Origin of the sequence: Microbacterium sp. A84, from assembly GCF_051842815.1 — a bacterium.
Lineage (GTDB): Bacteria > Actinomycetota > Actinomycetes > Actinomycetales > Microbacteriaceae > Microbacterium.
This window is the reverse complement of sequence record NZ_JBPXMS010000003.1, coordinates 339424-452137: the sequence shown is the minus strand read 5'-3', so window position 1 is coordinate 452137 and position 112714 is coordinate 339424. Positions and strand designations below refer to the sequence as shown.

General features: G+C 63.5%; 110 protein-coding genes, 2 tRNA genes and 1 pseudogene (1 of these 113 cut by a window edge). 68 read left to right on the top strand and 45 right to left on the bottom strand.

Annotation, left to right across the window (positions count from 1 at the left end; genetic code table 11):
• Window positions 1–140: 140 nt before the first annotated feature.
• The 12 genes from ACSU04_RS14755 to dnaA all read right to left on the bottom strand — a co-directional run bounded on the left by ACSU04_RS14755 (window position 141) and on the right by dnaA (window position 13236).
• Window positions 141–213: transfer RNA gene (locus ACSU04_RS14755), tRNA-Ala, on the bottom strand.
• Window positions 214–240: 27 nt separating this feature from the next.
• Window positions 241–314 (bottom strand) — tRNA-Ile (locus ACSU04_RS14750).
• Window positions 315–367: 53 nt separating this feature from the next.
• Complete coding sequence (locus ACSU04_RS14745; protein ID WP_439290106.1) at window positions 368–1213, bottom strand: DUF4097 family beta strand repeat-containing protein; 846 nt, start codon at window positions 1211–1213, stop codon at window positions 368–370.
• Window positions 1210–1896 (bottom strand): response regulator, encoded by a 687-nt coding sequence (locus ACSU04_RS14740; RefSeq protein WP_439290105.1) that lies wholly within the window; start codon window positions 1894–1896, stop codon window positions 1210–1212. Before ACSU04_RS14740 ends, ACSU04_RS14745 begins: the two co-directional genes overlap by 4 nt.
• Complete coding sequence (locus ACSU04_RS14735) at window positions 1884–3155, bottom strand: histidine kinase (protein WP_439290104.1); 1272 nt, start codon at window positions 3153–3155, stop codon at window positions 1884–1886. The genes ACSU04_RS14740 and ACSU04_RS14735 overlap by 13 nt, the downstream gene beginning before the upstream one ends.
• A 152-nt stretch (window positions 3156–3307) precedes the next feature.
• Window positions 3308–3712, bottom strand: coding sequence for a DUF3566 domain-containing protein (locus ACSU04_RS14730; RefSeq protein ID WP_439283299.1), 405 nt, complete (start codon window positions 3710–3712; stop codon window positions 3308–3310).
• Window positions 3709–6306, bottom strand: a complete 2598-nt coding sequence (gene gyrA, locus ACSU04_RS14725) for a DNA gyrase subunit A (protein WP_439290103.1) — start codon at window positions 6304–6306, stop codon at window positions 3709–3711. The genes ACSU04_RS14730 and gyrA overlap by 4 nt, the downstream gene beginning before the upstream one ends.
• A gap of 38 nt (window positions 6307–6344) precedes the next feature.
• Complete coding sequence (gyrB, locus tag ACSU04_RS14720; protein WP_439290102.1) at window positions 6345–8390, bottom strand: DNA topoisomerase (ATP-hydrolyzing) subunit B; 2046 nt, start codon at window positions 8388–8390, stop codon at window positions 6345–6347.
• Window positions 8391–8509: 119 nt separating this feature from the next.
• Window positions 8510–9001 carry a DUF721 domain-containing protein gene (locus ACSU04_RS14715; RefSeq protein WP_439283294.1) on the bottom strand — a complete coding sequence of 164 codons (492 nt, stop codon included), beginning with the start codon at window positions 8999–9001 and terminating at the stop codon, window positions 8510–8512.
• Window positions 8994–10232 carry a DNA replication/repair protein RecF gene (gene recF, locus ACSU04_RS14710; protein WP_439290101.1) on the bottom strand — a complete coding sequence of 413 codons (1239 nt, stop codon included), beginning with the start codon at window positions 10230–10232 and terminating at the stop codon, window positions 8994–8996. The genes ACSU04_RS14715 and recF overlap by 8 nt, the downstream gene beginning before the upstream one ends.
• Before the next feature lie 79 nt (window positions 10233–10311).
• Window positions 10312–11454 carry a DNA polymerase III subunit beta gene (dnaN, locus tag ACSU04_RS14705; RefSeq protein WP_439283290.1) on the bottom strand — a complete coding sequence of 381 codons (1143 nt, stop codon included), beginning with the start codon at window positions 11452–11454 and terminating at the stop codon, window positions 10312–10314.
• 390 nt (window positions 11455–11844) lie between these two features.
• Complete coding sequence (gene dnaA, locus ACSU04_RS14700; RefSeq protein WP_439283289.1) at window positions 11845–13236, bottom strand: chromosomal replication initiator protein DnaA; 1392 nt, start codon at window positions 13234–13236, stop codon at window positions 11845–11847.
• A 322-nt stretch (window positions 13237–13558) separates the two neighbouring features.
• On the opposite strand from dnaA, the gene rpmH reads away from it, so the two are divergent.
• From rpmH to ACSU04_RS14650, 10 genes are all read left to right on the top strand, one after another.
• Window positions 13559–13696 carry a 50S ribosomal protein L34 gene (gene rpmH / locus ACSU04_RS14695; RefSeq protein ID WP_439283287.1) on the top strand — a complete coding sequence of 46 codons (138 nt, stop codon included), beginning with the start codon at window positions 13559–13561 and terminating at the stop codon, window positions 13694–13696.
• A gap of 5 nt (window positions 13697–13701) precedes the next feature.
• Complete coding sequence (gene rnpA, locus ACSU04_RS14690) at window positions 13702–14052, top strand: ribonuclease P protein component (RefSeq protein ID WP_439283285.1); 351 nt, start codon at window positions 13702–13704, stop codon at window positions 14050–14052.
• The gene (gene yidD, locus ACSU04_RS14685) at window positions 14049–14399 is read left to right on the top strand and encodes a membrane protein insertion efficiency factor YidD (RefSeq protein WP_439283283.1); all 351 of its coding nucleotides are present in this window, start codon (window positions 14049–14051) and stop codon (window positions 14397–14399) included. Before rnpA ends, yidD begins: the two co-directional genes overlap by 4 nt.
• Window positions 14400–14432: 33 nt before the next feature.
• Window positions 14433–15476 carry a membrane protein insertase YidC gene (gene yidC / locus ACSU04_RS14680; RefSeq protein WP_439290117.1) on the top strand — a complete coding sequence of 348 codons (1044 nt, stop codon included), beginning with the start codon at window positions 14433–14435 and terminating at the stop codon, window positions 15474–15476.
• On the top strand, window positions 15473–15976 hold the full coding sequence (locus ACSU04_RS14675) for a protein jag (protein ID WP_439290100.1): 504 nt from the start codon (window positions 15473–15475) through the stop codon (window positions 15974–15976). The genes yidC and ACSU04_RS14675 overlap by 4 nt, the downstream gene beginning before the upstream one ends.
• 31 nt (window positions 15977–16007) lie before the next feature.
• Window positions 16008–16655: a 16S rRNA (guanine(527)-N(7))-methyltransferase RsmG gene (gene rsmG, locus ACSU04_RS14670; RefSeq protein WP_439290099.1), complete on the top strand. Its 648-nt coding sequence runs from the start codon at window positions 16008–16010 to the stop codon at window positions 16653–16655.
• A 128-nt stretch (window positions 16656–16783) separates the two neighbouring features.
• Window positions 16784–17707: a ParA family protein gene (locus ACSU04_RS14665; protein ID WP_439283276.1), complete on the top strand. Its 924-nt coding sequence runs from the start codon at window positions 16784–16786 to the stop codon at window positions 17705–17707.
• Window positions 17707–18684, top strand: coding sequence for a ParB/RepB/Spo0J family partition protein (locus ACSU04_RS14660; protein WP_439290098.1), 978 nt, complete (start codon window positions 17707–17709; stop codon window positions 18682–18684). The genes ACSU04_RS14665 and ACSU04_RS14660 overlap by 1 nt, the downstream gene beginning before the upstream one ends.
• A 59-nt stretch (window positions 18685–18743) precedes the next feature.
• A complete protein-coding gene (locus ACSU04_RS14655) occupies window positions 18744–20186 on the top strand; it encodes a sugar porter family MFS transporter (protein ID WP_439290097.1) in 1443 nt (480 codons plus the stop codon).
• A 9-nt stretch (window positions 20187–20195) separates the two neighbouring features.
• Window positions 20196–20531, top strand: coding sequence for a tryptophan synthase subunit alpha (locus ACSU04_RS14650; protein ID WP_439283270.1), 336 nt, complete (start codon window positions 20196–20198; stop codon window positions 20529–20531).
• Window positions 20532–20616: 85 nt separating this feature from the next.
• Here the strand turns inward: ACSU04_RS14650 and trxA are convergent, their stop codons facing one another.
• The 4 genes from trxA to ACSU04_RS14630 form a co-directional block, all read right to left on the bottom strand.
• Window positions 20617–20940, bottom strand: coding sequence for a thioredoxin (gene trxA, locus ACSU04_RS14645; protein ID WP_439283268.1), 324 nt, complete (start codon window positions 20938–20940; stop codon window positions 20617–20619).
• A 59-nt stretch (window positions 20941–20999) separates the two neighbouring features.
• Window positions 21000–21950, bottom strand: a complete 951-nt coding sequence (trxB, locus tag ACSU04_RS14640; RefSeq protein WP_439290096.1) for a thioredoxin-disulfide reductase — start codon at window positions 21948–21950, stop codon at window positions 21000–21002.
• A gap of 91 nt (window positions 21951–22041) precedes the next feature.
• The gene (gene murJ, locus ACSU04_RS14635) at window positions 22042–23655 is read right to left on the bottom strand and encodes a murein biosynthesis integral membrane protein MurJ (protein ID WP_439290095.1); all 1614 of its coding nucleotides are present in this window, start codon (window positions 23653–23655) and stop codon (window positions 22042–22044) included.
• Window positions 23648–25774, bottom strand: coding sequence for a DUF6049 family protein (locus ACSU04_RS14630; RefSeq protein WP_439290094.1), 2127 nt, complete (start codon window positions 25772–25774; stop codon window positions 23648–23650). The genes murJ and ACSU04_RS14630 overlap by 8 nt, the downstream gene beginning before the upstream one ends.
• Before the next feature lie 98 nt (window positions 25775–25872).
• On the opposite strand from ACSU04_RS14630, the gene ACSU04_RS14625 reads away from it, so the two are divergent.
• Window positions 25873–27399: a class I SAM-dependent methyltransferase gene (locus tag ACSU04_RS14625; RefSeq protein WP_439290093.1), complete on the top strand. Its 1527-nt coding sequence runs from the start codon at window positions 25873–25875 to the stop codon at window positions 27397–27399.
• A 28-nt stretch (window positions 27400–27427) separates the two neighbouring features.
• The gene (locus ACSU04_RS14620; RefSeq protein ID WP_439290116.1) at window positions 27428–28480 is read left to right on the top strand and encodes an LLM class flavin-dependent oxidoreductase; all 1053 of its coding nucleotides are present in this window, start codon (window positions 27428–27430) and stop codon (window positions 28478–28480) included.
• Between the two features lie 96 nt (window positions 28481–28576).
• Here the strand turns inward: ACSU04_RS14620 and ACSU04_RS14615 are convergent, their stop codons facing one another.
• Entirely contained in the window at window positions 28577–30772 is a 2196-nt protein-coding gene (locus tag ACSU04_RS14615) for a hypothetical protein (RefSeq protein ID WP_439290092.1), read from the bottom strand.
• Window positions 30773–31107: 335 nt separating this feature from the next.
• On the opposite strand from ACSU04_RS14615, the gene ACSU04_RS14610 reads away from it, so the two are divergent.
• From ACSU04_RS14610 to ACSU04_RS14595, 4 genes and pseudogenes are all read left to right on the top strand, one after another.
• Complete coding sequence (locus ACSU04_RS14610; RefSeq protein ID WP_439290091.1) at window positions 31108–31668, top strand: hypothetical protein; 561 nt, start codon at window positions 31108–31110, stop codon at window positions 31666–31668.
• 160 nt (window positions 31669–31828) lie between these two features.
• A complete protein-coding gene (locus ACSU04_RS14605; protein ID WP_439290090.1) occupies window positions 31829–32788 on the top strand; it encodes a hypothetical protein in 960 nt (319 codons plus the stop codon).
• A gap of 85 nt (window positions 32789–32873) precedes the next feature.
• A pseudogene (locus ACSU04_RS14600) lies at window positions 32874–32996 on the top strand (LLM class flavin-dependent oxidoreductase); the annotation flags it as partial.
• 86 nt (window positions 32997–33082) lie between these two features.
• Window positions 33083–33547, top strand: a complete 465-nt coding sequence (locus ACSU04_RS14595; RefSeq protein WP_439290089.1) for a MepB family protein — start codon at window positions 33083–33085, stop codon at window positions 33545–33547.
• 27 nt (window positions 33548–33574) lie between these two features.
• Here ACSU04_RS14595 and ACSU04_RS14590 read toward each other — a convergent pair whose 3' ends face one another.
• Window positions 33575–34591: an NAD(P)-dependent alcohol dehydrogenase gene (locus tag ACSU04_RS14590; protein ID WP_439290088.1), complete on the bottom strand. Its 1017-nt coding sequence runs from the start codon at window positions 34589–34591 to the stop codon at window positions 33575–33577.
• 6 nt (window positions 34592–34597) lie between these two features.
• The gene (locus ACSU04_RS14585) at window positions 34598–36226 is read right to left on the bottom strand and encodes a GH35 family beta-galactosidase (RefSeq protein WP_439290087.1); all 1629 of its coding nucleotides are present in this window, start codon (window positions 36224–36226) and stop codon (window positions 34598–34600) included.
• Window positions 36227–36458: 232 nt separating this feature from the next.
• On the opposite strand from ACSU04_RS14585, the gene ACSU04_RS14580 reads away from it, so the two are divergent.
• The 3 genes from ACSU04_RS14580 (at window position 36459) to ACSU04_RS14570 (ending at window position 39648) form a co-directional block, all read left to right on the top strand.
• The gene (locus tag ACSU04_RS14580) at window positions 36459–37757 is read left to right on the top strand and encodes an ABC transporter substrate-binding protein (RefSeq protein WP_439290086.1); all 1299 of its coding nucleotides are present in this window, start codon (window positions 36459–36461) and stop codon (window positions 37755–37757) included.
• 71 nt (window positions 37758–37828) lie between these two features.
• Window positions 37829–38776, top strand: a complete 948-nt coding sequence (locus tag ACSU04_RS14575; RefSeq protein ID WP_439283251.1) for a carbohydrate ABC transporter permease — start codon at window positions 37829–37831, stop codon at window positions 38774–38776.
• Between the two features lie 20 nt (window positions 38777–38796).
• Window positions 38797–39648, top strand: a complete 852-nt coding sequence (locus ACSU04_RS14570) for a carbohydrate ABC transporter permease (protein ID WP_439283249.1) — start codon at window positions 38797–38799, stop codon at window positions 39646–39648.
• Window positions 39649–39721: 73 nt separating this feature from the next.
• Here ACSU04_RS14570 and ACSU04_RS14565 read toward each other — a convergent pair whose 3' ends face one another.
• The 4 genes from ACSU04_RS14565 to ACSU04_RS14550 are packed head-to-tail and all read right to left on the bottom strand — an operon-like array spanning window position 39722 to window position 43440.
• Window positions 39722–41185 (bottom strand): Sapep family Mn(2+)-dependent dipeptidase, encoded by a 1464-nt coding sequence (locus ACSU04_RS14565; RefSeq protein WP_439290085.1) that lies wholly within the window; start codon window positions 41183–41185, stop codon window positions 39722–39724.
• Window positions 41178–42200, bottom strand: a complete 1023-nt coding sequence (locus tag ACSU04_RS14560) for a LysR family transcriptional regulator (protein ID WP_439290084.1) — start codon at window positions 42198–42200, stop codon at window positions 41178–41180. The genes ACSU04_RS14565 and ACSU04_RS14560 overlap by 8 nt, the downstream gene beginning before the upstream one ends.
• A gap of 38 nt (window positions 42201–42238) precedes the next feature.
• A complete protein-coding gene (locus ACSU04_RS14555; protein ID WP_439290083.1) occupies window positions 42239–42847 on the bottom strand; it encodes a peroxidase-related enzyme in 609 nt (202 codons plus the stop codon).
• The gene (locus ACSU04_RS14550) at window positions 42844–43440 is read right to left on the bottom strand and encodes a CMD domain protein (RefSeq protein WP_439290082.1); all 597 of its coding nucleotides are present in this window, start codon (window positions 43438–43440) and stop codon (window positions 42844–42846) included. Before ACSU04_RS14550 ends, ACSU04_RS14555 begins: the two co-directional genes overlap by 4 nt.
• Before the next feature lie 143 nt (window positions 43441–43583).
• Here ACSU04_RS14550 and ACSU04_RS14545 point away from each other — a divergent pair, with 143 nt between their 5' ends.
• The 3 genes from ACSU04_RS14545 to ACSU04_RS14535 are packed head-to-tail and all read left to right on the top strand — an operon-like array spanning window position 43584 to window position 47769.
• Window positions 43584–45551, top strand: coding sequence for an FAD/NAD(P)-binding protein (locus ACSU04_RS14545; protein ID WP_439290081.1), 1968 nt, complete (start codon window positions 43584–43586; stop codon window positions 45549–45551).
• A complete protein-coding gene (locus ACSU04_RS14540; protein WP_439290080.1) occupies window positions 45545–46705 on the top strand; it encodes a MalY/PatB family protein in 1161 nt (386 codons plus the stop codon). Before ACSU04_RS14545 ends, ACSU04_RS14540 begins: the two co-directional genes overlap by 7 nt.
• A 32-nt stretch (window positions 46706–46737) precedes the next feature.
• Entirely contained in the window at window positions 46738–47769 is a 1032-nt protein-coding gene (locus tag ACSU04_RS14535; protein WP_439290079.1) for a LacI family DNA-binding transcriptional regulator, read from the top strand.
• On the opposite strand, the gene ACSU04_RS14530 is transcribed toward ACSU04_RS14535, so the two are convergent.
• Window positions 47756–48688, bottom strand: a complete 933-nt coding sequence (locus ACSU04_RS14530) for a dihydrodipicolinate synthase family protein (protein ID WP_439290078.1) — start codon at window positions 48686–48688, stop codon at window positions 47756–47758. The two genes, ACSU04_RS14535 and ACSU04_RS14530, sit on opposite strands and share 14 nt — an antisense overlap.
• On the bottom strand, window positions 48688–49707 hold the full coding sequence (locus ACSU04_RS14525; RefSeq protein WP_439290077.1) for an aldo/keto reductase: 1020 nt from the start codon (window positions 49705–49707) through the stop codon (window positions 48688–48690). Before ACSU04_RS14525 ends, ACSU04_RS14530 begins: the two co-directional genes overlap by 1 nt.
• Before the next feature lie 110 nt (window positions 49708–49817).
• Here ACSU04_RS14525 and ACSU04_RS14520 point away from each other — a divergent pair, with 110 nt between their 5' ends.
• From ACSU04_RS14520 to ACSU04_RS14495, 6 genes are all read left to right on the top strand, one after another.
• A complete protein-coding gene (locus ACSU04_RS14520; RefSeq protein WP_439290076.1) occupies window positions 49818–51077 on the top strand; it encodes an MFS transporter in 1260 nt (419 codons plus the stop codon).
• Between the two features lie 110 nt (window positions 51078–51187).
• On the top strand, window positions 51188–51472 hold the full coding sequence (locus ACSU04_RS14515) for a hypothetical protein (protein ID WP_439283230.1): 285 nt from the start codon (window positions 51188–51190) through the stop codon (window positions 51470–51472).
• 34 nt (window positions 51473–51506) lie between these two features.
• Window positions 51507–52934 carry a CCA tRNA nucleotidyltransferase gene (locus ACSU04_RS14510; protein ID WP_439283228.1) on the top strand — a complete coding sequence of 476 codons (1428 nt, stop codon included), beginning with the start codon at window positions 51507–51509 and terminating at the stop codon, window positions 52932–52934.
• A gap of 96 nt (window positions 52935–53030) precedes the next feature.
• Window positions 53031–54359: a GAF domain-containing protein gene (locus ACSU04_RS14505; RefSeq protein ID WP_439283226.1), complete on the top strand. Its 1329-nt coding sequence runs from the start codon at window positions 53031–53033 to the stop codon at window positions 54357–54359.
• A gap of 106 nt (window positions 54360–54465) precedes the next feature.
• Window positions 54466–56016, top strand: a complete 1551-nt coding sequence (gene exaC / locus ACSU04_RS14500) for an acetaldehyde dehydrogenase ExaC (RefSeq protein WP_439290075.1) — start codon at window positions 54466–54468, stop codon at window positions 56014–56016.
• Between the two features lie 65 nt (window positions 56017–56081).
• Window positions 56082–56474 (top strand): DUF779 domain-containing protein, encoded by a 393-nt coding sequence (locus ACSU04_RS14495; protein WP_439290074.1) that lies wholly within the window; start codon window positions 56082–56084, stop codon window positions 56472–56474.
• Between the two features lie 212 nt (window positions 56475–56686).
• Here the strand turns inward: ACSU04_RS14495 and ACSU04_RS14490 are convergent, their stop codons facing one another.
• Window positions 56687–57811: a hypothetical protein gene (locus tag ACSU04_RS14490; protein WP_439283634.1), complete on the bottom strand. Its 1125-nt coding sequence runs from the start codon at window positions 57809–57811 to the stop codon at window positions 56687–56689.
• Between the two features lie 76 nt (window positions 57812–57887).
• Between ACSU04_RS14490 and ACSU04_RS14485 the strand changes: the two genes are divergently transcribed.
• Window positions 57888–58253, top strand: coding sequence for a hypothetical protein (locus ACSU04_RS14485; RefSeq protein ID WP_439283221.1), 366 nt, complete (start codon window positions 57888–57890; stop codon window positions 58251–58253).
• A 25-nt stretch (window positions 58254–58278) separates the two neighbouring features.
• Here the strand turns inward: ACSU04_RS14485 and ACSU04_RS14480 are convergent, their stop codons facing one another.
• Window positions 58279–58881: an Lrp/AsnC family transcriptional regulator gene (locus ACSU04_RS14480; RefSeq protein WP_439283219.1), complete on the bottom strand. Its 603-nt coding sequence runs from the start codon at window positions 58879–58881 to the stop codon at window positions 58279–58281.
• Between the two features lie 134 nt (window positions 58882–59015).
• On the opposite strand from ACSU04_RS14480, the gene ACSU04_RS14475 reads away from it, so the two are divergent.
• Genes ACSU04_RS14475 through ACSU04_RS14455 form a run of 5 tightly spaced genes read left to right on the top strand, consistent with a single transcriptional unit; the run spans window position 59016 to window position 64245 of the window.
• A complete protein-coding gene (locus tag ACSU04_RS14475) occupies window positions 59016–60599 on the top strand; it encodes an ABC transporter substrate-binding protein (RefSeq protein WP_439290073.1) in 1584 nt (527 codons plus the stop codon).
• Between the two features lie 8 nt (window positions 60600–60607).
• Window positions 60608–61666 carry an ABC transporter permease gene (locus tag ACSU04_RS14470; RefSeq protein ID WP_439283215.1) on the top strand — a complete coding sequence of 353 codons (1059 nt, stop codon included), beginning with the start codon at window positions 60608–60610 and terminating at the stop codon, window positions 61664–61666.
• Window positions 61663–62580: an ABC transporter permease gene (locus ACSU04_RS14465; protein WP_439283213.1), complete on the top strand. Its 918-nt coding sequence runs from the start codon at window positions 61663–61665 to the stop codon at window positions 62578–62580. The genes ACSU04_RS14470 and ACSU04_RS14465 overlap by 4 nt, the downstream gene beginning before the upstream one ends.
• Window positions 62577–63413 carry an ABC transporter ATP-binding protein gene (locus tag ACSU04_RS14460; RefSeq protein ID WP_439290072.1) on the top strand — a complete coding sequence of 279 codons (837 nt, stop codon included), beginning with the start codon at window positions 62577–62579 and terminating at the stop codon, window positions 63411–63413. Before ACSU04_RS14465 ends, ACSU04_RS14460 begins: the two co-directional genes overlap by 4 nt.
• The gene (locus tag ACSU04_RS14455; protein ID WP_439290071.1) at window positions 63406–64245 is read left to right on the top strand and encodes an ABC transporter ATP-binding protein; all 840 of its coding nucleotides are present in this window, start codon (window positions 63406–63408) and stop codon (window positions 64243–64245) included. The genes ACSU04_RS14460 and ACSU04_RS14455 overlap by 8 nt, the downstream gene beginning before the upstream one ends.
• 91 nt (window positions 64246–64336) lie before the next feature.
• Here ACSU04_RS14455 and ACSU04_RS14450 read toward each other — a convergent pair whose 3' ends face one another.
• Complete coding sequence (locus ACSU04_RS14450; RefSeq protein WP_439290070.1) at window positions 64337–65308, bottom strand: hypothetical protein; 972 nt, start codon at window positions 65306–65308, stop codon at window positions 64337–64339.
• A 112-nt stretch (window positions 65309–65420) separates the two neighbouring features.
• Here ACSU04_RS14450 and ACSU04_RS14445 point away from each other — a divergent pair, with 112 nt between their 5' ends.
• The 17 genes from ACSU04_RS14445 to dnaB all read left to right on the top strand — a co-directional run bounded on the left by ACSU04_RS14445 (window position 65421) and on the right by dnaB (window position 81861).
• Window positions 65421–66401, top strand: a complete 981-nt coding sequence (locus ACSU04_RS14445) for a glycosyltransferase family 2 protein (protein ID WP_439290069.1) — start codon at window positions 65421–65423, stop codon at window positions 66399–66401.
• Window positions 66398–67792 (top strand): polysialyltransferase family glycosyltransferase, encoded by a 1395-nt coding sequence (locus ACSU04_RS14440; RefSeq protein ID WP_439290068.1) that lies wholly within the window; start codon window positions 66398–66400, stop codon window positions 67790–67792. Before ACSU04_RS14445 ends, ACSU04_RS14440 begins: the two co-directional genes overlap by 4 nt.
• Complete coding sequence (locus ACSU04_RS14435) at window positions 67789–69021, top strand: cytidylyltransferase domain-containing protein (RefSeq protein WP_439290067.1); 1233 nt, start codon at window positions 67789–67791, stop codon at window positions 69019–69021. Before ACSU04_RS14440 ends, ACSU04_RS14435 begins: the two co-directional genes overlap by 4 nt.
• A 70-nt stretch (window positions 69022–69091) precedes the next feature.
• Window positions 69092–69964, top strand: coding sequence for an N-acetylneuraminate synthase family protein (locus tag ACSU04_RS14430; RefSeq protein ID WP_439290066.1), 873 nt, complete (start codon window positions 69092–69094; stop codon window positions 69962–69964).
• Window positions 69961–71382: a DUF6716 putative glycosyltransferase gene (locus ACSU04_RS14425; protein ID WP_439290065.1), complete on the top strand. Its 1422-nt coding sequence runs from the start codon at window positions 69961–69963 to the stop codon at window positions 71380–71382. Before ACSU04_RS14430 ends, ACSU04_RS14425 begins: the two co-directional genes overlap by 4 nt.
• A gap of 44 nt (window positions 71383–71426) precedes the next feature.
• Window positions 71427–71633, top strand: coding sequence for a type II toxin-antitoxin system VapB family antitoxin (locus tag ACSU04_RS14420; RefSeq protein WP_439290064.1), 207 nt, complete (start codon window positions 71427–71429; stop codon window positions 71631–71633).
• On the top strand, window positions 71630–72070 hold the full coding sequence (locus ACSU04_RS14415; protein ID WP_439290063.1) for a PIN domain-containing protein: 441 nt from the start codon (window positions 71630–71632) through the stop codon (window positions 72068–72070). The genes ACSU04_RS14420 and ACSU04_RS14415 overlap by 4 nt, the downstream gene beginning before the upstream one ends.
• Window positions 72071–72221: 151 nt before the next feature.
• Window positions 72222–72590 (top strand): 30S ribosomal protein S6, encoded by a 369-nt coding sequence (gene rpsF, locus ACSU04_RS14410; RefSeq protein WP_438253718.1) that lies wholly within the window; start codon window positions 72222–72224, stop codon window positions 72588–72590.
• A gap of 5 nt (window positions 72591–72595) precedes the next feature.
• The gene (locus ACSU04_RS14405) at window positions 72596–73126 is read left to right on the top strand and encodes a single-stranded DNA-binding protein (RefSeq protein ID WP_439283192.1); all 531 of its coding nucleotides are present in this window, start codon (window positions 72596–72598) and stop codon (window positions 73124–73126) included.
• 66 nt (window positions 73127–73192) lie between these two features.
• On the top strand, window positions 73193–73447 hold the full coding sequence (gene rpsR, locus ACSU04_RS14400) for a 30S ribosomal protein S18 (RefSeq protein WP_439283190.1): 255 nt from the start codon (window positions 73193–73195) through the stop codon (window positions 73445–73447).
• A gap of 11 nt (window positions 73448–73458) precedes the next feature.
• Window positions 73459–73911, top strand: coding sequence for a 50S ribosomal protein L9 (rplI, locus tag ACSU04_RS14395; RefSeq protein ID WP_439283188.1), 453 nt, complete (start codon window positions 73459–73461; stop codon window positions 73909–73911).
• 257 nt (window positions 73912–74168) lie between these two features.
• The gene (locus tag ACSU04_RS14390) at window positions 74169–75464 is read left to right on the top strand and encodes an extracellular solute-binding protein (RefSeq protein WP_439290062.1); all 1296 of its coding nucleotides are present in this window, start codon (window positions 74169–74171) and stop codon (window positions 75462–75464) included.
• 77 nt (window positions 75465–75541) lie between these two features.
• A complete protein-coding gene (locus ACSU04_RS14385; protein WP_439283184.1) occupies window positions 75542–76537 on the top strand; it encodes a carbohydrate ABC transporter permease in 996 nt (331 codons plus the stop codon).
• The gene (locus ACSU04_RS14380) at window positions 76534–77454 is read left to right on the top strand and encodes a carbohydrate ABC transporter permease (RefSeq protein WP_439283182.1); all 921 of its coding nucleotides are present in this window, start codon (window positions 76534–76536) and stop codon (window positions 77452–77454) included. The genes ACSU04_RS14385 and ACSU04_RS14380 overlap by 4 nt, the downstream gene beginning before the upstream one ends.
• 1 nt (window position 77455) lies before the next feature.
• The gene (locus ACSU04_RS14375; RefSeq protein WP_439290061.1) at window positions 77456–78913 is read left to right on the top strand and encodes a GH1 family beta-glucosidase; all 1458 of its coding nucleotides are present in this window, start codon (window positions 77456–77458) and stop codon (window positions 78911–78913) included.
• A gap of 90 nt (window positions 78914–79003) precedes the next feature.
• Entirely contained in the window at window positions 79004–80038 is a 1035-nt protein-coding gene (locus ACSU04_RS14370) for a LacI family DNA-binding transcriptional regulator (protein WP_439290060.1), read from the top strand.
• Window positions 80039–80484: 446 nt separating this feature from the next.
• On the top strand, window positions 80485–81861 hold the full coding sequence (dnaB, locus tag ACSU04_RS14365; protein WP_439283176.1) for a replicative DNA helicase: 1377 nt from the start codon (window positions 80485–80487) through the stop codon (window positions 81859–81861).
• Window positions 81862–82074: 213 nt separating this feature from the next.
• On the opposite strand, the gene ACSU04_RS14360 is transcribed toward dnaB, so the two are convergent.
• Together ACSU04_RS14360 and ACSU04_RS14355 are read right to left on the bottom strand one after the other, a co-directional pair.
• Window positions 82075–83901: an FtsX-like permease family protein gene (locus ACSU04_RS14360; RefSeq protein WP_439283174.1), complete on the bottom strand. Its 1827-nt coding sequence runs from the start codon at window positions 83899–83901 to the stop codon at window positions 82075–82077.
• 4 nt (window positions 83902–83905) lie between these two features.
• On the bottom strand, window positions 83906–84658 hold the full coding sequence (locus tag ACSU04_RS14355; protein WP_439283172.1) for an ABC transporter ATP-binding protein: 753 nt from the start codon (window positions 84656–84658) through the stop codon (window positions 83906–83908).
• A 235-nt stretch (window positions 84659–84893) separates the two neighbouring features.
• On the opposite strand from ACSU04_RS14355, the gene ACSU04_RS14350 reads away from it, so the two are divergent.
• Window positions 84894–85820 carry a CPBP family glutamic-type intramembrane protease gene (locus ACSU04_RS14350; protein WP_439290059.1) on the top strand — a complete coding sequence of 309 codons (927 nt, stop codon included), beginning with the start codon at window positions 84894–84896 and terminating at the stop codon, window positions 85818–85820.
• Here the strand turns inward: ACSU04_RS14350 and ACSU04_RS14345 are convergent.
• Together ACSU04_RS14345 and ACSU04_RS14340 are read right to left on the bottom strand one after the other, a co-directional pair.
• On the bottom strand, window positions 85752–86414 hold the full coding sequence (locus ACSU04_RS14345; RefSeq protein WP_439283168.1) for a response regulator: 663 nt from the start codon (window positions 86412–86414) through the stop codon (window positions 85752–85754). The genes ACSU04_RS14350 and ACSU04_RS14345 overlap by 69 nt on opposite strands.
• Entirely contained in the window at window positions 86411–87643 is a 1233-nt protein-coding gene (locus ACSU04_RS14340) for a histidine kinase (RefSeq protein ID WP_439283166.1), read from the bottom strand. The genes ACSU04_RS14345 and ACSU04_RS14340 overlap by 4 nt, the downstream gene beginning before the upstream one ends.
• Before the next feature lie 1438 nt (window positions 87644–89081).
• On the opposite strand from ACSU04_RS14340, the gene ACSU04_RS14335 reads away from it, so the two are divergent.
• A complete protein-coding gene (locus tag ACSU04_RS14335) occupies window positions 89082–89735 on the top strand; it encodes a DUF6226 family protein (RefSeq protein WP_439290058.1) in 654 nt (217 codons plus the stop codon).
• Between the two features lie 154 nt (window positions 89736–89889).
• Here ACSU04_RS14335 and ACSU04_RS14330 read toward each other — a convergent pair whose 3' ends face one another.
• Window positions 89890–90441 (bottom strand): hypothetical protein, encoded by a 552-nt coding sequence (locus tag ACSU04_RS14330; protein ID WP_439283142.1) that lies wholly within the window; start codon window positions 90439–90441, stop codon window positions 89890–89892.
• Window positions 90442–90602: 161 nt separating this feature from the next.
• Between ACSU04_RS14330 and ACSU04_RS14325 the strand changes: the two genes are divergently transcribed.
• Window positions 90603–90866, top strand: coding sequence for a ribbon-helix-helix protein, CopG family (locus ACSU04_RS14325; protein WP_439283140.1), 264 nt, complete (start codon window positions 90603–90605; stop codon window positions 90864–90866).
• Window positions 90863–91102 (top strand): toxin, encoded by a 240-nt coding sequence (locus tag ACSU04_RS14320; RefSeq protein ID WP_439283139.1) that lies wholly within the window; start codon window positions 90863–90865, stop codon window positions 91100–91102. The genes ACSU04_RS14325 and ACSU04_RS14320 overlap by 4 nt, the downstream gene beginning before the upstream one ends.
• Before the next feature lie 137 nt (window positions 91103–91239).
• Here the strand turns inward: ACSU04_RS14320 and ACSU04_RS14315 are convergent, their stop codons facing one another.
• The 3 genes from ACSU04_RS14315 to ACSU04_RS14305 are packed head-to-tail and all read right to left on the bottom strand — an operon-like array spanning window position 91240 to window position 92796.
• The gene (locus ACSU04_RS14315; RefSeq protein WP_439290057.1) at window positions 91240–91638 is read right to left on the bottom strand and encodes a VOC family protein; all 399 of its coding nucleotides are present in this window, start codon (window positions 91636–91638) and stop codon (window positions 91240–91242) included.
• A gap of 19 nt (window positions 91639–91657) precedes the next feature.
• On the bottom strand, window positions 91658–92419 hold the full coding sequence (locus ACSU04_RS14310) for a hypothetical protein (protein ID WP_439290056.1): 762 nt from the start codon (window positions 92417–92419) through the stop codon (window positions 91658–91660).
• Window positions 92416–92796, bottom strand: coding sequence for a hypothetical protein (locus ACSU04_RS14305; RefSeq protein ID WP_439282687.1), 381 nt, complete (start codon window positions 92794–92796; stop codon window positions 92416–92418). Before ACSU04_RS14305 ends, ACSU04_RS14310 begins: the two co-directional genes overlap by 4 nt.
• Before the next feature lie 360 nt (window positions 92797–93156).
• Here ACSU04_RS14305 and ACSU04_RS14300 point away from each other — a divergent pair, with 360 nt between their 5' ends.
• Window positions 93157–93741, top strand: a complete 585-nt coding sequence (locus ACSU04_RS14300) for a hypothetical protein (protein WP_439290055.1) — start codon at window positions 93157–93159, stop codon at window positions 93739–93741.
• Window positions 93742–93752: 11 nt separating this feature from the next.
• Window positions 93753–94427, top strand: a complete 675-nt coding sequence (locus ACSU04_RS14295; protein WP_439290054.1) for an alpha/beta fold hydrolase — start codon at window positions 93753–93755, stop codon at window positions 94425–94427.
• Window positions 94428–94448: 21 nt separating this feature from the next.
• On the opposite strand, the gene ACSU04_RS14290 is transcribed toward ACSU04_RS14295, so the two are convergent.
• From ACSU04_RS14290 to ACSU04_RS14270, 5 genes are all read right to left on the bottom strand, one after another.
• On the bottom strand, window positions 94449–95543 hold the full coding sequence (locus ACSU04_RS14290) for an ABC transporter ATP-binding protein (protein WP_439282691.1): 1095 nt from the start codon (window positions 95541–95543) through the stop codon (window positions 94449–94451).
• A 77-nt stretch (window positions 95544–95620) separates the two neighbouring features.
• Window positions 95621–96211 carry an NADPH-dependent FMN reductase gene (locus ACSU04_RS14285; protein ID WP_439282692.1) on the bottom strand — a complete coding sequence of 197 codons (591 nt, stop codon included), beginning with the start codon at window positions 96209–96211 and terminating at the stop codon, window positions 95621–95623.
• 65 nt (window positions 96212–96276) lie between these two features.
• Entirely contained in the window at window positions 96277–96960 is a 684-nt protein-coding gene (locus tag ACSU04_RS14280) for an NADPH-dependent F420 reductase (protein ID WP_439290053.1), read from the bottom strand.
• 42 nt (window positions 96961–97002) lie between these two features.
• Window positions 97003–98088 (bottom strand): LLM class flavin-dependent oxidoreductase, encoded by a 1086-nt coding sequence (locus ACSU04_RS14275; protein WP_439290052.1) that lies wholly within the window; start codon window positions 98086–98088, stop codon window positions 97003–97005.
• A gap of 36 nt (window positions 98089–98124) precedes the next feature.
• Window positions 98125–99237 carry an LLM class flavin-dependent oxidoreductase gene (locus ACSU04_RS14270; protein ID WP_439290051.1) on the bottom strand — a complete coding sequence of 371 codons (1113 nt, stop codon included), beginning with the start codon at window positions 99235–99237 and terminating at the stop codon, window positions 98125–98127.
• 89 nt (window positions 99238–99326) lie between these two features.
• On the opposite strand from ACSU04_RS14270, the gene ACSU04_RS14265 reads away from it, so the two are divergent.
• Window positions 99327–99809 carry a MarR family winged helix-turn-helix transcriptional regulator gene (locus ACSU04_RS14265; protein WP_439282696.1) on the top strand — a complete coding sequence of 161 codons (483 nt, stop codon included), beginning with the start codon at window positions 99327–99329 and terminating at the stop codon, window positions 99807–99809.
• A gap of 25 nt (window positions 99810–99834) precedes the next feature.
• Here ACSU04_RS14265 and ACSU04_RS14260 read toward each other — a convergent pair whose 3' ends face one another.
• The 3 genes from ACSU04_RS14260 to ACSU04_RS14250 are packed head-to-tail and all read right to left on the bottom strand — an operon-like array spanning window position 99835 to window position 101272.
• Complete coding sequence (locus tag ACSU04_RS14260; RefSeq protein WP_439282697.1) at window positions 99835–100518, bottom strand: NAD(P)H-dependent oxidoreductase; 684 nt, start codon at window positions 100516–100518, stop codon at window positions 99835–99837.
• Window positions 100518–100652, bottom strand: coding sequence for a hypothetical protein (locus ACSU04_RS14255; RefSeq protein ID WP_439290050.1), 135 nt, complete (start codon window positions 100650–100652; stop codon window positions 100518–100520). The genes ACSU04_RS14260 and ACSU04_RS14255 overlap by 1 nt, the downstream gene beginning before the upstream one ends.
• A gap of 41 nt (window positions 100653–100693) precedes the next feature.
• Window positions 100694–101272, bottom strand: a complete 579-nt coding sequence (locus ACSU04_RS14250) for a small multidrug efflux protein (protein ID WP_439282699.1) — start codon at window positions 101270–101272, stop codon at window positions 100694–100696.
• Window positions 101273–101506: 234 nt separating this feature from the next.
• On the opposite strand from ACSU04_RS14250, the gene ACSU04_RS14245 reads away from it, so the two are divergent.
• Both ACSU04_RS14245 and ACSU04_RS14240 read left to right on the top strand, forming a co-directional pair.
• Window positions 101507–104275, top strand: coding sequence for a helix-turn-helix transcriptional regulator (locus tag ACSU04_RS14245; protein WP_439282700.1), 2769 nt, complete (start codon window positions 101507–101509; stop codon window positions 104273–104275).
• A 144-nt stretch (window positions 104276–104419) separates the two neighbouring features.
• The gene (locus tag ACSU04_RS14240; protein ID WP_439290049.1) at window positions 104420–105070 is read left to right on the top strand and encodes an NAD(P)H-binding protein; all 651 of its coding nucleotides are present in this window, start codon (window positions 104420–104422) and stop codon (window positions 105068–105070) included.
• Window positions 105071–105099: 29 nt separating this feature from the next.
• On the opposite strand, the gene ACSU04_RS14235 is transcribed toward ACSU04_RS14240, so the two are convergent.
• A complete protein-coding gene (locus tag ACSU04_RS14235; protein WP_439282702.1) occupies window positions 105100–105327 on the bottom strand; it encodes an RNA-binding S4 domain-containing protein in 228 nt (75 codons plus the stop codon).
• 141 nt (window positions 105328–105468) lie between these two features.
• On the opposite strand from ACSU04_RS14235, the gene ACSU04_RS14230 reads away from it, so the two are divergent.
• The 8 genes from ACSU04_RS14230 to ACSU04_RS14195 all read left to right on the top strand — a co-directional run.
• The gene (locus ACSU04_RS14230; RefSeq protein ID WP_439290048.1) at window positions 105469–106707 is read left to right on the top strand and encodes an MFS transporter; all 1239 of its coding nucleotides are present in this window, start codon (window positions 105469–105471) and stop codon (window positions 106705–106707) included.
• Window positions 106704–107720: a DUF2804 domain-containing protein gene (locus ACSU04_RS14225; RefSeq protein WP_439290047.1), complete on the top strand. Its 1017-nt coding sequence runs from the start codon at window positions 106704–106706 to the stop codon at window positions 107718–107720. Before ACSU04_RS14230 ends, ACSU04_RS14225 begins: the two co-directional genes overlap by 4 nt.
• A 97-nt stretch (window positions 107721–107817) precedes the next feature.
• A complete protein-coding gene (locus ACSU04_RS14220; protein ID WP_439290046.1) occupies window positions 107818–108816 on the top strand; it encodes a hypothetical protein in 999 nt (332 codons plus the stop codon).
• Entirely contained in the window at window positions 108813–109127 is a 315-nt protein-coding gene (locus ACSU04_RS14215; RefSeq protein ID WP_439282706.1) for a PadR family transcriptional regulator, read from the top strand. The genes ACSU04_RS14220 and ACSU04_RS14215 overlap by 4 nt, the downstream gene beginning before the upstream one ends.
• 135 nt (window positions 109128–109262) lie before the next feature.
• Window positions 109263–110435 carry an exo-beta-N-acetylmuramidase NamZ family protein gene (locus ACSU04_RS14210; RefSeq protein ID WP_439290045.1) on the top strand — a complete coding sequence of 391 codons (1173 nt, stop codon included), beginning with the start codon at window positions 109263–109265 and terminating at the stop codon, window positions 110433–110435.
• Between the two features lie 47 nt (window positions 110436–110482).
• Window positions 110483–111178 carry a PIG-L deacetylase family protein gene (locus ACSU04_RS14205; protein WP_439282708.1) on the top strand — a complete coding sequence of 232 codons (696 nt, stop codon included), beginning with the start codon at window positions 110483–110485 and terminating at the stop codon, window positions 111176–111178.
• Between the two features lie 37 nt (window positions 111179–111215).
• Window positions 111216–112184, top strand: coding sequence for a GNAT family N-acetyltransferase (locus tag ACSU04_RS14200; RefSeq protein WP_439290044.1), 969 nt, complete (start codon window positions 111216–111218; stop codon window positions 112182–112184).
• 50 nt (window positions 112185–112234) lie between these two features.
• Window positions 112235–112714, top strand: the start of a protein-coding gene (locus ACSU04_RS14195) for an ABC transporter substrate-binding protein (protein ID WP_439290043.1). It continues 1173 nt past the right edge of the window; the window shows 480 of its 1653 coding nt (coding positions 1–480); its start codon is at window positions 112235–112237; its stop codon lies off the right edge, out of view.

Below are 112714 nucleotides of genomic sequence, written 5' to 3'. Positions count from 1 at the left end.
AAGGACTCTGGTCACGCGCCGGATGGGCAGGAAGGGGATGACACGCCCGGACCCATCCACTCTTTTTGGCCTATAAGCCAGAAACGATGCACCTGAGAAAAAAGAACCGGCCAGACGTATCGTCTGGCCGGTTCTGAATGTGGAGCCTAGGAGAATCGAACTCCTGACATCCTGCTTGCAAAGCAGGCACTCTACCAACTGAGTTAAGGCCCCAAAAACTATTTAATTATGGTGACGGAGTGGGGATACCGGGATTTGAACCTGGGACCTCTTCATTATCAGTGAAGCGCTCTAACCAACTGAGCTATATCCCCGTCAACCTCCAAGACTTTACCTGAGATTTGAGGAAAATCCGAATCGACGGTGCTCAGCGACCGGGGTGCAGATCCACACTGCCAGCAGAGAGGCTGACCACGACAGAATTCCGCGCATTCGAGGACGTCTGCAGGTTGTTGTCGAGGGAGCCGGCGCTGACTTCCTGCTGCACATCGTAGGCGACATCCGGAAGCGTCAGCTCGAGAGAACCAGCGCTGACGTCGATGGTCACCTCGCTGGGCGCCCTCCCAGCAAGCTCGGCCACCACCTGGCCGGCCGCCACGGTGAAGTCGGCTTCTTCCACGTCTGCGAGGTTGACGTCAGCACGACCTGCGCTCATGTCGATGTCAACGGACGACGCCGATCCGCTCAGGATGAGGCCGCCAGCCCCCAGCTCTATGTCCAGGCCGTCATACGCCCCGTCCACGTCGAGGCTGCCCGCACTCAGCGTGAAGTCGGCGTCGAGTCGAGAATCCTGCAGCGCTTCGGGCAGGGTCAGCACAACGCGCTCATCGTCATTGAACCAGTTGCCGAACAGTCCGCCGCCGAACCAGCCGTCGAACAGCCCCCGCGGACTCTGCACGATCAACTCATCGCCGTCACGACGCATCGTCCAACCGCCACGGCTGCCCTCCACCTGCAGTTGCGCCTCGTCGACGTCGGCAAAGCGCACAGTGACGCTGCTGGCGCTGACGTCCATCTCCAGCGATTCGATCCCACCGACTTCCACGGACTGGGCTTCGCTGCTCACCGTCGCGTCATTCACTGCGGCGACGGCAGCCGTACCGCCGGCGCCGAGCAAAGCGATGCCGCCCACGATCGCAGTCGTCACGGTGATTGCTGTGACGCCGGCGTGGGTGCGTGCGCCGCCAGGCGTGTGCTGGGGTTCGGTGTTCATCGTGTCATTCCTGTCTGGTTTCCGAGCGGGGGAGTGCCGCCGGTGTTTTCGATATGAGCGAGCGCCGCGAGCACGCGCCGGTTGCCGGCCTCTGGCTCAAGGCCCAGCTTCTGGAAGATGGCGGTGATGTTCTTCTCGACACTCGCCTCCGAGAGGAAAAGAAGACCCGCGATTGTCTGATTCGACTTTCCCTCGGCGATCAGGGCGAGCACCGTCCGTTCCCGCTCGGTGAGCTGCAGCATCCGATCGTCACGATTGCGACGTGTCAGCAACTGCTGGACCACCTCCGGGTCGAGCACGGATGCTCCCTCTGCGATCCGCTCCACGGAAGCGAGAAATTCGGAGACATCGGCGACGCGATCCTTGAGCAGGTAGCCGAGCGGCCCACCCTGCGCGGCGATCAGATCGCTGGCATAGCGTTCCTCGACGTACTGTGACAGCACCAGCAGTGGCAATGCCGGATGCGTGGACCGCAGCGCCAGCGCCGCACGAATGCCCTCGTCGGTGAAAGTCGGGGGCAGCCGCACATCGAGGATGCAGAGCTCAGGGGCCGTGCTCTGCACGGTTTCGGTCAGACCCTCGGTGTCGGCCAGGGCCGCGACCACCTCGTGTCCGGCATCCTCCAGCAGACGAACGAGACCCTCGCGAAGAAGAACCGAGTCCTCACAGATCAGGATGCGCATGGCACACTCACCTCCAGCGAGGTCGGACCGCCCTGCGGGCTGTCGAGTCGGAATGTGCCGCCGGCGGCAACCACCCGGTTCGAGATGCCGTCGAGGCCACCGCCGGGCTGCACCTGCGCACCGCCGATGCCGTTGTCTTCCACGCGGGCCCAGAGCACCCCGCCCTCGCGAATCCGCACGATGACTCGGCATTCGCTGGCTCGCGAGTGCTTGGCGGCGTTCGTGAGCGACTCAGCGATGCAGAAGTAGACGGCGGCTTCAGCTTCACGGCTGCATCGGCCAGTCATCCGCACGTCAAGCTGCACCGGGACGTGCGACCTGCTGGCGATCGCTGACAGCGCGGCATCCAGCCCACGATCGTCAAGAACCGACGCATGGATGCCGCGGGCGAGCTGGCGCAGCTCCGTGATTGCGGCCTTTGTGGAGGTGTGTGCCTCGCTGATCAGCTGCTTCGCGACGTCCGGGTCACTCTCGATCTTCTGCTGCGCAAGACCAAGGGTCATGCCGACCGAGACCAGTCGCGGCTGAACACCGTCGTGCAGATCACGTTCGATACGCGTGCGCTCGAGATCTGCAGCGCGCACGGCGCCTTCGCGCTGTGCGCTGGTCGTGCGCACCTGTTCGGTGAGCTCAGCCTCGCGGTTCGGCACGACGATTGCTCGGGTGAGAACGCGGTGCAGCAGCGCGAGGCCGATGATGCCGGCAGCCGCAGCGAGAACGCCGAGGATGCCGACCAGCGGCGCCCATCCGGCAGTGACGACTGTGCCGAAGGGACCGGCTGTTGAGCCGCCACCGAACAGCGGTGAGATCGTGTAAATCGCTGACCAGAGCATCCCCCAGAAGAGTCGAAGAACCAGCGTCCCGAAGATGCAGGCGATCGTGAAGTTCGCCACGGCCCGCCACATCCGCCCGTCAATCGACTGGCGACCGAGTGAACGCAGCCATCCTCCGAAGCCGGGACGCTGGCGCGGACGCGGAGCCAGCGGCGGGAGACCTAGACGGTAGAGGCCGTCAACGCGAGCGATCTCGAACCAGCCCAGTCCGTACAGGGCATAAACCAGACCGACGAGAAACACCGCGCCGATTCCGAAGACGAACAGCAATGCGACACCGGCGCCGACGAGCGCGCTGAGGATGCCGATAGCACCGGCGCCGAAAACACCGAGGCAGGCGAGCTGCAGGATTGTCAGGAACAGCCGCAGTGGCGGCTTCTCCGATGGGGAGGCGCCGACCGGGGCCGGGGTGGTCTGAGTGGTCATGTCTCAAACGTAGGCCGCAGGCCGCGCCCCGAACACCGTGCCAGCCCCCGCGACGCCTTCGGGTTTCCCCTACTTCTACATGTGCGAGTGGGCGCTTGTGGCGCTTCGCCGCGGCGAAAGCGAGCCACGAGCGCCCACTCGAAAGGTTGTTATTAGTTGGACATGAAGCCGACTAGCAGGCCACCCGTCACCTTCACTGCGAGGTTGTAGATGCCGGCGCACACGGCGCCGAGCACAGTGACCACGATCAGGTTCAGAATCGACACGACGGCGGCGAACGCCATGACCTGGGGCAGGCCCATCATCGAGGCGATCGAAATGGCACCATCGGTGATTTCACCAACGAATTCGTCGGCCCCCGCCAGAATTCCCGTTGCCTGCAGCACCAGGAAGATCAGGAAGAACGACACCATCGTCACGATCGCGAGCGCGACCGCGGCGAGGAAAGACAGCTTCACGGCCGACCAGAAGTCCACATAGACCAGGCGCAGGCGAACCTGCTTGCCACCGGTCTTGCGCGTGGACTTCTTCGCCAACTTGTCGGCTACTGTGCTCATTCGTCCGTGCTTTCCTCAGAGATCTGTGTCGATTCAGAGATCTGTGTCGATTCGAGAGCCTCTGCGTCTGACTCCGCCTCTGCCTCTTCTTCGGCAAGGCCCCGCTCACTGTTGCGGGCGATGGCGAGGATCCGGTCCTTCTCGGAAGTCCGGGCGAACACCACTCCCATGGTGTCTCGACCCTTCGCGGGTACCTCGGCCACGGCAGAGCGTACCACCTTGCCGCTGGACAGAACCACCAGAACCTCGTCGTCCTCAGCCACGATCAAACCACCCGCGAGAGTACCTCGATCGTCGTTGAGCTTCGCCACCTTGATGCCGAATCCGCCGCGTCCCTGCACGCGATACTCGCCTACAGCTGTGCGCTTCGCGAATCCGCCATCAGTCACCACGAACACGAACTGATCGAGCGCGGCGACGGATGCCGACAGGAGACTGTCGCCCTCACGGAACTTCATACCCTTCACCCCGGCGGTCGCGCGACCCATCGGTCGCAGGGCCTCATCGGTCGCGCTGAAGCGTACCGACATACCGCGACGGCTGATCAGAAGGATGTCGTCTTCCGCATTGACCATGAGCGCACTGACGAGCTCGTCGTCTTCGTTCAGACGGATTGCGATGACGCCACCCTGACGGTTCGTGTCGTACGCATCCAGTCGGGTCTTCTTGACCAGACCATTACGCGTCGCGAGCACCAGATAATCTGCCACCTCGTAGTCGCGGATATCGAGCACCTGAGCGATGTTCTCGTCCGGCTGCAGTGCGAGCAGGTTCGCAACGTGCGTACCCTTGGCGTCGCGACCGGCCTCCGGCACCTCGTAGGTCTTGGTGCGGTAGACACGACCCTTATCGGTGAAGAACAGCAGCCAGTGGTGCGTGGTCGTCACGAAGAAGTGCTCGACGATGTCATCTGCGCGCAGCTGAGCACCCTTGATGCCCTTGCCGCCGCGGTGCTGTGAACGATAGTTGTCACTGCGGGTGCGCTTGATGTAGCCAGCGCGGGTGACGGTGATGACCATCTCCTCTTCGGCGATGAGGTCTTCCATTGAGACATCACCGTCGAAACCGTGCAGGATGTGCGTGCGGCGGTCATCGCCGAAGCGGTCGACGATCTCGGTGAGCTCCTCGCGGATGATGGTGCGCTGGCGCATCTCATCGGCAAGGATCGCCTTGAAGTCGGCGATCTTGATCTCGATCTCGGTGGCTTCGTCGATGATCTTCTGGCGTTCGAGAGCTGCCAGGCGACGCAACTGCATCGTGAGGATGGCATCAGCCTGAACCTCGTCAATGTCGAGCAGCCTCTGCAGCCCCTCGTTCGCCTCGTTCGGAGTGGGCGAGCGTCGGATCAACGCGATGACCTCATCGAGCGCGTCGAGCGCCTTGAGGTAGGCGCGCAGGGTGTGCATCCGCTCCTCCGCCTTGCGCAGACGGAACTGCGTGCGGCGGACGATCACGTTGATCTGGTGTGAAATCCAGTTCGTGATGAAGCCGTCGAGCGCGAGCGTGCGCGGAACACCATCGACGATCGCGAGCATGTTCGCGCCGAAGTTGTCCTGCAGCTGCGTGTGCTTGTACAGGTTGTTCAGCACGACCTTGGCGACAGCATCCCGCTTGAGAACCACCACGAGACGCTGACCGGTACGATCGCTGGTCTCGTCGCGGATATCGGCGATGCCGGTGACCTTGCCGTCACGCGCCAGATCACCGATCTTCACCGCGAGGTTGTCGGGGTTCACCTGGTAGGGGAGTTCGGTAATCACCAGGCAGTTGCGGCCCTGGATCTCTTCGACATTCACGACTGCGCGCATCGTGATCGAACCACGGCCGGTGCGATAGGCCTCCTGGATGCCCTTGGTGCCCAGAATCTGCGCTCCAGTCGGGAAATCAGGACCAGAGATGCGTTGGATGAGCCCCTCGAGAAGCTCCTCGCGCGGCAGACCAGGGTTGTCGAGTGCCCAGAGCGCGGCAGCGGACACTTCGCGCAGGTTGTGCGGCGGGATGTTCGTCGCCATACCGACCGCGATGCCGACGGAGCCGTTGACGAGCAGGTTCGGGAAACGCGCCGGCAGAACCGTCGGCTCCTGAGTCTGGCCGTCGTAGTTCGGCTGGAAGTCGACGGTCTCCTCTTCGATGTCGCGCACCATCTCGAGCGCGAGCGGAGCCATCTTCGTCTCGGTGTAACGCGGTGCAGCCGCACCCATGTTGCCGGGGGAACCGAAGTTTCCCTGGCCGAGAGCGAGCGGGTACCGCAGTGCCCAGGGCTGAACCAGACGCACGAGGGTGTCATAAATCGCAGTGTCACCGTGCGGGTGGTACTGACCCATGACTTCACCGACGACGCGGGCACACTTCGAGAACGCCTTGTCTGGGCGATAGCCACCGTCGTACATGCCGTAGATCACCCGGCGGTGCACGGGCTTGAGGCCATCGCGCACATCAGGCAGCGCGCGGCCGACGATGACCGCCATCGCGTAGTCGAGGTAGCTGCGCTCCATCTCGAACTTCAGATCGACCTGGTCGATCTTGCCGTGCTCGTGATACGGCTCTTCGCGACCGGATCCGGTCGTTTCGCCCGTCGAATTATCGTCAGTCATTGGTATCTTTCAATCGTTCGCTGAGCGTTGCCTACGCGTCAGATGTCCAGGAAGCGGACGTCCTTGGCGTTGCGCTGAATGAAGTTGCGTCGGGATTCAACGTCCTCACCCATGAGCACGCTGAAGATCTCATCCGCAGAGGCGGCATCTTCGATGGTCACCTGACGGAGCGTCCGCGTGGTGTGATCCATCGTGGTCTCCCAGAGTTCCTTGGCATTCATCTCGCCAAGTCCCTTGTACCGTTGCACGCCGTCCTTGCCGATGCGCTTTCCGTTTTCGAGTCCGTGCTTCATCAGCGCGTCACGCTCGGCATCCGAGTACACGTACTCGTGCGGCTTGTTCGTCCACTTCAACCGGTACAGCGGCGGCATCGCAAGGTAGACGAAGCCCGCCTCGATGAGGCCCCGCATATAGCGGAACAGCAGCGTCAGCAGCAGCGTGGTGATGTGCTGGCCGTCGACGTCGGCATCCGCCATCAGAACGATCTTGTGATAGCGCGCCTTGGTGATATCGAAGTCTTCACCGATACCTGTGCCGAAGGCCTGGATCATCGCCTGGACTTCGCGGTTTCCCAGAGCCTTGTCCAAGCGAGCACGCTCAACGTTCAGGATCTTTCCACGCAGCGCGAGAATCGCCTGCGTGTGCGGATCGCGACCCTGCACGGCAGAACCGCCGGCGGAGTCACCCTCCACCAGGAAGATCTCACTGATCGACGGGTCCTTGCTGGTGCAGTCCTTGAGCTTGTCCGGCATCGCCGCAGACTCGAAAACGCTCTTTCGACGAGCGGTTTCGCGTGCCTTGCGGGCAGCCATCCGCGCGGTCGCCGCGTCGATCGACTTGCGAATAATGTTCTTCGCCTGCGCCGGGTTTCGACCGAACCAGTCACCGAGCTGATCGCCGACGACCTTCTGCACGAAAGCCTTTGCCTCGGTATTGCCGAGCTTGGTCTTGGTCTGACCTTCGAACTGCGGTTCGCCGAGCTTGATCGAGATGACCGCGGTCAGACCCTCACGCACGTCATCGCCGGAGAGGTTCTCGTCCTTCTCCTTGAGCAGGTTGTTCGCACGGGCGTACTTGTTGACGAGAGTCGTCAATGCCGCACGGAAACCCTCTTCGTGCGTGCCACCCTCATGAGTGTTGATGGTGTTCGCGTAGGTGAAGACATTCTCGGTGTAACCCGTCGTCCACTGCATCGCGATCTCGAGCGAGATCTTGCGCTCGGTGTCTTCCGACTCGAAGTCGATGATCTCGTCATTGACGACCTCGGCATGCCGCACCCGGTTCAGGTACTCGACGTAGTCGACGAGACCGCGCTCGTAGAGGAAGACATCGCCGCGCTGCTTGGTGAGCATCGCGCCTTCTTCTTCCACCTCATAGGTGGCACCTTCACGCTCATCACTGAGCTCGATACGCAGTCCCTTGTTCAGGAACGCCATCTGCTGGAAGCGAGTGCGCAGAGTGTCGTACTCGAACTCGACGCCCTCAGTGAAAATCTCGGTATCGGGCCAGAATGTGATCGTGGTGCCGGTCTCATCGGACGCCGCACCCTTGATCAGTCCCTGCTCTTGGGGCTGGCCGCCGTGGGAGAAGCTGTGGTTCCAGACGTGGCCCTGGCGCTTGATCTCCACATCGAAGCGCGTGGAGAGCGCGTTGACGACAGAGGAGCCGACGCCGTGCAGACCGCCAGAGACCGCGTATCCGCCGCCGCCAAACTTTCCACCGGCATGCAGGATTGTGAGCACAACTTCGACACTCGACTTGTTCGGGTCAGAAGAGTGCGGATCAACCGGGATACCACGACCGTTATCGACGACACGCACACCGCCGTCTTCGAGGATCGTCACCAGGATCGCATCGCAGTAGCCAGCCAGAGCCTCGTCGACAGAGTTGTCGACGATCTCGTAGACCAAGTGGTGCAGGCCACGCGGACCAGTCGATCCGATGTACATTCCGGGCCGTTTACGCACGGCCTCGAGTCCTTCGAGGATCTGGATGTTATCCGCGCCATACTCGGCGGTCGGGTTATCAACGGGGGTGCCCCCGGTTGTCGATTCAGGCTCGTCAGCAGGGGATTCAGGCGTCATCAGAGGTGATTCTCCACATCGATATCTCGAATCTTCAGTCTACCCTGACTCAGGCGCCTTGACGTGGCTATACGGCCGTGTGTGGCCCTGAAATCGATCAAGGGGCGTCCGTTGATGCCCTACCCGTAGGTATCGCGTGGACCCCGGCCTGGAACGGCTCTCGGACCCCATTTCCAAGAGGGAACGTCCGGTCCGATAAATCGGAGGTTGTTCACACCCGCCTGCGGATAACGTCGTCCGATCTCGGTCAGGATGGTCGCGCGCATGAACTGCAGGTTCTTCGCCCAGGCCGTCGAATCGCACTTGACGGTCAGCATGCCATTGTCGAGACCAACGGGCTCGGAGTGTTTCGCGGTATCGGCGCCGGCGAGGTCGGCCCACTGCCGCACCAGGTCTTCCCGCGCCAGCGTGATCTCCCAGCCAGAGTCTCGACTGAGCTTGTCGAGCACGGCACCAAGAGCCCCAGGGTCACGACCGGGAGTGAACGGCGCGTTGTCGTCATCATCTCGGATGCGACGCTTGCGCTTCCACGACTTCGAACTTGGCTTCAGACCCCGAAGACGCAGGTATGTCGCGACCGTTTCCGGAGTATCGGATGCTGCATCACTCATCGTCTTCCTCCTGATCGCTCTGTTCGACCTGACTGCTGTTGTCATTGTCGCTGCGATCGTCGCTGCGATCGTCGCTGCGATCGTCGCTGCGATCGTCGCTGATTACTCCGTCGCTGATGCGCACGACGTGCCGGTGCAACGCCTCGGGAATGTCTTCCTCGACAGCCGCGGTCACCACCACCTGTTCGTATCCGACGGTGAGAGCCGCCAGACGGTGCCGGCGATCAGCGTCGAGCTCGGCGAAGACATCGTCGAGAATGAGAACCGGATCTCCCGCCGGAGATTCAGCACGCAAAAGTTCCGCGGATGCCAGGCGCAGAGCGAGCGCAACCGACCAAGATTCGCCGTGCGAGGCATAGCCCTTCACCGGAAGTCCGCGCACTCGCATCAGAAGATCGTCACGATGAGGGCCGACGAGAGTGAGTCCGCGGTCGAGTTCCTGCTTGCGCTTGGCCAGCAGAGCTGCGCGGAACATGTCGGCAATTTCACCACGGGTCTCGGACGCCACCTCTTCGCCTTCTTCGGGGTCGCCGCCACGCACAGACAGCGCCCATTCCACTTCAGGCTGATGATCGGCGCCGGCGATCGCGGTGTACGCGTCGGCAAGTGGCCGCTGCAGATCAGTCGCGAGCCGGAGGCGAGCGTCGATGATTTCAGATCCCAGGGCGATGAGCTTGTCGTCCCACACCTCGAGGGTCGTGAGCGCTTCGCCTCGGATGCCACGTGCGCGAGCGGATTTCAGTAGCGCGGTGCGCTGTTTGAGTACGCGGTCATAATCACCGAGCACCGCAGACATGCGCGGTGCGCGCTGGATCAGCAGCTGATCCGCGAATCGACGCCGCGATGACGGGTCTCCCCGAACGATCTGCAGATCTTCTGGCGCGAACAACACGACATGGGCGTAACGCGGCAGCTCACTGGTCTTGGATGGTGATCCGTTGATGCGGGCCTTGTTCGACCCCTGCCGATTGATCTGCACTTCGGCGAGAACCTTGCGTTCTCCCACCGAAAGCCGGGCACGAATAACCGCGAATTCCTGACCATCTCTCACCATCGGAGCGTCCGATGACACCCGATGCGAGCCGAGCGTGGCAAGGAAGACGACCGCCTCGGCGAGATTTGTCTTTCCCTGGCCGTTACGGCCGACGAGCACATTGGGCCCTCGATGAAGGCTGAGTTCTGCGGTCGCGTAGTTGCGGAAGTCCACAAGGCTCAGGTGCTCCACAATCACGGATTCACCCTACCTTTCGGGGCAGACACTCTCCCCGAACACTCTCCTCGAGATCGCTCGTCGAGTGAGACGGAGACGATCAGCGAAGCAGAAGGTTCGGCTGCAACAGGTACTTGTACGAGTCGTTTCCTGCCTGGTCGACAGACGTCTGACTCGTGATCAGCACCGGGCTGAGCTTGTTCGCGTTGTCACTCGATGTGAACGTGATCCGTACGAAACCGCTCTTGACCGCACTGAGTGCCTCGATCAGATACTGCGGGTTCAAGCCGAGCGTCACGTCATCGCCACCGGTCAGATGTGCGTCGACTGACTCGGATGCTCGAGCCTGCTCGCTGCCAGAGGCATCCATCGTCACGCTGTCTGACGTAAACGTGAATCGCAGGGGAGCGGCGCGATCAAGCACCAATGCCACACGCCGAACGGCTTCGATCAAGTCGGCGGTATTGACCACCGCGTAGTGTTCGGTCTGCTCGGGAAACAGTCGCCGGACCGGCGGAAAATTCCCCTTGATCAGGAGAGATGTGACCGTCTTGTTGCCGGCGGTGAACGCGATGATCTCGCGGTCACCTGCACCGGAGAAGGAAACCTGGATGGTTCCGGCATGCCCGAAGGTCTTACCGACCTCGGTCAGTGTGCGCGCGGGAACCAGCGCAGTTTTCTCGGGAGCTTCGCCGTCCCACGGAACATCACGCAATGAAACGCGGTACCGGTCGGTGGCGACAAGGCTCAGGCTGTGGCCGGATACTTCGAGCTGCACACCCGTGAGCACGGGAGTCACGTCATCGCGAGACGCGGCGAAACCGACCTGCGCGATCGCGGTACCGAAATCGTCTGCCGGAACGACACCCGACGAACCTGAAACCTCAGGAATCGAGGGATATTCCTCAACAGGCATGGCTGCCAGAGTGAATCGAGCCGAACCACAGGTGACAGCGATGCCACCGTCTTCTTCGACCGCGATCTCAATCGGCGCGTTCGGCAACCGGCTGGCAATGTCAGAAAGCAATCGACCGTGCACGAGGATCGTGCCGGGTGACTCGACTGTCGCCTCGATCGTCGTGCGAGCGGATGCTTCGTAGTCGAAGGCCGAAAGTGTCAGCCCTGAGTCGCTTGCTTCGATGAGCACTCCAGCCAGGATTGGCTGGGGATTGCGCTGCGGCAGAAGCTTGACGACGAAGGACACAGCTTCGCTGAAGACATCGCGGTTGACCTGGAACCTCACGGGCGCTCCCTCGTCGTAATTACAAAACCTGATGAGCATGGGCCCACGTCAGGGGTTCCCATCGTATCCCTACGTCTGGGCTGCGCCATACGCCGGGTTTCAACACCTTTGAGGTGATCGGATCGCGCTCTCTAAGGGTTAACTCCTTAACAGTCTTAACACCTGTGGATACTGTGGATAACTCGGTGGATAGCACTCGCGAGTAAGGAACTACAAGCGTGTGAGATGTGGAAACCCTGAGGAATCCGCACTAATACGGGGAGGCGGTGGATGCCGCTGTCGCGAGAGTTATCCACAGGTAGAGGTGTTTTTCACAGATTCGTCCCGATGTTAAGCGGATTCATCCACAAGTTATCCACATGTGTAAACAGGCATGAATCTCGTGATATGTCAGCGTCGACCGAGCTGCGTGGTGATCTCGGTGACCTGGTTGTAGATGGAACGACGTTCCTTCATGAGGTCGCTGATCTTCTTATAGGCGTACATCACCGTTGTGTGATCGCGGTTGCCGAACAGCTGACCGATCTTCGGAAGCGAGAGGTTCGTGCGTTCGCGGCACAGATACATGGCGATCTGACGGGAAGTCGCGATCTGCTGGGATCGACTCGATCCGTACAGGTCGTCGACTGTGAGCTTGAAGTACTGCGCAGTGGCAGTGATGATGTCGGTCGGCGAGATGATGTTGTCTTCGGTCGTATCGATGATGTCCCGCAGCACTGTCTGTGCGAGGGAGATATCGAGCGCTGATCGGTTCAAGCTTGCGAATGCGGAGACGCGGATGAGAGCGCCCTCGAGCTCACGGATGTTCGACGAGACCACAGTCGCGATGTATTCCAGCACGTCGTCTGGGATATGGAGTGCCTCGCTCTGGGCCTTTTTGCGAAGGATGGCGATACGGGTCTCGAGGTCAGGGGCCTGTACGTCGGTGATCAGGCCCCACTCGAAGCGGCTGCGCATCCGGTCCTCAAACCCGGTCAGGTGTTTCGGCGCGACATCACTGGTGATGACGATCTGCTTGTTGTGGTCGTGCAGGGTGTTGAAGGTATGGAAGAAGGTTTCCTGCGTCTCGGCGCGACCCTGTAGGAACTGGATGTCATCGATGAGGAGGATGTCGACGTCGCGATAGCGCGCTTGGAACGCAGAGCCCCGGTTGTTGGCGATCGAGTTGATGAAGTCGTTGGTGAACTCTTCGCTGGAGACGTATCGAACCTTCACCCCGGTGTAGAGCGACTGTGCGTAATCGCCGATCGCGTGCAGCAGGTGTGTCTTACCGAGACCGGAATCGCCGTAAATGAACAGCGGGTTGTAGGCCTTCGCCGGCGCCTCAGCGACAGCGACCGCCGCTGCGTGTGAGAAACGGTTCGACTGGCCGATCACGAAATTGTCGAAGGTGTACTTAGGATTCAGTCGCGACTCGTGACGCAGCTGGGTGGGCTGTTCGATCGGGTAGTCGGTGCGTGGTGCCTCAGGGCGACCGAAGTCGGCGACCGCAATCGGGGCCGTAGGGTGCTCGGCGAGTTCATGGTTCACGACAACACGGAACGATGTGACTTCTTCACCCAGCAGGCCCAGTGCCTCCATGATCGGAACACGCAGGCGCTTGTTGATCTGAGCGGCGGTCAGATCGTTGGGGACGTCGAGATAGAGCGTTGCGCTCATGACACCGGCGGGAACAGCGAGGCTCAGGAATCCCTGCAACTGTGGGGTGACGCGATCATCCTGATCGAGCAGGTCCAGAACCTGTGCCCAGATCGGAACGTCGGGCTGGGCAGGAGAGGACATGGTGCTCCGGGAAAAGGTTCGCGGAGGGTAGGCCGATTTTGGCAGTTCCCCCCTGTGGATAACTTCGGATGCAACGGTAGTCATCCAACCTGAGAACGGCAACCTACCCACGGAAAATCAACGGTGTGTCGAGCACGCCATCAGCGCCGAGGTTGTGGATAATTACTGTGCGGGGCAACACGCTCAGACCGGTCGTGGCACGGAGATTTGATCTCTGGGCCCGTGCGACGTATTCTTAATCGGTTGACTTATGCCCGAAAAAGGGCAGATCCCTATGTCTCCGGTCGTACACATCCGGTGACAGCGTTCCCGGAGTGATTCCATGAGCAAGCGTACGTTCCAGCCCAACAACCGCCGTCGCGCCAAGAAGCACGGCTTCCGCCTGCGCATGCGCACCCGCGCCGGCCGTGGCATCCTTTCGGCCCGCCGCGCGAAGGGCCGCGTCGAGCTCTCGGCGTAAGCCTCGTGCTCGCCCGTCCGTTCCGACTGACGCGAGGTACCGACTATCGGTTGGTTGTCCGTCGCGGAGTCCGGTGCGGGGGCGCAACGGTCATCACCTCATTGTTGACGACCGGTGAAGCACGCGAACCCAGATTCGGGTTCATCATTAGCAAGCAGGTGGGCACAGCTGTGATCCGCAACACCGTGCGTCGACGGCTCAAAGCTGTGTGCGCGGAAGCGCTGTCAATGGTGCCCGAGGGCACGGATATCGTCATCCGTGCCCTTCCTGCGTCTGCCACTGCGACATATGGCGAGCTCAACGCCGATGTCACGCGGTGTCTTGCCAAACTTGACCGCACAAGGATGTCGGCATGAGTGCCCTGCCCTCCTATGCGATGGGGTCAGCGCATCTGAAGCCCGGTGACCTGGTGCGGAGCATCCCTCTCGTACCGCGCAATCTCATCCTGGGATTTCTCACCGGGTATCGAACCGTCATCTCGCCGATCTATGGCGATGTGTGTGCGTTTTATCCGTCTTGTTCGGCTTACGCTGTAGGTGCTGTGCAGCAGCACGGCGCGGTCAAGGGAGCCGTGCTCTCGGCATGGCGAATTCTGCGGTGCAACCCCTGGACAAAAGGCGGCGTTGATGACGTTCGCCCTCACGACCATTTCCGATTCGACCTGACCGCCCGAGGTTTCGTCGTACCTTCTCGAAAGGACTGAACAGTGGGTCTTGACCTTCTGCTCGCCTCTGCGATGCCAACAGCGGATGCCGATACCGGCGGCGGCTTCGATTTGCTCGGCACGATCCTGTGGCCGCTCAAGTGGGTCGTTGAGCTCCTCCTCGTGGCCTGGCACTGGCTGTTCACCACGGCCGGGCTGCCCGCAGCAGCCGGCATCACTTGGATCCTCTCGATTGTCGGTCTCGTGATCGTCGTTCGTGGTGCGGTGTTCCCCCTCTTCGTGCGGCAGATCAAGAGCCAGCGCAAGATGATGGAAATCGCTCCTGAGATGAAGAAGGTCCAGGCCAAGTACAAGGGCAAGAAGGACCAGCTGTCTCGCGAGGCGATGAGCCGCGAGACAATGGCGCTGTATAAGCGACACGGCACTTCGCCGATGTCGAGCTGTCTGCCGATGATCGTGCAGATGCCGATCTTCTTTGCCCTGTTCAGCGTGCTAAACGACGTCACCAAGCATGCCAATAATGGCGTTGGCGGTGTGGGCCTACTGAGCGCTGAGCTGACCAAGGAGTTCTACGACGCCACGATCTTCGGATCAGTCTCGTTGCACGGCACCCTCGGCCACGCTGTCGAGACGCAGAACACCGTTGCGATCATTCTCCTCGTGATCCTCGTCGTCCTGATGATCGGTTCGCAGTTCTTCACGCAGTTGCAGATCATCTCGAAGAACCTCTCGCCGGAAGCGAAGACCGGCCAGGCGTACCAGATGCAGAAGATCATGCTCTACGTGCTGCCGCTGGGCTTCATCTTCTCGGGCGTCTTTTTCCCCCTCGGTGTTGTCGTGTACTGGTTCGTCTCGAACCTGTGGACCATGGCACAGCAGTTCCTCGTTATCCGTGAGATGCCCACCCCTGGCTCGGAAGCGGCCAAGGCTCGCGAAGAGCGACTGGCACGCAAGGGCAAGGCAATCGATTCATCCGGCAAGGTTGTTCCGATGGCAGCGTACGAGGCTGAGCAGCAGCGCAAGCTCGAAGAGGTTGAGAAGGCCAAGCTGAACACTCCGAAGCGTCAGCAGCCGGTGGGTAAGAAGCGTTCGAAGAAGAAGGGTCCCAACTCATGACCACTGAAAATGTCGTCGAGCGTCCCGAACGCACCGAACCCACAGTCGAACAGCTTGAACACGAAGGTGACGTTGCTGCCGACTTCATCGAGGAGCTGCTGGACATCGCGGACATCGATGGTGACCTGAACCTCGACGTGCGTCAGGGGCGTGCCTACGTTTCGGTCGAGGCTGAGGGCGAGGACATCTCGGTGCTCTCGAATCCCGACACGGTTCAGGCACTGCAGGAGATCACCCGCCTGGCTGTTCAGAACAAGACCGGATCCTTCTCCCGCTTGATCCTCGACGTTGGCGGCTCGCGTGACGCTCGCCGCCGTCAGCTGGAGAAGCTGGTCGATGCCGCTCTCATCAAGCTAGACGAGGGAGCGTCGCAGGCTTCGCTGCCTTCGATGTCCAGTTACGAGCGAAAGCTTGTGCACGATATCGCCGCCGATCGCGACCTAATCTCGGAGTCATACGGCGAGGGCCCTGACCGCCACACGGTCATCCGCCGTCGCTGATGTTTCACGTGAAACATCGTGAGGTGTGAGCATGTCAGATACTGAGGCAGAACTTTCGGTTGAGACAGAGCCCGCGGCTGCGGCATCCATTTTCGGGGAGCGGATCGATGTTGCCCGCGCCTTTACCGCGGCATTGGCTGCGCAGGGGGAGGAGCGCGGGCTGATTGGTCCGCTGGAGCTGCCCCGTCTGTGGACAAGGCATATCCTCAACAGCGCGATCGCCGCTCCGCTCTTCCATGGCACGGCCGCCGATATTGGCTCTGGGGCTGGACTACCCGGCCTGATTATCGCGATTGCACGGCCAGACGTGAAGCTGACGCTGGTCGAACCGATGGAGCGCCGCGTCAATTGGCTCACCGAGCAGGTCAACGAGCTCGAGTTGGATAACGTCGTGGTGCTGCGCTCCCGTGCAGAGGATGTGCGCACGACCGAGAAGTTTGACGTCGTCACAGCTCGTGCGGTCAGCGCATTGCGCACTCTTCTCCCTTATACGGCGCCTCTGGTGCGCAACGGGGGAGAGCTCGCACTCCTCAAGGGGAAGAATGCCGGAGTAGAGATTGATGCTGCCGCCAAGCAGATCAAGAAGTATCGGCTCAGTGATGTGCGGATTGAAGTTCTTGGCGAAGGTTTGCTGGAAGAGACCACCCGCGTTGTTCGGGCTCAGGTTCGGGTCTCGTAGTTACTTTCCTTAGGGTTCGATCATGGCATCCGAGGGGATGTTTCACGTGAAACATCCCACAGTGGTAGCTGCGTTCTGAAACGTCTGACCTAGCGATTAGAGTGGAATACGGCCCTCGAAAGGAGTGGATGTTTCACGTGAAACAATCCGAGAAGGTAACACCGAACAATACTTTCGGGGTAGACACGCCTTTGGCGCGTGAAATCGCCGATTTGAGCGCTCGTCGTCGCCAACTTGAAGCGACCTCGATGGAATTCAGTGGCGAGACCCGTGTTTTGACGGTCTCGAACCAGAAGGGTGGTGTCGGTAAGACCACCTCGGCGGTGAATACCGCATCCGCTCTTGCAAGCTTGGGTGCGAAGGTCCTGGTCATCGATCTCGATCCTCAGGGAAATGCCTCTACAGCTCTGGGGATTCCACACAGTGCTGACATACCCAGCGTCTATGACGTCCTGATCGACGACGTTCCGCTTGCCGATATCGTGCAGCAGAGCCCGGAATCCGAGAATCTACTCTGCGCACCGAGCACGATTCATCTTGCAGGTGCGGAGATTGAGCTCGTTTCGCAGGTCGCACGGGAACACCGGTTGCGCAAAGCACTGGACGTGTACCTCCGCGAGAATTCTCTCGACTTTGTCATCATCGACTGCCCGCCTTCGCTCGGTCTCCTCACGATCAACGCATTTACGGCGGCATCCGAGGTCTTCATCCCGATTCAGTGCGAGTATTACGCGCTGGAAGGGCTGAGCCAACTACTGGGCAGTATCCAGATGATTCAGAAGCACCTCAATCCGAGCCTTTATCTCTCCACGATTCTGCTCACGATGTATGACGGACGCACCCGTCTTGCGCAGCAGGTCGCCGATGAGGTGCGCAACCACTTCCCGGATCAGGTACTTAAAACGATGATCCCGCGGTCAGTCCGCGTTTCAGAAGCACCAAGTTTCGGTCAGACGGTGATCGCTTATGACGGGAACTCCGCCGGAGCGATCGCATACCGCGAGGCCGCTGTTGAGATCGCGTCCCAGAAGACGCAGAGCAAGGAGAACTGATGGCCAAGCGCACTGGATTGGGTCGAGGAATCGGCGCACTCATCCCCACGGGAATTCAGTCTGAGCGTCCGGTCGATGTGTTCTTCCCGGGTGCCTCCCTTCGTCCGAAGACGGATGCTGGCATCGGCGAGGAAGCAACTCCTGTCGAAGAAGAGGCTGATCTCGCCGTAATTCCGGGCCTCCATCTGATTCAGATAGATCCGAATCAGATCGTTCCCAACCCGCGCCAGCCACGCACTCACTTCGGCACAGACGATCTCGCAGAACTTGTTCACAGTGTGCGCGAGTTCGGCGTTCTGCAGCCGGTAATCGTTCGCAAGAACGCCGATGGCGACTACGAACTGATCATGGGGGAGCGCCGCACGCGCGCGGCACGTGAGGCTGGTCTTACAGAGATCCCTGCGATCGTCCGCGATACCGCAGACGAGGACATGCTTCGTGATGCACTGTTGGAAAACCTTCACCGCTCGGAGCTGAACCCGTTGGAAGAGGCATCCGCCTACCAGCAGTTGCTGGAAGACTTTGGGATCACGCAGGAGCAGCTCGCAACACGCATCGGCCGCTCTCGGCCGCAGATCAGCAACACGATTCGCCTGCTGAAACTGCCCGTTCCCGTGCAGCAGAGGGTTGCGGCAGGTGTCCTCACCGCTGGTCATGCTCGTGCGCTGCTTTCGCTTGATGACGCCGCAGCGATGCAGAAGCTCGCCGACAAGGTGGTCAACGAGGATCTGTCCGTGCGCGCCACCGAAGAAGCCGCGAAGGCCTTCCCCGGTGCCGGAACAAAGAAGGTCAAGGCGCAGCCGGGAGCTCGTCGTGCCTACCTCGATGAGGTGTCTGGCAAGTTGGGTGACCGCCTCAACACGCGCGTGAAGATCACGTTGGGTGCGAGAAAAGGCCAGGTCGCGATCGAATTCGCGTCGATCCAGGACCTGAATCGCATCCTCTCCGAATTGGGCGAAGAGCAGTACGGATCCTGATCTCGCCCTCGCGTTGGGGTGGGCCCAACTCCTAGAGTGGGCACAACGGGGGAGAGATCATGGCAGATAAGAAGAGTCCGGCCGCACGCATCAACGGCCGGGTCATCGGAATCAGCATTGCCGCAGCACTTGGCGGGTTCCTGTTCGGCTTCGATACGGCCGTGATCAACGGCGCGGTGACCGCTCTCGCGGGAGCGTTCACTCTTGGGCCCGGCCTTCAGGGCTTCGCCGTATCGTCTGCGCTGATCGGTTGTGCTGTCGGTGCCTGGTTTGCGGGGAGTCTTGCGAACAAGCTCGGCCGTATCCCGGTGATGGTGATCGCCGCCATTCTCTTCTTCGTCTCGGCATTCGGCTCCGGGCTCGCCTTCGGGGTCATCGACCTGATCGTCTGGCGTGTGATCGGCGGACTCGGCGTGGGTGCGGCATCCGTGATCGCGCCGGCATATATCGCGGAGGTATCGCCGGCGAAGGTGCGCGGCCGTCTCGGTTCCCTCCAGCAGCTCGCAATCGTGACCGGTATCTTCACGGCTCTGCTCTCCAATGCCCTGCTGGCCGGTATCGCCGGCTCCGCAGCATCCATTCTGTGGTTCGGTATCGATGCCTGGCGTTGGATGTTCATGGTCGAGGCGATTCCCGCGGTGGTTTACGGAGTGATGGCTCTGCGGCTGCCGGAATCTCCGAGATTCCTTGTCGCACGGGGAAGAATCGACGAGGCCTCGCGGGTGCTCTACGACTTCACCGGCGAGCTCGACGTGAATCTCAAAATCGAGGAGATTCGTTCCACCCTGAATGCCGAGCAGAAGGAGTCACTGCGTGACCTGCGCGGGGACAAGTTCGGTCTGAAACCCATTGTGTGGGTCGGCATTCTGCTCAGTGTTTTCCAACAGTTCGTCGGCATCAACGTGATTTTCTACTACTCGACCACACTGTGGCTGTCGGTGGGATTCGACGAGTCTCAAGCTCTGATGACCTCCGTCATCACCTCGATCACCAACATTGTCGTCACGATCATCGCCATTCTGCTGGTCGACAAGGTCGGCCGTCGCCCCATGCTGCTCACGGGATCCATCGGGATGGCCGTGACCCTGGGGATGATGGCAGTGGCCTTCTCCTTCGGGACGCTGCAGGACGGCAATGTCGTGCTGCCGGAGCCTTGGTCGCTGGTCGCGCTGGTATGCGCGAACGGATTCGTGGTCTTCTTCGGTGCGACATGGGGCCCGCTGGTGTGGGTGCTGCTGGGGGAGATGTTCCCGAACAGCATTCGTGCCGGCGCACTCGCAGTGGCCGCCGCCGCCCAGTGGGTGGCCAACTTCTTCATCTCGACGACGTTCCCCGCGTTCGCTGAAATCGGGCTGACGTTCGCCTACGGTTTCTACGCGTTCTTCGCGATCGTGTCGTTCTTCTTCGTGTACTTCCAGGTGCCAGAGACGAAGGGTCGAGAGCTCGAGACGATGACGGATGTTGTGAATCTCCCGCGCCGAGGTGGGCACAAGCCCGCGTAGGCTTAAGGCATGTCAGAAGCTGTTCCGCGTCGCGCGAGTTTGGAAGTTCTACGCGCGGAGGCGACTGACGAACTGGCTGTGATCGTTCAGGAGCGTTTGCTGGGCGGCGAGGATCCGTGGGAATTCATGGAAGATCTCCCCAGCGTCGATGAGCTGGTCGTCTATCTTCTGCGCGCCGACAACATCTCCGCGAACGATGGCGTGCGGCCGAACGCTGCGCGTAATTACCGCGTCATGCGACAGATCGCACTCGAGTATCCGGAACTGACTCCGGCCGTGTGGGGACTCCTGGGCGAGAAGACACGTCACCGCAAGTGGGACACCACGGTCGCTGACGTGTCCTGATCCCCGAACGCTTCGCGAAACGACAAAACCACGCCGAAACCACGTCCTATACGTGTGGTCTCGGCGTGGTTTTGTCGTTTCGGGGTCAGGCGAGGAACGCGGCGAGATCCTTCTCGAGCGCGGGCTTCGGCTTGGCGCCGATGATGGTCGCCTTGACCTCTCCGCCCTGGAAGACCTTCATCGCCGGAATCGACGTGATCTGGTACTTCATGGCAAGTTCGGGGTTCTCGTCGACGTTGAGCTTGACGATGGTGATCTTGTCGGCATTCTCCGCTTGGATCTGATCGAGCACCGGTGCGACCATGCGACACGGACCACACCATTCGGCCCAGAAATCGACCAGAACGGGGCCTTCGGCCAGCAGTACATCCTGCTCGAATGTCGCCTGGCTCGTTACCTTCGCAGTCATCAGTTTCTCCTTGAATTGAGGTTCACCCGCTACAACAGCGAGTGAATGGATTGTGTTCCCTAGACGGATGCCCCAACCGGGGCTGTGTCCTCGAGGGCTGCGATGTAGTGCTCGGCATCGAGGGCCGCAACCGTGCCAGACCCGGCAGCGGTGATCGCCTGACGGTAGGTCGGGTCGATGACGTCACCCGCGGCGAACACACCAGGCGTAGAGGTGCGCGAGGAGCGACCCTCTACCCAGATCGTGCCCTCGGATGTGAGCTCAAGCTTCTCGTGCACCAGGTGGGTGCGCGGGTCGTTGCCGATCGCGACAAACAGACCATCGAGCGCCAGATCGGAGAGCGCGCCGTCCACAGTGTTGCGCAGTTTCACTCCTGCGACGCTGTCGCCACCGGTAACCTCGGTGACCTCGCTGTTCCAGATGAACTCGATCTTCTCGTTCGCGAAGGCGCGATCCTGCATGATCTTCGACGCACGCAGCGTGTCCTTGCGGTGGATGACGTAGACCTTGTCCGCGAAGCGAGTGAGGAAAGTGGCCTCTTCCATCGCCGAGTCGCCGCCGCCGACGACGGCGATGGTCTTCTCACGGAAGAAGAAGCCGTCGCAGGTGGCGCACCACGAGACGCCGTAGCCGGAGAGGCGCTCTTCACCCTCGACGCCGAGCTTGCGGTACGCCGAGCCGGTCGCGTAGATCAGCGACTGAGTCTCGTGCACCGTGCCGCTGCCGAGCGTGATCGTCTTGACATCGCCGTCTAGATCCAGTGAGGTGACATCGTCGTAGACGACCTCAGTACCAAACTTCTCTGCCTGCTCCTGGAACTTAGCCATGAGCTCAGGTCCCTGGATGCCCTCGGGGAAGCCCGGGTAGTTCTCCACGTCGGTGGTGTTCATCAGCTCACCGCCGACCTCGACCGAACTTGCGATGAGAAGCGGCTCGAGGTTCGCGCGCGCCGCGTAGATGGCGGCGGTAAATCCGGCGGGGCCGGAGCCGATGATGATGACCTTGCGCATGTGTTCTCTCTCTTTGCCTGGGCAGGACGCTCCACTGCTTCAACCAATGGTAGCCGCGGGACATTCCCGGGCCTGAGAGCCGCGCTGTGCGTCAGCGTCCGGGCAAGAAGCGCTTCAGCAGGTCTGCGCCGACCTTGAGCTCGGGCGCGCGCATGAGAGCGAGCAGCGCGATGTAGACGACCACCACGATGAGCCCAATGATCGCGGTGCCGACCGCACCGAGGAGTTGGCTGGAGAGCATCCATCCGTTCGAACCGCCGAGCAGGAGGAACACGCCCCATCCTGCGAATCCGGCGGGGATCGCAGCGATCGCGAAGCGTCCGATTGCCGTCATCCAGGAACGGATCTGCAGCCCACCGATCTTGCGGTGCAGCAGCCATGTGGCCAGGATCACCTGCAACGTGCTGGCGATTGACTGTCCGAGCGCGACAGCCGCCGCGAGCAGGGAGAGCGGCAGCACGTCAGCGGCGAGCAACGCCGCGGCAGTGAGGGCGGTGATGACGATCAGCGCGCACTGGATGATTGTGAACCAGAAGGGCGTGCGGGTGTCGTCGTATGCATAGAACGTCCGCTGCACGATGAACAGAATCGTCAACGGGAGCAAGCCGATGAGGTACGCCAGTAGGACAATGGCGGCGCCGCCTGCCTCATCGGGACTTCTCGTGAAGACGCGGGAAGCGGGGACCGCAGCGGCCGCGACGGCCGCGAGGGCGGCAGCGATGAAGAAGACGAGAGTGCGGATGCTTCGGCTGATGTCTGCACGTACTTCGTCGTGACGACGAGCCGCAGCGTGCTCGCTGATCTGCGTGAAGTAAGGGGTGCCGATCGACAGCACGATGACTGAATACGGCAGCATGAAGATCAGCCACGCGTTCCCCGCCACCGCTGCGGATGCACCAACGCCCGCGGCAGCACTGACGATGTTTCCCTGCAGGATGCCGGCGGCGAGGCTGGCAAAAGCCATGAGGAAGGTCCAACCGGCCAGCCGCCCGACGTTGCCGAGACCGACGCCGCGCCAGCGAAAGTCGGGCTTGAGAGACAGCCCGGTGCGGCGCCAGAAGATCAACAGCACGAGACCCTGGAGCGCGATGCCGAGAGTCGCCGTGCCACCGAGCGCGGCAATCATGCCTGGCGTCCATCGCGTCGCATCCGTGGACACGGGGCTGAACGCGATGCCGATCAGGATGAACCCGATGATCGAGACAATGTTGTTGATCACCGGTGCCCAGGTGAACGGACCATATATCTTGCGGGCGTTCAGCGCCTCACCGAGCAGAGCGTAGAGACCGTAAAAGAGGATCTGCGGAAGGCACCAGTACGCAAGCACAGTGGCAAGCGCGATGATGTCCGGATCTGCCTGCCCTGCGACGATGATCACCAGCCATGGCGCGGCGATCGTGGCGATGGCGGTGGTGACGACCAGCACGACAGTGCCGAGCGTGAACAGTTTGGAGATGAAGGCGTTGCCCCCATCGGCGTCAGCTGTCGCCTTGACGATTTGCGGAACGATGACAGCGGTCAGGATGCCGACGGAGATCAGCGCGAAGACGCTGTTCGGTAGCTGATTGGCGTACGCGAATGAGTCAGCAACCTCGCCGTAGGATCCGATGACTGCGACGAGCACGATACTGCGCAGCAACCCTGTCACCCGGGACACCATGGTGCCCGCGGCGATGACCGCGCTGGCGCGCCCGAGACTACTCACCGGTCACCTCTTCTGCCGAGTCCTCTGAAGCGACGGAGGTCGGCTGGCCCGCAGCCTTCCGTCGCCGCACGACGGTGCGCACCACACCGAGCACGAGCAGCAGAGCGATGACTCCGCCGAGGATGCCCAGACCGATGTTCTCCCATTCGGCGCGGACGGTCACCTTCGCCGTCTGATCGACCCCGATCGGCACACCGGTGGGAGAGCTGAGGCTGAAGCTGACTTCGAGCTCACCGCTACCCACTCGAGCCTCGACAGGTACCTTGACACGTTCGTTGTTCGCGGGCTGCGCCACGAAATCCTTCGTCGGTTGCACATCGAGGCGGGCATCCGAGGGAGTTGAGGTGAGTGTCACATTCACTGGCCACGGCAGATCGTTGCGCACCCACACCGGCAGTGGCGCCGCCGAGGTGAACAGCTGGATGGGGCTGGGCTGCTGTACACCGACCGCATTGAGCGTCGTGCTGGTCTTCGCCTGGTGTGTGCCGGCATCCTCTGCATAGCTGTCGGATGCCCCGACGCCGATCAGGCGGAGAATCTGCAGGCGCTCCGGCGAGCGGAGTACAAGCGGATCGTCGAGAATCGACGAGAACGCGGCTAGATGCGCCTCGTCGGCAAGTAACTTGCTCAGGACAGCCACACGATCCGCCGAGGACTCGACGGCGAGCGTGGCGGATGCCGGTGCCGCTGTGCGCAGCGCATCCAGACCGATCGGCTCAGAGATCGTGGAGAGCGACAGAATCGTTTCTCGCAGAGCATCCGCCGTGCGGTTCTCATCGCGGTCGAGACCGACGAGCAGGGGCGTGTGGCCACCGGTGAAAGTGAGCTGAGCGAGGGCTTCAGCGATCTCATGCTCGCGGAGCGCTGCGTCTTCTTCAGCGGCGGCATCCGACAGTGTGGCGGAGGCCGTGGCATCCATCACCAGCACATTGTCGCCGTCGATCTCGATGAGTGCGCCTGTGGGTGCGGCGATGGATGACGAGGGCAGGATCGTCGTGACATCGCTGTCGAAGTACGTGGCGAATTTGGCGAGATCAGCCGTGTTGACGTCTCCGAGTGGCCACAGGATCCCAGATTCCTCAGCATCAATCATCGTGAGCTCGTCATCGGTCGGAAGCGCCGGCGCGGTCGGCGTCGGTGAGGGCGAGGGTGAGGGCGAAGGAGTGGCGGTGCCCTCTGTCTGGAGGAAGTTCGCCTCGTTGAGGTACGACGTGAATGGCAACGGAGAAAGCAGCTCCGGTAGGTCGGCCTGGGCCTGAACAGTGGCATCCGCATCGCCGTACTGCAGCGCGAAGCGCTCATTGGAGAGCGTCTCGAGCCGGGCGAGCCAATCACTCGCGGTCAGCGGTGCGGCAGAGCCGAGCACACGAATGGCGGCAGGGATCAGCGGGTCGACGGCGAGCACAGCCGCGGTGCCGGAGATGCCGTCCAACTGCGCGGTGAGGGCGCCGTCGGGTGCGGTGAGTGTACTCAGCTCATCGGCGGTGAGGAGGGCACCGTCGGCGGGTGTCGCCGTGATCGGCACCATGATCGTCACCTGGGTTGCTGCGCCCGCACTGACGATGAGCACACTGTTCGCCGTGATGCTGCGAGGAGCATCCGTGTCCGACGCATCGCCGGTCGTTCCGTCCTCAAGGGTGACCCGCAGTGGATAGACACCGTCCGCCAGCACACCCAGTGTGGTGACGGGGGTGACGGCCGAGATCATCGCAGTCTCGGATGCCGGGACGGCCGTGGAGAGCTCGCTGCTGAGCAGGTCGAATTCGCCACCGGTCTCGCCGGCATCGAGCCACGATGTGACCGCCGTGCGGTCTGCGAGCGGCGTGCGGTTGAGTTCGATGGCGACGCGCCCCGCGGGGAGCTCTTCGTCGCTGCTGTTGTTGATGGTGATGCTCGTCGTCAGCGCAACACCCGGCTGGATCACGCCGTGCAGACCCGCTGAGAGCGAAAGCTCCACAGTTCCGGCATCGGTGTCTTCGACCGCCGTGACCGCGGCGGCCGCCGGCGAGACGGCGATGAAATGCGGCGCAGCGAGGAGGCCGGCAGTGAGTGAGAACGCGACGAAACCGCGTGCACAGCGCTGCGCGCGCACACGACTGCCGATTCGGGGGCTGATCAACGTCTCTGGTCTTCCTCGGGCGCCGTGGCGGCCAGCCCGTGAGTTGTGACCTCGCAATTCTAGGCGGATGGCATCGCGGAACCCTGAAGGCGCGTAGAGTGACGGCCGTGTCCGACGCTCTCCCGCCCACTCCAGATCCCTCCCTCGTCGCTGCGCTGTCGGCCGATCTCGATGCTGCAGATTTCCGCTCAGAGCCGCTCCGGCAGCTGTGGGGAGAGGAAGCAGACGATGCGATCGCACGTGGGGTGCGTGAGCCGCTGCTTCGGGCGATCCATGGTGACGACGGCGCCCTCGCCACGCTCGGTCGGTTTTTCGTGCTCGGGATGCCGCAGCCGAGCGCCCTCGTTGCGGCGGCGCTGCCGCGGCTGGGAGTTGACGGTCTGGTCGGACTCGGATTCGCCACGATTTCGGGCGCGGATGCTGCGCCATCTGTGCTCCTGCATCCGCAGTCCTTTGTCGATGCTGACGGCGTAGGGGAGTGGTGGATCGCCAGCGACCTCGACGAACTCGCCCTCGGCACTGCGCTGCCGCCGGACCATGTGCTCGGCGTGGGTGGGGCATCCCGCACGCTGGCGGAGCTGATCATCCCGAACCCGGTCGCGCGGGCGCTCGATCTTGGTACCGGATGCGGCATCCAGGCGTTACTTGTCGCCCGTCATGCCGGCGAAGTTGTCGCGACCGATATCTCCGCGCGGGCGCTCGCTTTCGCCGAGTTCAACGCGCGCCTGAACGGTGTGAACAACATCACGTTCCGCCAGGGCAGCATGTTCGAACCCGTTGCAGGCGAGGCATTCGATCTGATCGTGTCCAACCCGCCGTTTGTCATCACTCCGCGCGTCGACGGCGTGACCGAGTACGAATACCGCGATGGCGGACTCATTGGTGACGCGCTCGTCGAGCAGTTCGTGCGTGAAGTTCCCGCGCACCTGAAGCCAGGCGGGGTGGCACAGCTGCTGGGCAATTGGGAATCGCGCGCTGCCGCGGGTCTTGAGCGCGTGGAATCGTGGGTGCACGACACTCTTGACGTATGGGTCGTCGAGCGCGAAGAGCTCACGCCTCTCTCCTATGCGGAGCTGTGGATCCGCGATGGCGGCACCACCCCGCGTGAAGCGGCTTTCGGGCGGATGCTGGAAGCCTGGCTCGACGACTTCTCCGCACGTGGCGTCACCGCGATCGGCTTCGGGTACGTTCTGCTGCGGCGTGGACCGGTGGGTCACGAGCCACTGCGCCGATTCGAGAAGGTGGCTCAGCCGCTGTCTGCGCCAGGGCGCGCGCTGCGCGACGGACTGACTGCGCACGATGTGCTCGGCGATGGCGTCCCGATGACGCTGGTCACGGCGCCGGATGTCACAGAGGCGCGGCACTTCATGCCCGGAAACGACGATCCGAGCGTGATCGAGCTCCGCCAGGGCGGCGGGTTCGGACGCACAGTGTTGGTGGATCCTGCACTGGCCGGTTTCGTCGGGGCCTGCGATGGCGAGTTGACCGTCACGCAGATCGTGGCGGCACTGGCTGACCTGTTCGAGGTGCCGTTGGTGGCGCTGTGGCAGGATCTCGAGCCGCGCATCCGTCAGCTCGTGCTGGACGGGTTCCTCGTCCCCGACTCGGAGCGGGCCAGGGAATAACTATGAATCTATGCGGTTGCATACGAACATGAAGGCTTTCGGATTTCTCTCCTTCGGGCACTATGCGCCCGTTCCGGGCTCAGGCACGCGCACGGCGGGCGACATGCTGCACCAGACGATCGATCTCACGGTCGGTGCGGATGAGATCGGTGTCAACGGTGCCTACGTGCGGGTGCATCACTTCGCGCGCCAGGCGGCCTCTCCCATGCCGTTGCTCGCAGCGATGGCGGCGAAGACTGAGCGCATCGAGGTCGGGACCGGCGTCATCGACATGCGGTACGAAAATCCGCTGCAGTTCGCTGAGGAAGCAGCCGCGCTCGACCTCATCGCCCGCGGACGCATCGCCCTCGGAGTGAGCCGTGGTTCACCCGAGACCGCGCTGCGCGGCTACGAGGCATTCGGCTACGTCGGCAGCGAGGACCCCCGCGGCACCGACCTCGCTCGCGACAAGTTTGACCTGTTCCTCGAGGCGATCGACGGCGCGGGTGTCGTGCAGGGCGATCCCCAGCAGGTCGGAGAGGGGCGGTACTTGGCGATTGAGCCGCGTTCCGAGACGCTGCGCGAGCACGTCTGGTGGGGTTCGGGGTCACGCGCGACCGCAGAAGAGACCGGACGCAAGGGTTTGAACCTGATGAGCTCGACACTGCTCACCGAGGCCACCGGCGTGCCGTTCGACCAGCTGCAGCGCGAACAGATCGACCTGTATCGAGCCGCATACAAGGCAGCCGGCCATACCGGCACGCCCCGCGTCTCGGTCAGCCGCAGCGTCTTCCCGATCATGGATGACCGCGATCGAGGCTATTTCGGCCTGCGCAGTGCCGAGAACGGCGACCAGATCGGAATCATCGACGGGTTCCGCTCGACGTTCGGTAAGACGTATGCCGCAGAGCCGGATGTGCTCATCGAGCAGCTCCTCGCCGACGAAGCCGTGATGGCCTCCGACACTCTGATGCTCACCATCCCGAACCAGCTCGGTGTGGATTACAACCTGCACGTGCTGGAGTCATTCGCGAAGCACGTAGCCCCCTCGCTCGGCTGGAAACCAAACACGGAGGGCCCGGTCGAGGGGTACGCGATCTAAGCGTGTCTCCTCGCCCCATGCACACACTGTCGAAGGCTGTCTAGGACGGGCTGAGATCGCAGGCTCTGCGCGCTGAGGGCATGAAAAAGGCCGCAGTCACACGGCAACTCGATCCATCTCTGCGATCGTTGAGTACAGATCGCGGAGTGAACCGTCCGACATGTCGATGATCGGCTCGTACATGAACGAGTTGATGTGCAAGTTCTCCGGGGTCATGAGTAGCACCGATCGTAAGAGTGCGAGCTCAACGGAGGTGCCGAGTCCGCGCTGATCAAACAGCTTGAAGAGTTCCCAGTTCTGGTTCTTAGTGATCGCATCGGTGGTCGCCGGGTCGTTGATCTGACCGAGCATGTATGACTCGGAACGAAGCCGAATAGCTATGGAGAGAACGATCTTGTTCGCGAAGTTCACACCTTCGTCTGCTTCGAGGCATGTATCTGCCTCGCGGTAGATCATGTCGACCACCGACTCGCTCGGATCAGCCCATGACTGGGCGGGCAGTCCTGCCAGAGCATTTCTGAAGATGGTGTCTAGCTCACCCTGCGTGATGGAAGCAGTTTCGGTCTTCCGGTGGAGCAGCGAGGTCAGCTTCAGGTAGTCGGCATCGTCGGTGCCCCGGCTGTACTCGATGAGGTTTCGAACGAACGGTATGCAGGCGACCCTCTTCATCCCATCGCTGAAGATCTTCTTCTTGAAGTCCAGCGTGAAGGGGTTTTTGATGGTGTTGCCCCCCATCTCGCTGAGCTTGACCCTGTCCGGACTCTTCTCGGCCATAAAGCAATGTCCCCAACCCACGACGCCTCGACCGTAGATCGTGCGCAGGAAGTCGAAGTTGTGAGTCAGGATCAGAAGGCGAAAGTTCTCCTCCTGCTCCATCTCTTGCAGGTAGTAGATGATGGCGTACTTGTTCTTGTAGTCGAAGGAGTCTGCGATGTCGTCGATGACGAATAGCGCCAGCTCACCGGTGCCGCGACGGGCCTCCACCTCGAAGAGGATGTTCAGAATGTAGAAAGCCTTCTTCTCGCCAGTGCTGAGAACTCGGAGCAGATGCTCTCGGTCTACGCGTGATGATCCGCCACCGTCCTTGAACTCGAAATCGAGAGTCAGGAACGGCTCTTGAGCGAGCATCACCTTCTCCCGATTCCGTGGAACGAGCCTGAATGGTACGGAGAACCGTGTGTTGAAAAGCTCGATTACCTCCTCCCAACGCGTTCGTTCGGCCACTGCCTGCTTGAGGATCGCCTTGCGTCGGTCCTCTGAGGACTTGTGGCTAGCTACTGCTTCCGAGACGAGTTCCTCCGACACCTTCAGATACGAGACCCAGAGCTTCTCTTTGAACAGTTCGATGTTCTGGAAGTTGGCGAGGAGCTCGGGGCGATCAGAAACGAGTTTGAAGAAGTCGCGGGTGGCCTGGTTGGCGTTCAGGGCCTTCTCCAGCACCCCGAGTCGTTTCGCCAGCTCATCGTCGTCCGAGATCCGCTGCTTCTCCTCGGTGATCAGGGCCGTCAGCTCTTTCTCGCTCGACACTTCTCGTGGGCTCTCATCACCCGAGAGAAGCAACGAGTGCTTGGCTTTGAAGAAGCCCTGGCTAACGAGGCTCTTGCTCACAGTTTCAGCGTTGTAGTAGCTGAACGATGCCCGACTGAAGAAGGTCGACTTGTCCAGTAGCTCGTTGAGTCGGGTGACATAGTCGCTGAGCAGATCGCGCATCGCAGAGTCGTCCAGGACCTTCTCAACGCTGGCGTTGAATATTGTGTCGTAGGGCAGATCGGCGAAGGACGCATCTTCGAGCTGCTCGACCTCGTAGCTGACTCGAGCCAAGGCGCCGAAAAAGTTGTCGTCTTGCTTTGTGAAGATCTGCGAGACAAGCGTTGCCACATCTTGCTTTGTTCGAGCCGTCTTCTTCAGCTCCTTGGTCAGTGCGAGCTCAAACTTCATCAGCCCTTTGTTGATGGCCTCAAACTCGGTGCGAAGCGGCGCGTTGACGAGGAGCGTTGAAGTGAACCCGTCCGGAGCGTATTGCTCGTCATATGCCAGGAAGACAGCCACGCTAGAGGGGTCCGGCTGAGTCCCGTTCTCATCCGAGATGCTTCGGAGAGTTTCGCGATCGGTGAAGATATGATCGGCCGAGTCTTCCCCTCGCGAGAAGTCCAGGAAGGTCCGCGCGAAGCTCGATTTCATCGTCCCGTTCGGCGCATAGATGGCGACCGCTCGCTTCCGATCGAACGGGAGAACAGCATCGAGCTCTCGGACCCCGTGGCAGTTGCGAAGCTCGATGTGAAGTGTCTGCATGACTGGAGCCTAGCGAGAGGCTCGCCTGCGGTGTGTGGATCAGGGAGACAGAAGAGCGAGGCGCGGTTTCCTAGCCATGCCCGGTCGGTACGCGACGAGTCAGTAATCTCCGGATTGCTTCGGCGAGCCGTGTCCAGCGAGCCAATAGACTGACGGCGTGAACCCTACAGTGACGCCGGTGGCCCAGTGAGTAGCGCCTCGAAGAACAGCACTCAGCAGCTTCGCTAGGCGATCGTTTGTGAAAGGTGGTGAATAGGCCCGACACCACTACGCTCAATCCAATGGTGGATATAACTGACCTTGCTCGCCCCCTGGCATCCGCTCTGAGAACAGCTGTGAAACCGATCCAGGCTGAAGCCCGAGATCATGCAGCGTTGCAACTCAGGTTGTACGAAGTACTCTCCGGCGCGTTCAACGGGATGGAGGAGCCAATTCGCTTGGTGCGTCACCGGGCCCATCTCTTATCCGCGGGCGATGCCGCAGCGCTGACCGAACTCTCAGACGCTCTCGACGCATGCGTGCGGAAGCTGGCCCGTCCTGAGTGGTGGAAGAAGGCCGTATTTTGGAAGCTTTCGGACGGTGCGCCCTACGCCAAAGCGGTGAACGTCCCGCTACGCAAGGCGGCGAGTGGGGCGCGTAGCCTCCAGCCGAAGGTGGAGGGAAACAGCGGCCTGAACAAACTGGACAGGCAGTCTTACAAATCTGGAGGCGCGGAAGAGGCACAGTTCCGCAGGACAGTTGACAGGATCAATGCCGAGGCAGGCGAACTGGAGAGTCTTCTCGACGAAGCGCAAAAGGCCCGCAACGAAGCTGTCGCGTTCTTCGACGGGTGGCATCGTGGTCGCGGTTTTGTTTCGAAGAAGTTTATAAAGGAAGTTGCAGAGTCACCGCACTAGACAGAGGTCGCGGCCATAGTTGGGGGCCAAGGGTAGCGAGAGTAAACCTCGCCGGTCCTTCGGCAATCCGTTGCCACAAGCACTGAGCCATCAATCACAGAATGGCACGTACCGATCGACTAGGTTTGCACCGCCGCCGATCCACTCGAAAGGGGCAACGATGACTTACTGGCAGACCACGCCGTCCACGTACAGCGACCGCCTCGAAGAGTTGGCGCAGACGCTGTCCGCGAGTCGCGACGCCTTCCACGAAACCGCCAACAACTTCCATTGGGAACCCGTAGCAGGATCGGGCGCAGCGGAAGCAGCGGCATCCCTGCCGTCACCGGATCCGGCAATCGACAAGCCGACCGGAGAGACCGGCCACCGCCTCATCACAGAGGCCATACAGATCTTCCTCTTCAGCTCCGCGGCGCATATGGGAAGTTGGGCGGCTCTTCTCAGGAGCGCGGAGGTCGTCGCTAGTCCGCCTCTGCTGCTGCGCGCAGTCATCGAGAACTGTGCACACGCGGTGTGGGTAACCGGTGACGACCCCGACGAGGCTCCTGAAGACCGTCTCGCTCGCGCCTACCTCGAAGAGTTGAAGAGCGCCGAAGAAGCCAAGATGAACGCGGGACGTCTCCGCGGTAAGAGTGACCCGACTCACACACGCATGGCAACCGCATACAAGAAGGTCAAGGCAGACATTGCCGCGCGCTTCCCTGACTCGACTCCTGAGGAGCTCAGCAAGTGGCGACTTCACGGTCAGAAGCTTCCGAGCCTCGGAGACGCGGTTGAGTGTATGTACGAGCTGACACGCTCCTTCGGCGGCACCATCGATGCCACCGTGGCCTCCGGCATGTACGGACTGCTCTCGAACCTCACTCACCCCACCCTCTACACAGTGCGCGAAACGCGCGTGTGGACCAAGGACGAGAAGACCGGCCACCACGTAGCCAATGTCCGCGTCACAATAGAGTCGGTTGAGAAAGATGTACGTGCCGCTCTTGCGGCCTTCTACAACGCTCTGAACTATGTGACTGCCTACTATGGCTGGCCGGAAACGGCGCTCAAGACTCTGGCAGACCAGATCGCAACGGTGATCCCAGACTTCTTCCTTGCCGCTTTCAAAGAAGATTGAGTACGTCTTGCATTCACAGGGGACGTGTGACTTGATTCGTCATCCAGTTCCGTTCCGTGGGAGATCGTCCGTTACATCCTAAGCAATCCCCACTCAGCTGGGTGTGGATTACAACCTGCACGTGCTGGAGTCATTCGCGAAGCACGTGGCACCGGCGCTCGGGTGGAAGTCGAACACCGAGGGGCCAGTCGAGGGATACGCGATCTGAGTCCATCGCGGCGCTCCACTGCGGAGGTAACAGCACCTCCAACACCCTTAGCCAAGAGGCTTTCGGAGTCTTGTTAGGCTACGGTCATGCGATTCTCGGCCTTCGAAGAATATCGACTTCGATCAGGCTTAGCCTCTTCGGAAATTGTCACGGAGGAGCAGGGCAGCGACTACGAGGCCGGTCAAGTAGAGATAGGTTCAGGTTGCTGGCGCATCAGGACGGCGCGAGTCACTCCAACAAAGCCTGGTGCGTTCGTTGCGGTGTGGAAAAGATCACCATCAGGAAAGACTCAACCTTTCGAGAGCACCGATAGGTGCGAGGGCCTCATGGTCTTCGTAAAAGACGGATCGCGGTTCGGGGTATTCACTTTTTCTCGCGAGCATCTGGTGGGACTCGGTATTGTTCAGTCTTCTCATGCCCCGGGCAAGAGGGGATTTCGGGTTTACCCCGTATGGTGCACGAACTTGAACGCTCAGGCAACGAGGACTCAACGCTCCCAAGCCGGCGCCTTCGCTGAACTATCCGAGCAATTGCAGCTACCGGCTGGATAGGGCCCGGTCGAGGGATACATCTGCTTGCTACCGCAGCGGACAGACGATCAATTTGATGGCGTCGGCGTCGCCATTGCGCTCCATCGCGGCCTGAACATCATCGAGCCCGTACATCGCTGCTACGAGGTGGTCGACCTTGACCGCTCCCGATGCAATCATGTGGATCGCAGTCGGCCAAGTGTTGGCATACCTGAACAGCCCCTCAAGCCTGAGCTCCTTGCTCTGGACGAGGAAGACGTCAAGATCGTAGCGAGCGGACCCCATACCGACGAGAACGGCGATTCCGCCGGCCGACAGGCGCCGCAGACCATCGTCGATCGCCGCGGCAGCACCGGAAGCGTCGACGAAGACATCGAACGTCTCATCGGAGAGGTCGAGCGGTCTGGCTGTCCGGAAGGCCGCGGTCTGCCTGGCCGCTTCGAGACGCTGCTCTTGTGGGTCGACCAGTACAACGGTATCCGCGCCGTGGATCTTCGCGGCGGCGGCAGTGAGGATGCCGATCGGCCCCGCACCTGCGACGAGGACCCTCATCCCGGGTGCGATGCCGGCCTTCCGTGCCGCAGCGAGTCCGACCGATAGCGGCTCGACGAACGTCGCCTGCACGAAGGACATCTCGCCAGGGATCGGATGAGCGAATATGGACGGAATGCACATGTACTCTGCGAGCGCGCCGTCCACGGGCGGTGCGCTCGCGAACTCCATGGCGACACAGAGGTTGTAGCGACCGTCGAGGCAGTAGCGGCACTCTCGGCAATGGCGCTGGGGTTCGATCGCGACGCGCTCACCGATCCGGCGCGGGTCCACTCCCGACCCGGCTGAGACGATCACCCCGGAGGCCTCATGCCCGAGCACCAGCGGGTGCTCGACCACGAGGTCTCCGACTCGACCGTGCTGGTAGAAGTGCACATCGGAACCGCACAGGCCCACGGCTTCGATCCGCACGATCACGTCCTCAGCGCGCGCGACCGGGACAGGGATCGACCTCACCTCTAAGACGAGCGGTCCCTGAAGCTGGCTCGCTCTCATCGTCGTCGGGATCATCATGTGTCCTCAGTACGTGTATACCGCGCAGCGGCGAACGGCAGGCTCGTCATACGATTCGCCGAACGAGATACCGGGGATGTGCCCCAGATATGGGAAGCGGAAGTACTCTCCGGAAACTGTTTCATCACCATTGAGCACCTGATCGACGACCCACTCGCCGTCGATCAGCGAGACGCGTTCGACACGGTCGAGAGCGGCCTTTCGTCCGTCGCCAGTCTCGAACTGCGCCGCGAAGCCCACGCCGGTGCCGTAATAGTCGCCGTTCTCATCGCACAGCACGATTCCCCAGGCCGGGGGAGCTGCCGGCAGGCGGCCGTTATCCATATCCCGGCGGATCCGCACAGTGAAGCCGCCCAGCTCGGCGAGCACCTCGGGGTGCTCGGCGTCGAGGTGGAATCCGACGATGGTCCCCGCCCGCTGGGCGCGCAGGATCTTGGAAGACAGTTCCTGCAGGCACCCGTACGCCTGGGAGAGGAGGGCCTTGACCTCGGGCGCATACTCGTTATCCCGCCCGTCGACGCCGAAGGGTGACGTGCCGATCGCGCCGAAACTCCCGATCGCGATGTGCAGATCGGCGACTCCGTCGAGGTTCCGCTTCATCTCCGGGATGAATAGCGGCGCGCCTTCGACGGTGTACTGCTGACACCACTGAGCAAAGTCACCCCAATAGATGTCAGGGGTGAGGATATCCAGTGCCGGCGCGCCATGAAGCCACGCCGGAAGAACCTGAGGGAGCGGTCCGCCGCTCGGATAGTTGCCGGGGACCTGTCCGCCGAACGGCGCGATGTGGCTGACATCGGGAGTGAAGTCCGGGGAGTCCAACCACGCGTTCACGAACATCGGCACGTCGTGCTCGGCCTTGCCAGCCACGGTGATGGTATTGATGTATCGGGCGTAACCGAGAGCCATGAACAACTCGTCGCTGGAGAGCGACTCCCCGAACGTATTGGCCCAGTCGGTGCCCGGTTGTGCCGCGCGCGCGGCCTCGAGTATCTCGGGCTTGACAGCGTAGCGTCCCGACGCAACGGCTTCCACAAGTGCTGCGTCGACCGGCCGGCCGTATGCTTCTCGAGCCGCCGTGGTGTGATCCCGCGAGGGCCCGAGGATGCCCACTTCATTCTGCACCTGGACCATGATCACTGTGTCGTGTCCCGCATCTGCCTCCCGCACGTGGCGCATCAGCCGGGCGAACGCTCGGGCGTCGGCGTCACGTGATTCCTCGGAGAAGACGGACAGCACCTGGACGCATTCGCCGTCGATACCTGCGACCAGGGGGAATCTCACTGGATCTGCCTTGACCCAGGACGGGCGGTAACTCGACAGCCCGTTCTTCCAACTGCCAAACCACAGCAGCGTGACCTTGATGTCGTGCGTTCGCGCTCCCAAGAGGATCCTGTCGACCATCGTGAAGTCGAACTCGCCCTCGCGTGGCTCAACCGATTCCCAGGGGACGGCGATGAGTGCGGTGTTGAGGTTGAGTGCCTTCAGCGTCGACCACCGTGCCTCGAGGTCCGACTGCGTCGTTGCCGAGGAGTTGTGGAGCTCTCCGCCGAGCACCAGGAACGGGGCGTCGTCGATGACCAGCTGATTGTTCTCGATGCGGATGTGAGGGGAGGCGTCTGTGTGGGGGGTCATTGGGGCATCTCCTTCGATGGGCCGGTTCAAATTGGAAAACTATGAGGCCCACGAGGGGCTGTCAACGGCGATTGCAGAATCAACAGCTGCAATAAGTTTTGCCGTGTTGACACCTCCTTCAGTGGCGGTCTACCGTCAGTTACGTTCTCAATTGAAACGATATATTCGGTCCAATGATATCGAGAACATTCTGCCCGACAAGATGTTTGACTGTGAATACACGGAGGTACTCATGTCAGTGCGTAGCAAGCTGTTGACGGCGACCGCGGTGGTCGTCAGCGCAGGATTTGTCCTTTCTGGATGCTCGTCATCGGAGGGGCCAGCCGAGTCGGAAGGCCCCGTCGAACTCGTCTACTGGACATGGTCGCCGGGAACAGCGGAGGCCATCGCGGTCTGGAACGAGAATAATCCTGACATCCAGGTCAAGACCGTAGACATGGGGCGCAGCGACGAGCAGTCGGCGAAGCTGCTGGCCGCGATGCGCGCTGGCGAGGGCCCGGATATCTTCCAGGCCGAATACCACACGCTCCCGTCATTTGTGGTGGCTGACGTCGCGCTCGACATCAGCGACTACGTCGGTGACGTGAAGGGAGACTTCACCGACTCGATCTGGAATCTCGTCGATCTCGAGGGCCTCACCTACGGCGTGCCGGTCGACGTCGCGCCGATGGCGCTGTTCTACCGGACCGACATCTTCGAGGAGGCTGGCGTCGAGGTCCCCACAACATGGGACGAGTACCGTGCAGCCGCGCAGACGATCGTCGAGGTCCGCCCGGACGTGACAATGACGCTCTTCGGATCGACGGATGTCGGTCAGTTCACCGGCCTCAGCCAGCAGCTCGGTGGCTCCTGGTGGGACGTCCAAGATGGAGCGTGGAGCGTTCACATTGATGACGACGCGAACAAGCAGGTCGCCGAATACTGGCAGTCCCTCACAACGGATGGCCTCGTTCGCGCGGAGCCGTGGTGGACCCCGGAGTTCAGCAACGCACTGACGAGTGGCAAGGTGGCGTCGTTCCCGGCCGGCGCCTGGTTCGCCGGAAGCATCGGCAACCAGCTGGGTGAAGGCAACGACCAGCTCGACAAGTGGAACGTCGCTCCTCTCCCTGTCTGGGACGAGGGTGACCCCTCAGGATTCATGGGAGGCTCGGCGGCGTCAGTGACGACGGGCTCCGAGCACCCGGAAGCTGCGGCTAAGGTGCTCGCGTGGCTCTCGGCGGACCCGGTAGCGAATGAGGCTCTCAGCAACCGTGCAGAGTATCCCGCGTCCAAGACGGGGCAGGGTGCGCTGTCCGGCTCTCCGGCCAACGGCGTCGCAGCAGGCCAGGACGACTTCTACTCGATCATCGCCGAGATCGCCCTTGACACCGCCGACGTCGGCTGGGGGCCGAACGCCAACTCGGTGTTCACCGCCTACCGGGATGAGCTCGGACGAGCAATCACGGCAGGGTCGTCGTGGCCCGACATGCTGACGAAGGTGCAGGATTTCGCGATTGAGGATCTCGAGGAGAGCGGGTTCGAGGTCAACTGACCGTTGCGTGGCCGGTGGGGGAGCGGATCCGCTTCCCCACCGGTCGCATCGCTGACCGAGAGGACGAAACGATGACAACCGAAACTCTAATCCTGGGACCAGGAAAGCGCGGAGTACGTGTCTCAAGACGCCAGCATCGCGCTGCCCCCTATCTGTTCATCCTTCCCGGGGCAATTCTCTTCATCCTTACCTTCCTGCTGCCGCTGGTGTACTCGATATACCTGAGCCTGCACGCGCTTCGTGTGACGGGCGGTGGTGCGTTCGGGCGTCGCACGGAGACCTTCGTGGGGTTCGACAATTACATCGCGACGTTCCAGGACGTCGAGCTGCTCGCGTCATTGCAACGACTCGGGATATACGCCGTCCTGGTGATCCCGACTACCCTCGGTCTCGCTCTCGTCGCCGCGCTGCTGCTGGATTTGCCGCGTCAGCGCTTCGTGCGGTTCGCCCGTACGGCGTTGCTGCTGCCGTACGCGGTGCCGGGCGTGATCGCCGCTTTGATGTGGGGGTTCCTCTACCTCCCCAGCACCAGTCCGGCCAGCTTCATCGCACGTTCTCTTGGGCACCCAGGGCTCGACGTGCTGAGTCTGCCGCAACTGTTCGGTTCGCTGGCGAACATCGCCATCTGGGGCGCGCTCGGATTCAACATGATCATCATGTACACGGCGCTGCGAGCCATCCCCGCGGAGATCTATGACGCTGCACGCATCGACGGCTGCAACGAATGGCACATCGCGCTGCGCATCAAGATCCCGCTGATGGCCCCGGCGTTGGTGCTGTCGGGCCTGTTCTCGGTGATCGGCACCATCCAGGTGTACAGCGAGCCGATGATCCTGCGCACCATCACGAGCAGCGTCTCGTCGACCTTTTTCCCGCTGATGGCTGTGTATCGAGAGGCATTCCACGGTGACAACGTCTACGGCGCTTCGGCGACGTCGGTTGTGATCGCGCTGAGCGTGCTCCTTCTGTCGGCAGTGATCCTCGGCGCAGTGCAGTGGCGTCGCAACCGAGCGGTATAGGAACCACCATGGCAAAACACATGAACACCCGAACACGCACGATCACAGATCGTCGCGTACTGAGCACACTTGTGCTGCTGCTGGGCGCCGTCTACTGCCTGTTCCCGGTTGCGTGGATTTTCGTCGCATCGACCAAATCGGTGAACGAGCTTTTCACCACCTTCACATTCGCTCCGGGGACAGCGTTCTTCGAGAATCTGGGTTTGCTGTTCAGCTACGGGGACGGTTCGTTCGGTATCTGGTCGCTCAACTCTGTGATCTACGCGTTGGGTGGCGCGCTCCTGTCGACCCTGGTCTCCGCCGCCACCGGGTACGCGTTCGCGGTGTATGACTTCCGCGGGAAGAAGACACTGTTCGGGATCCTGCTCGCGGGCGTGCTGATTCCCGGGATCGTTCTCGCGATTCCGCAGTACTTCCTCTTCGCCGAGATCGGGCTGACCGATTCCTACCTGGCGGTGCTGCTCCCGGTAATCGTCAGTCCGTTCGGGATCTATTTGTCGCGGATCTATGCGGAGGCGGCATTCCCCCGTGAGACGCTCGAGGCGTGTCGCATCGATGGGGCGTCAGAGTTCCGCGCCTTCCGTTCGGTGGCGCTGCCGATGATGCTGCCGGGGCTTGTGACTGTTTTTCTCCTGCAGTTCATTGGTATCTGGAACAACTTTCTCCTTCCGTTCCTGATGCTCTCGAGCGAAGACAAGTTCCCGATCACCATCGGTCTGTACACACTGCTGAACCGAGGGACATCCGAAGGCATGCTCTGGAACCAGGCGATCATGGGGTCGGCAATCTCGATTGTCGCAATCCTGATTCTGATGGGATCGTTGCAGCGCTTCTGGAAGCTCGATCTGCTGTCCGGCGGCGTCAAAGGCTGAACCCACGACGATGCGGCCCAGAATCCGTGAGGATCTGGGCCGCATCATCATGGGCTCGAACTGGCTCCGCCGCTCAGGCGCTCAGATGGGCGTCCATACGGATCAGTGCGATCGCGTAGATCTCGAGCGCGTCGAGCAGGTCGTCCATGTGCAGCCATTCGTCGGGGCCGTGGGCACCGGCGGAGTCGCTGACGATGCCCGCGGGTGGCCGCGAAGGACCGAGGTCGTGGGCTCCGGGGCCGAAGGTGACGCTGTGAGGAAGCACCCGCGAGTGGGTCCCACCGCCCATCGAGTATGGCTCGTCGTTCCTGCCGCTGATCTCGGCGTACGTATCGGAGAGCAGGGAGACGATGGCGTCGTCGGGATCGATGACGCTGGGTGAGCTGTCACGCACATCTTGGACCGTGGCGCCTTGAGTAGCGCACCATTCCGTCAGCCTGGAGGTGATCTCGTCGCCTCGGTACGACGCAGGGTAGCGAACGTCGAGGACGACATCGATCCCGTCGGCCGACCCGGTCACGATTCCGGCGTTCGCCGTGAGCGAGCCGGTGAGGTCATCCGTAAGGGCGAGACCGATGCCATCGCCGTATGGCGAGGAGCTGAGCGCGAGGAGCGTCCGTAACGCGGACTCATCTCGTTCCTCCCATGCTGTGCTCGCCAAGAGTGCTTCCACCAGGACAGCGGCGGCGTTGAGAGTTCCTTCGGGGAATGCGGCGTGCCCGGGGCGGCCGGAAGCCGTCAGCAGCGCATCGGTCGCATCGCCGTCGACCGTGAGTCGGTCATGCGGGCGTGGCATGGGACAGCCGGAGTTGAGTTGGATGGTCGCCGATGCGGGTACGGCGTTCGCGACGAGTCCGGCTTTAAGAGAGCGGAAGCGATCCGTCCCGGCAGGGATCCGCACGAGGCACGTGAGCATTCCCTTCTGGGCGATGTTCACCGGGAACATCCCGTCGGCGACGATCGAGCGGACCGGAACGGGGTGACCGTCGGCGAGATAGGCACGAAGATCCGGCATGCCGATCTCCTCAGCGCCGCCGAACATCAGCCGTACGCGGTGTTGCAATGAGACACCGAGATCCCGAAGCATCCGCACGAGATAGAGGGTGCCCACAGCGGGGCCCTTGTTATCGCATGCCCCGCGCCCGATGACGTACGGGGCAACGTAGCGAGGGGAGAATGGTGGCGTTGTCCACCCGTCACCGGCCGGAACAACATCCACGTGCGTGACGATGCCGATCTCTTCGGATGCCGCGCCCCACAGAACCGAAACGACATGGCCTCCATGGTCTTCCCAGCGCAGGTCCAGTCCTTCCGCCGCGAGTCGGACGACGTCGAACATCTCGGCCACGGCCTTCCCGTACGGGGCGCCAGGTTCGGCGGCGCTCGGATCGCTCACGCTCGGCACGGCGATCCACTGCAGGATGTCCTGTGCTAACTCGTCGCGGTGGTCTTCCAGCCACGTGCGAATCGCGAATCGCGTGGGGCTCCCCTCGCTAACGAGGTCGGTCAGGTCGGGCTTGCGATCGGCATCAACCACTGATACTCGTTTCCTCAGGTGTACTAGCAACGGGCATCGATGTGGACATGCGGCGCAGACCCCACTGCGCGCCGTCGATCGTGCGCAGGAGTCCCATCACCGCACGCACGTGCTCTGTGGATGCATTCTCACGGTCGGTGACTGCGAAGATGTGGCGCACTGTTCGTGGCTCGGTGGGACGGATGACGACATCATCCGGCGTCGCCGCAGTACTGATTGACAGACCGGGGAGTACGGCGAGACCGAGGCCGCTGGAGACCAGCCCGAGAACGGCGACGTGGTTGTCTGTCTCGAACGTGATGCGCGGCTGGAATCCTGCAGTGGCACACGCGTGCACCATGTGCGCCCGACATGAGTGGCATCCCGCGACCCAGTCATCGGATTCGAGGTCGGCGATCGATATGGTTGGTTCTTTCGCCAGCGGGTGGGCAGCGGGAAGGGCGACGAAGAGTTCGTCCGTGAAGAGGGGGAGTCCCACCAGTCCGCTGCGGGCGAGCGGGCTCGATTCGCCCAGGGTCGGATAAACGCACGTGATCGCAACGTCCACCGTTCCCGCTATCACCATCGCGATCGCCTCGGGAGGCTCGGCCTCGATGTATGAGGGACGCACTCTTGGAGCATGCCCACGTAGGAGGTTCAAGAAGGCGGGAAGTAACGTCGATGACGCGGACGGGAATCCGGCGAGCGTGATGACTCCGGAACGGGCGTTGGTCAGGCCGGCGAGCTCGCGTCCGGCTTCGAGGAGGACTTCGTCCAGACGTGGTGCGAGCAGGCTGAGCACTCGACCCTCCGCGGTGAGCGTGAGTACGCGTCCTTCGCGATTGACAAGTGTCGCACCGATCCGGGCTTCCGCGCGCTGCAGCTGCTGTGAGATCGCTGGCTGGCTGAAACCCAAGGTCTTGGCCGCCGCCGTGATCGAGCCCGCATCGGCGATGGCGCTGACGATCCGCACGGCTTGGATGTCTATTGCCGCGGCGAAAGCCAGAGCGCTGTCGTCGCAGTGCGTACGTATCATGCGATCTCCTGTCAACGCTGACGAATCGTCGAGGCGTGTCAGGGAACGCTCGACTCACCGAGCGCGAGCATCAGGCGGTTAGCCCAGGCGAAGAACGCGCACGCTTGAATCGTATCAAAAACCGCCAGGTCGTCTAGTCCGGTGTCTTCGAGGGCCGACAGCGCCTGTGCGTCGAGTGACGACGGTGTGGTGGTCAGTGCGCGAGAGGCATCCACGATTGCTTGCCAACGAGCATCCAGTCGGCGAGCATCGCCGTCGATGAGCAGGCTCTCCACATCTTCGGCTCGGCCCGAGAGTTGGGCGGCCAACCCGGCGTGGAATCCGGTGCAGAACAGGCACCCGTTGAGGCGTGATGCTGCCGTTGCGGCCAGTTCTCGTTCGGCCCGCGCCAGACCCAGATTTGTGTTGCCGAACACGTCGTCATCGACGCGGGTGCGGGCGCGCAGGGCCGTTGTGTCACGAAGCAGGACGCGGAAATACTCCGCTTGCGCTCGCGGGCGATGGATCACGGCATCGTAATGTTCCTCGGTGAGCTCATCGATCTCTAAGGGCAGGACCCAGGGGATCCACTCCACTCCGGACATGACGTACCGCGAGGGCACGTGAGCTGCTCGAGGCGGGGCAAGGTTCTCGCGGTCCGTGCTCATGCGGCGCTCCTCTCGATGATGCGGTCGGCAAGCACCGACAGCCCCGCAATGACTCGCATCTGAAATGTCACGAAACCGATGAGTTGAGCGAGCGTCACGATGCCGTCGTTTGTCCAGCCCACATCGATCAACTGTTGGAGGTGTGCGCGTCGCGTGTCGCGAGGGTGGAAAACCAACAGGTGCGCGAACTCGATCGCCGCGGTGAGTCGATCGTCCAGCGCATACAACGCCGCGATGTCATCGACCGTAAATGTCGGTCCGGGTACAGATTCTGCGGCGTTGACCTCGCTCTGCCCGTACGGACCGCGCGTCAGCGACCGTTCAGCCAGTATCGTCACGATTGCGGGCAGCGCATCGTCGTGCTGTCGGAGGAGGTCCGTGTAGAACGCGGCGCAATCCTCGCCATGAAGTAGCGCAGTGAACGTGGCGATGCACACGCGTTCCCGTCGGGTCGCGGCGGCATTGTCGTCGGCGAGCACGAGCACGTGGAAGCTCTTCTGCATCTGTTCCGCGGACTCGCTTCGGGCGGCGCGCACTCGGTGAACCGCAGTGGCGCGGCGATCACCGAGCATTTCGTTCACGACATCGGTCATCGCATCTCCATCCTCTGGTCCGTCTCTACAGAGAATATGAGGCGACGCGTTCCGCCGCCGGGATCATTGCGCATCCGGCAGGGGTGATCAGAGGTTGTGATGGCTGCTGGTGTCGAGGGTCCGGTATCGGGGATCATCGGATCATGCATCCGAAATCTCCGACTCTCGCTGTCGTCGGCGGCGGTCCACGTGCGATCTCGCTTCTCGAGCGCATCTTGGCGACGCTCGACGGTGGTGAGCATATCGACATCGCCCGAATCGTCGTTATCGAGGACACGCAGTTCGGCGCCGGCATGACCTGGCGTGAAGCGCAGTCTCGTGAGTTGTGCATGAACACCTTCGCCGGGGCTGTGACGTTCTTTCCCGACCGCAGTGTTGTCGTTGCCGCGCCTGCGGTTGACGGGCCGACCTTCCTGGAATGGTGTCTGGAATGGGCGCGAGTGTCGCGCGTTGAGACGGTGTTGTCTCCGCCGATCACAGAATCGTCACTCTTCGCCGCGCTCCCGCTGTCGCCTGATCTTGATGACTCGGGATTCCGAGACGAGGTGGCGTCCATGCGCGTGCAATCTCATCCGACGAGGGTGTTGTTCGGCAGGTATCTGACGTGGTGTTTCAACGCGCTCGTCACGCGGCTGCGCTCGTGGCTCGATGTCGACCTCGTGCTCGATCGGGTCGTTGACATCAGCGACCGCCCTGGATCGGCTCAGCAGCTGTTGGGGATGCGGAACACAGACAGCGTGCTCGCCGATCGCGTCGTGATCACCGGCGGATGGGTCAGCGTCGCTCCGTCTCCAGAGGATCGTGCGTTATCTCACAACCTTTCACGGAAGAGCTCTCTGCTGTGGATACCTCCAGCCCCTCCGGCGGACCAGCGAATTGAGCAAATCCGGCCCGGCGAGGACGTGCTGGTGCGTGGCCTCGGCATGGGGTTCTTCGACACCATGGCGTTGCTCACGCTCGATCGCGGCGGAGTGTTCGTTGAGGAGGAAGCCGCAGGACTGCACTACCAGCCCTCTGGTGAAGAGCCTGTCATGCATGTGACATCCGGCCGTGGGCTGCCGTATCGAGCGAAGGCGCTGTATGGCGGACTTCCGCCTGCCAGTGCGCAAACCCACCTCAAAAGAGCGCTCGCCGAAGCACCAGAGGGCCCGCTGGATTTCGCTCCGATGTGGATGGCGATCACAAAAGATGCGCTGTCCGCGTTCTACGAGACGCTCGCCGGCATTGACCCGGATCAGCGTGCACCGTGGTGGGGCGCAATGAAGACGGCGATCGACGAGCTCCTCGATCCAGACGATCTGCCGGCGTTCGATCGCGAAGTCGAGCGCCTGCTGCCGGGCGAGTTGCCGAAACTGGATCACGAGATGCTGACCGGTAGCGAATCGCGTAGATGGGATTCTCAGGCAGAGTACGAAGCGTACGTTCGGGAGTACATCGATGAGGACGTGCGCGAAGCGGCGCGCGGCAAAGACAGTCCGCTCAAGGCCGCATACTGGTCACTCGGTGCTGCCCGCGGCCCTGCAGCCAAGGCTGCGGAGTGGTCAGGCCTCGATGGTGCGTCGTGGCCGTCCTACCGCAAGCTCATCAATCTCGGCGCGGCCGCCGGCAGCGGACCGCCTGCTTTCCGAATGCGTCAGCTCCGTGCCCTGCATGAGGCTGGGATCGTCCGTTTCCTCGGCCCGCGCGCACGGGTAGAGGTCGATGACGACGCGTTCGTCGCGACTTCCGATGCCAGCCGTGCGACGCGTCGGGCGCGAGTGCTCCTCGATGCGTTCGTGACACCACCCGATGTGCTCCGGCCGTCTGATCCGCTGCATCGTGCTCTCGCGTCACAAGGGAGGATGCGTGCGGCGGTCATCCCCGGGGTTCGTGGACCGTCGTGGGAGACCGGCTCGGCGGACATCTCCCGCGCCGATAGTCGACTGATCCATCACGATGGCGTCGTCGATCCGTCCGTCCACCTCCTCGGCATACCGACGGAGGACACTCAAGGCGGGACGGTCATCAGTCCCGTCATCGGAACGAATTCGCATATGATTCGCGAGACAGATCGGGTTGTGCGTTCATTGGTGTCTGCGCACGCCGCCCGTACCGATGTGCTTGCATGGTGACGGCCACAATCGACGTGCGAGCCAGCGATTGGGTGACGCGCAAGTGGGACCAACCTGAGGGCATCATCGGCGCGCACATCGCGGAGTCAGACTTCGGTACATCGCCTGCGATCGGCAGAGCGCTGCACAGAGCAGTAGATGCTGGTTTCCTCACATATCTGCCTGAGCGCCTCGCCGCGCAGGCCGAAAGCGCGTGCGCCGGATTCCAGGACCGCCGCTACGGATGGAGCGTCGATCCCGCATCGGTGCGCCTGGTGCCCGATGTGATGACCGGCATCACGCTCGCCATCGCGATCCTCACTCCGGAGGATTCGTCCGTCGTCGTTCCGACGCCCGCATACCCCTACTTCCTCACGGCGCCGGCGCAGGTGCGCCGACGCGTGGTCACGGCACCCATGAACCGTGCGCCCGACGGTCGATGGTCGCTTGGCCTCGAAGCCATACGGGTGGCATTAGCGGCCGGGGCACGCACGATTGTGCTCTGCAACCCGCACAATCCTCTCGGTCAGATCCACTCGGACGCTGAGTTGGATGCTCTGCTGCTGTTGGCCGAGGAGTTCGACGCACTCATCGTCTCGGACGAGATCCATGCTCCGATCAGCTTCGGGCCGCGCCATGTTCCTTTCGCGCATCGTTCACCAGCAGCAGCGAAACGCACCGTCACTGTGACGGCAGCGTCGAAGGGATGGAACGTACCTGGGTTGAAATCCGCGCAGGTCATCCTGTCGGGAGAGGCCCACGCGAGCACGTGGACGCGACTGGACCCAGTACCTCGTCAGTCCGGCAGTATCCTGGGGGCCATCGCGGCTGTCGAGGCGTATCGTCACAGCGATGATTGGCTCGATGGGCTCCTCGTGCGGCTTCGACGCCACCGTGATCATCTCGCCGATCGGCTCCCGCGGGTCATCGATGGCGCCCGAATGCGTACGCCTGATGCGACATATCTCGCGTGGATCGATGTGCGCAGTATGACCGGGGCTCTCGACTCTGCCGTCGGCTGGCGGGATGCGGGCGTGGCTGTCTTGGACGGTCGGCAGTGCGGACCCGGAGGCGAAGGGCATGTGCGGTTCAATTTCGCCACGAGTCTCGAGATGATCGACACAGCACTGAACCGGATTGCCGAGCGGCGAGCGCTCGGCCCGGCTCATTACTGAGCACTTGGCGAGGTGCATGCCAGACTTGACAGATGAATGGCCCAACGAATCCGACGCACGGTCATAGGGTCGCCACGATCTACGATGTTGCCACTCTCGCGGGGGTTTCGCATATCACCGTTTCGCGTTACCTCAACGGAACAGCTGGCGTCAAAGCATCCACAGGCGAGCGAATCGCATCGGCGATCATCGAACTAGGCTACCGGCCGAACCTCGTCGCCCGTTCGTTGGTGACGAGCCGATCGCGGCAGATCGCCGCGATCGTTCATGAGATCTCCGGGATGGGGCTCGGGCTCCTCGTCGAGGGCGCATACCAACTTGCCGCATCCGAAGGATACGCGATGACGATCATGATCGCCGATCCGTTGAGTGAGGAATCGATGGCGGATGCACTTGCCCGCGCGGCGATGCTGCACGTCGAGGGTGTCATCACGACAGCGCCGACGGACATCGCCGAGACCAGCATGCGCTCCTTCACTTCGGGGCCGCTGGTTGTCGCGCGTGGTCTCGAAGACTGCGACACGCACGCAGTGGGCATCCGTGCCGCGGTCGAGCACCTCATCCGGCTAGGACACCGGCGCATCGTCCATCTGGCCGGCCCGAGCGGATGGCTTGCCGCCCGTGACCGGAAGGCTCAATATGAACAGACCATGCATCACCATGATCTTGAACCTGTGACCGTCGCTCGAGGAAACTGGTTGCCGGTATCAGGGTTCGGCGCGGTAGACGAGGTGATCGCTTCGGGGGCGACAGCGGTGGTCTCGGCGAATGACCGTATGGCTTTCGGGCTCATTAAGGCGCTCTCGGACCGCGGGATCGATGTCCCGGGCCGAATCAGCGTCACCGGTTACGATGACCACGCGGACACCGCATATTCGCGCCCTGCGTTGACGACATGCCGTCAAGACTTCGCGGCGCTCGGACGACATGCTGCCGCGCGTCTCATCGGTCTCATCGAGGGTCGCTCTCTGGTGCAGGAGGGAACTGGCCCCCTCCCCGAGCTTGTGGTGCGGGCGTCAACCGCTCGCGCGAAGGACATCGACGGAGCGGTCAGCGAAAGCTGAGCAGTCCAGTAGAGGCGATGTAATCGGCGAGATCCTGGATGGGCCCGGCGTCGTGGGCGTTGAGCGCGGAGGCTGTGCTTCGGCAGACCTGTGACATGCCGATCGCGCTGCGAAAGTCGACAAGCAGCTTAGCGCTGGCTGGATACCCGGCGCCGATCATGCCCTCGGCGATGGATAGAAGTCGTTGAATATCGACCGCCCCCGATGCTTCCGGATCCGCGCAGAGCCGTTGCACGAGTTCAGGGAAGACATTCGCTGCATAACCTGAGAATCCTGCTCCGCCTGCCCGGCGCGTTGCGGTCAGAGACGTGATTTCCGCGTTGAACATGCGAAGCGGAGTTCCCCGGGTGATCGCGATGCGTCGGTGCATCGTCTCGATCGAATGGCTCGTGTCCTTGAAGAAAACGACCTGGCCGCTATGAGCGAGTCTGGTGAGCATCTCATCGGTGACCGGGCGCTTGTACGGGATAGGGCACTCGTACACGCCCAGAGGCTGATCCGGACAGCGATTGAGGATCTCGTCGAGGCGCCGAGACAGCGTGGCGTCCGTGTCTAGCTCCGTGGCGATCAGTGAGGAGATCAGTACCACCGCGTCAACGCCGGTCTTAGCCATCGATTGGATAGCCGCGACTTGCTCATCGACGCTTGAGCTGGCGATCGCAGACGCGACGACGGGAACCCGGCCCTCCGCTGCCGAGACGACCCGTCGCGCGATTGCATGGCGTTCGGTCGGCGAGAGCTGATACATCTCGCTCGACAGTGCGACGGCGAAGAGACCGGATGCGCCGTGTGAGATCAACCATTCCGTGTAGCGGTCGAGGGTCTTCCAATCTATTGAGCGATCGGCGTGAAAGGGAGTGAGCATGACCGGCCACGTGCCATCGCGGATGGCGGATGGCGGGCCGAACGGCGCAGTCATCACCCGCGCGCCTTCTCTGCGTCGAGCCTTTGCAGGATTGTGTCGATCGCTGCCGACTCTTCCGGGGTGAACATGCGTCGGTCCAATGCCGCGAGGTTGTCGTCAATCTGCTCAGTGCGCGATGCGCCGATGATCGCCGATGTGACCCGTTCATCCCGAAGCACCCACGCGAGCGCCAGCTGCGCGATCGACTGGCCACGAGCGTGAGCGATCTCGCGGAGGGCTCGGACGGCATCGATGCGCTCAGCGGTGATGTCGTCGCGCGAGAAATAGCGACTGTGCTCGGCACGCGATCCCTCAGGGACACCATCCAGATAGCGATCAGTCAGTAGGCCTTGCGCGAGCGGGGAGAAGACCACGCATCCGCTGCCGACCTCTTCGAGAACGTCGAGCAGTGGTGGCGTGTCATGCTCGATATGGCGATCCAAGAGCGAGTATCGGGCCTGGTGGAGGACCAGCGGCACGCCGTGTGATTCGAGCAGCGCGGCCGCCCTGCGGGTATCCGCCGCGTTGTAGTTCGACACTCCGACGTAGAGTGCTTTCCCTGTATGAACGATGTCGGCCAGTGCCGACATCGTCTCCTCCAAAGGAGTGCTCGTGTCGCGGCGGTGGCTGTAGAAGACATCCACGTAGTCGAGCCCGAGGCGGGTCAGTGACTGGTCGATACTCGCCATCATGTACTTCCGGGACCCCCCATCACCGTATGGTCCTGGCCACATGTCGTAGCCTGCCTTCGAAGTGATGATCAGTTCGTCCCGATACGACCTAAGGGTGTCGTGGAGAATGCGTCCGAAGTTCGTCTCGGCTGCGCCATACGGCGGCCCGTAGTTGTTCGCGAGATCGAAGTGGGTGATTCCGCGATCGAACGCGTGGGTGACCAGGCCGGTCTGGACATCGAACGGCGTCGTGTCGCCGAAGTTGTGCCAGAGCCCCAACGAGAGGGCTGGGAGTTTCAGTCCGCTCGCCCCGGCGGCGCGGTAATCGGCTCGATCGTAACGAGAACCATCTGCGGTGTACATTGTCTTCCTTCAGTGGTGTTGTAAATAATGTTATCGAGAACATAACGGATCGTTTCCCGAGGTAGTGGAGGCTTGCCAGCCGCCATGGCGAAAGTATAACGTTTCAATTCATGGTGATTCTCAATCGAATGGAGCCGGCAGTGCGACGAGCGCGTATAGCCACGTTTATCGGGTTCGGCGTGGGCGGGTCGGCAATCGGAGTGTGGACCGCGCATCTCCCGGTCGTCGAACGCGAACTGGATCTGCCCTACGGACTCCTGGGCACGCTCATGGTCTTCAGTGGCCTCGGAGCGTTCTCTGCTTTGCGGCTCACGGGCCGGTTCACAGATTCACGGGGGAGCAGACCCGTGGTCGTCGCAGGTGCGCTGATCATCGCCGTAGCAATCAATATCCTTGCTCTTGCCCCTGACGCGTGGGTGCTCGGGCTCGGATGGTTCGTCCTGGGATACGGCATCGGGACTATCGACATCTCGATCAACATCCACGGAGTCGCAGTCGAGAATGGCTACCGGAGGGCGATCTTCACTTCTTTTCACGCGATGTGGTCCGTGGGAGGCGTCATCGGCGCTGCGGTCGGTGCGGCGGGGCTCGCGCTGGGACTGCCGCGTTGGCAAACGATTGGCTTGTGGTCGTTTGTTCTCGTGAACATCGCGGTGGTGCTGTGGTTCACGCTACTCCGGCGGACGAGCGAGCAGAGTTTGCTCCGCGCGAAGTACGATCAGCCGGCGCCGGAAGGCACCACAGCCCGAAAGGAGCCGCCTGTCTTCCGACATTGGTGGCTCTACGTGGCCATGCTGGCAGTGATGTCCAGCTTCTCGCACAATGCCGAAGGAGCCGCAGGAAGTTGGGCGACCTTGTACATGGCCAATGTCTTGGGCGCCACTACGGCGCAGGCACCTGTCGCGTTCGTCGCGTTCAGCGCTGCGATGTTTGTCGGAAGATTGCTGACGGATCGCATCGTGCAGCGCCTCGGTGGAGGGTTCGTCGTGCGCTGGGGATCGCTCGCGGCTGCGGGAGCGCTCCTGATCGTCGTGCTGGCACCGAACGCAATCATCGCGATTATCGGATGGACGTTGCTCGGGTTGGGCCTCTCGGGTGTCACTCCGCAGATCTTTCGAGCTGCGGCAGTCGCCGGCCGCGATCCTGAGCGATCCGGCCGGACGATGGCGACGGTCGTCGGCATCTCCTATGTGGTCCAGCTCGCGGGTCCGGTGCTGATCGGGTTGCTGGCGACCTGGATGCCGCTCAATTTCGCTCTGCTTCTACCCGCCATCATGGTTCTCGTGGTGTTCCTTCTTGCCGGCAAAGTGCGCTTCTCTCCTCCCAACGCGGTCGGAGACGTTTCGGTGACGGTTGTCGCCGAACGCTAGGGGCGGGTACGGCCTCGGCCTGGGCTAGGTCATTCTGGGGTCTGCTCAACGCTTCACGTACCAGTCGGTCGGCCCCGCCGCACACTCGGTGCCAGCGATATCCTGACCGGATGAGCTATTCGCTGAACGGCAGTTCGAAGGATCCTCGCGTCGATGCCCTGCGCGAGCAACATCGGCAGCGACAGAACCGTTTGTTCATCACTTTCGCGCTCGTCGAAGGATTGCTGGTGGTCGCGGCCGTCCTGGTTATTTTCGTTCTCGGAATCGTCGACGTAGACCAGGGCATCTGGATCCTTGTGGCAATCGCGGCCATCGGTGGACTAGTCCTCAGCTTCTCCCTGCTCACCATGGTCCGCCGCCACGCACACGAGATGCGTGAGCTCACCGGGAACTGAGGTGGAGCCCGCAGCGCCCGGTACGCTGGAACCCATGCTGAATATGGCCGAGGGACTCGCGCGACTGCGCACTCTCGCAGAGGGAACGGTCGTTTCGGCGGTCGCCGATGCGTTCCAGGATGCGGGCTTCGAGCTCGCCGTCGTCGGAGGGCCGGTGCGCGATGCGCTGCTGGGGCGCTCCACGCATGACCTTGACTTCACCACGAACGCCTCGCCGGATGAGATTCTGAAGATCGTCACGCCGATCTCGAGCACCCAGTGGGACATCGGTCGGGCGTTCGGCACGATCGGCGCTCGAGTGCAGGGCGAACAGGTGGAGATCACCACCTACCGCGCTGACAGCTATGACGGTGTGACGCGCAAGCCAACCGTTGAGTTCGGCGACACGATCGATGGCGACCTCGTGCGCCGTGACTTCCGGGTCAACGCGATGGCACTGCTCGTGCCTGAGATCAAGCTGGTCGACCCCACCGGCGGCGTGGAAGACCTCGTTGCCGGCATCCTGCGCACACCAATTGACGCGAACGTGAGTTTCGGCGACGATCCGCTTCGGATGCTGCGTGCCGCCCGCTTCAGCGCCCAACTCGGTTTCGATATCGACCCGGAGACCAGCGACGCGATCACCCGGCTGCGCGAGACGCTGAAGATCGTCAGCCCTGAGCGCATTCAGAGCGAGCTGGTCCGTCTCATGCAGACAGACGACCCGGTGCGCGGCATCCGCGTGTTGGTCGACACCGGGCTCATCGAGGAGTTCATGCCCGAGGTCAGCGCGCTGCGCCTCGAGGTCGACGAGCACCACCACCACAAGGATGTCTACGAGCATTCGCTCACCGTGCTGCAACAGGCGATCGAACTCGAGCACACGCGCCAGCCTGGTGAGGCGCCAGACGTGGCGCTGCGCATCGCTGCGCTGCTGCACGACATCGGAAAGCCCCGCACACGCAAGCTCGAGTCCGGCGGTGTGGTCACGTTCCATCACCACGACGTGGTCGGTTCCCGCATGGCGCGCAAGCGTCTGCAGGCGCTGCGGTTCGATGGTGACACCACGGATGCCGTGGCCACCCTGATCGAGCTGCATCTGCGGTTCTTCGGTTATGCCGAGGGTGCCTGGACGGATGCCGCGGTGCGCCGCTACGTGCGCGACGCCGGTGACCTGCTGGAGCGCCTCCACATCCTCACTCGTGCAGACGTCACCACGCGCAACCGCCGCAAGGCGTCCCGTCTGGCCGGCGCCTACGACGACATCGAAAAGCGCATCGCCGACCTGCGTGAGCAGGAGGAGCTCGACTCGATGCGCCCGGAGCTCGACGGCAATCAGATCCAGGGCATCCTTGGCATCAAGCCCGGACGCGAGGTCGGCCAGGCCTACAAGTTCCTGCTCGACCTTCGCCTGGACGAGGGAATGCTCGGCCCGGATGTTGTTGAGCAGCGCCTGCGCGAGTGGTGGGCTGCGCGGGGTTGACGAGTTCATCCCCCTCCCCACGCAAGGATGGGCTGACACGGACGGGCCGTGCTCATACACTGGTGCTCACACTCCATCACTGTCGATCGGAGGCACATGCCGTCGTCATGGTCGTCATCACGTGACGCTTCTCCTGGAGCCTCGCGCCTCATCATCGAGCGCGCACATGAAGAGCTCGTCGCCGGCAACCTGGACGATCGACGGCTTGAGCATGTGCGCCCTCTCGTTCGCGAGTCCTGGGAGAGGTCCTGGAGACAGCGCGTCGGAGCGGAAAGCCTCCCTCCGCTCGCGCTCGTCACAGAAGAACTGGAACGCTACCGGCTCGAGCATCCGCTCGCCGACGTGATGGCGATGATCCGCAGTCTGCTGCTGCCGGGCGATCCCGCAGAATCTGGCGTGATGGTGGCCGTCGGTGATCACGCCGGGCGACTCCTCTGGGTCGAGGGCGACCTGCAGCAGCGCATGCTCACCGGCGAGATGGGCCTCGTTGCGGGTGCGAACTGGTCAGAAGACGCCGTCGGCACCTCAGCGCCCGGCACCGCGCTCGCGCTCGGACAATCGGTGCAGATACATCAGGCCGAACACTACAACCGCCTCGTGCACCCGTGGTCGTGCACGGCAGCCCCGGTCTTCGATCCGGAAAGCAGGAAGATCCTCGGCGTCATCGATGTCACCGGCGGGCCGGAAGTCGCGACTCCCCAGGCGCGCTTGCTTGTGGATGCCACGGCAAGGGCCGTCGAATCCGAGTTGCTTGTGGCACGCCTGCGTGCGCGCAGCGCCGCTCCGCTCGTCTCGCCCCGCAAATCCAGGCGCGCTGTGACGACGACGCGCGCCACGCTGCGAGTTCTGGGTCGGGATCGCGCGCGACTGGAGGTCTGCGGCGACGAATCGGAATCGGTCATCGAGCTCAGCGCTCGGCACGCCGAGATCCTGCTCGTGCTGGCGATCCATCGACAGGGGGTGTCGGCCGATCGGCTCGCTGAGCTCGTCTACGGCGAGGGCGCATCTCCCGATACGTTGCGTCCCGAGATGGTGCGACTGCGCAAGGTGCTGCAGCGGATCGCCCCGGATTTGGTGCCAGAGTCGCGCCCATACCGGCTCACCGTGCCACTGGAGACCGACGCGCAGAACGTGCTGTCGCTCCTCGATCGCGGCGCGCACCGCGTCGCCCTGACTGCGTACCGAGGACCGGTGCTGCCGGAGTCGACGGCACCGGGCATCGAGGACTTCCGCGACACTGTGCGTGCGGCCCTGAGAGAGGCGATGCTCACGGAGGCCAGCATCGACGTGCTGTTGGTTTACGCCGACATCCCCGAGGGTGCAGAAGACGAAGAAGTGCTGCGCCTGTGCCTGGAGATGCTGCCGGCGCGTTCGCCGCGCCGCGGGGGGCTGGTGAGCCGCATCGAGAAGCTCGATCGGGTCTGACCGCAACCATCCGCAACGTTGCGCATCCGAGTGCAACCTTGCCAGGCCTACCTTCGACCCAATGCCGCGCAGCACTGAGGCTGCGGCCCGTCGAAGGAGACGCACCATGACCATCGTCGAAGAAATCGTGTCCACTGCATTCGCCGCGCCGGGAACCGCCGGCGCCGTGGCGAACTATCGCCCCCGATACGGTCACTACATCGGAGGAGAATTCGTCGAACCCGTCAAGGGGCAATACTTCGAGAACGTCAGTCCGATCAACGGTAAGCCGTTCACCGAGGTGGGCCGTGGCACCGTGGAAGACATCGACCGTGCCGTCGACACGGCATGGAAGGCATTCTCGTCGTGGGGCAAGACCAGCCCCGCCGAGCGCAGCATCGTGCTCAACAAGATCGCCGACCGCATCGAACAGCATCTCGAGGAGATCGCGGTCGCAGAGACGTGGGACAACGGCAAGCCGGTCCGTGAGACCCTGGCCGCCGACATCCCGCTCGCCGTCGATCATTTCCGCTACTTCGCCGGCGTACTGCGTGCGCAGGAAGGCTCGCTCAGTCAGCTCGACGAGAACACCGTCGCCTATCACTTCCAAGAACCGCTGGGAGTGGTCGGCCAGATCATCCCGTGGAACTTCCCGATCCTGATGGCGGTGTGGAAGCTTGCTCCCGCGCTTGCCGCAGGCAACTGTGTCGTGTTGAAGCCGGCAGAGCAGACGCCGGCATCCATCCTGTATCTGTTCGAGATCATCGGCGACCTGCTGCCAGCCGGCGTCGTCAACATCGTCAACGGTTTCGGCATCGAGGCGGGTGCTCCGCTCGCGCAGCACAAGAAGATCCGCAAGATCGCCTTCACGGGTGAGACGACGACCGGCAGGCTGATCATGCAGTATGCCTCGCAGAACCTCATTCCGGTCACGCTCGAGCTCGGCGGAAAGTCACCGAACCTTTTCTTCGAAGACGTCGCCCGCTCAACCGATGACTCCTACTACGACAAGGCGCTCGAGGGCTTCACGATGTTCGCGCTGAACCAGGGCGAGGTCTGCACGTGTCCGTCCCGCGCCCTCATCCAGCGCTCGATCTACGATGGGTTCCTCGCCGACGGTCTCGACCGTGTCGGACAGATCATTCAGGGAAACCCGCTCGATAAGAACACGATGATCGGCGCGCAGGCGTCCAACGATCAGCTGGAGAAGATCCTCAGCTACATCGATATCGGTAAGCAGGAGGGGGCGAAGCTGCTCGCCGGTGGAGAGCGCGTCGACCTCGGCGGCGATCTCAGCGGGGGCTACTACGTTGCGCCGACCGTCTTCGAGGGCACGAACGACATGCGTATTTTCCAGGAGGAGATCTTCGGTCCGGTGCTCGCGGTGACGAGCTTTGACGACTACGACGACGCGATCGACATCGCCAACGACACCCTGTACGGCCTGGGTTCCGGCGTCTGGACGCGCAGCGGTGACACCGCCTACCGTGCCGGGCGGGCGATTCAGGCCGGTCGAGTGTGGACGAACACCTATCACCAGTACCCGGCGCACGCGGCGTTCGGTGGGTACAAGCAGTCCGGCATCGGGCGGGAGAACCACCTGAAGATGCTCGATCACTACCAGCAGACGAAGAACCTTCTCGTGTCGTATGCCGAGGGCCCGATGGGCTTCTTCTGATCTGATCGACCCTCGGGTGGGCGTCGCCGCTGGCGCCCACCCGAGAACCACGTGAGGAGAGCGACATGGTGAGCATAGGCACGTACCATCGGGTGGCGGTGACGGATGCTGCCGCATCCCTGCTTCGGGATTTGACCGCCCAGCACGGCCCGCTGATGTTCCATCAGTCCGGCGGATGCTGTGACGGCTCGAGCCCCATGTGCTATCCGGTGGGCATGTTCATCACCGGCCCCAGCGATGTGCTGCTGGGTGACATTGACGCCGGCATGGATGCCCCGATTGAGGTCTTCATGTCGGAGTCGCAGTTCGAGTACTGGAAGTACACGCACCTGACCATCGACGTCGTGCCCGGCCGAGGTGCTGGATTTAGTGTGGAAGGCCCGACCGGGATGCGATTCCTCATCCGCTCGCGGATGCTGAACGACGCGGAACTGGAGCATTTCGGGTTGAACGCCTGACGCGCTCATCCGAACTTGCAACCCACTGCAACCTGTTTTGGTATACCGTCGGGGTCATACGCCGCGATTGTTCAGTCCCCAGCTGACATCTGGCGTCGGACGGCCTTGGCCGTTCATGCGGAGGGAGTTCGTCTTCTTCTGATCCCGGGGGGATGAGGTGAGCGCAGTTCCCCAGACCGCGCTCACCTCCACACCCGCCGAATTCTGAGCGCTCAGTACAGCAGGCGCGAGAAGAACCAGAAGATCAAGACGCCGGCGAAGAGCACGACTGTCACCCACTGACCTCGGCGCTTCAGTCGACGTCCGCTCTGTGCCACACCAGGTGGTGGCGTCAGCATCCCCGCCGGTGCGGCGAACGGAAGCGCATGCGAGCCGGCCGGTGCCGCGGCCGCGGGTGCCTGACCCTGCACTTCGAGCAAGCGCTCGTCGCGCCACCGTGCCCACTGGTCGAACTTCGTGATCAGTGCACCGACGGCGCCGAACAACCAGGCCCAGGTCGCCGGGTCCAGCGTGGATGCCTCGCGCCGCGTGTAGAGGAACAGCCAGTCATCCACGATTTCGACGTCGAGTTGGGCTGCGTTGTCAACGAAGCGGGCCATGATGTCGGGGGTGAACAGGTACAGCGCATCTTGCTCATATCCCTGCGGGCAATATAGCGAGAAATACTTGTCGAAGTCGCCCTCGAGAGACAGATGCTGTTCCTTGCGGAAGGATGCCGGCAGGTTGGTGCCGAACCCGTTGTTTCCCAGAGCATCCAGCACGATGTTGGGCAGCGGAACGTCCAGTCGCACAGCAACGTAGCCCCACTTGTGGGTCGTGGAGTTCTTTCCCGACCCCGTTGTGTACTGGTAGTTGCCGAACTCGACGAACCGCGGGGACGAACCACGCACGAGGCGTGCGGACTGCCGCGAACTACCCAGGCTGAAGATCATGCCGGGCAGCGCCGGGTCCTTGATCTGATCTTCGTAGGTCATGTTGTTCGCCGCGGCGAACTGGCTAATGCGATAGCGCGCGATTTTGTCCTGGCGGGAGGAGGACCAGAACACCAGCCCGAACACGACCGCGATCCCGACGATGATCAGAACCGGCATCAGCATGATGAGCGGCCCGCCGTTGCTGATCCCCGCGAGGAGCATTGACGTGGTTAGGAGCAGGATCGTGAGGAAGCCGAAACCGACGATAGATCCGATGACGATTATGAAGATCTTGGTCGCGGTCATCGACGACGGGCGGCGCGCGCGCATCGCGGACACAAACGCACTCACGGCGCCTGGGGCGACCGGATCGGTGAGCGGCCGTGCATCGAAGGAGATCGGCTGCGGGCCGGAGGAGGGCATGGTCACCCGTCCACGCTAACCGCAGGAGCGCGATGGTTGGTCAACGACAGCGCGTGGCGGTTGCCATAATCGAGGGGTGAACACGCAGACAACCCTCCCGTCGCTTGACGGACGCACTTTCCGGATGACCTCTTCGACCACCTCTGTGGTCAATCACGATGCCCCGAGCGTGTTCCTCTACTTCGAGAAAGACGGCGCCATCTGGGGCGACTACACCGGTGACACGGTGACGTTCGGCCGATTCGTCGGCACTCGTACCGGAAACGTCATCAGCATCCACTTCGTGCACGTGCTCGTTGCGGATGGCACCGTCGTCACCGGATCGGGCGACAGTGACATCGAGCAGGACGAGAACGGTCTGCGCCTGGTTGAGCACTACGAGATGCATGGTGAGGCGCAGTTGAGTATCTGCGTGGAGGATGCCGCGGCCTCAGCCCGCTAGCGCGGCGCCGCGCTAGGGGCGGCGCTCAGCGCGGCGGCAGCGGATCTCTGGCCCCTGGCGCGGGAGTCCAGCGCGTCATCCCCATCTGCGCAGGCGCCGATGCGCGCTCCGGAATGTCGGTGGGGAGGATGAACGGCCGGCGCACGACCTCGTCGAGGATCACGACGCTGACCACTGTGCGCACCTCCGGCATTTGCGCGATGACCCCGGTGGAGAAGTCGTGCACCCCGCCGACATCCGTGGCACGGATCATCAGCATCGCATCGTGCTCGCCGGTGGTGACAGCACAGTACTCGACCTCCGGTAGCTCCCGCACGCGCTCGCGGAATGACGGCCAAGACTGCGGATGCACCGTCACGAAGACGTGTGCCCCGATCGAGAGGCCGGCCTTCGCTGGATTGATGGATGCGGCGAAACCTGTGATCACGCCGCCATCCACAAGCGCCTCCACCCGCGAGTAGGCATTCGCGCGGGAAATGCCGACGCGATCGGCGAGTGCGGCCATCGAGAGGCGGCCGTTCTCCCGCAGCGCTGCCAGGATGCGGTAGCCGACATCATCGAGTGCAGGCGCACTTCGTCCAGCGGATATCGAATCGGTAGGCCGATCGTTGGACATACTGTCTCCCATTCTCGAATCTTAGGGTGATATGTGTCTGAACGTCTGCTCTCATTGGACAAATCGTCACGTATCGTGCCAATCTGAACTCGGTCGTCCACAGCCGTCCGACCATTCCCCATCACTCCCCTTCCCTAGGAGGGTCTATGTCCTCGTTGTCCCGCAGGTCCCTGGTCGCCGTCGGAGCCGTCGCGCTCCTGGCCGTCACCGGCTGCTCAGGTGGAAACTCTGCAAACGGTGGAGGTACCAGCAACGCCTCATCGCTGGTGATCGACACCGCGTTCTCCATCGAGACCGCCGATCCTGGACACAGCTACGACCCGACCGGCAACATGCTGGCCAAGGCGCTCTACGAGACGCTGGTCGACTTCGAAGGATCCGACGTCTCCACGCCGATCCCGGGGCTCGCTTCCTGGGAGCAGAACGATGAGGCTACCGAGTTCACCTTCACGCTCGAGGACGGCCGCGTCTTCTCGGACGGCACACCTATCGAGGCGAAGGATGTCGCCTTCACTCTGCAGCGCATCCAGGGGATGGTCGAGGCCAAGCCGAACTTCCTTCTTGCCGGCGTGACGATCGAAGAGGTCGACGAGAAGACCATCAGGTTCACCACTGAGACGCCGCAGCTGCAGCTGCCCGCGATCCTGGCGAACCCGGCACTCGGCATCGTCAATTCGGATGTTGTGATCGAGAACGGTGGCACCACTGACGGCGCCGACACCGCACAGGCGTTCCTTGACGGCGAATCTGCCGGATCCGGTCCTTTCGTGCTCGACACCCTCGACCTCTCGTCGCAGATCGTGCTGACCAAGAGTGACGAATACAACGGCGACGAGTCCAGCGCATACGACCGCGTTGTCATCCGCAATGTCACCGAGAGCGCCACGCAGCTGGCGAACCTCAAGGGTGGCGACACCATGGTTGCCCTGGACCTCAACGGTGACCAGGTCGCAACCCTGGGCGACGACATCAACATCGACTCGGTGCCTTCCGGCCAGACGATCTTCCTGCTGCTGAACCAGACGGCGGACAACGCGGGTGAGCTCGCGAACGTCAAGATCGCAGAGGCGATCCGCTACGCCCTCGACTATGACGGGCTGCTCGAGCTCGCCGGTGCCGGTTCCGTGAAGGCGACCGGTGTCATCCCTCCTGGTTTTGAGGGTGCTCTGGATGCCGGTGTCGAACAGGATCTCGACCGCGTCGAGACCGCGCTCGCCGAAGCCGGATACGCCGGTCAGACGCTGAAGCTGCAGTTCCCGAACGACTACCCGGTGGGTGGAGTGGAGTTCACTCCGCTCGCCGAGCGTGTGCAGGCGCAGCTCAAGGATGCCGGCATCGAGGTCGAACTCGCTCCGGCGCCGTTCGCCACCGAGCTTGACGCCTACGTCAACGGCACCGAGGGCTTCGGCCTGTGGTTCTGGGGTCCGGACTACGCCGACTCCGCGAACTTCCTGCCGTTCGCTCCCGGACTGAAGGTCGGTCTGCGCTCAGGCTGGGCCGCAGAGGCGAACCCCGAGATCGCTGCTCTTGCCGATGTCGCTGCCAGCGCGACCAACCCAGACGAGCGCACGGCAGCCTTCACCGAGTTCGCTGAGGCGATGCAGGTCGATGGCCCGTTCGTGCCGCTGATCGTTCCCGGTCGCAACATCGCGACCGCGGGTGACGTGAATGGCGCTGTGTACAACTCGGTGTGGGAGATCGACATCGCCGAGATCGCACCCGCAGGCTGAACAACTCAGTGAGTACTGCCACCGTCGCGCGCAGGCGCCCGACCCGCTCCCCGCTGGTCGGGTACCTGCTGCGCCGACTCGGCACTTCGGTGCTGCTGCTGATCGGCGTCACGATCGTGACGTTCCTGCTGACGAACCTGGTGCCTGGTGACCCGGTCTCTGCCGCACTCGGTGAGGGCGCAGCCCAGAACCCGGCGACGCGTGAGGCGTTCATCAAGTCGCACGGCCTCGATCAGCCACTCATCGTGCAGTACTTCATCTATATGGGGAACCTGCTGCGCGGTGACCTCGGTACCTCTCTCGTGACTGGCCGCGCGGTCACCGCAGACCTGGCGACCGCCGTGCCGGCCACGATTGAGATCGCCGTCTGCGCGATCATCGTCAGCCTCGCGGTCAGCATCGTGCTCGGCACCCTCGCGGCCTACCGCCGCGGGCTCGTCACCGATCAGGTTGTGCGTGTGGTCACGCTGGTCGGACTGAGCGTACCCACGTTCTGGCTCGCGCTGGTCAGCTACTACTTCTTCTTCCTCGAGCTCGGGATCGCACCGGGGTCAGGGCGCGTCTCGCCTTCGATCACGCCGCCGCCGCGGATCACCGGCTTCTACACGGTCGACTATCTGCTGAACGGCGACAGCGTCGGCTTCCTCGATGCGGCAGCCCACCTGGCGCTACCCGTCATGGTGCTTTCGCTGGTGACGATCGGTCTGCTCACGCGGTTCGTGCGCACTTCGGTGCTGGAGGTGCTCGACAGCGACTACGTTCGAGCGGCGCGGGCGAAGGGCCTTTCCGGTACGCGCGTCGTGCTCGACTACGTGCTGCGCGGTGCGGCGCTGCCGATCATGACGGTCGTCGGTGTCGCCTTCGGCGCATTGCTGAGCGGCACCGTGCTCGTCGAGTCGGTGTTCGCCTGGCCCGGGCTGGGAACGTACGCCTACAACGCGGCCGCCAACCTCGACCTCACCGGCATCATGGGCGTCGGTCTCGTGGTCGGTGTCATCTATCTCGTCATCAACCTCATCGTCGACCTGCTGTACGGCGTGCTGGATCCGAGAGTGAGGATCGCATGAGCGCCTTCGATGACAAGCGGGTCGCTTCCCGCTGGAAGATCCGCTTCCGCTGGCCCCGTGCCTGGCGGACGCCCCTGGGCATTATCGGAACCGTCATCGCCCTGGCCTGGGTGATCATCGCCTTCACCGCGCAGTGGTGGGTGCCGTTCGGCCCCAATGCGCAGGTGCTGCCGCGCCTGCAGGAGCCGGGCATCGACACGCTGATGGGCACTGACGGCACTGGCCGGGACATCTTCTCCCGGCTGATGACCGGCGCCACCGTCACGATTCCGCTCGCCCTCATGCTGGTCGTCGCCGCCCTCATCATCGGCACGATCATGGGAGCCGTCGCCGGATACTTCGGCGGCTGGATCGATGAGATGCTGATGCGGATCACCGACCTGTTCATGGCGTTCCCCACCGTCATCCTCGCGATGGTGGTCGCGGCCTCCCTCGGCCCCTCGCTGTTCAACGCGGTGATCGCGGCCGTCATCGTCTCGTGGCCGCAGTATGCCCGCGTCACGCGCAGCCTTGTGCTGAGTCTGCGCCAGCAGAACTACGTCGTCGCGGGCCGACTGCTCGGCCACTCTCCGGTGCGCAGCCTGTTCGTCGACGTGCTGCCGAACATCGCCGGCCCCGTGCTGGTGCTCGCAACTCTCGACATCGGTACGGCGATCCTGCTGCTGTCCGGTCTGTCGTTCCTCGGTCTCGGCGCGCAGCCGCCGACTGCCGAGTGGGGATCGATGATCTCCGCCGCCATGCAGAACTTCGACGCCTGGTGGCTGGGTGTGTTCCCCGGACTTGCGATCCTCACGGTCGTGGTCGCGTTCAACTTCCTCGGTGATGCGATGCGTGACGTGCTTGACCCCACCGCCGAGATCGCCCATGAGAACCAGGCCGACCTCACCGCATCCGCGAAGGGGGCGAAGGCATGACCTCGACCGCGCTCAGCATCCAGAACCTCACGATCGCCATCGGGCGTCCCCTCGTGCACGGCATCTCGCTCGACCTCGAGCGCGGTCGCGTGCAGGGGCTGGCCGGTGAATCCGGTTCGGGCAAGACGCTCACCTCACTTGCCGTGCTCGGACTCTTGCCGCGTAAGGCGCAGACATCCGGCTCGATTCGGCTGGGCGATGAGGAGCTGCTCGGGATGCCGCGCCGCGCGCTGAACCGCGTCCGTGGCAACCGCATCGCGATGGTGTTCCAGGATCCGTCCTCGTCGCTGCATCCGCAGCTCACCGTCGGCAAGCAGCTCACCGACCACATGCGTGTGCACCTGGGGCTCAAGGGCAAGGCAGCCGCGGCGCGCGCCGTGGAACTGCTCGAACGAGTGCAGGTGCCGCGTGCGGCAGAGTCACTCGGGCGCTACCCGCACCAGTTCTCGGGTGGACAGCGTCAGCGCATCGCGATCGCGTGCGCCTTGGCGTGCGACCCAGAGGTGCTGCTGGCGGACGAGCCGACTACAGCGCTGGATGTCACGGTGCAGGCCGGCATCCTGCAGCTGCTGCGCGATCTCGCGGTCGAACGCGAGCTCGCGGTCCTGCTGGTCACGCACGACCTCGGCGTCATGAGTGCGATCGCCGATGATGTCGCGGTGATGAAGGACGGTCGGATCGTCGAGCGCGCAGATCGGGCGACGCTGTTTGCTGACCCTCAGCACGAGTACACGCGCACGCTCCTCGCGGCGTTGCCAGGTTCGCGGCTCGCGTCGCAGAACGAAGGGGGCACCGTTGGAGAAGACAGCGTTGGAGAAGACACCGATGACTGACGCACTGGTGCTCGACGCACACGACGTCGTGGTTCGTTACCCGGGGAATCCGCCGGTGATCGCCGTCAACAGCGTCTCGGTTCACGTTGCAGTGGGGGAGACCGTCGCGCTCGTCGGTGAGTCGGGCAGTGGCAAGTCTTCGCTTGCTCGCGCGGCGGCGGGAATCGAGAAGACCGCTGCCGGAACTGTGCTCTTCGATGGGATGCCGGTGACCACGATGGGTCTTCGGCGCAGGTCGGTCGCGCTGACCGGCATCCAGATGGTCTTTCAGGACCCGTCGACGTCGCTGAACCCGCGCCGACGTATCGGGGACCAGATCAAGGACGGCATCCAGACCGCTCTCGCCCGCGGCGATGAGGGGTCTCGGGTCGAGGAGTGGCTGGAGCGGGTCGGGTTGAATCCGGCGTGGGTGACGCGTTTCCCGCACCAGTTCTCCGGAGGCCAGAAGCAGCGCATCGCCATTGCGCGTGCGCTTGCGGCACGGCCGAAGCTACTGATCGCGGATGAGCCGATCTCTGCTCTGGATGCGTCGACGCAGACCAGCGTCGCGGCGCTCATGCGCGATTTGGTGGCTGAAGTCGGAGCCGGGATGCTGTTCATCTCGCACGACCTCGCGGTGGTCAGGCGCATCGCTGATCGGACACTCGTGATGTACGCGGGGCAGGTTCTGGAGTCGGGCCATACAGCCGAGCTCTGGGCTGCGCCGAAGCATCCGTACACGCGTTCGCTGCTCGCGGCGATCCCGGAGCCGGATGGCAAGGGTGTGATTCCTGCCGCGCCCTCGGCCGAGGATCGCGCGGCGTGGTCGACGGTGCCGCCGATCGTGCGCTGAGCCTGAGCCTGAGCCTGAGCATGAGAATGGGTTTGTGGCATGAGAAAGGGCTTGTTAGGCCCCGTCTCATGCGGGAAAGCCATTCTCGCGGTCAGCGGTTAGTGGTGTCGGCCTCCCAACCGAGGTCGGCGCCTTCGGGGATCGGCAACGCCTCGAGGCGCTCATCCGCACAGATCGCACGGATGAGCTCGGCGGAGCCGGCCACGATTGTCGAGTCGTAGTCGATCTCGCTGGCCATCACCCATGCGCGGTCGGCGGGCCAGAGGATGCTCGGATGCTGAGCGGCAGGCGGGAAGCCATGCTGCTCCTGCTCGAGGTCGCGCCACGGGGCATCCAGGATCCACCCGGGACCGGCAAATGCCGACGGGGGTGCAGCGAAGAGCACGTGGTCGCGGCCGGGGAGCGAGAGACGCTCGCCCTTCGAGACCTCGTCAGAGACGATGCCTGGTTGCCACTGCGCCTTCCGAAACGGATTGTTGAAGCGGTCGTGGATGCTCTGCTGCAGCACCTGCGCGTGCAGCGGGTCATCGGTGAACTCGAGGTAGGCGCGGCTCGGGGCCTCGCCGTAGTGTCCGACGAAGCCGCCCCATCCTTCCCAGACCGCCGCGAACCCGGCATCCGGGGTCGAAGTGTGCGCGACCAGGTATCGGGCGATGGCTGCGAGCAGCGCCGGGGACATCTCGCCCTCTCGGGGAGAAGTGAACTCGCGCCCATCCGGGGCGATGCGGGTGCGCCAGTCTACCTCCGGCGGCGTCTTCACGAGCCGCTGCCACTGCGCGAGCGCGTGCAGGCTCGTGTCGAAAGCGGCCGCAGCATCGGCCCAGGTCGCCGGCTCGTCGACGAACAGCTCAATGAGGCGGACGTGCTCCTCGTCCGGCATCCGATTCCATTCGTCCATCGTCGGCACCGCGCGATCCGGCAGGGATCGAACCTCCGCTGGGTGAAAGATGCGCGCATACGCCTCAAAGCCGTGCGGGACGACGCCGTGCATGGTCGCGTAGTCGACGTCGAGTCGGTCACGCAGCCATGTGCCTGCTGAATCGGGATCCGGGTTCCACTCCATGTCGCCCACGCTACCCGTCGCGCGCGCGGACACCCGGCGTTCACCCGTGCGTCGACAACCGGAAAGGCGGGAATGCGACCATGCCGGACACCGTCGACCCATCTGGAGCCCTGTGCGCACACCCCTTGTCACCGTCATTCTTCCGGCGAAGGATGCTGCGCCCTTCATCGGGACGACACTGGAGACGCTGCTGCGCCAGTTCGATGACCCAGACGCTCTGAAACTGGTCGCGATCGACGACGGATCCAGTGATGACACCGGCGTGCAGATGCGACGGTATGCGGAACGCTTCACCCATGCCGAGGTGATCACCAATCCGCGCGCCGTCGGTCTGGCCAGCGCGCGCAACCAGGGGCTGGCGCATGTGGAGGGCGACGCGTTCTGCTTCATCGACGGCGACGATTGGATGCAGCCGCACCGGCTGCAGGTGCTCTCCTCGCGACTGCGCGAGCTGGATTGCGACTTTCTGCGCACCGACCACGTCCGCGTCACGGGTGCCGAGCGCAAAATCGTGCGCGCCCCGTTTGCCTGGCGTGGCACCGTCGCATCTCCTCGCGATGCGATTCTTCCGGCGGATGACACCACGATGGTCGACTACCCGTATGCCTGGGCAGGGATTTTCCACCGCCGCATCATCGACCGTGGCCTCGCCGCGTTCCCAGAAGGCCTTTTCACCGCGGAAGATCGTCCGTGGATCTGGCGCCTGCACCTGCAGGCCGAGTCATTTGCAGTCGTGGACGCTCCCGCTCTTCTTTACCGCCGCGGCGTCTCGACGTCGCTCACCCAGGTGCGAGATCAGCGTCAGCTCGACTTCGTTCGCGCGCTCGCGCAGACGGTAGAGATCGTGAAACAGGATGCCGAGGCGGCACGCTTCCTGCCGAAAGTGGTGTGGACCGCTCTCGCGCTCAGCTCGCATCACATGGTCCGCTCACGGCAGATGCCCCCTCTGTTGCGGGCGGAGATGCGCCGCGGCATCCGCGACCTGCTCGCCATTCTTCCGGCTCGAGAGGTCACCGCTGCCCTTGAACGACTCGACGGTCCCAGGCGTCGGGTACTCGCTCGAACCCTCCGCGGAACGGGAGAGATGAGATGACCCAGCTCTTCGTTCTGCACAGCGTCTACGGGCTCGCCACGGCGGTCGCCGCCCTCGACGAGGGACTCATCGAAGCTCGTGGCCAGCGGGTCCTCGTCCCGGTCAATTCCGCCAGAGTGCCGGAGACGAGCACCGCGATCCATGAGCAGTCGAACCTTCAGACGCTGCACGGCCGGTTTGATCGCATCGAACCTCTCGACGACATCCTCTCGCCGCTGCATCCGAGTTCCTGGGATCCGGAGCCCGCTGACCTTCCGATCTTGAACCGCCTGTTCACGCGCGCCTGGGATCTTGATGATGCTGATCTCGAGCTGTTGGTGCAGAGCCCGCAGGTGGCTCCAGCCCGTACGCTTCTGTCGTTGTTCCCCGATGCGCGGATCACGATTATCGGTGACGGTCTGATGACCTACTCGCCGATCCGCGTGCAGTTGCCGCGCACGGTCGTTGAGCGGATCGGACGCGTCGTCTACGCGGATGTGGTGCCGGGCGTCGAGCCACTTGTCTTTACGGGAGGAGCGGCTACGAGAGCCGGAACGGATGCGGGAGCCAGCGCCGGAGCCGAACGGGTGCCGGTGCCGCCGGCCGCCTTCCGAAGGGCGCTCGCCGAGGCCGGTGCTGCTGACTCGCAGCTGGACGCCCTCGCGGACGGCACGCCCACCGCGCTCGTGCTCGGGCAATACCTTGCTGTGCTCGGCCTGGTCTCTGCCGAGGAGGAGATCGCCATGCAATGCGACATGGTGGATCGTGCGATGGCAGTGTGGCGACCGAAGCGGATCGTCTTCAAGCCGCACCCGTCCGCGCCACCGCTCATCTCCGCTGCAGTACGTGAGCGTGCGCGGCATCACGGCGCCGAGTTCGTCGAGTATCGCGGCGCGGAGCCCGCCGAGCTCGTTGCCGAGCGACTGGATGCGCTGGGGGTGGTCGCCGGGTTCTCCACGGCCCTGCCCACGGTGCGGGCACTGTTCGACCGACCGATCGCCGCCGCCGGCACAGCGCTCGTGCTGGGACGCCTGACCCCGTTCGAGAACAGCAACCGGGTACCCGCTACCATCGTCGACGCGCTGACCCGACCCTCATCGCCGTACCGTGATCCGGAGCGGCTGCAGCTGCTCGTCGATGCCGTCGGCTATGCGATGCAGCCGATCATCGCGGAGCACCTGCGTCCTCGAGCCGAAGAACTTCTCCGGCAGTTGGATGTGGCCGAGCGTGATCGCTACTTTTCCCGTGCGCGGCTCGCCGAACTGCGACTGCCCGGTGCCCCGCGGGAGGGGATCGGTCGTCGAGCATTCCGCTCCGCCGGTGGTGTCGGGCGCGTCGAGGAGCTCCGGTTGACGATCAAGGGTGCGCGCCGCCGGGCCGCTCACGCATGGAAGGCGATACGAGGACGATGACCAATCAAAATATCGGGACAGTGGCAGCCGGCGAGGGAATCACGGTCGCGATCATCCCCGCACGTGGCGGCTCCCAGCAGGTGCCCCGCAAGAACCTGAGCCGCATCGGCGGTATCCCGCTGGTCGAGCGCGCGGTCCGCTCTGCGGCTGGGGCCGACGGCGTCGATCTCGTCGTCGTCTCCACCGACGACGACGAGATCGCCGACGTGAGCACCGCGGCGGGCGCCCGTGTCATCCGCCGTCCGGCAGGGCTCTCCGGGAACAGCGCATCGTCCGAGAGCGCGGTCTTGCACGCCCTGGACGAGCTTGAGCGCGGGGGAGAGTCGGTCGGCGTTGTCGTCTTCGTGCAGGCCACCTCTCCGTTCATCTCCAGCGCCGGGATCGACGCTGCGGTCGACGACATCCGCTCCGACCGGTACGACAGCGTGTTCGCGGCTCATGAGACCTACGGGTTCCTCTGGCGCTGCGACGAGAACGATGCCGCGGTCGCGATCAACCACGATGCCGCGCACCGCCCGCGCCGACAGGATCGTGAGCCGCACTATTTGGAGACCGGCGCGTTCTACGCCTTCAATGCCGAGGGGTTCCGGCAGGCCGGACATCGCTTCTTCGGGCGGGTGGGCATCGTCGAGGTTCCCGAGTGGTCGGCGGTCGAGATCGACGACGCGCAGCACCTTGCCGTGGCATCCGCTCTGGCGAATCTCGTCGACGAGGCGGGCACAGTCGACGAGGCGGGCACAGTCGACGAGGCGGGCGGCATCGACGTGAGGGCTGTCGTGACCGATTTCGACGGCGTGCACACTGACGACACCGTCCTGGTGGACAGCGACGGCCGAGAACAGGTGCGAGTCAGCCGGGAGGACGGGATGGGGGTGGCCCGGCTTCGGCATGCTGGCATCCCGATGCTCATCCTTTCCACCGAGGTCAACCCCGTGGTGCGCGCCAGGGCGGACAAGCTCCGTGTGCCGGTGCTGCACGGCATCGAGGATAAGGAGTCGGCGCTCGCTGAGTGGGCGACGGAGAACCAGATCGCCCTGTCGGACATCGCCTACCTCGGAAACGACGTCAACGACCTCGGTGCGATGCGCATCGTGGGCTGGCCGGTGGCGGTCGCGAACGCCCATCCGCTGGTGCGCGCACAGGCGCGGGTGGTGCTGAGTCGCTCTGGCGGGCAGGGGGCCGTTCGGGAGCTCATTGAACGCGTTCTGACAGCCGACCGCCCTCGGTAACCCGCGATTCGCGTGGTGTTCATCATCGCGGCGTACTCAGGACTGAGGGGCCCCACGACTGGAGGACGATATGACTGTCAGCATCGGATCGCACGTAATTGGTGGCGGACGACCCGCGTACGTTATCGCGGAGATCGGCTTGAACCACAACGGTGATGTGGACATCGCTAAGCGCCTCATCGACGTCGCTGCGCGCGCCGGAGCGGATGCCGTGAAGTTCCAGAAGCGCACCCCCGAGATTTCCACGCCGCAGCACATGCGCGACGTTCCGCGGGAGACGCCGTGGGGAACGATGACGTATCTCGATTACCGCCGCCGCGTCGAGTTCGGGCGCGACGAATACGTCGAGATCGGCGATCACGCCACACTCCAAGGGTTGGACTGGTTCGCCTCCCCGTGGGATGTGCCCAGCGTCGCCTTCCTCGAGGACCTGAACGTCGTCGCTCACAAGGTCGCCTCCGCGAGTGTCACGGACATCGAGCTGCTCGACGCGATCCGTGAGACGGGGAAGCCGGTCATCCTCTCCACCGGCATGTCGACGATCGATCAGATCGACCGTGCACTGGAGACCCTCGGCACCGATCGCGTCGTGCTCATGCACGCCACCTCCACTTATCCGATGGAGCCGGATGAGGCGAACATCCGCGTCATCGCGACGCTCCGTGACCGCTACCCCGGCGTGCCGATCGGCTACTCCGGTCACGAGCGCGGACTGCAGATCTCGCTGGCCGCCATCTCACTCGGCGCTGTCGCCATCGAGCGGCACATCACGCTCGATCGGACCATGTGGGGCTCCGATCACGCCGCTTCGCTCGAGCCGACCGGCCTGGAGCACCTTGTGCGTGACATTCGTGTCATCGAGACGGCTCTCGGCGACGGCGTCAAGCGGGTCTTCCCTGGCGAGCAGGCGCCGATGGCTAAGCTGCGCCGCATCCCGGCATGAGCACGGGCGAGTTGCGGGTCGTCGCGATCGCGGATGCCGATTCTTTCGTGAAGTGGTCTGCTTCGCTGCTCGACGCCGTTCCCGGCATCCGACGGCACCTGCTGCTTGTGCGCACGCCGCTGACGGTGAGCGCCGCGCAGCAGCGGGCGGCGCTTGTTGGTACGTCGTTTCAGGACGCGGCGGTCACGCGGCTCGGCTTCGACGAGTTGGGCGGCTGGTTGGGAGGTCACCTTCCCGACGTCGTCGTGCTGGCAGGGCGGGGCCCGTTCGTGCGGCTCGTCGCGCGACAGATCGACCGGCTGACGCATCGCCCGGTGATCGTCAGTGGGCTACCAGGGATGTCGATCCCTGCCCAACGGGGAGCTCTCGAATACCGCAGAGAGAGTGATCTGCTCGTGCTGCACTCGCACCGTGAGGAGCGCGCATTCGCCGAGCTAAGCCGCCAGATCGGCGTGCCGGTCCCGACGGCGCTCGCGACGCTGCCGTTCGCGCAGCCCTCGGAGCGGGAGCACGAGCGGGCTGGGCAGGATGCCGCAGTGCGGGAGCTCGTCGGGGCTGGAGCGCGCCGGGGTTCGGTCGCAAGGGGTGGCCCCGGCTCTTTGGGGGTCGAGGCCACGCACGCCGCACCACCTGCACCACGCGCATCAGGCACAGACCTCGTGTTCGCCGCCCAGGCGCTCGTTCCCGCTGACCGCGCAGAGCGTGCCGAGCTCGCAAGCATCCTGCGCCGCGCGGCCGAGGCAGATCCAACCCGCCGTGTTGTGGTCAAGCTGCGTTCGCGGCCGGGCGAGACCGAGACGCACCTCGAGCGGGACGCCTATGCAGATCTGCTCCCCGCGCGCCCCGCGAACCTGGTGTTCTCCCATCAGCCGATGGCGGCTGCCTTGGAGAGTGCCGAGGGGTTGGTTACCGTCAGTTCCACTGCGGTCGTCGAGGCGATTGCCCGGGGCATCCCGGTGATCGCGCTTGACACATTCGGCGTGCACAAGCCGCTGTTGAACACTGTCTTCCTCGGCAGCGGGCTGCTGGGAGGAGCGGAAGAGGTCATCGGCCGGCGATTCCGGCATGCGCACCCGCGGTGGATGCGGGACAACTACTTCCACCCGGATACCGAGTCCACGTGGTGGGGCCAGGTCGAAGAACTGGTGGCGTTGCGTCGCGAGGGCAGGCTGCGTGCGAGGACTGTACCGGTCGGTCGCGGCGGTACGTTGCACGCCGCCTGGCACCGCAAGAGTGTGCTGGGCGATGAGGACCGTTCGCTCCTGGGCGCGGTCGCGCTCGCCGTCGGGACGCCGGCCGTCCGCGCGATCGTCGCGCTGCGCCGCGCCAGAGGTCGGGCAGGCGAGGACACCTGGGCGGACAACGGGACAGACTTCACGATCGCTCCGACGCCGCACCGAGACCCGATCCGCCGCTGAGGGTATATACTCAGGATAGATTTCGTATATCCTCAGGAGGTGCGATGACGAAGACGATCATTGACATTGACGACGTGCTGCTGGAACAGGCGATGCGCCTCACGGGCGCGACGACGAAGAAGGCGGCGGTCAACGAGGCGCTCGCTCAGGTCGTGCGGCGAGGCGAGGCGATGGGCTACATCGATCTGCTGCGTAGCGGCGTGGCGATCGAGCTCGATAACGCGGATGTCACCACTGATTCACAACGATGAACCAGCTCTTCCTCGTTGACAACTCTGCGCTTCAGCGGATTCATCGCTCGGATGTGGTGGCCGACGCGCTGATCGCGTTGCTGGCCATCGGTGAACTGGCGAGTTGCCTGCCGCAGTTGCTCGAGGAGGGGTACTCCGCCAGGAGCGCTGAGGAGCATCGAATCCTGATCGATGCGAGCGCAAAAGCAAAGATATTCCTGCAGCCAGACGCTGAGGTCGCGCGTATCGCTGTTGAGCTGCAGCGACGGCTGTTCGCCGCCGGACAAGGTCGATCCGTTGGTGTGAGTGATCTGCAGATCGCCGCCACTGCACTTCGGAATACGACGGGGAACCAGAGGGTGAGCGTCGTCCACTATGACGCGGACTTCGACAGCCTTGCCGCCATCGAGCCGACTTTCTCGCACCGCTGGATCGTTCCGCGGGGCTCGGTCGATTGACGTCGGTCACGACACGCCCGCAATTCCGGTAGACTGTCCAGGTTGTCTGTCTATCGGCCCGCATTCGGCGGTCTGCGGACGGACACGTGCACACACCCTCCTGCTCTCGGGAAATTCCCGGAAGCCGTTCTAGTCCGAAGGAGGTGGGTAAGTGACGCACCAGTACGAACTAATGGTCATTCTGACCCCCGAGATCGACGAGCGCCAGGTAGCCCCTACGCTCGACAAGTTCCTCAAGGTCATCACCAACGATGGTGGCACTGTGGACAAGGTCGACATCTGGGGCAAGCGCCGTCTTGCATACGAGATCCAGAAGAAGACCGAGGGCATCTACGCCGTCGTCAACTTCACGGCAACGAGCGAGACCACACAGGAGCTCGACCGTCAGCTGGGCCTGAACGAGCAGATCATGCGCACCAAGGTTCTTCGTTCAGAAGAAGCTCAGGCGATGGTTGCTTTCGAAGCTAAGCGCTCCGAAGAGAAGGCTGCTCGCAAGGCTGCCAAGGCAGCGAAGGCCTAAGACTCATGGCCGGCGAAACCGTCATTACCGTTGTGGGAAACCTCACGGCCGACCCCGAGCTGCGTTACACGCAGAACGGGCTGCCGGTGGCGAACTTCACCATCGCATCTACCCCGCGCAGCTTCGACCGTGCCGCGAACGAATGGAAGGACGGCGACGCGCTGTTCCTCCGTGCGTCCGTCTGGCGCGAGTTCGCTGAGCACGTGGCGGGTTCTCTGACGAAGGGCATGCGCGTCATCGCGCAGGGTCGCCTGCGTCAGCGCTCCTACCAGGACCGCGAAGGCAACCAGCGCACGTCGATCGAGCTGGAGGTCGACGAGATCGGCCCCTCGCTTCGGTACGCGACAGCGCAGGTTACCCGTGCGGCTTCTGGCGGTTCTGGCGCGGCTTCCGGCGGTGCCGGTGGCGGCGGTGGACAGGTGCGTCCCGCGCAGCAACAGCAGGCGTCGTCAGAGCCGTGGTCTACCCCCGGCTCGTCGACAAGTGCGGATGCGTGGAGCACTCCGGGCAGCTTCGGCGACGACACCCCGTTCTAAACAACTTCTGGATCCGGCCGCTTCGCTCGTTGAAGTGACCGGCATCCGCTCATCAAAGGAAAAACCATGGCTGGAAAGTCGAGCGGCGACCGCCGCAAGCCGCGGAAGGGTGGCAAGCCCACCGCTCCCGCGAAGTCGATCCGGGTTGGCGTCATTGATTACAAGGACGTCGCAACCCTTCGCAAGTTCGTCTCGGAGCGTGGGAAGATCCGCGCCCGTCGTATCACCGGTGTCTCGGTGCAGGAGCAGCGTCTGCTCGCCACGGCGATCAAGAACGCACGCGAAATGGCACTCCTGCCTTACGCTGGCGCTGGCCGTTAAGGGGTATTGAGATGGCAAAGCTGATTCTCACGAATGAGGTCTCCGGGCTCGGTAGTGCCGGTGACGTTGTCGAGGTCAAGAACGGGTTCGCCCGTAACTACCTCATCCCCCAGGGCTTCGCTACGGCGTGGACCCGCGGTGGTGCAAAGCAGGTCGAATCGATCCAGGCTGCACGCAAGGCGCGTGCGATCCACGATCGTGACGAGGCTGTGGCTCTCAAGAACACGATCGAGGGCACGAAGGTTCGCCTGGCCGTCAAGGCTGGCGCTTCCGGACGCCTGTTCGGTTCGGTCAAGACTGATCACGTCGCTGCTGCGGTCGAGGCTGCTGGCCTCGGCTCGATCGACAAGCGCAAGGTGACCATCACCGCGCCGATCAAGTCGACGGGTAACCACGAGGCAACCGTGCGTCTGCACGACGACCTTGTGGCCGTCATCACCCTTCAGGTCGTCGCGGCCAAGTAGTTCGCAACACCTTCGCGAGACGCCTTCTGCCCATCAGGGCAGGGGGCGTTTTGCGTTGCGACACAGCCGACCTGATTCGACCGCGGCATCCAGCTAGATGCACGGGCATGCGCTGAAGAATCTATGGGAGCGCGCCCATTTGTTGTTGACAGACTCTGACAATTGGGCATATTGTCGCTATAAATCAACGGAGAGTGCTCTCAATCCGAAAATGCAAGCGCTCCCATTGCCACCTCGCGCACACAAGGAAGTGAACCGTGAAATCATCACGAAGCAGGATCGCCGCAACCCTCGCCGGTGCCACAGCGCTGGCGCTCATCGCAACAGGCTGCTCGTCGGGCGGTGGTGACGCCGGCGGTGACGAGAACATCACGCTGTCGATCACGACCTTCGGCACGATGGGAGTCGAGGCGAACTACGAGCAGTACATGAATGACAATCCGAACATCACGATCGAGGCGACCAACCTTGAAGGCGGTGGCGCGGCCCGAGACGACGCGTATGCGAAGATCGCGGCCGGGACCGGGTTGAGTGACATCGTCGCAATCGAAGAGGGCTGGCTGGGCACGATCGCCGAGGTCTCGGACGCCTTCGTCGACCTGCGCGATTACGGCATCGAGGACGCCAAGGACAGCTGGCTCGACTGGAAGTATGCACAGGGCACCGGCTCTGACGGACAGGTCATCGGCGCGGGTCTGGACATCGGTCCGCAGGGTCTGTGCTACCGCGGAGACCTTTTCGAAGCCGCCGGTCTTCCCAGCGAGCGCGCGGAGGTCGCGGAGTACCTGGGCGGCGATGACGCCACGTGGGAGCGCTTCTTCGAGGTCGGAAAGGAATACGTCGACGACACCGGCAAGGCGTTCTACCACAGCCCGCGATTCTTCTGGAACTCCTTCGTGAACCAGCAGGAGGAGGGCTACTACAAGAAGGACGGCGAGACTCTCAACATCAAGGACAACGAGGTGCTGAAAGAGCACTTCGCGAAGATCGTCGAAGCAGAGAAGGCCGGTCTCGGCGCGGGCCTGCCGGGCTGGGAGGTCGGACCTGAAGCCAAAGCTGGCGACTTCGCCGTCTACATGTGCCCGAGCTGGATGCTGGGCATCGTGCAGGGTTACTACGACGAGGGCACCACTGACAGTGGTTGGGACTTCGCAAACGTGCTGCCCGGCGGCTCAGCGAACTGGGGCGGTGCGTTCCTGGGTGTCTCCTCGGCCTCCGAGCACCCTGAGGAAGCAGCCAAGCTCGCGCTGTGGCTCGCCTCGCCTGAGCAGCAGGCCGCAGCGTTTGAAGTAGCCGGCCCATACCCGAGCACGCCGAAGGGGCAGGAGCTCGTCGCAGACACGACTAGCAAGTTCTTCAACGATGCGCCCGTCGGTGAGATCTTCGCGAATCGTGCGGAGGGTGTCGTCGCCCAGGTCAAGGGACCGGAGGACTCGAACATTCAGGACAACGTGTTCGGCCCGATCTTCGACCGGGTCAGTCAGGGTGAGGTCACCGATCCCGACAAGGCCTGGGATGAAGCGATGACTCTGCTCGACCAACTCGTCGGCTGATCCTCGTGGGTGGCTCGGCGCGCCGCGCCGAGCCACCGCTCATCCACCTCATCCACCTCTCGCGGATTGGCTCAACGATGACCAGCTCACCGGGCCGCACGGCCCGTTCCGCACTGACGTTCCGCCAGAAGGTCAGTCGCTTCGACTACAGGTTCTCCCCTTACCTCTATGTCGCCCCGTTCTTCATCCTGTTCGCTCTGATCGGCATCTTCCCGATCGCGTACACGCTGAACGTGTCGCTGTACGACTGGAACCTACTCAAGGGGCAGGGCGACTTCGTCGGACTTCAGAACTACATCGCTGTTCTGACCGACCCGTTCTTCTGGAATTCGTTCCGAAACACCATCAGCATCTTCCTGCTCTCCGCCATCCCACAGCTCATCGTCGCCACTATCGTCGCGGCACTCCTGGATCAGGCGATCAAAGCAAAGACCTTCTGGCGCATGAGTATTCTGATCCCGTACATCGTCGCGCCCGTCGCGGTGACGGTGATCTTCCTACAGGTGTTCAACCAGTACCACGGCCCGATCGCCGGCCTGCTCGAACTGTTCGGGCTCGACCCAATCCGCTGGGCATTCGACGTCTTCCCCTCGCATGTCGCCATTGCCACCATGGTGAACTGGCGCTGGACCGGGTACAACACGCTTCTGCTGCTGGCGGCCATGCAGGCCGTCCCGCGCGATGTGTACGAATCGGCCACACTCGACGGGGCGGGCAAAATACGCCGTTTCTGGTCCATTACCATTCCCATGATTCGTCCCACGATCATCTTCGTCGTCATCACTGCGACCATCGGCGGGCTGCAGATCTTCACCGAACCGAAGCTCTTCGACAGCCGAACCAACGGTGGCAGTGGCCGTCAGTTCCAGACAGTCGTGCTCTACCTCTACGAACTGGCGTTCCCCCGGCGTGACTTCGGTCGCGCTTCAGCGACCGCATGGATTCTCTTCATCGTCATCGTGCTCGTGGGGCTGCTCAGCTACGCGGCAACGCGAACGGTGCGCACCGCCGATGCGAAGGCATCCCGCGCCAGCCGAATATCTGCCCGAACGAAGCAGGAGGTGTCATCATGACCGCCATCGTCACGCCGCCGCAGGCAGCACCGAGGGCACCGCACGATGATCTTCGGGTCGCAGCCCGTGAGCGTCGCGCCAAGCGAGCACGCGCCTACGAACGCCCCGGCCTGCTGACCTACGCCCTGCTGACCGCGTTCTTCGTCGGTTCGGCATTCCCCCTGTGGTGGTCGTTCGTGATCGCCAGCCGCCAGTCGTCGGATACCAATGTCGTGCCACCGGTCGCGATCCCCGGCCCGAACTTTCTGGGCAACGCCGCGAAGGTGTTCGAGACGGTCCCGTTCATGCTGGCGCTGCTGAACAGCACCATCATCGCGGGCGCGATCACGATCTCCGTGGTGTTCTTCTCCACGCTCGCCGGCTACGCGTTCGCGAAGCTGCGCTTTCGAGGACGCACAGGTCTGCTGCTGACGGTGATCGCTACGATGGCGATTCCAACACAGCTCGGCATCATCCCGATGTTCATGCTGATGGCTGAATGGAAATGGACCGGAACGCTGCAGGCCGTGATCGTGCCCGGTCTGGTCACCGCATTCGGCGTGTTCTTCATGCGGCAGTTTCTGGTTGACGTGATTCCGGACGAGCTTATCGAGGCCGCACGTATGGACGGCGCCAGCATGTGGGGTACGTTCCAGCATGTGGCGATCCCGGCGGCCCGGCCGGGTATGGCGGTGCTCGCGCTGTTCACCTTCATGGCATCTTGGACCGACTATCTGTGGCCGATGCTCGTGCTTGGTCCGCGAAATCCGAACGTGCAGACGGCGCTGGCAACGCTCAGCGCCAGCGGCGGGCAGAACCCCGACACCGCCATGGTGCTCGCAGGTGCCGTGCTGTCAGTCATCCCCCTTCTCATCCTCTTCTTCGTCGCGGGCAAACAGCTCGTGGCCGGAATCATGCAAGGCGCAGTGAAAGGCTGACATGACCATTGAGATAGACGCCCACACTCGCGAGAGCCCGGAAATCAGTGCGAGTCCCGACTACCGGGACTCGGGGCTCGAGTTTCCCGCGGAGTTCGTGATCGGGGCCGCGACGGCCTCGTACCAGATCGAGGGCGCCGCGACCGCGGATGGTCGCGGTCCATCCATCTGGGACACTTTCAGCGCTAGCCCGGGCAAGATCGTCGGCGGTGACACCGGCGCTGTCGCAGACGATCATTACAATCGTCTTGAGTCAGATCTCGACCTGATGGCCGAGCTCGGTCTCGAGGCCTACCGTTTCTCGATCGCATGGCCACGGATCCAGCCGCTCGGATCCGGCCCGGTGAACCGGACCGGTCTTGACTTCTACAGTCGTCTCGTCGACGGGCTGATCGCCCGTGGCATCCGCCCGATGGCCACGCTTTACCACTGGGATCTCCCGCAGGCGCTCGAGGATGCCGGTGGGTGGACCAACCGCGAGACGGCACACCGATTCGCGGAGTACACACGCCACGTCGCTGAGGTTCTCGGTGACCGCGTACGGGTGTGGACCACGCTAAACGAGCCGTGGTGCAGCGCCTTCCTCGGTTACGGTTCGGGCGGTCACGCGCCGGGACGCACCGACGGTGCAGCGGCACTCGCTGCCATGCATCACCTCAACCTCGCGCACGGCCTCGCGGTGCAGGTTCTCCGCGAGGTGGTCCCGCAGGCAGAGGTCTCAGTCACCCTCAACTTCCACGTCGTCCGTGGGGAGGACGGCGCGGACGCGGAGGCAGTACGTCGGATCGACGCGCTCGCGAACCGTGCGTTCACCGGGCCGATGCTCGTCGGCGGCTATCCGGACGACCTCATCGAGAACACCGCATCGGTGACGGACTGGTCGTTTGTGCTCCCCGGTGACACGGAGATCATCCATCAGAGCATCGATTTTCTTGGGGTCAACTATTACTCGACCACCCTGGTGCGCACGTGGGACGGCATCTCCGACCGCCAGCACGCGGACGGCCATAAAGGCGCCGCCGGATCGTCGTGGCCAGGGAGCGAAGATGTCGAGTTCGTGCGTCAGGACGGACCGTACACCGCGATGGGCTGGAACATCGCTCCGGACGGGCTCGAGGACCTGCTGCTCAGGCTCAGCGGCGAGCATCCCACACTGCCGCTGATGATCACTGAGAACGGCGCGGCCTTCGACGACACGCTAGTCGATGACCGAGTGCGTGACGAGGCCCGCGTCGACTATCTGCGTCGCCATTTCACCGCGGCGCACCGCGCGATGCAACAGGGCGTCGACCTGCGCGGATACCTCGTCTGGTCGCTTTTCGACAATTTCGAGTGGGGCTATGGTTTCAGCAAACGCTTCGGAATCGTGTACGTCGATTACAACACGCAGAAGCGCACAGTCAAGGACAGCGGGAAGTGGGTGACACGGCTCATTGACGGCCACGCGATTCCGGCGTGAAGAGCATGCCGCCGTAGCGTACGGTGAAGAAGTCCACCTCCAAAAGGAGGACCCACGAACGCGCCCCCGCCGGGCAGCAGGAGACGAGAAGTGACGACCCAGCCGCCCCGCAAGGCGCAGTCTTGGATCCCGACGCTGGAAGAGGTTGCGGCGCTGGCCGGCGTATCGAGCTCGACCGCGTCGCGAGTGATCAACGGATCGCCCTTGGTGACTGCACAGACGATCGCACGGGTCAACGACGCGATCGCGAAGATCGGGTACGTGCCCAACCGGGCCGCTCGCAGTCTTGCACGCAGGCAGACCCAGACCGTCGCGATGATGATTCCGGAGCGCACAGCCGAGTTCTTCGCTGACCCGTACTTCGCCGAGGTCATCCAGGGCGCGGCTATGCATGCATCGTCCACGGAGTACTCCTTGACGCTGCTGATCGAGTCCGAGAAGGACCCGGAGAAGACTCATCAGCTCCTTCGACGCGGCAACGTCGACGGCGCTCTGATCCTCTCCCACCACAGTGACTCATCGACGTATCGGGAGCTGGCGCGTACGCTGCCCGTGGTCTTCGGCGTGCGGCCACCCGGTGAGATGGGTGAGGAGATCCATGTCGTCGATGTCGACAACTTCGCGGCCGCAGCCCTCGCCACACAGCACCTCGTGGATCGTGGACACAAGCACATCGTGTCCATCACCGGACCGCTCAACACGTCCGCTGGACGGGAACGTCAGAATGGCTGGAGTGAGACTCTCATTGCCGCTGGACTAGAGCCCGGCACAAGCGCGGAGGGTGACTACACGCCGGCGGGCGGAGCGGCGGCTGCCCGGCGACTGATCGAGGCGGATGCGCCGTTTGACGCGATCTTCATCGCATCGGCCCAGATGGCGTCGGGCGCGATGACCGTACTCAAGGAGAGCGGGCTGCGCGTGCCCGCGGACGTGGCAGTGGCGACCCTCGACAACAACATCTTCTCGACCAGTACGACGCCGCAGCTGACGACGGTCGACCTGCACACCGCCACAAAGGGCGCTGCGATGATGGCGGCCATCGTGCGGCTGATCAAGGGCGAGCAGGTCGGCGTCGAGATGCTGGTTCCGTTGGATCTCATCGAACGCGAGTCCACGGCGCTCTGAAGAATCTTGCGTGTGACCGGCGCGTTACAGGCGACACTGCCTGGAACGCGCCCGAGAAAATCAAGACTTGACTTCTCCCCAAGTTGTACACATGCCCCCTGCGATGGCACCAACCTTCAATAGCGTGTTTAAACAGAATCTCATCCACAGGGTGGGGAAACTCTAAACACCAGGTCAAGGCCAATATAAGAGGCAAAGATTGCCTCGTGCCACAGAGTTATCCACACCCGCTTTACACAGACACTCCCACGTTCTCCGCAGACTATCCACAGAGTTATCCACAGGCGCTGTTGCATGGGGAAATGGTCGCTCGTAGCGTGGACGAGCGACGAGATGTCGGTGGTTGGTGGTTCGCTCATTGCAACCGCGGAACACACCGCCGTCGTACGGCACTCGGGTCAGAGACTCCTGTGCCACACCAGCCACAAGCGCACCGAAGGAGCACCGTGTCGATTGCCGACATCTCGGAGGAGCGTCTCGGAGGGAACCGCAAACCAGAGCGCGTTCCGCCGCATGACCTCCTCGCCGAACAGAGTGCGCTGGGTGGCATGCTGCTGTCGAAGGACGCTGTCGCCGATGTGATCGAGACGCTCAAGGGCGCCGACTTCTACATCCCCAAGCACGAGCTCATCTTCGAAGCGATCCTTACCCTGTACTCGCACGGTGAGCCCACCGACGTTGTCGCAGTCACTGACGAGTTGATCAAGACCGGTGAGCTGGGACGCGCCGGTGGCGCCGACTACCTGCACACGCTCACCTCGATCGTGCCGACCGCGGCGAACGCCGGGTACTACGCCGGCATCGTCGCCGAGCGCTCGATCCTGCGCCGCCTCGTCGATGCGGGCACGCGCATCGTGCAGCTTGGCTATGACGGCCAGGGCGATGCGACCGATCTTGTCAACAACGCGCAGGCCGAGATCTATGCGGTCTCCGGTACGCAGACCGCAGAAGATTACGTTCCGCTGACTGTTGCGGTGGATGCTGCGATGGAAGAGATCGAGGCGGCCAGTGGCCGTGACGGCTCGATGACGGGCGTGCCCACCGGGTTCAAAGAACTCGATGAGCTCACGAACGGTCTGCACGGCGGGCAAATGATTGTCGTGGCTGCGAGGCCTGCTGTCGGTAAGTCAACGCTTGCTTTGGATTTTGCCCGCGCTGCGGCGATCGGTCACAATCAGCCGGCCGTCTTCTTCTCTCTCGAAATGGGTAAGAGCGAGATCGCGATGCGTCTGCTGAGTGCGGAAGGCGCGATTCCGCTGCAGCACATGCGCAAGGGATCGCTCGATCCGCGCGACTGGACCACGGTCGCTGCGACCCGCGGACGCATCAACGACGCGCCCCTCTTCATCGATGACAGCCCCAACATGACGCTGGTCGAGATCCGTGCGAAGTGCCGCCGCCTCAAGCAGCGCGAGGGCCTGCGCCTGGTCGTCATCGACTACCTGCAGCTGATGACGAGCGGCAAGCGCGTGGAGTCGCGCCAACAAGAGGTCTCGGAGTTCTCGCGTGCGCTGAAGTTGCTCGCGAAGGAGTTGCAGGTGCCGGTCATCGCACTGTCGCAGCTGAACCGTGGTTCTGAGCAGCGCACGGACAAGAAGCCGCAGATCAGCGACCTTCGTGAGTCCGGGTCGATCGAGCAGGATGCCGACATGGTGATCCTGCTGCACCGCGACTCGGTCTACGACAAGGACATTCGCCCAGGCGAGGCCGACCTGATCGTCGCCAAGCACCGTAACGGCCCGACCGCTACGATCAACCTGGCATTTCAGGGTCACTACTCAAGGTTCATGGACATGGCGCCCGGTGGGGACTTCAACAGCTGATTGTTCTTGCAAACGAACTGCAGATTGGAAATGTGGCGCTGGTTGAAGGTTCTCGATAGAACCTGCAAATTCCACGGGACATTGCAAACCAACTGCAAATTCGGAGGGGTCGCACGCCTCCGGCGAGAGCCCGCGGAGCCCGGCGACGACGGCATCTGGTGTTCCGTGGCCGATGCCGCCATCATCGTCGCCACGCATGCTTCTGTCTCTCGCTCAGACCGAAGCTCGGCGTCCAGCCCACACCGGCGCGACCATCGCCGCACCTACTATCACCGCGACCGCCGCCGCTAGCACCCCGTACACCGCCCAGTCGATTGCCAGCGACAAGCCACCGAGGATACCGTAGGCGACGCCGAGCAACGCCGGTAGCACTGACATGGTTCCGATGACCAGGGCCGCGAGCACCACGAATATCGACTCGATACCGATCATCGAGTTCAGCTGGTGGCGTGTGATTCCGATGCGGCGCAGGAGGGCGAACTCGGACTTGCGCGCGCCCGTCAGCATCACGAGGGTGTTGGCGGCAGCAATGGCGATGAAGAAGATGAGCACGAACAGCAATACCGCTCCGAGCTGTTGCGACGATGCCGCGCCGGCCATCGTCTGATCCACGTACTCGTCGACAGTCAGCGTCTCCAATCCAGGAAGGTCCACACGAGAGCCCTGCGTGAAGACGGTGTCGGCGACAGCGGGTGTCGTCGGGAGGCTTCGCCCGTCGATGATGTACTCACCGAAACCGAGGCCGCGCTCGTAGACCGCGACGATCGTTGCGTCGAGTACGACATCAGCGAAGCGAAGCGAAACCGTGTCGCCAAGGTCGATGCTCGTACCGAAGCCCGATTCATTGCTCACGGCGATCGTGCCAGGTGCAGCCAGATCGTCGAGCGAACCCGACGTCACATCCGCGTCGATCAGGCCTGCGGGGCTGCCGGTCAGGGCGTGCACGCCGGAGGCCTCCCACGTGGTCACCCCGTCCATATCCCGCGTGAGTATTTCTGCAGGCACGGCTGAGCTCGCGACAAGTGAGTCGACACCGGGCGTCGATGCGATTTCAGTCAGCTGAGCGGCAGTCACGCCGTCTTGTGAGGTGATGACGAGATCTGATCCCAGTCCGTCGCGCAATTGAATGGCGGCCCCCTGCACGAGGCTGCTGTTCACGCCGGTCTGCACTGTTCCCAGGGCGAGAAACAGCGCGAGCGGGATGATGGCTGCGGTCAGCCGTCGGGAGAAGCCGCGGGTGTTGACGACAGCCAGCATGAGCGAAGCGAATCGCGACGACCGGGTAGCTCGTGCCGCCCGACGAGCGGCGAAGCCCACGATCGCCGGGCCGGCGAGGGCCGCGGCGCTGATCAGCAGGAACGCGGATGTCGACCCGGCAGCGCTGCCCATTACGCCCGGCATCACGAACGGGATGCCGGCGGCCACGATTCCGGTTACCAGCAGAACGACCGCAGCAATGCGGCGCGAAGGACTGAGGTGCGCCGACTCGGCATCCGAGCCACGCACGGCCGCCGAGGGGCTGACACTGGTGACTTTGCGGGCAGCCAGGCGCGCGGCGAGCAGGGCGGTCGGGAAAAGCAGCAGCAGCGCGCCGATGGCGGGCAGCGGCGTGACGACGAGCGGGAGGTCGACAGGAATGATGCCGCCAGACTCGAGCACGGGAGTCAGCAGGTTCGCTGCCCAGAGCCCGGGCAGCGCGCCGAGCGGCGCTGCGATCGCGAAGACGATCGACACCTCGGCGGTCACCATCGAGCGCACCTGCGAGGCGGTGGCTCCGACAGCCCGCAGCAGCGCGAACTGCTCGTGCCGTTGGCGCAGGGCCGACGCGAAGGTGGAGGCGACGACGAGCACGACCACGAGAATGGCGGTGCCGGCGAATGAGGCGGCAACGGTCGACAGCAGCGGCGCGTCCGAGCGTAGGCCGGTCTCCATGAGCACCCCGTTGGCCGAGAGCAGGGCGGCGGCGAACACGACGATGAGAAAGCTGCCGATAAAGCTGCCGCGGTAGGCGAGAACTGCTGAGCGGGCGAAAGACCACATGGCGTTACCTACCCAACTCGATGAGGCGGGCGGCGATCTGGGCGCTGGTGGGGGCGATGATCTCGCCGGCCAGGCGTCCGTCGGCCAGGAAGCGCACGTCATCCGATGCCGCTGCGACGTTCGGATCGTGGGTGACGACCACCAGAGTCTGGGCGAAACGCTTGGCGGTGCCGCGCAACACCTCGAGCACCTGCTCACCGGTGCGCCGGTCGAGCGCGCCGGTCGGCTCGTCGGCGAAGACGACCGTGGGCCGGGTGATCAGGGCGCGTGCGATGGCGACGCGCTGGGCCTGGCCGCCGGAGAGCTCGCTCGGCAGCCGGTCGGTCATGCCGGTGAGTCCGACCGAGTCGAGCAGCGACTGCTGCCACTGCTCGTCGGGCCGGCGACCGTCGAGCAGCATCGGCAGCTGGATGTTCTCGCCGACAGTCAGGTGACCGATGAGGTTGTACGACTGGAATACGAAGCCGATGTGGCGGCGGCGGAAGCGGGTGACGGCATCCGGAGACAGCTCGGTGATGTCGGTGTCGCCGATCAAGACCTGGCCACTCGTCGGCGTATCCAGACCGGCGGCGAGGTTGAGGAAGGTCGACTTCCCCGAGCCCGACGGGCCCATTATCGAGGTGAACGACCCCGGTGTGATCGATAGCGAGACGCCCTGCAGCGCCGCAATCTGCTCCGGTCCGTTGGGGTAGGTCTTGGTGAGATGAATGAGGCGCACGGCGGTATCGACCGTGGTGGCGCTGATGGTCGAGGTCATGGCTGGCCTTTCTATCGAGGGTGCCGATGAGCACCTCCAATCGACAGTAGGTACACCGGAGGAGCCCTTCTACGGGCCTTCGGATGAACTGTGGCGCTTACATCTTTGGATGCAAATTGCGCCCTTCGATGGCTCTCTCGAGGTGCAACCCTTCGACTCTCGTGGCAGAAGTGGGTGCCTTCTAGCGTCGAAATGTGGCCATTTCGTGCCGCGGCAATCGATGAGGGGAAGAGTCATGAAACAAGTCACACAACAGCGGGGCCTCAGGGGGATCATCAGGCGGTATCCTCTCGTGAGCTTCTTCGTGCTCGCAAATGCGCTCAGCTGGATCGCGTGGATGCCCTACATCCTCTCGAACAACGGGCTGGGCGTCTGGGACTACACCTTCGAGCTCGGCATGATCGCCGGGGTGCTTCCCGGCGCCTATCTGGGGCCCATCACGTCTGCCCTGATCGTCACGGGGGTCACCGGCGGTGTGGCCGGGCTTCGCCAGTGGGGGGCCCGCCTGTGGCGCTGGCGGGTTCGCTGGCACTGGTACGCCATCGCCCTGCTCGGCGTCCCGGCCGCACTGATTCTCACCGGCCTGGTGGTAGCGGGCGGTCAGGTCGTGCCGCCGTCGCTGGCGGTGCTCGCCGCCTACCTCCCGATGCTCATCATCCAGATGCTCACCACCGGCCTCGCCGAGGAGCCGGGGTGGCGAGACTTCGCCCTGCCCCGCCTGCAGGACAAGTTCGGCCCGATGCGCTCTGCCTTCATCCTGGGCCCGATGTGGGCGCTGTGGCACATGCCCCTCTTCCTCACCGAATGGGGCGGCTACCCCGACGCCGACTGGACGCGACCCGTGAGCTTCGCCGTCTTCTGCATCGGCTTCAACGTCGTCATGGCATGGATATTCAACCGCACAGGCCAGAGTCTGCCGCTCGCCATGCTGGCGCACGTCAGCGTGAACACCTTCATGTCCGGCATCTTCGTCGAGATGTTCCCGTCGATCAGCGACGGCGCCACCTCCAACGCGCTTGCGATCAGCTCAGTGATTGCCGCTGCCATCGTGATCCTGGCAACGCGAGGACGGCTCGGTTACGTCAAGGAGCAGTCAGGGGAGATCGACGAAGCGGTTCTGGTACGCCCAGACGACCGCCTGAAGGCGGGAGCGAACACCTAACTTGGGCAGCATACGCGCGAGGTGCGACTTCACCGTCGACAGCTCGACCACCAGGGCCTGCGCGATCTCTTCATTGGACATGCCCTGGGCGAGCAGCATCAGAATCTCCTGCTCACGGCCGGTGAGCACGTCGCTTCTCAGCGATGTGCTCACCGGCCGCAGGCCGCGCCGCTGCACGAACTCCCGCATGATGCGGCGAGTGAGGCTCTGGTCGATCGTGCCGATGCCGACAGCCACCTGGCGAATGGCTTTCGTGATCGTATCGGGATCGGCATCCTTCAACAGAAAGCCCGAAACCCCGGCCTCTAAAGCCCCGAAGACATAGTCGTCGAGGTCGAACGTGGTGAGAATCAAGACGGGAATCGAGAGCTCGGCGTCAGGCCCGCAGAGCTCACGTGCAACGGCGATACCGTCGAGGCCGGGCATGCGGATGTCGAGGCACGCCACATCAGGACGCAGCTGCCTTGCCATCGCCAACGCCTCGATGCCATCGGAGGCCTCGCCCACCACCTCGAGGTCGGCCTCCATATTCGTGAGTGCCGACAGGCCGGCTCTCACGAGGGGCTGATCATCGGCGATGAGGACGCGGATCATGCTGCTTCTCGCTTCACTGTCAGACGAACGCGCCAGCCGAGTTGATCGGTGAGACCATGCTGCAGCTCGGCGCCGATGAGGTCGGCGCGCTCCTGCATGCCGACGAGGCCGAACCCCCCTCCGGGCCCCAGGTCGGGTGCGTGGGATCCGTCGTTGGTGATCTGCACCACGAGCACATCGGGCGCGCGGTCGTCGACCATCACCACGCAGTGCGCGCCCGGCGCGTGTGCGACCACATTGGCGAGAGCCTCCTGAACGGTGCGGTACACGACCAACTGCGCGAGCGGGCCGATACCGGTCCCGAGGGTCCTCTCGCCGGTGCGCACCTCGTACTCGACCGGCAACCCGGAACTCTTGCGCAGCTCGACCAGCTCGCTCACCGAAGCCAGCGTCTCGACAGTGCGACTGCTGTTGGCATCGTCACGCAGCAGGCCGATCACCCGTCTGAGATCGTCGAGCGCCATCGTGCTCTGAGCCCGCGCCTGCTGCGCCGAGGTCTTGGCAGCCTCGGGGTCGGTATCGACCTGTCGGTAGATGGCGGACGAGAGCAGCGCGATACCCGACATGTGGTGTGCGGCGATGTCATGCAACTCGCGCGACATGGCCATGCGCTCCCTCGAGACCGCCGCCTGGATGAGGGCGTCTCGCTCGCGCCTCAGCGCAAGCACCTCGTTGCCGCGGCTCACCCTCGCGTCTCGGCGGGCGGCGAAGAACAGCGCGATCACCAGTGACCCGCCGACGGCGACGAGGGCCTGCACCGCAGCCATTCCGACCGTCGCGACGTCCAAGGGTGCTCCGGCACGCACATCGTTGACGACCTGCGAGAAGGCCACGAGCACGATCGTGGCTGGCATCACCGCGGACAGATTGCGCAGCGGCTCGCGCAGCACAGCGAGGAAGACAGCGAAGGTGATGCCGACGACGGTGAGATTGAAGGTAGAGGCCGGCGCGGTGAACGCGAGGACCAGCGGCGCGGATGCCACGACCAGCAGCACGAGCCGCGGCGACCGTTTCGCCCGGAGCAAGGCAGTGGCCTGAACTGCGATGACCGCGACGAGCACCCACCACCCGAAAGCTGCGGGTGAGAGCGGCACGACACCCGCTTCGGGATCAGCCGCCTGCAGCAGCGGCAGGAGCAGTAAGCCACCGAACGCTATCCCTGCGAACACCAGGGCCGGCGTGACCTCGGTGAGGCTGAGTCGCTGGGGATGCTTCTGCGTAGTCTGCACCCCACCGATTCTCTCAGTATCGGTGGCGTTTAGAGCGTGCAACCGGGTTCGGTCGCGCTGAGCCACCGAAGGCCGTCACTTAGCGTTTTGAGAACGCGGCCACGTACCTCTGGGCCCACGTCACATGCCGAGAAGCTATCCACCGAAACTGAAGCGCACCGCGACCTCGTCCGTGGCGTTCTTGAAGCGCCTGTCCACCTCCCGTCGTCGCTTTACACGGCGCTCACTCGCTGATCTTCAGATTCCCGCGCAAGGAGACACATCGCCGTGGCTTGAATCGGAGAATGCGACGCTTCGCCGGGCAGTATCGACGAATCAGTGCGCGGGGTTGCTGCCAGTTTCTCGACATGTTCAGGGGAGGCGGTTCGCGATCGCGGCGTCGCCGGCGGTGGCCAGCGCGCGGCAGTTGGGGGTGTCGGCGGGGGCGCCGTCTGTCGTGATGGGCGAGGCATCGATATGGTGGCGTTCGGGTTCACCCTCGCGATCACGGTGCTTGGCGTCCTGACTTGGGCCGTGGCGACACCTATTCTGCTGATCCTGATTGGGTGCACGAACAGGCGGAGTCCTTCAGTGACCGCTTCTTCATCGTTCTCGATGCGGCGGCGGCTCGGGCAGCTTCGAGCGGGACCAAGTAGCTAGCCCGTGTCCGCTTCGCTTCCAGGATAGGTACTGCGCGGCGAGGTCAGGATGCCATGGAAAGCCCGGGGTGCAGCGAAATGCCTCGGGCTTCGTCCGCCGATGAGGCGCCAGGGCATCGGATGCAACAGCACGTCGCAGTTCAGTCTCTTCAGTCTCACCGAGCCGATGATTGACACGACGACCCCGATGGGGCGAGCCCTCTATGGCATCGTCGCCGTGTTTGCACCACTCCCCGTCGACACCATCCGAGACAACTCAGCGCACAAGCTAGGTCTCGACCCCGCAGCGCCCGACCTAGACGCGGCCGGAGTCGGTGCCGCCGATGAGAATGTAGGTTTTCGCCATCTTGCGTGGAACCCAGCTCAGTGGATCGATGCCAACTAGCGCGGAAACCGCGTGATTTTCGCCACTTCGGTCCGGAACCTACACAGCTGATGTAGGTACGGGTTCCGCGTTCGAACGCGGAATGAGGGCGTCGAGGATCTCCAACCCTTGGCGTTGATGCAAACGCCGGCTTCTCGCCAGCGGCGTCAACATTGCTGACCCTTCACAAGGTGTCTCGTAACCGAGGTTGAGTACTGCGGAATCCACGATCGGTTATGACACATAGTTATGAGACTCGGCCGCACCGGATAGTTTCAGGAACTGCACTCCTACCAGCGATTTAGCGGTGAGACGTCTCGTATTCGTAGGGTTTTGAGACACATTCAGTGCTGACGTCCGTTGATGCTCAAGTCGAGCGTCGCCGAGCCGACCTCATCGCCTAGCCGGTCCGGCTCTGGTGCGGCAGGATGATGAAATGAGTTCCTATATTCGTCCCTTGGTCAAGGCGCCGGTGTTCCGTGACGCCGCGGGCCAGGTCATCGACTACGGAAATCGGTGGGGCGGGTCGCCCCCGGAGGACACTTACTCGGTGGACACACACCCGGAGCGGTTCGCGCCACTCCATACCGTTGCCGACGCTCTCATCGCGCATTTAAGTGACACCTACGACGTTGAAGTCGACGAGGGCGCGGAGACTGCGGCGGATCTACGTCATCCCGCGTATCACGACGTGGTGCGCGCGGTGCGGATACGGCCGAATGATCGGGCGTGTGCGTCCCTGACGTTGGTCTTCACCGCCTACCCGGGGATCTACATGCATGCAGGGCTGCTCAACGACTTCCACTACCCGGTCTGTGGTTGCGATGCCTGCGACTCGAACTGGGAAGGCGAAGCTGATGACCTCGAGCGGCAAGTGCTCGCAGTTATCGCCGGACATTATCGCGAGACCGTTGAGCGGCGAGAATCCGATCCCTGGGTTGGGTACGCGTTCACTGATCCCGACGGCATGTCCTCGGGAGGATCCCGCGAATCAGGCATGCCGTCCGAGCATTTCAAGGCAGCAGAGTCAATCCTCCGGAAGGTCCCCGATGGATGGGGCGAGTGGCCCCGCGCAGCTTTTGTCTCTTGACATGTTGTAGCAGGCATGCGCATCTGCTGAACGAGTCGACAGCTCGGTCCAGCTCCCGGCGCTCGATTGTCTCGTAACTCAGGCGTCGCATAACCCATGGGTTAAGAGACACCGGAGTTACGAGACACTTGGCAGGCTGCGCTCAGAGTGTCCGTCACCCGTCGAACATCCACGGCTCTCGATACTGGGCACCATCGCCGAGCACGCTCACGAGCTTCGGGGGGCACGCAAGTTGATCCTCACCGTAATCATGACTCCGACGGAAGTCGGAAAGAGTTCCAGCCTCAAAAGAAACCTCGATCCGATAACAGGTGTAGACCCGACTCGGCCTGGAATCGAACCATCCCGGTCTCGAAAGATGCTTGTCGATCCCTGACGCGACGAATAGGTCGAAGGCCCCATCTTCATCGCCAGCGCCCACCTGAATATTGTAAAGGACCGGCGTCCCCTCATCCTCGGAGAAGGAGGGCGCATCTTCCTCTGCGTCCCAGCGGACGGCGGCAGCGGACAGTAGGCCAAGGAGCGCTTCGGGCGTCGGCGCGCTCGCAGTGGGGTCAGTCATGACGCCGTAGACGACACTTTCTGCGGCGTCCAGTTGACGCGACATGGCAGGCTCGACAGGATCTGACGCACTCGAGCACCCCGACACCGATGCGATGACACCCAACGCGGCCAAGGCCAGGGCTGCACGCATCACCAATCTCATGGGGCCAGTATGGCCGCGCTCCCTGAGATACTCCGACAGCCGTCCGACAGCCTCGGTATCTGCTGTGTCGCAACCCATGGGATGCGAGACGGCTCGTCATCGTCGACTCCATTGGATCCAGGCCTGGTGACTTGGCGTGATTTTCGTAATACACTAAATACATGGGAGCAGAAGAAACAATCAACGGCGTGCCCGTCACTGAAGAACAGATCGCCGAGTGGTCAGCTGAGGCAGAGGCCGGCTACGACATTGGAGCGTTGAAGAGGCGCGGTCGCGGTCGACCCGGCCGTGGTGCACAACCCTCACAGGTCGTCGCCTTGCGCCTCACGATCGAGGAGCTCACCGCGATAGACATGGCAGCCGAGCGACAGCACAAGACCCGTTCGGAGCTCATTCGCGAAGCGCTGGCGATGTACGCGGCGTGAAGGTTCACGACTCCGCGCTCAGGCACGGTGTTTCATCCGAAGATTCCATTCAAGCGGCATCGTGGCCGACCTGGATCGTGAGCCTTGACGACGAATCGCCTGCCCGTGAGCTTCGACTGGGATTCGACACACATGGCCGGTTGCTCGAGACAGTTGTTCTCGTGTTCGACAGCGGTAACGAGCTCATCATTCACGCCATGAACGCCAGACCGCAGATGCTCGAACTTCTGCCATAACCACGGAACCGGACGGGCGGCACTCCCGTGCAGCAGTCCCGACCAACCTGTCTCGTAACCTGGGTGTCTCGTAACCCATGGGATTCGAGACAGCATGTGACGAGAGTCGGGCCTTCGGCTGGCGAGACCTCTCCGGTTCACCCCCGAGAGGTTGCGGCAACGACCTCGGCTTTGAACCCAGACGAGTTTTCGATCCAGCCTGCATAGTGGTCCTCCCCACCTGCATGTGGATAGCGATCCTGATAGAGCGGATGCCAACCGTGTGCGGGCGCGTCCTCGATAATTGCGTCGACCGTCGTCGCGGACTCCGCCTTAAACGCTAAGTGATTCACGCCCGCCCGGCGACGGTCGTGCACGGGCGTCGACAGATTCGGCGATGTCGTTATGGTGAGGTACGCGCCGCCGGCACTCCAGGATTGCCCGTCGGACCACGTGCTTTCGAGCGCGAATCCCAATTTGCTCAGAAGCCAGCCCCATTCCGCCTGCGCCTCCGCGAAATCCGCGACCCACAATTCGACGTGATGGAAACCTGGCATCGGCGCGCTCCTCATTGGGCTAGAAGACTCGGATGCGGAAGCGCTCTGCAGCCGTCGTCAACGCATCGTCCGTGACCAAGATCGGGTCCGGCGACAGGGTGATGATGTCGGCAGCATCAGGATGGTCGAGCCATAGTGCCTTACACCAAGCATCGCCGTGCTTGCTGCCGAAGTGAATGCCGAGCGCTCCCTGCCCTGTATCCAGCGTCAGGCTGTGGAGGTGAGCGGCGATCGTGTTGGTGATCTCACGTTCCTCACCGCGCAACGCTGCCGTCGTGAGGTGTATCACGCCGAGTTCTGCCAGGGGATTACCCATCATCCGTTCGATGGCTGAGATCGAATCGGGATGCTCAATGTCGACGAGCCAGCCGGCGTCGGGCATATACACACGGATCATGCCGCGGTCGAACCGCCAGCCGGCCGGAATGGCGCCGAGACCCATGAAATCGAGCTCAGACCATTCACGCGCGATCTCCTCGACGTATTCCTCGAGAGTCATGCCGAAGAAGGCTGCATCCTTAGAGAGGGGATCGGCAGCACCGTTGGCCCGCTTGTATTGAGACAGCACCTCGGCGTACGCGCATTCGGGCTTCTCTGCGATGTAGAAGGTTTGGCTGCCGGCGACGTCGTAGCGATTCCACGCCGTTCGTGACGACGCCTCAGGGTCGCGGGGCGCCGCCGAGAGCGCGGGGTATTCCAGCTTGCCGACGGGATAGCCGAGGATCCCCGGCGAGGCGATGAGATGGAGCCCGGTTTCCTCGCAGCGGCGAGTGGTTGTCACGCGTCGCCAGACCCCGCGATGAAGGAGCTCACCGCATCGGCGACGTCCCCGTGGCGGTCCTCACGGATGGCGGTAATAGGGGTGTCCTCGCGCAGGTGAGGATTCCCGCCAATAAACCACTGGCGTGCAACGTGATCGCCGTCCGCAGCCGCGAGCAGTGTCCACTGACGATGTGCGAACTGCAGACGACGTGTCGCGTCCGTGCGAGGCTCGGGGCCGTCGTCCTTTGCCCACCGGATGGGGAGCTTACGATCCTTCGACCCTGCGAGCCCTGCCACGAGCGTCGGCCCGAGGGCTGCGTTGAGTTCACGGACGATCTCGTGGATGTCCATCCTCATCGTTCGACCGTGCTGAGCGGTAGGGGTCAAGATCTCCATGAGCTTAGGATACCTGCAGTACACCCTAAAAGCCACCCTAGTTACACCTCACGCCCACGCTGAGGTGATACCCGACTCTGTCTCGAAACCTCGGTGTTTCGCAACCCACGGGATACGGAACAGTCGGCTTCAGCGTCCGGCCGAGTCGGCAGCCGGGCGCGCCGCCGCTGGGTGAGCAGGTCCTCTCCCTGGTGAAGGGTGCGGCGCGCCGTCAGGGCTGGAAGTGTTCAGACACAATGCGCGCTCGACCTTGCGGGGATCTCGTTCGCTTACGGCTTCCTCTTGTGGGTTGCCTCAGCGCTGGCTAGCGTGTGGTCTACTTTCACGCAGGGCTGGAGCTCGGAGGAGAAAATGCGCAACATGCGGATTGTCCTTGCAGGGACTGGACTTCTCGCACTGGTTGCCGTCACCTTGTCGCCGCTAACGGCGCGACGTGACCAGGCCGCGGCCGCGAGCGGTGAGGAAACATGGGGGGTTTCGTTCTCTCGCATCGTGGATCGCATCAAAGAAGCCTTCCCCGACGATTTTGGGGCCGCCGAGGTGAATGCGGACCAGAGTTCTGGGTGGATTGCCTTCGCGGGGGCGGTTCCCGACGGCGCGGAGGACGCGGTCGGGGAGCTATCGGGCATCGAACTGCGCGGAGATCTCGGGCTGAGCGAGAAAGAGATTTCTGCGACCGTTGATCTGCTCTTCCAATCGCTTCTAGAGACACACGGTAGTGACTTTCGGGTGTCCGTGTATCCGGTGCCGCGGGACCGTGAGATCGTGGTGGAGTACTCGCCGTCGGCGACCGCGCGTATCTCTGCGGAAGCCGTCGAGGAGTCAATCCGATCGGCGGCTCTGGCAACCGACCTCGGCGGATTCTCTATTCGTGCTGAAGCTGCCGATGGCATTGTCCTGGAGATCCATCAGCATGGCGCACGCGTTCCGAATCCAGAACGATAGGGAAAGTGATCATGGCAACATTCGCGCTGATCCACGGGGGCGGCTCGTCCGGATGGGACTGGCATCTTGTCGTTCCCATCCTCGAAAGTGCGGGCCACGAAGCAATCGCCGTTGACTTACCCATTGAAGATTCACACGCCGGTCTCGAGGACTACGTTCGCGCCGTGCTCGGTGCGATCGGCGAAAGGCATCACGTCATCGTCGTCGGTCATTCGTTGGGAGGTTTCACGGCACCTCTTGTTGGTGACGAGCTCCACGCTGACGGGCTCGTCTATCTTGCCGGCATGATTCCACTGCCGGGAGAGAGCTTCATGGACTGGTGGATCAATACGGGGCACATCCATGAGTCGGTCGACGATGACACCGCCGTCTCATTCTTCAACGACGTACCCGAAGCGCTCGCCGCCGAAGCGCGGGACAGAGAACGCGACCAGCAGGGCGGCTGGATGTCGAGTCCCTGGCCGGCGGACCACCATCCCGACATCCCCACAAGAGCCATCCTGTGCACGGATGACCAGTTCTTTCCCGCGCCGTTCATGAGGAGGCACATTCGTGAACGACTGGGGATCGAACCCGTCGAGATACCGGGCGGACACTACGCGGCGCTGAGCGAGCCCGCCGCGGTCGCGGCCGTACTGAACGACTTCGCAAGTGAGCTCGCCTCGGCAGGGAGCAGCCCATGGTGAACTGCGCCCTGCCGTCGGTTCTCAGCTGACGATCCCGGGGTTCAACCGTTCTCCGCTGTCCACGTCGAACAGATGGATCCGTCCGGGCTTGGGTGTCGCCGAGACCGTGTCGCCCGCCTTCGGGTGCATCCGCCCGTCGACGCGCGCGGTGACGTTCACTCGCTCGTCGTCGATGATCGCGTGGCCGTAGAGGTAGCCGTCGGCGCCGAGTTCCTCGACGAGATCCACCGTCATCGTGAGCCCGGGCTCTGTCGCGCCCGCAAGGGTGATGTCCTCCGGTCGGATACCGATCGTGACGCGGGTGTCGGCCGCGTCACGTATCTCGCGATCCACCGCAACGGTCTCTGTGCCGAAGCGCACTCCGCGCTCGTTCACATCCGTGATGAACAGGTTCATCGCCGGCGATCCGATGAACCCGGCGACGAAGACGTTCCTGGGGTTTTCATACAGATCGCGAGGCGTACCCAACTGTTGCAGCGTGCCGTCGGCGAGCACCGCGATCCGATCTCCCATGGTCAGCGCCTCCACCTGATCGTGAGTCACGTAGACGGTCGTGACGCCCAACCGACGCTGGAGCGAGGAGATCTGGGTGCGAGTCTGCACTCGCAGCTTCGCGTCGAGATTCGAGAGTGGTTCATCCATCAGGAACACCTGTGGGCTGCGGACGATCGCTCGGCCCATCGCGACGCGCTGTCGTTGACCGCCGGAGAGGGCCTTCGGCTTGCGCTCCAGGTACGGGACGAGATCCAGCAGCTCCGCGGCATCGAGCACACGCCGCGCGCGCTCCTCTTTGCCGACCCCGGCGATCTTCAGGGCGAAGCCCATGTTTTCCGCAACAGTCATATGCGGGTAGAGCGCATAGTTCTGGAACACCATCGCGATGTCGCGATCCTTCGGGGGAACATCGGTCACGTCGCGATCGCCGATGAGGATGCGGCCGCCATTGACCTCTTCAAGGCCTGCGAGCATCCGTAGCGACGTGGATTTACCCGAGCCAGAAGGGCCGACAAGCACGAGGAACTCGCCGTCGGCGACCTCCAGATCCAGTTTGTCGACGGCGGGGCGTTGTACTCCGGGGAACGTTCGTGTTGCCTGGTCGAACCTCACGGTTGCCATTTCTTCTTTCCTTTCACCGGCAGGTACGTGCCGGACGATCCGTGGTGATGAGGGTGGTGAGGGGTGGCCGGGCCGGCTCAGGCCGCGCGTTCGATGAGGTCGATGATCTCCGGGTTCCGTACGTCTTCGAGAGCCTTCGACCACGCGATGAGCTGGTCGAACAGGGCGTCCAGGAAAGCGGCCTGAGAGTCGCCGGGGGTGAAGGTGGTGTAGTTCTCGAACTCGGTCGTGAGTGAAAGCGTCAGAGTCTGGCGCACTGTGGCGACGTGAAGTTCGGCGAGCACGAGCCGCAGGTGCTCGATCGCGCGAGCCCCACCGACTCCGCCGTATCCGACCAACGCGGCGGCCTTGTTGTTCCACTCCCGGTGCAGGTAGTCGATCGCGTTCTTGAGCACGCCGGAGGTGGAGTGGTTGTACTCGGGCGTGACGAAGATGTATCCGTCGAACTCGGCGATCTTCTCGGACCATTTCCGGGTGTGGTCATTCTTGTACTGGCCTGTCGCCGGCGGCATCGGCTCGTCGAGGTGCGGGAGCGGGTAGTCGATGAGATCGACGAGCTCGAACTCCGCGTCGTCGCGTCGGGCGGCCTGCTCGAGAACCCAGTCAGCGACCTGCTTTCCGTTGCGACCGGGGCGAGTGCTGCCCAGGATGATGGCGATCTTCGTCATTGTGATGGTGCTCCTTCTTGGTATGGCTGGTGGGCTCGGTGTTGCTGGTGGCTGGTTGGTGGAGGTCAGAACGCGGTGGCGGTGGATGAGCCCGCGGCAGCCGTCGCGTCGATGAGTTCGCGCAGGTCATCGATCGGCAGGTTGGCACCGAATGTGGGATTGCCCGGCTGCAGGTGGACACCCGCGGCGAGAGGGCCAGCAATGACGGGGTCGAACCCCAACGCGTCGATGAACTCTGCGATGCGTGCGAGATCACTCGCCCGGTCACCGGCGATCGCGATTGCCTTGCGGCTCGCAGAGCCAGCGGGCTGAGCTTCTTCCTCGAGATCGTGGTAGCCCATGTGGTTCAGCGCCTTCACGACGCGTGAGTCGGGAAGGAACTCTTGGATGACCTCACTCGTCGAGGTGCGAGGGTCGTTGAGGTCGTCGCGGATTCCGTCGGTCTCCCACCAGTAGTTCATCGCGTCGACCACGAGTTTTCCGTCGAGCTCCGCCATCGGAATGCGGCGGTACTTGCCGAGAGGGAGCGCGAGCAGGACGATGTCGGCCTCGCGGGCAGCCTCTTCTGCGCGGACGGCAGTCGCGCCGGGCGAGAGCACCTCGATCGTGAGAGCGATCCGCTCTGGGTCTCCGGATCCGGCGATGAGCACCCGGTAGCCCGCGGCGACCGCCAGGCGGGCGAGCACGGTGCCGACCTTGCCGGCGCCGAGGATGCCGAGGGTCTCGCGGCCGCTGATGTTGCTGTCCATGTCATTCCTCCCGTTCATCCCTGGAAACTCATCGCTGGAAACTCATCGCCGAAAAGCCGCGCCGGTCATGGGTGACAGTGCAGGCGTCTCAGCGAGCAGTTCACGCACCATCGGGATCACTTTCGTGCCGTACAACTCGACAGCACGAAGACGTGCGCTCGCAGACAGGGCGCCGCCGGCTGTGTAGATCAGGTCGAACCGACCGACATCCAGCGTGCGGATGGCGCTCGCCATCTTGCGGGCGACGGTCTCCGGCGAGCCGACGTACAACGATCCCTGCGCGACGTCGGCTTCGAACTCGGAGCGACGCAGGGGCGGCCAGCCGCGCAACGCACCGATCCGGTCGCGGATCACTTTGTACCCGGGGTAGAACGTCTCCATCGCCTCTTCATCTGTCTCGGCGATGAAGCCGGGGGAGTGCATACCCACCGGGTGAGCGGTGGTGCCCAGCTGCTCGGTCGCCCGTCGATACAGGTCGACATACGGTGCGAAGCGGTCGGGAGCGCCCCCGATGATGGCGAGCATGAGCCGGAACCCGTAGTGCGCAGTGCGGATCACTGACTGCGGGGTGCCACCGACGCCCACCCAGGTGCGCAGCCGTCCCGAATCGGTCTTCGGGAAGACGTCTGCCTCATGCAACGCCGCGCGGGTAGTTCCTTCCCAGGTGACCGGCTTCTCATCGAGCAGAGCATGGAACAGGTCGATCTTCTCGTCGAAGAGCAGCTCGTAATCGGTGAGCTCATAACCGAACAACGGGAATGACTCGGTGAAGGATCCGCGGCCGAGGATGACCTCGGCGCGCCCGTTCGAGAGGGCGTCAACGGTCGCGAAACGCTGGAAGACCCGCACCGGGTCGTCGGATGACAGCACGGTGACACCGGAGCCGAGACGGATCCGTTCGGTTGCGGTGGCGATCCCGGCCAGAACGGTCTCCGGTGAAGAGATCGCGAATTCGGGGCGGTGGTGTTCCCCGATGGCGATCGCGTCGACGCCCAGGTCATCGGCGAGCACCGCTTCGTCCAGGGCCGCGCGGATCGCCGCGCCGTAGGAGACGACAGCGCCGTGGTCATCGCGGGGCAGGTCTCCGAACGTATCAAGGCCGAACTCAAGGTTGGTGAAGTCGTTCATGATCTCTTTCTTCTCGTGATCTCAGCTCTCGTGATTTCAGGCATGGACGGCTTTGCCGCCCTTGACGATCTCTTCGGGAGCGCGCCCGGTGAGGTGCCACTCGCCGGGATTCTCGTCGAGCAACTCGCGCACTCGAGGCGCGACGCGCTCGCCGAAGAGGCGGATGCTGTGCTCGCGAGCGCTCTTCGGCAGGTGAAGCAGGTCGTACTTCAGGTCGAAGCGGGACAGATGATTGGAGCGGACGCTGTTCGCGATCTTCTGCGCCACCGTCTCTGGTGATCCGACGAACAGCGCCCCGGTGTCGACCTCGATCTCGTACCGCTCGGCGGTGGGCGGGTAGAACCCGCGCTCCTTGCTCAATGCGGTGACAACGGGCTGCCAGTACTTCCAGTGCGTGTTCTTCGCCTCTTCATCGGTGTCGGCGATGAAGCCGAGGGAGTGCTGGCCGATCGGCAGTTCCGGTCGTCCGAACTGCGAGAGAGCGCGCAGGTACAGTTCGGCGTGCCCGGCGAAGCGGTCGGGACGTCCACCGATGATGGCCATCATCAGCGGCAGGCCGTTCTGGGCTGCGCGCACGACGGAATCGGGGCTTCCGCCGATCCCGATCCAGGTGGGGATGCCACCCTCCGGCATCCGCGGATGCAGGCGTACATTCTCCAGCGGCGTGCGGTGCTGCCCAGTCCAGGTCACGTGATCCTCATGCATCAGACGCAGAAACAGGTCGAGCTTTTCCTCGAAGATCTGCTCGTATTGCGCGATGTCGTATCCGAAAAGTGCAAACGACTCGATCGCCGAAGCGCGTCCGAGCACCAGTTGTGCACGCCCGCTGGAAAGCCCATCGACGGTGGCAAACTGCTGATACAGCCGCACCGGATCCTGCGTCGAAAGGACGGTCACCGACGTTCCGAGACGGATGGTCGATGTGGCCTGTGCCGCGGCCGCGAGGATCACAGGGGTGGCCGAGTCGACCATGCCCTCGCGGTAGTGTTCGCCGACGCTGAACACATCGAGCCCGACGGACTCCGCCAGCTGCGCCTCATCGACGAGGAGCCGGAGCGACTCGGCATCCGACATCACACGCCCGGCGTCGGTGGCAATGTCGCCGAAGGAGTTCAGTCCGAACTCGACTTCGTTGATCTGGATTCCCATGATCAGAGCCCTTCTCGCCACCGGACCTTCCGGATTGACGTGTCAATGCTGCAACATGGGTATTGACATATCTATTCCAGGGAGACGAGATGCCCGAGAATCACCGAACGATGCCCACGCGAGAGCAGCTGCGCATCTGGCGGGACTACATCGAGACGGCGCAAACGCTGCGCACGCGTCTCGGGAGTCGTCTGCAGAGTGAATCGTCGCTGTCGGCGGGGGACTACCAGGTGCTGCTCGCTCTGACGGAGGCGCCGCAGCAGACTCTGCGGTCGGCGGAGCTGGCGACGCTGATCGGATGGGAGCGCAGTCGGCTCTCGCATCACCTGGGCCGGATGGAGAAGCGCCACCTGATCCGACGGGTCCCCTGTGCCGACGACGTGCATGGGGTGGATGTCATCGCCACGGAATCTGCTCGAGAGGCTTTCCGAGCCGGGTCCGTTCCGCACCTGCGCGCGGTGCGCGAACTCTTCATCGATGCGCTCACGCCCGAACAGTTCGCTCATCTCGACGACATCTCCGACGCACTTCGACGGCATCTTGGCGTGGATGGCCCTGTCTCGAAGGAGTGAACCTGAATAGTCGAGGCGAGCGTGCTCACGGAGCAGTGCGCGAGCCCAGCACGCGCCGACGCTCGAGGTGTTCCTCTTTCGCGTGACGGGCCGTCCTGTCGGCAGAGGCGAAGGCGCGTCCGATCTCGCGCGCTTGAACACGTCCCGCTTCTCGGTTCGTGGTGTTGTGGTCACCTTCCACGTCGTAGATGAGGTGGCTTTCGACATCGTCGACGCCGCAGTAAGCGAAGATGCCGACGTCCAACTGCGTGCGCATCGCCTCGTCGTAGCCGTACTTTTCGTAGGTGCGCTCCTTCGAGCCACCGATGCCCATGAGCACGGTGGGTATCGATGGAAGGAGCCCCTGCACTGGTGCCCTGCCGCGATCCTCAACCCCCGCGCCGTATTGGTACGCCCAACCCGCCGTGAACACCCGCTCGATCCACCCTTTCATCAGCGCCGGCATCGACCACCAGTACACGGGGAACACGAACGCGAGCCGGTCAGCCGCTTCTACCCGTCGATGCATCTCCTCGATACCCGGCGGGATCGACTCGCCCCAGAAGTGGGCGTGGTCCGCCGAGGTAAATCTCGGGTCGAAATGCTCGCGGTGCAGGTCTAGTACATCGATCGTATGGTCCGCTTGCTTGAACGGGCCATGGAAGGAATCCATGACCGCGGCGGGGTACCTATCGCGGAAGGGATGGGAGAAGACAGTCAGCAGGTGCATTACGCCGCCCGCTCAGAGTCGTCCGGGTTTTCCGTCGTGGATGCCCTGGCCTCAGGCACAATCACGACGAAATGACTCAGATCGATGGAAACGGTCGGTGGCAGCGCAATGTCGCTGGGTCGCAGTTCGTACATGTCGTTCCTCCTCTGTAAGGCGGCTTTATGTGGCCTGTGACTCAGACCCCGACGAGGAATGTGAGGGCGGCCCAGGTACTCACGGTGGCCACCGCTCCCCAGATGACGATCGCGACGGCCTGCCACAGCAGCACCCACCCACGCGGCGTTCCGCCGGCGACGAGGATCGCTGAGGTGACCTGGGTCGGGATCGCGAGGGGGCCGAGGATGCTCGCGCCGGGTACGCCGAAGCGAACGACCCACGTCCTGAAGCGCCGGCGTCCCTTCGACTCGGGCTGGACCGGTGCAGCCTCCTCGAACGCGGCACGATCCTCGTCACCCAGGGGGAACCGTGCGGCGCCCACTGTGGCCTTGACGCGGACTCTGTTGCGGTTCACGACGGCCGTGCGAGCCCGCGACGTGAGGGCCACCACGAGAAGCACGGATAGGAAGTTGCCCACGACTGCGGCGATGGCAGCGACGATGAGGTTAAGGCCGCCGGCAATACCGATCAAGGACGCCCCCTCCACTTCGATGAAGGGGATCGCGCCGGCGAGCATCACGATGAAGGGCTGGACGATCTCTGGCACCTGGGCTACAAGGTCTTGGAAGTTGCTGATGAGTTCCTGAATCGGGTTCATGATGGGGCTCTTCCTTTCTTTCTGTAGGGTCGTTCCGGATGGCTGAGATTCAGCGATCCGATTGCCGCTGTTGCGGCGGTATCGCCAGGTTCGCACCGCCGGCCACGCCTTCGCATCGGTAGAAGTCCCGCTACTGGCCGCTCGCGCGAAGCCACCTACACCTGGTTTGCGTTGCTCGCGTCGGTGATACTTACGTAGTACGGGCGCCGACGTGCTCTGGAGGGAGCAACATTGGTGGATCTGTTGGGTCGGGGCGCCGAGTGCGAAGCGGTCGACACGCTTCTCTCCAGGGCGAGGGCCGGGCTGAGCGGGACGTTGGTGGTGCACGGGGAAGCCGGCATCGGCAAGACCGCGTTGCTTGAGCATGCCCGGGCCGCGGCGGACGCATCCGGGTTTCGAGTGGAGTCCTCGGTCGGCGTCGAGTCCGAGACGCAGTTCGCGTTCGCAGGCTTGCACCAGCTGTGCGCGCCGCTGCTGGACCACGCGGGTGCGCTGCCCGATCCGCAGCGGGCCGCTCTGGGTGTGGCCCTCGGGCAGCAGGGCGGCGAGGCGCCGGACCGCTTCCTGGTCGGTCTCGCGACACTCAACCTGCTGGCAGAGGTCGCCGAGGAGGGGCCACTGCTGTGTCTCGTCGACGATGCGCAGTGGCTGGATGAGGCTTCGGCCCAGGTCCTTGCCTTTGTGGCACGACGGCTGGGGGCCGAGCGGATCGCACTTCTGTTTGCCGTCCGGGACGCTGATCGGGATCAGCCGAATCGCGACCAACTCGGGCATGGGCGGACGGCGTTGGCCGGATTGCCAGAGCTGCGCGTGCATGGACTCAGTGAGGTCGATGCGCGGGCGCTGCTGGCATCCGCGCTCGCCACGCCCTTGGACGACAGAGTGCTCAAACGCATCGTCGCCGAGTCGCGCGGCAATCCGATGGCGCTTCTGGAGCTTCCGCTGAGTGCCCAGTCCGCACAGATGGCGGGCGGGTTCGAGCTGCCGGGCGCACTGGATGTTCCGCGCCGCGTCGAGGAGAGTTTCAGACGCCGCTCTGGGAGCCTGCCCGCGGACACGCAGCTGCTGCTTCTCGTCGCGGCGGCCGAGCCCACCGGCGACGTCGCCCTGCTGTGGCGCGCGGCTGCACAGCTGGGGATCGCGGAGAGCGCGGTCGGACCCGCCGAAGTCGCAGGGCTCCTTGAGATCGACAGCCGGGTGAGGTTTCGGCATCCGCTGGTGCGCTCGGCGATCTACCGGGACGCGTCACCACCTGAACAGCGCCGAGCGCACCACGCGCTGGCCGCCGCCACTGATCCGGACTCCGACCCTGACCGGCGCGCATGGCACCGCGCACAGGCGGTGCTGGGCACCGACGAGGATGCCGCCGCGGAGCTGGAGCGCTCAGCTGGTCGAGCGCGCGCCCGCGGTGGGTTGGCTGCCTCGGCGGCGTTCATGGAGCACGCAGCCCGGCTGACCCCCGAGCCCGCTGCCCGTGCGGGCCGGTCGCTGGAAGCCGCATTCGCCATGCATGAGACCGGTGCGTCCGAGGCCGCATCGGATTTGCTCACGCTCGCCGGAGCCGGCCCGCTCGATGCGCGGCAGCAGGCTCGATTGGAGCTGCTGCGCGCTCGTATCGTGTTCTACCGGGCGCGAGCGGGCGAGGGTCTGGGGATGCTTCTGGATGCAGCCAGAGGCCTCGCCACGCTGGATCCGGCGCTGTCCCGCGAGACGTACCTCGACGCATTGGATGCGGCGATCGTCACCGGCGGTCTCGGTCTCGGCCTCGGCGTGCGGGAGGTCGCCGAAGCCGCCCGCGCCGCGCCCGCCCCGCCTGGGTCGCCGCGGCCGGCGGACCTGCTGCTCGATGGACTCGTGACCACGTTCACGGAGGGGTACTCGTCTGGTGCACCCGGCCTGCGGCGGGCGTTGGTGGCCTTCCGCGGAGACGAGTCGAACACGGATGCCGCGAGCGATGCGGATATCCTCCGATGGGGGTGGCTGGCCAGCCGGACGGCGATGGCGGTCTTCGACGACGAACTGCTCTACGCGTTGACCTCCCGTCACACCCAGCTGGCGCGCGAGGCGGGTGCCCTTGCCACTCTCCCGGCAGCGCTGCTCGTCCAATCCGTCATGCTGGTGCTCTTCGGCGAGTTCGCGCGGGCAGCCGAGCAGACCGCGATCGCGGCGGTGACCCAGACCGTACAGGTTCTTCACGCCCAACTCATCCTGGCTGCCTGGCGAGGCGGTCCGGCCGAGACCGCGGAGGTCTACGAGGCTATCGTTCAGGAAGCCGCCGCACGTGGGCACGGCACCGAGGTCTCTCTGGCACAGTACGGCATGGCCGTGCTGCACAACGGCGTGGGTGACTACCCAGCGGGCCAGGCAGCCGCGGCGCGTGCCTTCGAATCCGACGAGCTGACGCACAGCAACCTTGCCCACGCCGAACTCATCGAAGCGGCGTGCCGTTCCGGCCGACCGGAGAGCGCGGCCCATGCGCTCGACGAGCTCTGCTCACGGGCCGTCGCCAGTGGCACTCCGTGGGGGCTCGGGCTGGCGGCGCGCTCACGCGCGCTAACCAGCACCGGGCATGCGGCCGAGAAACTCTACCGGGAGGCGATCGAGCACCTCCGAGACTGCCGGATAGTTACCCACCTTGCCCGCACGCACCTCGTCTATGGAGAGTGGCTACGCCGCGAGGGCCGGCGCAAGGACGCCCGCGAACAGCTGCGCACTGCTCATGAGCTTCTGTCGGACATGGGCGCTGAGGCGTTCACCGCACGTGCCGCCCGCGAACTGATCGCCACGGGGGAGCATCCGCGCAAGCGGACCGCCCAGCCGACCGACGAGCTCACCTCTCAGGAGCGGCACATCGCGCGATTGGTCGCCACCGGGGCGACCTCCCGGGAAGTCGGTGGCCAGCTGTTCCTGAGCCCGCGCACGATCGAAGCCCACCTGCGCAACATCTTCCGAAAGCTCGGCATCACCTCTCGCCGGCAACTCCGGGAGCTGCCCCTCTCCTGACTCAGCTGGTCCGGATACAGATAGGGGTCTTCTACCGACGCGAAGCTCTCCCCATCAGTGCGAACCTGACGGCAGGCGTCCCGGGGAGGCCAACGACGACTGCACTCAAAATCGCCCGGGGCGGGCGCAGAAGGGAGCACTCAAGTGAAGGTATTCATCATCGGAGTCAGCGGTGCCGTGGGAAGGCTGCTGGCACGAAACCTGACCGAACGAGGCGAGGATGTCTCGGGCTTGGTGCGTCGCGACGAGCAGAGAATGGCTCTTTTGACGCAGGGCGTTGATGCGCATGTGGGTGAGCTTGCGGACGTGACGGCCAGCTCCCTGGCGTCCATGCTCGGCGGAATCGACGCCGTCGTATACACCGCCGGATCGAACGGGGGTGCCAGGGAGGTCACAGCGGCCATCGACGGTGAGGGCGTCGTGAAAGCTCTCGAGGCGGCGAGTCTGGCCGACGTGAATCGGTTCGCGTTGGTGTCCGTGCTTCCCGAAGCCGGGCGGGGGCAGAACCTCAGCGATGACGAGGAGTTCTATTTCGCGGTGAAGAAGCTCGTCGATGTCACCGTCAGTGTGAGTGACCTCGACTGGCTGATCCTCCGGCCCTCCATGCTCGTTGATCGCGCCGGAATCGGCAGGATCTCCCTCGGACCTGCCCAGCCGCACGACGAGATTGCGCGCGAAGACGTCGCCGCCACCCTGGCGGAACTACTCCATGAGCCCCGGATCCGCCAGCAGATTCTCGAGCTCACTCAGGGCTCGACGCCGATCATCAACGCCGTCCGGGCGAACATTCGCTGACGCCGCAACCCGGTAGCGACCGAGCGTGCTCAGGGCCGAACGCGAACTGTGCGCCCCTCGAACGTGACGAGGTCGCCGTCGTGCAGCTGGCGCCCGCGCCGCCGCTCTTCTTCGCCGTTGACGCTGACGTACCCGTCGATGATGACCTCCTTGGCGTTGCCGCCGGAGTCGAGGAGCCCCGAGAACTTCAGGAACTGCCCGAGGCGGATCATCTCTCCGCCGATGGAGATGTCGTCGATCGGGTTGGTGCTGGTCACTCCTGAATGTTATATGTCGATACGCGCAATCCGTTTTGCAACGTGGCATATTCGGCATACGCTGATGTTCTCGTGTTTGCCGCACCCGATGGCCCAGCGCGAGGCGACCCGCGACGATGACGCCGCGGAGAAGGAAGACCCATGAGCACTGTGTTACCTGCGCGCCCGCAGACGACGGACCGTCGCCTACTGACCTGGCTGTTCGTCATGAACGCCGCGCTTTTGACCTGTTACGCAGGCTTCATGGTCATCTTCATCCCCGACCAGGTGCAGCAGATCGACCCTGCCAACAAGGTCGCCAACCTGGCGATCGTCATGACCGCGGCATCCATCGGCGCGATCATCATCCACCCGCTGATCGGAGCGTTCTCCGATCGCACGCGCAGCCGATTCGGCAGGCGCGCACCGTGGATGGTCATCAGCGCTGCGACCGCCGCCCTGTGCATGGTTCTGCTCTCCGGAGCGGGCGAGCTGTGGACACTTGGCGTCTACTGGGTGCTGGTGATGTTGGCGCTCAACTCCGTCGCGACCGCGCAGGCGGCAGTGGTGCCCGACCGGATTCCGCGCGAGCGTTTCGGCGTCGCCTCCGGCATTCTGGCCATGGGTACGTTCGTCGGCATGGGCCTCGGCGTCGCGGGTGCCGGATTCTTCATCAACAGCATCGGAATCGGGTACGCGACCTTCGGTGGCATCATCCTGGTGGCGACGCTGCTGTTCACGATCTTCAACCGGGACTTCTCCTCGCGTGACCTGGATGTGCCGCCATTCCGCTGGAAGGAGTTCTTCTCGAGTTTCTGGGTGAGCCCGAAGGCGTACCCGGACTTCTGGTGGGCCTTCGCCGGCAGGTTCCTGCTGATCCTCGCCTATCAGAGCGTGCAGTCCTACCTGCTCTACATCCTGCGTGACTACATCGGGGTTTCGGATGCCGAGTCCACCGCGCTGAGCACACCCCTGACCGCGGTGATGCTCGTCGGCGCGCTGGCGACCGCGTTCATCACCGGCAAGATCAGCGACCGGATGCAGCGGCGGAAGGTCTTCGTGATCGTGGCATCCGTGATCATGGCCGCATCCCTCGCGATCCCGCTCTTCTCGCCGACTGTCGCCGGCATGTTCGCGCTGGCGACGATCTTCGGGCTCGGCTACGGGATCTACATGAGCGTCGACTCGGCGCTGATGAACGAGGTACTGCCCAAGGCCGAAGCGGCCGCAAAGGACCTCGGCATCCTGAACATCGCCACGACTCTGCCGCAGGCGATGACACCGGTGATCGTGTGGGCGTTGATCACGCTCACGGGCAACTACACGGCGGTGTTCATCGCGGGAATCGTGTTCGCCATCGTGGGCGCGCTGTCGGTGCTGCCGATCAAGTCGGTGCGATGAGCGAGTGGAATGTGAACGACCGCGAGATCACCGAACCTGTACGGCTCGTCGATGCGCGTGGGCGGCTGGATCCGGCATCCATCGGGTGGACGAGACGTCAGCTGCACGACACCGACGGCGTCGGTCGTGGCTGGTACGGATGGGGTCGCAACAAGCGCTGGGAATATTGGGGGATCGTCACCCCCACGCACATCTTCGCGCTGACGATCGGCGCGCTCGACTATGCGAATGTCCGACAGGTGTGGGCGCTCGATCGCGCGAACCTCACCACGATCGACGCCTTCGAAATTTCGCCGCTGAGCAGAGGCGTTTCGCTCACCGGCACGCATGGCGCGGGCGTGAACACCTCGCGCGGGCGCACCATCGACCTGCGCTTCGAGGATTCGGATGCCGGCACGCGGCTCATCGCCCGCACGCCGCGCGTGCAGGTCGATCTCATGGCCGAGACGCGGGCCGGCCATGAGGCCATGGGGCTGGCATCGCCGCACAGCAGGCTCCTCGTCGACTACACGGTCAAGGATGTCGATCGCCCGACCCGCGGAACGATCACGATCGACGGTGTGGTGCACGACGCGACAGGGTTCGCGGTGCTCGATCATGCGCGCTCACGAGGTCCGTACCGAACCGACTGGAACTGGGGCGCCGCGGTCGGCGAGGTGAACGGGAAGCGGATCGGCATCAACCTCGGCGGTGGTGGCGCGGACGGACTGCGTAACGGAATTTCGCATACCGGCGTCACGATCGACGGCCGGGTGCACAAGATCCCCACGGTGCTGGACTGGGAGTTCGACCCGTCGAACTGGATGACGCCGTGGCGCATGAAAACTGAGCGCATGGATCTGACATTCACGCCGTTCTACGACCGGTACGCGCGCACCAATCTGCTGATCATCCGCTCCACCACGCACCAATGCTTCGGCACCTTCACCGGACGCGTGCAGACCGACGAGGGCGAGTGGCTCACGATTGACGGCCTGGAGGGCTGGGCGGAGGACGTGCACAACCGGTGGTGAGGCGGGGGGCGTGCAGGCACGCGCTGCCGAAGTTGCGAGCGCTCCCCAGATGATGCAGTATCTAGATACGAAATGTATCTAGATACTAAGGATGAGCATGGCGTCAATCAGTGACTGGCCGGAGCGCGACAAGAAGTGGGCCTCGCGATACATGATTGCCGTTGCGCACCCCCGTGTTCCCTCGGCGGCTCGAGAAGAACGGGCGCGTGAGCTGATTTCGTCGCTGCACGCGGCGGACGTGTCCGCCGATGTGCTCTTCGGCGACCCGGTGGACATCGCTCGGGAAGATGTTCGTGCGCTCGGGACTGAGGAGGAAGCCGTTGCCGCCTCAGAGGGTGGCGGGCTGCGGCAGGCGCTCGCCTACACCGGCACGGCCCTGACGTTCTTGGGGGCTTCGAGCGCGCTGGTGATGTTGACTCGCGGTGTGTGGCGCACCGACATCGGCGTCGGGCCACTGTGGGTCGTGCTCGGCATTGCCGCCGCAGCGATCGCCGCGAATCTCGCCTGGACGCTTTTCATCGCAGGCAGAGCAGGATGGACGATCGGCTTCGGCTTCGGAGGTATTGCGGTCATGCTCGCCTGCGTCGGCATCGCGGCGAACGCAGACCCCGACCATGTGCTGCTCGCCGACGTACCGATCTGGATGCTGATGATTGCCATGGTGCTGCCCGGAGTTGCTGTGCTCCTGGTGGCGCGTGCGGTTCCCCGGCTGCCCCTCCGTTCCACCTGGTCGGATGACGAGTGGCTCTCCCGCTTTCGTGGCGCAATGCGCAGTCGCGGAATCTCCGAAAAGGCCGCTCGGGAGCACGAGCGCAGCGTGCGATCTGCAACCGTCGGTGGGGACTGCTACGGCGAGTTCGGTCATCCTGCCGTGTTCGCGCGATCCCTGGCGGCCGATGACAGCGGTGCAGCGGTGCGCCGCTGGCGCTGGAGCACTTCCTTCGGCGTCGGGGTCCCGCTGATGCTGTGTATCCTGATTTCGTTCACCGGGTCATTCGGTGCGTGGAAGGAGCCCGCCATGCTCTTCCTCTTCGTCAGCAGCGTTGTCACCGGTTACATGAACTGGCGGCATCGGCCGAGAGGACAGGAGCTGTGAGCCTTGCATCCTGGCAGCGAGCGTCGTTGCCGATGCTGATCCTCAGCGTGCTGGCGGCACAGCCCCGGCACGGATACGGAATCTCACAAGCGCTCGTAGAGGCCGGCCTCCAGCCCATTAAGGGCGCTCAGCTGTATCCGACCCTCGTGAAGATGGAAGCCGAGGGTGCAATCTCCGCAGTGTGGGAGCCTGCCGCGTCAGGGCCGGCCCGCAAGGTGTATTCCATCACCGGTCCTGGCCAGGAGAACCTCACGGCGTTACGCGCCGAGTGGGAGGCGTTCCTCGCGGCGTCTCGAGCGCTCGGCGTCTGATCGAGGCAGAGCTGCCATCAACGAATGAGAGCGCTCAGAGGACGACCCGACTCGCCGTATTTGTAAAGGATTGACACAAATCATCAAACATGCGTAATCTGCTTACATCGGTCGATGGTGAGTGGAGGGGTCCTCGTGATTGAGGTCGTTGAGTCAAGGTCTGTTGCGACTGGTCTGAGCCGAGTGCTCGCCCAGCCAGGGCTGATCGGCGCGGGTCGCACTGGCATCTGCACCAACTACACCGGCGTCACCGCAGACCTGCGCCGTGGCGTGGATGCGCTGATCGACGCGGGCATCGCACTGACCACGATCTTCACTCCTGAGCACGGCTACTGGGGCGCAGTGCAGGCAGGCGAGAGCGACGGCGATGGGGTCGACGAAGCAACAGGCATCCCCGTCGTCGACACGTACCTCTGCGAGGGCGAGAAACTCGACGCGCTGCTGCGGGAATCGGGCGTTGAGCAGCTTCTGGTCGATTTCCAAGACATCGGAGTCAGGTTCTACACCTACACCTGGACGCTGTACGACCTGCTTTGCTCGGCCGCTCGCCTTGGCATCCGCATCGTCGTCCTCGACCGCCCGAATCCGCTTGGCGGCACCGTGCGCACAGGTCCCGGGCTGGATGCCGCGAACTCGAGTTTCGTCGGACGCGTGTCGATTCCGGTGCAGCACGGTCTTACTCTCGGTGAACTGGGCCGCTGGTTCAACGAAGTCCACGTGCCGGAGGCCACCGGCCGCTCGGCCGACTTCGACTTCATCGAACTCGACGGTTGGAACCGGGAACGCCAGAATCCCGCCGATTCCTGGGTGATGCCCTCGCCGAACATGCCGACGCTCACGACCGCGACGGTCTTCCCGGCGATCGGGCTCTTTGAGGGAACCGTGCTCTCCGAGGGCCGGGGCACGACCCGACCGTTCGAAATGTTCGGTGCCGCCTGGACGGACGCTCGGCTTGCTGCAGCGCTGAACGAGCGCGAGCTCCCAGGAGTCGTCTTCCGCGAATCCGTCTTCCGCCCGACCTTCAGCAAGTGGCACGGAGACGTGGTGCACGGCGCTCAGCTGCATCTGCGCGATGCCACAGCCTTTGATCCGATCACGACCGGCATCACGGTGCTGCAGACGATCGCAGAGCTGTACCCGAACGAGTCGCTGTGGCTGCCGGCGAACCCGGGGCGGCCGCCGTTCATCGACCTGCTGTGGGGATCCGCGGCACTGCGCGAGGGGATCCATGCCGGCGACGACCAGCGCGCGATTCTCGCCTCGAGCCCCGCGACGCCGCAGGTACCGGCATCCGCCCTCATTTACTGACCGCAACAACTCCGCAACGCTTCCGCAACGAACAAAGGACCACCACTGTGTCACCTCAGACGATCATGGCCGTCGGCGGCCATATCGGAGATATGGATCTCACCGCTGGTCCGATGCTCGCGCAGAACGTCATCGATGGCGGGCGCTCCGTCTTGGTCGCCCTCACTCCCGGTGAGCGAGGTCACCCCCGACTCTCCGTCGAGGAGTACCGCGAGCAGAAGATCGCTGAAGCGCGTGCCTTCGCCGAGGGGATCGGTGCGGAGGTCGTCATCTTCGACGACATCTCCGACGGATTCCTGAAGGCAGATGATGCGACCGCTGAGCGCCTCGCCGATCTGATCCGCGAGGTCAAGCCGTCGATGCTGCTCGCGCACTGGAAGAACAGCATGCACACTGACCACGAGAACGCCTCGGTACTTGCCGAGCGTGCGCGGTTCCTCGCTGGGCTGCCTGGTTGGAAGAACGAGACCGCGCGCCATGGCGTCGGACGACTGCTTTTCACCGAGAATTGGGAAGACGCATCCGGCTACGACGGCGACGTGTTCGTGGAGATTTCCGAAGAGGCGCATCAGCGATGGACCGCGGCGATCAGCGGCCAGGCTTTCGCCCGCGGTGAGACCTATGGCTTCCGCTACATCGACTTCTACTCGGCTCAGATGATTTCTCGCGGATGCCTCGCAGGCGTGCCCTACGCCGTGGCTCTCTCCTCCGGCCGCACCTGGGGGATGGCGCCGCTCGGCTGAGCGCTCGCGTCACACGTCGACCAACGATTCGCAGAAAGTGGGTACTCCCTTGCTCGTCACCTACCGTGGGCACCGCAGCGGCGACGCCGTCCGCCTCGCCGACCTCACTGCCGTCGCGATGCCTCGCGATGCGATCAGCGCGGACTGGTTCACGCACACTGTCCTTCTCGACCCGAACTTCGACCCTGACGGACTGATCGTCGCGGTCGATGCCGACACCGATGATGTGCTCGGCTTCGTCTATGCGGTGCGCGCCGGACGCGGAATCGGCCCCGACCCGGACGGCGGCTGGATCACGATCGGCTGTGTGGACCCGCACGCGCGACGGCAGGGCATCGGCACCGAACTGCTGCGTCGCGCGAAGTCCTTCCTCGCTGGCAAGGGCGCCAAATGGATCAACTACGCTGCCTACCCGCTGGCGTACTTCGTGCCGGGGCTGGACGCGCAGGCGTACCCCGAAGCTGCCGCGCTCTTCGAGAAGAACGGCTTCCAGAAGCTGTACACCGCGGCGGCGATGAGCATCAACCTGTCCGAGTACGCGATGCCGGAAGAAGTGCGTGAACTGCGCGCCACTCGCGTCGCCGAGGGGTACTCCTTCGCAGCCGCTGGCCCTGACGACCTCCCCGAGACGCTGTCGTTCGCCTCGCAGCGGCTGGCTCCGGATTGGGGCGAGGCCGTTCGCGACTCCGTCCTGCAGAACGGCCGCATCGACCGGGTCATAGTGGCGCGTCACCCCGATGGCCAGATGGTCGGGTTCGCGACCTACGGCGCCTACCGCGGCCTGCGCGAGCGATTCGGTCCCTATGGCGTTGACGAATCCTGCCGAGGAACCGGTCTCGGCAAGGTGCTGCTGCACGACACCCTCACGCGGATGCGCACCGAAGGTGCCCAGAGCGCCTGGTTCCTCTGGACGGGCGAGGAATCTCCCGCAGGTCACCTCTACCTTCGTTCCGGATTCCATATCACTCGCCGGTTCGACGTCCTGCGCGCCGATCTCGGACACTGACCGTTTTCCCTGTAGTTCCACGCACCTCATACACGCACTGAAAGGCATCTATGAAAGCCCCGAAACTGTTTCGCTTTGCGGCAGTACTCACTGTTGGCGCCCTGGCGCTGTCCGCATGCTCCGCTGGCGGTGAAGACGTAGCCGATGATGGCGGCGTCGCTCCGCTGACGATTCACGCAAACACGGCCACCACCTACCAGCCGAACTTCAACCCGTTCGCCCCGACGGCCCTGCAGGGCACGAAGGGCATGCTCTACGAGCCCCTCATGATCGCGACGCCGATGGCGACGGGTGAGACCACGCCCTGGCTGGCCGAGTCGCTGGAGTTCAACGAGGACGGCACAGAGGCCACCTTCGTACTCCGCGAGGGCGTCACCTGGTCCGACGGCGAGGCGTTCGATGCAGAAGACGTCGCCTTCACGTTCAACCTGATGCGTGACAACCCCGCTGCAAACGCGGGCGCGTTCGACATCGCCGCTGCAGAAGCGGTCGATGAGAACACGGCCGTTGTGAAGTTCAACAAGTCGATG

Coding starts and splice junctions, on each gene's coding strand:
- ACSU04_RS14505 (WP_439283226.1), top strand. CDS start 53,031: ATGCCGTCGTCATGGTCGTCATCACGTGACGCTTCTCCTGGAGCCTCG.
- yidD (WP_439283283.1), top strand. CDS start 14,049: ATGAGTGCCCTGCCCTCCTATGCGATGGGGTCAGCGCATCTGAAGCCC.
- ACSU04_RS14260 (WP_439282697.1), bottom strand. CDS start 100,518: ATGCACCTGCTGACTGTCTTCTCCCATCCCTTCCGCGATAGGTACCCC.
- ACSU04_RS14735 (WP_439290104.1), bottom strand. CDS start 3,155: ATGACCACTCAGACCACCCCGGCCCCGGTCGGCGCCTCCCCATCGGAG.
- ACSU04_RS14285 (WP_439282692.1), bottom strand. CDS start 96,211: ATGACGAAGATCGCCATCATCCTGGGCAGCACTCGCCCCGGTCGCAAC.
- ACSU04_RS14555 (WP_439290083.1), bottom strand. CDS start 42,847: ATGAGCACGGACCGCGAGAACCTTGCCCCGCCTCGAGCAGCTCACGTG.
- ACSU04_RS14360 (WP_439283174.1), bottom strand. CDS start 83,901: ATGTGGTCTTTCGCCCGCTCAGCAGTTCTCGCCTACCGCGGCAGCTTT.
- ACSU04_RS14595 (WP_439290089.1), top strand. CDS start 33,083: ATGCGATTCTCGGCCTTCGAAGAATATCGACTTCGATCAGGCTTAGCC.
- ACSU04_RS14480 (WP_439283219.1), bottom strand. CDS start 58,881: ATGGGAGACAGTATGTCCAACGATCGGCCTACCGATTCGATATCCGCT.
- ACSU04_RS14745 (WP_439290106.1), bottom strand. CDS start 1,213: ATGAACACCGAACCCCAGCACACGCCTGGCGGCGCACGCACCCACGCC.
- gyrB (WP_439290102.1), bottom strand. CDS start 8,390: ATGACGCCTGAATCCCCTGCTGACGAGCCTGAATCGACAACCGGGGGC.
- dnaA (WP_439283289.1), bottom strand. CDS start 13,236: ATGTCCTCTCCTGCCCAGCCCGACGTTCCGATCTGGGCACAGGTTCTG.
- trxB (WP_439290096.1), bottom strand. CDS start 21,950: ATGCGCAAGGTCATCATCATCGGCTCCGGCCCCGCCGGATTTACCGCC.
- ACSU04_RS14450 (WP_439290070.1), bottom strand. CDS start 65,308: ATGGAGTGGAACCCGGATCCCGATTCAGCAGGCACATGGCTGCGTGAC.
- ACSU04_RS14295 (WP_439290054.1), top strand. CDS start 93,753: ATGGCAACATTCGCGCTGATCCACGGGGGCGGCTCGTCCGGATGGGAC.
- ACSU04_RS14740 (WP_439290105.1), bottom strand. CDS start 1,896: ATGCGCATCCTGATCTGTGAGGACTCGGTTCTTCTTCGCGAGGGTCTC.
- ACSU04_RS14495 (WP_439290074.1), top strand. CDS start 56,082: ATGGTGAGCATAGGCACGTACCATCGGGTGGCGGTGACGGATGCTGCC.
- ACSU04_RS14230 (WP_439290048.1), top strand. CDS start 105,469: ATGAGCACTGTGTTACCTGCGCGCCCGCAGACGACGGACCGTCGCCTA.
- ACSU04_RS14530 (WP_439290078.1), bottom strand. CDS start 48,688: ATGACTGCGCCGTTCGGCCCGCCATCCGCCATCCGCGATGGCACGTGG.
- ACSU04_RS14385 (WP_439283184.1), top strand. CDS start 75,542: ATGACCAGCTCACCGGGCCGCACGGCCCGTTCCGCACTGACGTTCCGC.
- ACSU04_RS14580 (WP_439290086.1), top strand. CDS start 36,459: ATGTCAGTGCGTAGCAAGCTGTTGACGGCGACCGCGGTGGTCGTCAGC.
- ACSU04_RS14430 (WP_439290066.1), top strand. CDS start 69,092: ATGACTGTCAGCATCGGATCGCACGTAATTGGTGGCGGACGACCCGCG.
- ACSU04_RS14550 (WP_439290082.1), bottom strand. CDS start 43,440: ATGACCGATGTCGTGAACGAAATGCTCGGTGATCGCCGCGCCACTGCG.
- gyrA (WP_439290103.1), bottom strand. CDS start 6,306: ATGACTGACGATAATTCGACGGGCGAAACGACCGGATCCGGTCGCGAA.
- ACSU04_RS14730 (WP_439283299.1), bottom strand. CDS start 3,712: ATGAGCACAGTAGCCGACAAGTTGGCGAAGAAGTCCACGCGCAAGACC.
- ACSU04_RS14375 (WP_439290061.1), top strand. CDS start 77,456: ATGACCATTGAGATAGACGCCCACACTCGCGAGAGCCCGGAAATCAGT.
- ACSU04_RS14575 (WP_439283251.1), top strand. CDS start 37,829: ATGACAACCGAAACTCTAATCCTGGGACCAGGAAAGCGCGGAGTACGT.
- ACSU04_RS14325 (WP_439283140.1), top strand. CDS start 90,603: ATGGGAGCAGAAGAAACAATCAACGGCGTGCCCGTCACTGAAGAACAG.
- ACSU04_RS14590 (WP_439290088.1), bottom strand. CDS start 34,591: ATGATGATCCCGACGACGATGAGAGCGAGCCAGCTTCAGGGACCGCTC.
- ACSU04_RS14460 (WP_439290072.1), top strand. CDS start 62,577: ATGACCTCGACCGCGCTCAGCATCCAGAACCTCACGATCGCCATCGGG.
- ACSU04_RS14665 (WP_439283276.1), top strand. CDS start 16,784: ATGTTTCACGTGAAACAATCCGAGAAGGTAACACCGAACAATACTTTC.
- ACSU04_RS14605 (WP_439290090.1), top strand. CDS start 31,829: ATGACTTACTGGCAGACCACGCCGTCCACGTACAGCGACCGCCTCGAA.
- ACSU04_RS14380 (WP_439283182.1), top strand. CDS start 76,534: ATGACCGCCATCGTCACGCCGCCGCAGGCAGCACCGAGGGCACCGCAC.
- ACSU04_RS14520 (WP_439290076.1), top strand. CDS start 49,818: ATGGTGATTCTCAATCGAATGGAGCCGGCAGTGCGACGAGCGCGTATA.
- ACSU04_RS14435 (WP_439290067.1), top strand. CDS start 67,789: ATGACCAATCAAAATATCGGGACAGTGGCAGCCGGCGAGGGAATCACG.
- ACSU04_RS14655 (WP_439290097.1), top strand. CDS start 18,744: ATGGCAGATAAGAAGAGTCCGGCCGCACGCATCAACGGCCGGGTCATC.
- yidC (WP_439290117.1), top strand. CDS start 14,433: ATGCCAACAGCGGATGCCGATACCGGCGGCGGCTTCGATTTGCTCGGC.
- ACSU04_RS14290 (WP_439282691.1), bottom strand. CDS start 95,543: ATGGCAACCGTGAGGTTCGACCAGGCAACACGAACGTTCCCCGGAGTA.
- ACSU04_RS14615 (WP_439290092.1), bottom strand. CDS start 30,772: ATGCAGACACTTCACATCGAGCTTCGCAACTGCCACGGGGTCCGAGAG.
- ACSU04_RS14415 (WP_439290063.1), top strand. CDS start 71,630: ATGAACCAGCTCTTCCTCGTTGACAACTCTGCGCTTCAGCGGATTCAT.
- ACSU04_RS14570 (WP_439283249.1), top strand. CDS start 38,797: ATGAACACCCGAACACGCACGATCACAGATCGTCGCGTACTGAGCACA.
- ACSU04_RS14440 (WP_439290068.1), top strand. CDS start 66,398: ATGACCCAGCTCTTCGTTCTGCACAGCGTCTACGGGCTCGCCACGGCG.
- ACSU04_RS14540 (WP_439290080.1), top strand. CDS start 45,545: ATGGTGACGGCCACAATCGACGTGCGAGCCAGCGATTGGGTGACGCGC.
- ACSU04_RS14405 (WP_439283192.1), top strand. CDS start 72,596: ATGGCCGGCGAAACCGTCATTACCGTTGTGGGAAACCTCACGGCCGAC.
- ACSU04_RS14335 (WP_439290058.1), top strand. CDS start 89,082: ATGAGTTCCTATATTCGTCCCTTGGTCAAGGCGCCGGTGTTCCGTGAC.
- ACSU04_RS14425 (WP_439290065.1), top strand. CDS start 69,961: ATGAGCACGGGCGAGTTGCGGGTCGTCGCGATCGCGGATGCCGATTCT.
- ACSU04_RS14330 (WP_439283142.1), bottom strand. CDS start 90,441: ATGAGATTGGTGATGCGTGCAGCCCTGGCCTTGGCCGCGTTGGGTGTC.
- ACSU04_RS14250 (WP_439282699.1), bottom strand. CDS start 101,272: ATGAACCCGATTCAGGAACTCATCAGCAACTTCCAAGACCTTGTAGCC.
- ACSU04_RS14265 (WP_439282696.1), top strand. CDS start 99,327: ATGCCCGAGAATCACCGAACGATGCCCACGCGAGAGCAGCTGCGCATC.
- ACSU04_RS14355 (WP_439283172.1), bottom strand. CDS start 84,658: ATGACCTCGACCATCAGCGCCACCACGGTCGATACCGCCGTGCGCCTC.
- ACSU04_RS14300 (WP_439290055.1), top strand. CDS start 93,157: ATGCGGATTGTCCTTGCAGGGACTGGACTTCTCGCACTGGTTGCCGTC.
- ACSU04_RS14475 (WP_439290073.1), top strand. CDS start 59,016: ATGTCCTCGTTGTCCCGCAGGTCCCTGGTCGCCGTCGGAGCCGTCGCG.
- ACSU04_RS14275 (WP_439290052.1), bottom strand. CDS start 98,088: ATGAACGACTTCACCAACCTTGAGTTCGGCCTTGATACGTTCGGAGAC.
- ACSU04_RS14560 (WP_439290084.1), bottom strand. CDS start 42,200: ATGATACGTACGCACTGCGACGACAGCGCTCTGGCTTTCGCCGCGGCA.
- ACSU04_RS14420 (WP_439290064.1), top strand. CDS start 71,427: ATGACGAAGACGATCATTGACATTGACGACGTGCTGCTGGAACAGGCG.
- ACSU04_RS14490 (WP_439283634.1), bottom strand. CDS start 57,811: ATGCCCTCCTCCGGCCCGCAGCCGATCTCCTTCGATGCACGGCCGCTC.
- ACSU04_RS14510 (WP_439283228.1), top strand. CDS start 51,507: ATGCTGAATATGGCCGAGGGACTCGCGCGACTGCGCACTCTCGCAGAG.
- ACSU04_RS14305 (WP_439282687.1), bottom strand. CDS start 92,796: ATGGAGATCTTGACCCCTACCGCTCAGCACGGTCGAACGATGAGGATG.
- ACSU04_RS14535 (WP_439290079.1), top strand. CDS start 46,738: ATGAATGGCCCAACGAATCCGACGCACGGTCATAGGGTCGCCACGATC.
- rsmG (WP_439290099.1), top strand. CDS start 16,008: ATGTCAGATACTGAGGCAGAACTTTCGGTTGAGACAGAGCCCGCGGCT.
- exaC (WP_439290075.1), top strand. CDS start 54,466: ATGACCATCGTCGAAGAAATCGTGTCCACTGCATTCGCCGCGCCGGGA.
- ACSU04_RS14280 (WP_439290053.1), bottom strand. CDS start 96,960: ATGGACAGCAACATCAGCGGCCGCGAGACCCTCGGCATCCTCGGCGCC.
- ACSU04_RS14650 (WP_439283270.1), top strand. CDS start 20,196: ATGTCAGAAGCTGTTCCGCGTCGCGCGAGTTTGGAAGTTCTACGCGCG.
- ACSU04_RS14465 (WP_439283213.1), top strand. CDS start 61,663: ATGAGCGCCTTCGATGACAAGCGGGTCGCTTCCCGCTGGAAGATCCGC.
- ACSU04_RS14620 (WP_439290116.1), top strand. CDS start 27,428: ATGAAGGCTTTCGGATTTCTCTCCTTCGGGCACTATGCGCCCGTTCCG.
- rplI (WP_439283188.1), top strand. CDS start 73,459: ATGGCAAAGCTGATTCTCACGAATGAGGTCTCCGGGCTCGGTAGTGCC.
- ACSU04_RS14585 (WP_439290087.1), bottom strand. CDS start 36,226: ATGACCCCCCACACAGACGCCTCCCCTCACATCCGCATCGAGAACAAT.
- ACSU04_RS14345 (WP_439283168.1), bottom strand. CDS start 86,414: ATGATCCGCGTCCTCATCGCCGATGATCAGCCCCTCGTGAGAGCCGGC.
- ACSU04_RS14350 (WP_439290059.1), top strand. CDS start 84,894: ATGAAACAAGTCACACAACAGCGGGGCCTCAGGGGGATCATCAGGCGG.
- ACSU04_RS14715 (WP_439283294.1), bottom strand. CDS start 9,001: ATGAGTGATGCAGCATCCGATACTCCGGAAACGGTCGCGACATACCTG.
- ACSU04_RS14525 (WP_439290077.1), bottom strand. CDS start 49,707: ATGTACACCGCAGATGGTTCTCGTTACGATCGAGCCGATTACCGCGCC.
- ACSU04_RS14675 (WP_439290100.1), top strand. CDS start 15,473: ATGACCACTGAAAATGTCGTCGAGCGTCCCGAACGCACCGAACCCACA.
- rpmH (WP_439283287.1), top strand. CDS start 13,559: ATGAGCAAGCGTACGTTCCAGCCCAACAACCGCCGTCGCGCCAAGAAG.
- ACSU04_RS14315 (WP_439290057.1), bottom strand. CDS start 91,638: ATGCCAGGTTTCCATCACGTCGAATTGTGGGTCGCGGATTTCGCGGAG.
- ACSU04_RS14220 (WP_439290046.1), top strand. CDS start 107,818: ATGGCGTCAATCAGTGACTGGCCGGAGCGCGACAAGAAGTGGGCCTCG.
- trxA (WP_439283268.1), bottom strand. CDS start 20,940: ATGACTGCGAAGGTAACGAGCCAGGCGACATTCGAGCAGGATGTACTG.
- ACSU04_RS14660 (WP_439290098.1), top strand. CDS start 17,707: ATGGCCAAGCGCACTGGATTGGGTCGAGGAATCGGCGCACTCATCCCC.
- ACSU04_RS14270 (WP_439290051.1), bottom strand. CDS start 99,237: ATGGGAATCCAGATCAACGAAGTCGAGTTCGGACTGAACTCCTTCGGC.
- ACSU04_RS14255 (WP_439290050.1), bottom strand. CDS start 100,652: ATGTACGAACTGCGACCCAGCGACATTGCGCTGCCACCGACCGTTTCC.
- ACSU04_RS14545 (WP_439290081.1), top strand. CDS start 43,584: ATGCATCCGAAATCTCCGACTCTCGCTGTCGTCGGCGGCGGTCCACGT.
- ACSU04_RS14455 (WP_439290071.1), top strand. CDS start 63,406: ATGACTGACGCACTGGTGCTCGACGCACACGACGTCGTGGTTCGTTAC.
- rpsR (WP_439283190.1), top strand. CDS start 73,193: ATGGCTGGAAAGTCGAGCGGCGACCGCCGCAAGCCGCGGAAGGGTGGC.
- ACSU04_RS14225 (WP_439290047.1), top strand. CDS start 106,704: ATGAGCGAGTGGAATGTGAACGACCGCGAGATCACCGAACCTGTACGG.
- ACSU04_RS14515 (WP_439283230.1), top strand. CDS start 51,188: ATGAGCTATTCGCTGAACGGCAGTTCGAAGGATCCTCGCGTCGATGCC.